The 115343-nt window shown below is 43.1% G+C and carries 82 protein-coding genes (1 of these 82 running past the window's edge); 39 read left to right on the top strand and 43 right to left on the bottom strand.

Going from position 1 to position 115343, the window contains the following annotated elements:
• Window positions 1-1956: the 3' portion of a S9 family peptidase gene (locus FAZ15_RS04795; protein WP_136900195.1), read on the top strand. It extends 447 nt beyond the left edge of the window; the window shows 1956 of its 2403 coding nt (coding positions 448-2403); the start codon falls outside the window, past its left edge; the stop codon is at window positions 1954-1956.
• A gap of 63 nt (window positions 1957-2019) precedes the next feature.
• Here FAZ15_RS04795 and FAZ15_RS04790 read toward each other — a convergent pair whose 3' ends face one another.
• The 27 genes from FAZ15_RS04790 to FAZ15_RS04660 all read right to left on the bottom strand — a co-directional run bounded on the left by FAZ15_RS04790 (window position 2020) and on the right by FAZ15_RS04660 (window position 39151).
• Complete coding sequence (locus FAZ15_RS04790; protein ID WP_136900194.1) at window positions 2020-3090, bottom strand: PKD domain-containing protein; 1071 nt, start codon at window positions 3088-3090, stop codon at window positions 2020-2022.
• A gap of 18 nt (window positions 3091-3108) precedes the next feature.
• On the bottom strand, window positions 3109-4485 hold the full coding sequence (locus tag FAZ15_RS04785; RefSeq protein WP_136900193.1) for a discoidin domain-containing protein: 1377 nt from the start codon (window positions 4483-4485) through the stop codon (window positions 3109-3111).
• A gap of 8 nt (window positions 4486-4493) precedes the next feature.
• Window positions 4494-6218: a LamG-like jellyroll fold domain-containing protein gene (locus FAZ15_RS04780; protein WP_162304878.1), complete on the bottom strand. Its 1725-nt coding sequence runs from the start codon at window positions 6216-6218 to the stop codon at window positions 4494-4496.
• Between the two features lie 16 nt (window positions 6219-6234).
• On the bottom strand, window positions 6235-7851 hold the full coding sequence (locus FAZ15_RS04775) for a DUF5008 domain-containing protein (protein WP_136900191.1): 1617 nt from the start codon (window positions 7849-7851) through the stop codon (window positions 6235-6237).
• A gap of 84 nt (window positions 7852-7935) precedes the next feature.
• On the bottom strand, window positions 7936-8670 hold the full coding sequence (locus FAZ15_RS04770; RefSeq protein ID WP_162304877.1) for a fasciclin domain-containing protein: 735 nt from the start codon (window positions 8668-8670) through the stop codon (window positions 7936-7938).
• Between the two features lie 11 nt (window positions 8671-8681).
• Window positions 8682-10271, bottom strand: a complete 1590-nt coding sequence (locus FAZ15_RS04765) for a RagB/SusD family nutrient uptake outer membrane protein (protein WP_136900189.1) — start codon at window positions 10269-10271, stop codon at window positions 8682-8684.
• A gap of 25 nt (window positions 10272-10296) precedes the next feature.
• Complete coding sequence (locus FAZ15_RS04760; RefSeq protein WP_136900188.1) at window positions 10297-13446, bottom strand: SusC/RagA family TonB-linked outer membrane protein; 3150 nt, start codon at window positions 13444-13446, stop codon at window positions 10297-10299.
• Window positions 13447-13457: 11 nt separating this feature from the next.
• Window positions 13458-14546, bottom strand: a complete 1089-nt coding sequence (locus FAZ15_RS04755) for a DUF5007 domain-containing protein (RefSeq protein WP_136900187.1) — start codon at window positions 14544-14546, stop codon at window positions 13458-13460.
• A 30-nt stretch (window positions 14547-14576) separates the two neighbouring features.
• Window positions 14577-15671, bottom strand: a complete 1095-nt coding sequence (locus FAZ15_RS04750; protein ID WP_136900186.1) for a fasciclin domain-containing protein — start codon at window positions 15669-15671, stop codon at window positions 14577-14579.
• Between the two features lie 23 nt (window positions 15672-15694).
• Window positions 15695-17200, bottom strand: coding sequence for a RagB/SusD family nutrient uptake outer membrane protein (locus FAZ15_RS04745; protein ID WP_238387156.1), 1506 nt, complete (start codon window positions 17198-17200; stop codon window positions 15695-15697).
• Between the two features lie 9 nt (window positions 17201-17209).
• Window positions 17210-20203: a SusC/RagA family TonB-linked outer membrane protein gene (locus FAZ15_RS04740; protein WP_136900185.1), complete on the bottom strand. Its 2994-nt coding sequence runs from the start codon at window positions 20201-20203 to the stop codon at window positions 17210-17212.
• Between the two features lie 708 nt (window positions 20204-20911).
• Window positions 20912-21430: a DUF2911 domain-containing protein gene (locus FAZ15_RS04735; protein WP_136900184.1), complete on the bottom strand. Its 519-nt coding sequence runs from the start codon at window positions 21428-21430 to the stop codon at window positions 20912-20914.
• Between the two features lie 153 nt (window positions 21431-21583).
• Window positions 21584-22846 carry a threonine ammonia-lyase IlvA gene (gene ilvA / locus FAZ15_RS04730; protein WP_262709283.1) on the bottom strand — a complete coding sequence of 421 codons (1263 nt, stop codon included), beginning with the start codon at window positions 22844-22846 and terminating at the stop codon, window positions 21584-21586.
• Between the two features lie 12 nt (window positions 22847-22858).
• Window positions 22859-24013: a 2-isopropylmalate synthase gene (locus FAZ15_RS04725; RefSeq protein ID WP_136900183.1), complete on the bottom strand. Its 1155-nt coding sequence runs from the start codon at window positions 24011-24013 to the stop codon at window positions 22859-22861.
• A gap of 171 nt (window positions 24014-24184) precedes the next feature.
• Window positions 24185-25258: a 3-isopropylmalate dehydrogenase gene (gene leuB, locus FAZ15_RS04720; RefSeq protein WP_136900182.1), complete on the bottom strand. Its 1074-nt coding sequence runs from the start codon at window positions 25256-25258 to the stop codon at window positions 24185-24187.
• Window positions 25259-25265: 7 nt separating this feature from the next.
• Window positions 25266-26729, bottom strand: coding sequence for an ATP-binding cassette domain-containing protein (locus FAZ15_RS04715; protein ID WP_202912319.1), 1464 nt, complete (start codon window positions 26727-26729; stop codon window positions 25266-25268).
• Window positions 26729-27313 carry a 3-isopropylmalate dehydratase small subunit gene (leuD, locus tag FAZ15_RS04710; protein ID WP_136900180.1) on the bottom strand — a complete coding sequence of 195 codons (585 nt, stop codon included), beginning with the start codon at window positions 27311-27313 and terminating at the stop codon, window positions 26729-26731. The genes FAZ15_RS04715 and leuD overlap by 1 nt, the downstream gene beginning before the upstream one ends.
• A 98-nt stretch (window positions 27314-27411) precedes the next feature.
• Window positions 27412-28809, bottom strand: coding sequence for a 3-isopropylmalate dehydratase large subunit (leuC, locus tag FAZ15_RS04705; protein WP_136900179.1), 1398 nt, complete (start codon window positions 28807-28809; stop codon window positions 27412-27414).
• Between the two features lie 95 nt (window positions 28810-28904).
• Window positions 28905-30386 (bottom strand): ketol-acid reductoisomerase, encoded by a 1482-nt coding sequence (gene ilvC, locus FAZ15_RS04700; RefSeq protein WP_136900178.1) that lies wholly within the window; start codon window positions 30384-30386, stop codon window positions 28905-28907.
• 128 nt (window positions 30387-30514) lie between these two features.
• Window positions 30515-30982: a DinB family protein gene (locus tag FAZ15_RS04695; protein WP_136900177.1), complete on the bottom strand. Its 468-nt coding sequence runs from the start codon at window positions 30980-30982 to the stop codon at window positions 30515-30517.
• Window positions 30983-31072: 90 nt separating this feature from the next.
• Window positions 31073-31663 carry an acetolactate synthase small subunit gene (ilvN, locus tag FAZ15_RS04690; protein ID WP_136900176.1) on the bottom strand — a complete coding sequence of 197 codons (591 nt, stop codon included), beginning with the start codon at window positions 31661-31663 and terminating at the stop codon, window positions 31073-31075.
• A 2-nt stretch (window positions 31664-31665) separates the two neighbouring features.
• Window positions 31666-33405 (bottom strand): biosynthetic-type acetolactate synthase large subunit, encoded by a 1740-nt coding sequence (ilvB, locus tag FAZ15_RS04685; RefSeq protein ID WP_136900175.1) that lies wholly within the window; start codon window positions 33403-33405, stop codon window positions 31666-31668.
• 156 nt (window positions 33406-33561) lie between these two features.
• Complete coding sequence (gene ilvD / locus FAZ15_RS04680; RefSeq protein WP_136900174.1) at window positions 33562-35262, bottom strand: dihydroxy-acid dehydratase; 1701 nt, start codon at window positions 35260-35262, stop codon at window positions 33562-33564.
• Window positions 35246-36136, bottom strand: a complete 891-nt coding sequence (locus FAZ15_RS04675) for a branched-chain amino acid transaminase (protein WP_136900173.1) — start codon at window positions 36134-36136, stop codon at window positions 35246-35248. Before FAZ15_RS04675 ends, ilvD begins: the two co-directional genes overlap by 17 nt.
• A 365-nt stretch (window positions 36137-36501) precedes the next feature.
• Entirely contained in the window at window positions 36502-36750 is a 249-nt protein-coding gene (gene atpC, locus FAZ15_RS04670; protein WP_136900172.1) for an ATP synthase F1 subunit epsilon, read from the bottom strand.
• A 106-nt stretch (window positions 36751-36856) separates the two neighbouring features.
• The gene (gene atpD, locus FAZ15_RS04665; RefSeq protein ID WP_136900171.1) at window positions 36857-38359 is read right to left on the bottom strand and encodes a F0F1 ATP synthase subunit beta; all 1503 of its coding nucleotides are present in this window, start codon (window positions 38357-38359) and stop codon (window positions 36857-36859) included.
• 198 nt (window positions 38360-38557) lie between these two features.
• On the bottom strand, window positions 38558-39151 hold the full coding sequence (locus FAZ15_RS04660; protein ID WP_136900170.1) for a hypothetical protein: 594 nt from the start codon (window positions 39149-39151) through the stop codon (window positions 38558-38560).
• Window positions 39152-39262: 111 nt separating this feature from the next.
• Here FAZ15_RS04660 and FAZ15_RS04655 point away from each other — a divergent pair, with 111 nt between their 5' ends.
• The 21 genes from FAZ15_RS04655 to FAZ15_RS04555 all read left to right on the top strand — a co-directional run bounded on the left by FAZ15_RS04655 (window position 39263) and on the right by FAZ15_RS04555 (window position 76413).
• Window positions 39263-39976 (top strand): CoA transferase subunit A, encoded by a 714-nt coding sequence (locus FAZ15_RS04655; protein ID WP_136900169.1) that lies wholly within the window; start codon window positions 39263-39265, stop codon window positions 39974-39976.
• Between the two features lie 4 nt (window positions 39977-39980).
• Window positions 39981-40610 carry a 3-oxoacid CoA-transferase subunit B gene (locus tag FAZ15_RS04650; protein ID WP_136900168.1) on the top strand — a complete coding sequence of 210 codons (630 nt, stop codon included), beginning with the start codon at window positions 39981-39983 and terminating at the stop codon, window positions 40608-40610.
• A gap of 91 nt (window positions 40611-40701) precedes the next feature.
• A complete protein-coding gene (locus FAZ15_RS04645) occupies window positions 40702-42135 on the top strand; it encodes a glycoside hydrolase family 28 protein (RefSeq protein ID WP_136900167.1) in 1434 nt (477 codons plus the stop codon).
• Between the two features lie 173 nt (window positions 42136-42308).
• On the top strand, window positions 42309-43382 hold the full coding sequence (rhaT, locus tag FAZ15_RS04640) for an L-rhamnose/proton symporter RhaT (protein ID WP_136900166.1): 1074 nt from the start codon (window positions 42309-42311) through the stop codon (window positions 43380-43382).
• Between the two features lie 22 nt (window positions 43383-43404).
• Entirely contained in the window at window positions 43405-45513 is a 2109-nt protein-coding gene (locus tag FAZ15_RS04635; protein ID WP_136900165.1) for a bifunctional aldolase/short-chain dehydrogenase, read from the top strand.
• 136 nt (window positions 45514-45649) lie between these two features.
• Window positions 45650-46924, top strand: a complete 1275-nt coding sequence (locus FAZ15_RS04630) for a TIM barrel protein (RefSeq protein WP_136900164.1) — start codon at window positions 45650-45652, stop codon at window positions 46922-46924.
• Window positions 46925-46963: 39 nt separating this feature from the next.
• Complete coding sequence (locus FAZ15_RS04625; protein WP_202912318.1) at window positions 46964-48313, top strand: FGGY-family carbohydrate kinase; 1350 nt, start codon at window positions 46964-46966, stop codon at window positions 48311-48313.
• A gap of 185 nt (window positions 48314-48498) precedes the next feature.
• The gene (locus tag FAZ15_RS04620) at window positions 48499-49815 is read left to right on the top strand and encodes a rhamnogalacturonan acetylesterase (RefSeq protein WP_136900162.1); all 1317 of its coding nucleotides are present in this window, start codon (window positions 48499-48501) and stop codon (window positions 49813-49815) included.
• Window positions 49816-50167: 352 nt separating this feature from the next.
• The gene (locus FAZ15_RS04615) at window positions 50168-52396 is read left to right on the top strand and encodes a fasciclin domain-containing protein (protein WP_162304876.1); all 2229 of its coding nucleotides are present in this window, start codon (window positions 50168-50170) and stop codon (window positions 52394-52396) included.
• A 4-nt stretch (window positions 52397-52400) separates the two neighbouring features.
• Window positions 52401-55667: a SusC/RagA family TonB-linked outer membrane protein gene (locus tag FAZ15_RS04610; RefSeq protein WP_238387155.1), complete on the top strand. Its 3267-nt coding sequence runs from the start codon at window positions 52401-52403 to the stop codon at window positions 55665-55667.
• Window positions 55668-55681: 14 nt separating this feature from the next.
• On the top strand, window positions 55682-57169 hold the full coding sequence (locus FAZ15_RS04605) for a RagB/SusD family nutrient uptake outer membrane protein (protein ID WP_136900160.1): 1488 nt from the start codon (window positions 55682-55684) through the stop codon (window positions 57167-57169).
• Window positions 57170-57180: 11 nt separating this feature from the next.
• Entirely contained in the window at window positions 57181-58830 is a 1650-nt protein-coding gene (locus FAZ15_RS04600) for a fasciclin domain-containing protein (protein ID WP_136900159.1), read from the top strand.
• A gap of 18 nt (window positions 58831-58848) precedes the next feature.
• Window positions 58849-60288 carry a fasciclin domain-containing protein gene (locus tag FAZ15_RS04595; RefSeq protein WP_136900158.1) on the top strand — a complete coding sequence of 480 codons (1440 nt, stop codon included), beginning with the start codon at window positions 58849-58851 and terminating at the stop codon, window positions 60286-60288.
• Between the two features lie 18 nt (window positions 60289-60306).
• Window positions 60307-63495, top strand: a complete 3189-nt coding sequence (locus FAZ15_RS04590; protein ID WP_136900157.1) for a SusC/RagA family TonB-linked outer membrane protein — start codon at window positions 60307-60309, stop codon at window positions 63493-63495.
• A 41-nt stretch (window positions 63496-63536) separates the two neighbouring features.
• Window positions 63537-65294 (top strand): RagB/SusD family nutrient uptake outer membrane protein, encoded by a 1758-nt coding sequence (locus tag FAZ15_RS04585; protein WP_136900156.1) that lies wholly within the window; start codon window positions 63537-63539, stop codon window positions 65292-65294.
• 33 nt (window positions 65295-65327) lie between these two features.
• On the top strand, window positions 65328-65966 hold the full coding sequence (locus FAZ15_RS04580) for a hypothetical protein (RefSeq protein ID WP_136900155.1): 639 nt from the start codon (window positions 65328-65330) through the stop codon (window positions 65964-65966).
• A 238-nt stretch (window positions 65967-66204) separates the two neighbouring features.
• Entirely contained in the window at window positions 66205-71997 is a 5793-nt protein-coding gene (locus FAZ15_RS04575) for a rhamnogalacturonan lyase family protein (RefSeq protein WP_136900154.1), read from the top strand.
• Between the two features lie 5 nt (window positions 71998-72002).
• Window positions 72003-72908, top strand: coding sequence for a PorP/SprF family type IX secretion system membrane protein (locus tag FAZ15_RS04570; RefSeq protein ID WP_162304875.1), 906 nt, complete (start codon window positions 72003-72005; stop codon window positions 72906-72908).
• Between the two features lie 218 nt (window positions 72909-73126).
• Window positions 73127-73528 (top strand): VOC family protein, encoded by a 402-nt coding sequence (locus tag FAZ15_RS04565; RefSeq protein ID WP_136900152.1) that lies wholly within the window; start codon window positions 73127-73129, stop codon window positions 73526-73528.
• Between the two features lie 135 nt (window positions 73529-73663).
• Window positions 73664-74128 (top strand): (2Fe-2S)-binding protein, encoded by a 465-nt coding sequence (locus FAZ15_RS04560; protein WP_136900151.1) that lies wholly within the window; start codon window positions 73664-73666, stop codon window positions 74126-74128.
• Window positions 74129-74211: 83 nt separating this feature from the next.
• Complete coding sequence (locus FAZ15_RS04555; RefSeq protein WP_162304874.1) at window positions 74212-76413, top strand: xanthine dehydrogenase family protein molybdopterin-binding subunit; 2202 nt, start codon at window positions 74212-74214, stop codon at window positions 76411-76413.
• Here the strand turns inward: FAZ15_RS04555 and FAZ15_RS04550 are convergent.
• The 3 genes from FAZ15_RS04550 to FAZ15_RS04540 form a co-directional block, all read right to left on the bottom strand.
• Window positions 76397-76840, bottom strand: a complete 444-nt coding sequence (locus FAZ15_RS04550) for a DinB family protein (protein ID WP_136900149.1) — start codon at window positions 76838-76840, stop codon at window positions 76397-76399. The two genes, FAZ15_RS04555 and FAZ15_RS04550, sit on opposite strands and share 17 nt — an antisense overlap.
• 295 nt (window positions 76841-77135) lie before the next feature.
• Complete coding sequence (locus FAZ15_RS04545) at window positions 77136-77555, bottom strand: hypothetical protein (protein ID WP_136900148.1); 420 nt, start codon at window positions 77553-77555, stop codon at window positions 77136-77138.
• Window positions 77552-78310, bottom strand: a complete 759-nt coding sequence (locus FAZ15_RS04540) for a hypothetical protein (RefSeq protein WP_136900147.1) — start codon at window positions 78308-78310, stop codon at window positions 77552-77554. The genes FAZ15_RS04545 and FAZ15_RS04540 overlap by 4 nt, the downstream gene beginning before the upstream one ends.
• Window positions 78311-78650: 340 nt before the next feature.
• Between FAZ15_RS04540 and FAZ15_RS04535 the strand changes: the two genes are divergently transcribed.
• A complete protein-coding gene (locus FAZ15_RS04535; RefSeq protein WP_136900146.1) occupies window positions 78651-78944 on the top strand; it encodes a hypothetical protein in 294 nt (97 codons plus the stop codon).
• 480 nt (window positions 78945-79424) lie between these two features.
• Here FAZ15_RS04535 and FAZ15_RS04530 read toward each other — a convergent pair whose 3' ends face one another.
• The 5 genes from FAZ15_RS04530 to FAZ15_RS04510 all read right to left on the bottom strand — a co-directional run bounded on the left by FAZ15_RS04530 (window position 79425) and on the right by FAZ15_RS04510 (window position 82750).
• Complete coding sequence (locus tag FAZ15_RS04530; RefSeq protein WP_136900145.1) at window positions 79425-79637, bottom strand: hypothetical protein; 213 nt, start codon at window positions 79635-79637, stop codon at window positions 79425-79427.
• A gap of 298 nt (window positions 79638-79935) precedes the next feature.
• Window positions 79936-81153, bottom strand: a complete 1218-nt coding sequence (locus FAZ15_RS04525; RefSeq protein WP_136900144.1) for a hypothetical protein — start codon at window positions 81151-81153, stop codon at window positions 79936-79938.
• Between the two features lie 80 nt (window positions 81154-81233).
• A complete protein-coding gene (locus tag FAZ15_RS04520; RefSeq protein ID WP_136900143.1) occupies window positions 81234-81860 on the bottom strand; it encodes a zeta toxin family protein in 627 nt (208 codons plus the stop codon).
• Entirely contained in the window at window positions 81860-82117 is a 258-nt protein-coding gene (locus FAZ15_RS04515; RefSeq protein WP_136900142.1) for a hypothetical protein, read from the bottom strand. The genes FAZ15_RS04520 and FAZ15_RS04515 overlap by 1 nt, the downstream gene beginning before the upstream one ends.
• A gap of 138 nt (window positions 82118-82255) precedes the next feature.
• Window positions 82256-82750, bottom strand: a complete 495-nt coding sequence (locus FAZ15_RS04510) for a hypothetical protein (protein ID WP_136900141.1) — start codon at window positions 82748-82750, stop codon at window positions 82256-82258.
• A gap of 645 nt (window positions 82751-83395) precedes the next feature.
• Here FAZ15_RS04510 and FAZ15_RS04505 point away from each other — a divergent pair.
• The 3 genes from FAZ15_RS04505 to FAZ15_RS04495 are packed head-to-tail and all read left to right on the top strand — an operon-like array spanning window position 83396 to window position 88563.
• On the top strand, window positions 83396-86674 hold the full coding sequence (locus FAZ15_RS04505; protein WP_136900140.1) for a TonB-dependent receptor plug domain-containing protein: 3279 nt from the start codon (window positions 83396-83398) through the stop codon (window positions 86672-86674).
• A 4-nt stretch (window positions 86675-86678) separates the two neighbouring features.
• On the top strand, window positions 86679-88034 hold the full coding sequence (locus tag FAZ15_RS04500) for a RagB/SusD family nutrient uptake outer membrane protein (RefSeq protein WP_136900139.1): 1356 nt from the start codon (window positions 86679-86681) through the stop codon (window positions 88032-88034).
• Between the two features lie 13 nt (window positions 88035-88047).
• Window positions 88048-88563: a TlpA family protein disulfide reductase gene (locus FAZ15_RS04495; RefSeq protein ID WP_136900138.1), complete on the top strand. Its 516-nt coding sequence runs from the start codon at window positions 88048-88050 to the stop codon at window positions 88561-88563.
• Window positions 88564-88601: 38 nt separating this feature from the next.
• On the opposite strand, the gene FAZ15_RS04490 is transcribed toward FAZ15_RS04495, so the two are convergent.
• The 4 genes from FAZ15_RS04490 to FAZ15_RS04475 all read right to left on the bottom strand — a co-directional run bounded on the left by FAZ15_RS04490 (window position 88602) and on the right by FAZ15_RS04475 (window position 91848).
• Complete coding sequence (locus FAZ15_RS04490; RefSeq protein WP_136900137.1) at window positions 88602-89015, bottom strand: hypothetical protein; 414 nt, start codon at window positions 89013-89015, stop codon at window positions 88602-88604.
• Between the two features lie 730 nt (window positions 89016-89745).
• Window positions 89746-90345: a Crp/Fnr family transcriptional regulator gene (locus FAZ15_RS04485; protein WP_136900136.1), complete on the bottom strand. Its 600-nt coding sequence runs from the start codon at window positions 90343-90345 to the stop codon at window positions 89746-89748.
• Between the two features lie 17 nt (window positions 90346-90362).
• Window positions 90363-91010: a hypothetical protein gene (locus FAZ15_RS04480; RefSeq protein WP_136900135.1), complete on the bottom strand. Its 648-nt coding sequence runs from the start codon at window positions 91008-91010 to the stop codon at window positions 90363-90365.
• The gene (locus FAZ15_RS04475) at window positions 90979-91848 is read right to left on the bottom strand and encodes a hypothetical protein (protein ID WP_136900134.1); all 870 of its coding nucleotides are present in this window, start codon (window positions 91846-91848) and stop codon (window positions 90979-90981) included. Before FAZ15_RS04475 ends, FAZ15_RS04480 begins: the two co-directional genes overlap by 32 nt.
• A gap of 367 nt (window positions 91849-92215) precedes the next feature.
• Between FAZ15_RS04475 and FAZ15_RS04470 the strand changes: the two genes are divergently transcribed.
• From FAZ15_RS04470 to FAZ15_RS04455, 4 genes are all read left to right on the top strand, one after another.
• The gene (locus tag FAZ15_RS04470; protein WP_136900133.1) at window positions 92216-93031 is read left to right on the top strand and encodes a response regulator; all 816 of its coding nucleotides are present in this window, start codon (window positions 92216-92218) and stop codon (window positions 93029-93031) included.
• 9 nt (window positions 93032-93040) lie between these two features.
• Window positions 93041-94045: a histidine kinase gene (locus tag FAZ15_RS04465; protein WP_136900132.1), complete on the top strand. Its 1005-nt coding sequence runs from the start codon at window positions 93041-93043 to the stop codon at window positions 94043-94045.
• A 165-nt stretch (window positions 94046-94210) separates the two neighbouring features.
• Entirely contained in the window at window positions 94211-95566 is a 1356-nt protein-coding gene (locus tag FAZ15_RS04460) for an ATP-binding protein (RefSeq protein ID WP_136900131.1), read from the top strand.
• 233 nt (window positions 95567-95799) lie between these two features.
• Window positions 95800-96153, top strand: a complete 354-nt coding sequence (locus FAZ15_RS04455) for a helix-turn-helix transcriptional regulator (RefSeq protein ID WP_136900130.1) — start codon at window positions 95800-95802, stop codon at window positions 96151-96153.
• 549 nt (window positions 96154-96702) lie between these two features.
• Here FAZ15_RS04455 and FAZ15_RS04450 read toward each other — a convergent pair.
• Entirely contained in the window at window positions 96703-96966 is a 264-nt protein-coding gene (locus tag FAZ15_RS04450) for a hypothetical protein (RefSeq protein WP_136900129.1), read from the bottom strand.
• A 158-nt stretch (window positions 96967-97124) separates the two neighbouring features.
• Between FAZ15_RS04450 and FAZ15_RS04445 the strand changes: the two genes are divergently transcribed.
• The 5 genes from FAZ15_RS04445 to FAZ15_RS04430 all read left to right on the top strand — a co-directional run bounded on the left by FAZ15_RS04445 (window position 97125) and on the right by FAZ15_RS04430 (window position 99851).
• On the top strand, window positions 97125-97757 hold the full coding sequence (locus FAZ15_RS04445; protein ID WP_136900128.1) for a fibronectin type III domain-containing protein: 633 nt from the start codon (window positions 97125-97127) through the stop codon (window positions 97755-97757).
• On the top strand, window positions 97757-98269 hold the full coding sequence (locus FAZ15_RS04440; protein WP_202912317.1) for a DUF5675 family protein: 513 nt from the start codon (window positions 97757-97759) through the stop codon (window positions 98267-98269). The genes FAZ15_RS04445 and FAZ15_RS04440 overlap by 1 nt, the downstream gene beginning before the upstream one ends.
• Before the next feature lie 174 nt (window positions 98270-98443).
• Window positions 98444-98701, top strand: a complete 258-nt coding sequence (locus FAZ15_RS04435) for a hypothetical protein (protein ID WP_136900127.1) — start codon at window positions 98444-98446, stop codon at window positions 98699-98701.
• A complete protein-coding gene (locus tag FAZ15_RS22450) occupies window positions 98691-98858 on the top strand; it encodes a hypothetical protein (RefSeq protein WP_162304873.1) in 168 nt (55 codons plus the stop codon). The genes FAZ15_RS04435 and FAZ15_RS22450 overlap by 11 nt, the downstream gene beginning before the upstream one ends.
• Window positions 98859-99311: 453 nt before the next feature.
• Entirely contained in the window at window positions 99312-99851 is a 540-nt protein-coding gene (locus tag FAZ15_RS04430) for a GNAT family N-acetyltransferase (protein WP_136900126.1), read from the top strand.
• 149 nt (window positions 99852-100000) lie between these two features.
• Here the strand turns inward: FAZ15_RS04430 and FAZ15_RS04425 are convergent, their stop codons facing one another.
• The 3 genes from FAZ15_RS04425 to FAZ15_RS04415 form a co-directional block, all read right to left on the bottom strand.
• Window positions 100001-102055, bottom strand: coding sequence for a RagB/SusD family nutrient uptake outer membrane protein (locus FAZ15_RS04425; protein WP_136900125.1), 2055 nt, complete (start codon window positions 102053-102055; stop codon window positions 100001-100003).
• Window positions 102056-102091: 36 nt separating this feature from the next.
• Window positions 102092-105439: a SusC/RagA family TonB-linked outer membrane protein gene (locus FAZ15_RS04420; RefSeq protein ID WP_202912316.1), complete on the bottom strand. Its 3348-nt coding sequence runs from the start codon at window positions 105437-105439 to the stop codon at window positions 102092-102094.
• A 336-nt stretch (window positions 105440-105775) separates the two neighbouring features.
• Complete coding sequence (locus tag FAZ15_RS04415; protein WP_136900123.1) at window positions 105776-110098, bottom strand: hybrid sensor histidine kinase/response regulator transcription factor; 4323 nt, start codon at window positions 110096-110098, stop codon at window positions 105776-105778.
• A gap of 270 nt (window positions 110099-110368) precedes the next feature.
• Here FAZ15_RS04415 and xyl3A point away from each other — a divergent pair, with 270 nt between their 5' ends.
• The 4 genes from xyl3A to FAZ15_RS04395 all read left to right on the top strand — a co-directional run.
• Window positions 110369-112972: a xylan 1,4-beta-xylosidase gene (gene xyl3A / locus FAZ15_RS04410; protein WP_136900122.1), complete on the top strand. Its 2604-nt coding sequence runs from the start codon at window positions 110369-110371 to the stop codon at window positions 112970-112972.
• Between the two features lie 52 nt (window positions 112973-113024).
• Window positions 113025-114107, top strand: a complete 1083-nt coding sequence (locus FAZ15_RS04405) for a pectinesterase family protein (RefSeq protein ID WP_238387154.1) — start codon at window positions 113025-113027, stop codon at window positions 114105-114107.
• Window positions 114108-114119: 12 nt separating this feature from the next.
• Window positions 114120-115034 (top strand): alpha/beta hydrolase, encoded by a 915-nt coding sequence (locus tag FAZ15_RS04400; protein ID WP_136900121.1) that lies wholly within the window; start codon window positions 114120-114122, stop codon window positions 115032-115034.
• Between the two features lie 11 nt (window positions 115035-115045).
• Window positions 115046-115343, top strand: a 298-nt coding sequence (locus tag FAZ15_RS04395; RefSeq protein WP_202912315.1) for a glycoside hydrolase family 88 protein, incomplete at its 3' end; no start/stop codon positions are given.

Below are 115343 nucleotides of genomic sequence, written 5' to 3'. Positions count from 1 at the left end.
GCCAAAAGGTTGACAGCCGACAATTTGAATGCTAATTTAGGAACACCCTATACTTGGTTTAAAGATAGCTCCAAATTGTTGATTATGAGATTGCACGGAGATCGCAAGCAATTGATCGACAGCAGTAAAGATTTGCCATTAGGCCCCATTGTATCAACTAGTACGGGGCAAATTTCGCAATTGCGAACCTATCAGGATCTGTTGAAGAATCCACAGGATGAATCAAATTTTAAAACACTAGTAAACGCCGAACTGTATGTCGTAGATCTCAACGGGCAACAGACTAAATTTATGGATAGCGACATGTTTGTTCAGAAATCATTCTCACCAGACGGACTTTACCTATTGCTTACTACGATTAAGGGGCCATTCTCTTATGTCGTTCCCTATTATCAATTTCCACAGGAAACAAAGGTTTACGATCTAGCTGGAACCCTGATCAAGGTCGTCAACGAAGTTCCTCTAATAGAAGTTCAGCCAAAAGGATTTTCCTCTACGCGTAAAGGTAAAAGATCGATGGGTTGGCGAAGCGACAAACCATCCAGTTTATATTACGTCGAGGCGTTGGATGAAGGGGATGCCGCCAAGAAAGTTGAATTCAGGGATGAACTTTTTACGTGGGATGCACCATTTTCCAGTTCACCAACATCTTTGACTAAATTAATCGATCGCTACAGCGGTGTGTTATGGGGTGACGAAGAAAATACATTGGTTCATTCCTCTTGGTACGATACTCGTAGTGCAAAGACATTCTTATTGAATCCTACTACAGGCTCGTCAAAATTAGTTTTAGATCGTAACTCTCAAGATGCATATAGTGATCCGGGCAATGTCCATATGCATCGAAATCAATATGGAAGACAGGTTATGTTTATCCATAAACAGAAAACCTATTGGGTAGGAAATGGTTTTACAAAAGAGGGGCAATTTCCTTTTATTGATGAATACGATCTAAAGACGGGCGCAAAAAAAAGATTGTATACCTCTGCTACTCCAGGCAAAAAAGAAACGATAATCGATCTCGTTGATATAACAAAAGGAGATATCATCGTATCCGTAGAGTCACCGACATTATATCCGAACTATTTTCTTAAAAACATTAAATCCGGTAAATCATCTGTGCTAACTACTTTTGAAAATCCATTTAAAGGGTTAGATGATGTTTACAAGGAAGTAATTTCGTATAAACGTGCCGACGGCGTAGACTTAACAGGAACATTATATTTGCCAGCTGGATACGATAGGAACAAAAAGGAAAAATTGCCTCTGCTGATCTGGGCATACCCAACAGAGTATAAAGACAAGAGTACTGCGGGGCAGAATACGGCAAACCCCAATGACTTCACCTTTCCATACTATGGATCATTTGTGTATTGGGTAACCAAAGGCTATGCGGTATTAGACGATGCTTCTTTTCCAGTTATTGGAGAAGGTACGGACGAACCCAACGATACATTTATTGAACAACTTGTCGCAAATGGAAAGGCGGCTATCGATGCAGTAGATAAGCTTGGGTATATTGACCGTACGAGGGTCGGTGTGGGCGGACATTCCTACGGTGCTTTTATGACGGCTAATCTGTTGACACATTCGGATTTGTTTGCTGTCGGCATCGCACGTTCCGGCGCTTATAATCGTACCTTGACACCGTTTGGCTTTCAAAGGGAACAGCGCAATTATTGGGATGTACCTGAGGTATATAATACCATGTCTCCTTTTATGCATGCCGACAAGATGAAAACTCCCATGTTATTGATCCACGGTGCAGCAGACAATAATCCAGGAACGTTTACATTACAGACGGAGCGCTACTTTCAGGCATTAAAGAATCTGGGAGCACCTGTCCGCATGGTATTATTGCCTTTTGAGTCACACGGTTACCAGTCCAAAGAAAGTATATTACATGTCCTTTGGGAGCAGGATCAGTTTTTAGAAAAGCATTTGAAAAGAAAATAAAAATTTTAAGCCCCCGCTTATCTAAGTAGGCGGGGGCTTAAAAAAATAAAACTAAATATCAACCTACTCAGGTAATTGTAACATCCTGAATTCTCCCATCTGAAATAGCGTGCCCGACCCTACAGCCCGTACTTGAAGACGATAGTAGTGATATGGCGTCGTATTATCAAAGGTAAATGTGTAAGTTGCCTTACGTCCATTATTATCCGGTCCCCCGGTTGTAGGGAAGATATAGTCATTGTAGCTATCCAATGTTACCCAATTTGTGCCATCATTCGAGGCTAGCATGTCCCAATTCTTAGGATCACGTCCGAGTGCATCATTCCCTGTCGTCATTGTGTATGCATTGATGACCTGTGGCTGGAAGTACTCAAACTGCCAATGGAAGGGACCGCCAATTTGATCTATCCTGAAAATCAAAAATTTGCTATTAATATTATTGTCGATCAGCTTTAGTGATCCTTCACCTGCCTCTTTACCTCCGTCGTTTTCATGCGATACCGAAAACTCATTTTCATACACTGTAAGATCCTTGACAATCCCAGATCTCATCAGTAGCATATCAAGCCTCGTTTTGGATCCTTTTGGTGTTGTCAATATCACGTAAGCATTTACAAACTCACCCGATTGTATGTTGACCTCCATATCGGCGTTCTCCGATTGCTGTACATAGTTTGCGCTTCCACGCTTCACAAACCAATCTGTTTTTCCTATGGTCATGTCTGTATTGTACGACATACGAAGATTTTCTCCAGAAGGAGTTGCAACTAGCTCTACTAATTCTGTAGGCAATATATTTACCGTTTCCTCCCGTTGTGCCCAATAGCCCTCTTCGTTAAGTGAAATTAACTTTACGTTAAAAATTCCTGTTTTGAGAAAGGTGTGTGTAGGGGAGGCCTCTGATGAAGTGCTATCGTCATCAAATGACCATCTGCTATTCACAAAATTGGTAGAACTATTGTTAAATTTAACAGTAAAGGGATCTTTAGGATCGGGTATAGTATAAGTAAAAGAAGAAGTTGGTTTCGGAAGGAGTCCTTCTTCATCGATGATCGGGCTTTCCTCTTTCGAACAGGAAGTGAAGCCTATCATTAAGGATAGGGCCACGTACAAATATTTTTTGATTATAATCATCACGTTTAAAGTTAAAGGTTAACGAACTTTGATCATTCGCCATTCACAAATTTGGAATAGATTTGTGCCGCCGACAATAGCCGTTATATTGAGTCTGTAATGCGTGTAAGAAACGGGATATGCGACGTTAAACCGTCTCGTCAGTAATCTGGTAGCAAATACCTGATTTGAACGGCTATCAATCGTCGTCCAATTAATACCATCATTAGACCCTTGCAGGTTCCATTCCTTAGGATCCCGCGATGCAGCGTCGTTTGCAGAAGTTAAGGTGTAAGCACCTATCTTTTGTGGTTCGGGAAATACGAGCGTGCATACTAAATCGCCCGTAAAGTTCGCTTGCAAGAACTTATTGTTGAAGTTGTTATCTACCATTTTTTTCGATCCTTCGTTAGCGTCGGGACCACCGTTATTGTCCCTATTAACCGAAAATACCCCTAGATGTGTTACATCTTCTTCAAGGACATTGTCACAGTCGATCAAAATAGTAGTATAGCTTTTTTCCGGATTGAGAATGTGCAAAGTCGGGCTTTCTAGACGTACTACAATTGCCAATTGCTTTCCCAGGTTATTATTGATAACTGTCCAAGGTACGTCAAGTGCAAATGTAGCTTCGCTAGCATTGCTCGGGAAGGTGACCTTTTCGACGACCGTGAATTCGCCTTCCTGTAACGCTACGGTATTTGCAGGTAAAGTGCCTGCTAGTATCAGCGCGTCTACAGTATCCGTATCAATGGCAACGGCGACCGAAAAGGCGCTGCTTGGAAAGCTTGCCAAATTAACCACTAATGGGATTGATATTCCTCCCGAACTAGCCGAATAGTTTTGTCGGTCTTTAACTTCGATAATGTTGCCACCTGTCTGTAAAGAGATGTAATGGATGTCGTCCACGGTCAAAAGTTCAGAAGTATTGATAACGATTATACCCGTATTTTGAGTTTGATCGACGCTATTCTCTTTTCCAACGTTATCAATGGTATATCCGATAGCTATTTTTTTTCCAAAATGTTTCTCTACTTCCGTTCTAGCTACCGTTATTTCGAACTGTGCCACGTCCGACCCATAATTCACTTTGGCTACATTATCAATCAATATTGAACTTGATGCTATAGCAGTGACATTTGTTAATTTGCCCTCTTGAATCTGCTTGGTTACGGTATCTTGATTGATTCGCAGGCTCACCTCGAAAGCCTTCGAAGCACCTCCACTCAATTTTAGGTTTACTGGAATAGTGAGTGTTTCATTTGTTTTTGCGATCGTACCAATGTTGGTGCTTGCCGCTACCTGCACACCTTGACCAGCCTGCAAGTCAAAATCTTCGAGATTTGTTTCTTGGCAGGCGACGAAGCTGTAGACTACTATTACTATCAGTGCGAATATTTTAAATATTTTCATCATCTTATAAATTATTTGTCCAACCATACCCGGCCATCCATCTGCCAATTTAATTGGCGAGGCACCTTTAACCAACTGATGATTTGCGCCGACACATCATATGTCCGTGGTACCATTTGGCCCAATTCGGTCGTTGAAGGCGCGCAGATAAAATCATTAAGCTGTGTACTCGGATAGCCGGGGTCACCCAGTTTCAAGTTAGCACCGTATGGCCCTTCGTCGAGAAGCATTCCATCCACGCTGCCACCCATGATCGGCCAGTATCCTGCCAAATTAGCGTAGTACGGATGATTTGGATCTACTCCAATATCGCAGCTAAACTGCTGTACCATATCCTCTGGCATCGCCGTGTTCCAGATCTTTACGTCGGCTAGGTACGCGTCCGAACGCCAGCTTTCACGTGTAGGTAACAAGCCGACTCGTAGCGGCCAGCGGGTATCTAGATTTCCCCAACCGGTAATGTTTGCCTCCCGGTTAAATTGACCATTGGTGTATAATCGTACAAACCGCTCGTTCTCTCTGTGCAGGCCGACAACAGTAATAGTGTTCCAGGTTGCGTCATTCAGCCGTTGATTCTGATCCGCTTTGACCTCCCCATACCCTGTATGACCACGGGCATTGAATACCCAAAAATTGTCTGAAAGATGGATAACCCAGCCGTTCATCAGCTCTCTATCCCAGCCTCCTTGCCAAGTCTCTCTTTTCCCAATTATCGAAGGATGGCTGAATCGATAGTTATTATTTGCCCCCCTGTTTTTCTTGATTTTAATCTCTATCGTGAAATCATCTAATCCAAGATCGAAAAGGTCGTTTTCAGCCTGCAGTTCCGCATATTTAACGTCGTTAAAACGCATAAACTCACCCGAAAGCTTATTCCCAATGTAAGGCTTTCCGATAAATTTCGAATTGTATTTCGGGGAGTATAAAATCGTAAAGGTGTTCAACGATGGGTTGCTAAACACGGTGTTGTCATTTTCTCCCGCCGGGATATCAAAATGCCCACCCTGACTGGAGGTGATAACGACCAACCAGTCTTCACGTGCATAATGTTCTCTCTGCTCCAGTGCTTTCAGGATCTCATCAACCTTGCTATCAAAACTGTTGATGGCCTCCCTGTACGCGTTGTGCGACAGGTCGAATCCGCTGCTTATACCCGCTTTCTGTACATCTTCAAAGTGAGCAGTAATTAAAGAGCGGTCTTCCTCACCTATGCTGGCTATTACCTTGTTTTTAACGTCATCATCACCGGATGCAAGCTTTGCTTCAGCATCTGTCCCGTAATTAGCTAAAAATTGCTGATTGGGGCTAATAATCTCTATTTTGGCTTCCGGATCAAAGTCTGTTATCCGGCTAAAAATAGACGGGTAAATATCCAATTTATTGGTAGCGAAGTTGTTATCTACGACGCCGTGCTTGATATAATTTACACCGGTAAAGATATCGGTCCAGTTTGCCGCAATGCCCTGCGCATTTTCCTCACTTAATCCTACCCAGGTATGGATGGAGTTCGGTAGCAATTTGGTTAGGGTAGGGGATTTGGCATCTCTTACTGATTGCCCGCGTGCGCCGTCTACAATTAGTAATAATACCTTTCGCGCTCCATATACCACATCCACGTCCTCTTCTTCGTTTTGTGGGGGTATTGTCTTGCTAAACTCCTCTTTGCACTGGCCTAAAAGACCTAAGGTTGCGAAGGCTATTAGCAGCAGTTTAATATTTCTCTGTAGCTTTTCCATTTTCATAATCCCATTTTTATTCTATAGTCACTCTAATTATATTGGAAACATCCTTATTGTCGAATTTCTGGAATTCGCCCATCAAAAGCAATGCCCGTTTCCCGTCCTCGGAAGTGGTTTCCACAGCTTGGTACACCGAGCCTATGAACTGTCCCGTCGCATTTAGTGTCGACTCTGCTAAATTACCGTCTGGGTTGAGTAGCATAAAGCCATTTCGGGTTACACCTCCATAGGTTAGGAACCGTCCGGATACCATAATCAGCCCATCGTTTAACTGTTTTGCATAAGTAGGAAATCCCCCTAAAAACACCTTAGCCTGAAAGCTTTCATCCAATGAGCCATCCGCATTAAGTAATGCCATCCTTCGAGCCGGTCGGCCATTATACGTCATAAACTGTCCTAATGCAATGTACTTATTGGTCTCCGCATTGTAGGTCACGTTCGTTACGAAGTAATCCGCCCCCACGCCTTGTGCATTAAAGGTATTGTCGATGGTGCCATCGGGATTCAAGCGGGTGATGTAGCCTACGGTTTTTTCGTCGAAGCGCGTGAACTGTCCAAAAACTAAAATCTTGCCTTGATGCTGTCCCGATTCATGCACTATCGTGCTTAAATCACCGTTGGCACCTTGAAAGGCAGTATTACCATTAAAACGAAATGTTTTATCTAAGGAACCGTCTAAGTTTAAACGTGCAATTTGCCGTATTTCGACGCTGTCCAAAATCGTCGTATCCCGCGTTTCCCTCGCGTTCGGTTTGTCGTATTGGCGGCTCACATAATACCTGAAATGCCCCGTGGCGATAAGTTTGTTATCCTGCGGATAAAGTCGGTGAACGGCACTGTTAAACCCACCGTTAAATCTAGGGACATATTTTGTGGTGTCAGACTGATCGGGTCTCCTATAAGGTTTGATGCCGACGGAATCTAGCCCCCCAGTGAGATGCAAACTGGTCAAATTCGATATGTTTTCACGCTTCATGTCGTAGCCTGAGAACGATCCACCAATGTAATAACGGTCGCCGATTTGTGTGATGGCTACCAATGCACCATTTGCACCAAGACCGGTCCGCCAACTCACATCATAAGAACCGTTCGAAAAAGTCCGTACCAATCGATTGATTGGTCTTACCAAGCCTTTACGGTTGTAGTCTGTAAAATTGCCGATATAAATCACCTTTCCATCCTGCGTGACGAACCTATCATTCACCGAATTATTTGTACCCTGCCTTGCCTCCCAGGTCGGGTCAATTTTTATTCTACCATCTACCTCAAACTCCGGTCCGAAGATGATAACATCGTCAATGGTAATCGACATAACTCCCGTGCTTGCGTACTCAGGGACCTTTACCTGTAGTTCCTCTCCATTGAGGCTGACGATTTCCGCGGCTTGACCACTAAATTTGACAACTGCTTTGTCCCGGTAATCGGAAAGCCCCGATACCTTGAGTTTGACAATCGTACCTACACCGCCGCTTGCCGGCGAAGGTGTTAAGGAGCGATCAAAAACTACGCCCAACGTCTCCTTTCCGGGCCCATAGGGTTCGGAAAAAAATGTCGCTTCTTTCCTACAGCCCGTGGTCAAAAATGATAGGGAAAGTGCCACCACAATATATTTTATAACTGCATTTTTCATATATGTATAATTTGCCTCTTATAGGTCATATCGAATATTATTCGTGTTTGTGAATGTTCTTTTGGAAACATGAATCCGTGTCCATTACCTCTTGCTTTGTATAATATCTGCTATTACATGTGAGTTGTTATGTCCGAACTGGCCCACTGTATAATCCAATACATGTACCACGCCATTGGAGGGCTGTATATCAGACGACGCTATCGCAACCCTACCAAATACATCTGGGTTAGATAGATCGCTGATGTAGGAGATATGCAGTTGCCGATATCCCATATAGCGTAATACCGATTTGCCGTCAGAGCTTCTGGCATCATTAAACACCACTCCGATATTACAAACGGCATCGCCTTGGGATTGGTAATACTGACCACCATATACGTTCATCAGGCTGTAATCGACCTGTGGATAATCCGCCAGTTTGTTTTTACCGTTGAATATATGCCGATGCAGGTAAAAATTCCAGATTAAAGGATCCACATCGCTCAATACTTTAATCGTATCCAAGCCGGCGGCATACAGCTGGGCATTTAGTCCCCCTGCCGTGAAAGAACCGATCAAATGTTTTATATCCTCGTCCCGGGGTGCAAAAAATGTAAACTCATCATTTGTGAATTTATCTTCCAAGCCTGCCAGACGCACAATCTGTGCGATAGTATCAAATTCACGAGGCTTAGCATCTAGATAATCCATCATGGTTCCATCGAAGACAGCTTCTGCGCGTCCACCATCTGTATAATATTCGTCCTCCTTACAAGCAAACAGCAGCGTTGTCAAGACGAAGATTAGCACAACCTTTTTTATTATTAATTTCATCATAACTTTCATAATTATCTACCCGTTGTTGTCCAATATTCATTCAACACGATATGTGGATTGTATCTCCTTGCATCTTGGTGCAAAGGCCACGTCCATGCTCCTCTGTTATATTGATCCAAGTTCATTGGTGCCATCGTCCATGCGGTATTGAGGATCCGTCGCGTACGTATCAGATCAAAATAGCGGTGTGCTTCGCCGATCAGTTCCCGGCATCGTTCCATATAAATAAAATCTTTCAGGTCGTTACCGCCACCACCAGAGTATGGCGATGCCTCGGCTCTTTGTCGAACCAGATTTACTGATGCTATGGCTTCACCGTCACGGTTCAGTTCAGCAAGGGCCTCTGCTTGCAAAAGGATCGCATCTGAATATCGAAAGATGATAATAGAATTTGCAGGGTATCCTTCTTCATTGCCCGACGTAAACACGTTGTACCCAAACTTTTTGAGCGCAAATTGGCCGTTATCCGAAGCAATGTCGTCAAACCACATGTCGCGGCGTAGGTCTGGTTCGCCTTCCGGATAGATGCTGTTCATATACTCCGAAACAAAGTAGGCCGCGCTGATCGATTTATTGTGTCTAGGGAACAGGTATGGCCATCTTAAAAAGTGGCTCCAGAATTGATAATGGTTTCTGACATTAAAAGTGTCCCAAGAAGGTTCCGAAATCCATGTGTCGTCCCCATAGTTGATGCTGCGGTAAAATTCAAATAAGGACTCCTCTGTTCTCCCTTTTGATACTTCAGCCCAGTTCTGCTCCGTCAGGCTATATAAACGATGTGCCTTGCTGTCGATCAACTCTTTGCCTAATGTAGCTACTTCTGTATAGTGTGCTTGGCTATTGGCGCGATCAAAAGAAGCATTCCAGGCATGCATGTGCATCAGCAACGCAATAATAGCACCTCGTCCCGGACGCGCGCCTCTTTCGGCAGGATCACCAAATGTCCAAGGCATCTGATCCTTATGAGGAGCCAAATCGGCAATACACTTATCGAGTACCGATACCATCGGTTCACGCGGTAGAGAGTTCGAAAAATAAGGATCGGTGTAATACACCACATCACCATATAGACGAACCATCCAAAAATAAGTGAAGGCACGGATAAATTTTGCTTCTGCGGTATAACGCGCCTGATCGGCACCGTCTACCCCCGGAATACCTTCTTCCAATTTGGATATTAAAATATTGGCACTTTGAATAACCTGATAATAGCCCTGCCATTTTGTAATTTCTTCAAGTTTATAATCACTAAACATCGTAGAATTAATTGCCAATGGTAGTGCATTGGCGCCTAATACTTCCACGACCGTACGCTCCTCGGGGTCAAGCGGACGCGTCCTTGAATCGCCCGCATTAACAGTTGCCCGGATTTCGCCTGAGCGCGCTTCTCCCGTGGCCCCCATAACCCAGCTTTCTCGTATTTTTTCAAAAAACTTAGCGTACATAAAGGCCATATTCGCTTCAACGTCTTCTTTCGACTGGTAGAAGTTATTCCCGGTCAAACGGTCGATCGGGTCTACTGTTAAATACTTCTGACAGGCGGTTGTCATCAAAAGGACCACTGCCAAGAGCAATCTTTTGATTATCTTATCGTATCTCATATACTGTTTTCTTTTCATGGCATAATTAGAATGAAAGATTTAAACCTACGTTATATGTCCTAGGTATGGGGTATCCATTGGAAAGATCCCTTCCCATACTCGTCACGTTCTCCGGATTTGGTCCGCTGTAGCTGGAGAAAGTCACCACATTGTCCAACGAGACATATACGCGCAGTCGTTGTAGTCCATATCGTCTCAAGGCGTCGCGGCTAAAATTGTAGGCGAGGATTATGTTATTAATTTTAAAATAGGTGCCATCTTCTGCCCAAAGGCTTTGATCAGCTCGAAATGGTCGGACTGTTCCACTCCTCGTGTAGGCGTAGGCATAGGGGTATTTGGCAATATCGCCCGGTTGGCGCCACATATCGTATTCATCAAGCGGTACCACGACTTTATTATCTCCGTCCTTTCCAAAAGGATCGGCCATGAGTCCCATGCGCTCGGCTAATGCATTATTTAAAATGGTACGCTTGGCCGTGTATGACGCATACATGCTAAACTGGAAATTTTTATAGGTAAAGGTATTCTGTACGCCCCCAGTGATGAGAGGCTGTGAATTGCCCGTTCGTACCATATCACGGTCATCATGAATGTAGTCTCCGTTTGTGTCTTGCCAAATCGGATCTCCAGCCTGGAAAGGAATGCCATCAATCGTTCTGTAGCGCAAACCAGTAGCTGGATCCACCGGTACATCTTCGTCTCTAGCATATACCCCCTGGTTGATCAACAGGTAGTTTGAAAGTGTGGCCGTGCCGACCCGGAATACATTATGCTGTCCGTTGAGATTATCGGAGTTGAATTTGATAAACTGTCCACCGTAATGCGCAGGCAATTTTAACAATACATCCTTATTAAGTGCGCCGTTGATGGAAAACGTCCAATTAAAATCGCCTCCTGGGCGTAAAGGTCTAACATTTAACATTAATTCATGCCCATAGTTTGCGATCGCAGCGTCGTTGGACGCCAGCACATTAAACGCAACGGTATTATTTAAAAACTGATCAAAGAGCAGGTTATCTACCTTTTTGTAGTACGTATCATAGACAAAATCGATGCGATTATTAAACAATGCAATGTCTAACCCAAAGTTATACTGCATAGAGGTCGTAGGCTTCAAGTTCGGATTAGGAATCTGACCAAAGTTGATACCTATCCCGGCTTGTTGATTGTAGTTGCCCGAGATGTCGTAGCGGCCGTAAATCCGCTCCAATGTACTGTTTGGCATCACATTGATCCCCCAGCTACCGCGTATAGACGCTAGGCTTATCCAGGAGGCATTATCTTTTACCCATTCTTCATTGTGGGCATTCCAACGTAGGCCGAGTGCGGGGTTTTTCGTATAAAGGTTTCCAAAACCGTTTCCTGAAGAGCCATCCATACGATAGGAAAGATCAACGACATATCTTCTTTTGTAGTCGTAAGAAGTAGACAAGGCAAAGGACAACGCTTTTTCGTTTCTGAAATTGTCCAATAACCCTCCACCCCTTGAAAAATACCCATCATAACCCAATGGACCCTGATAACCATCATTAGGTGTGCGATCAGGTTGGATCGGGAAATCTTGGCGGGTCACATTACGTGCTTCATTAAAGAGGTTGATAAAGATATTATGCGCCTCGTTGAAGGATTTGCTGTAATTCAGCGAGCTACGGCTATACAGTTGCGTTTGCCTTCCAGCAAAAGAATAGACTTTCGAAAACTGATTGTTAGCCGCTGCCGGCGAGAATGTATCTTCCGTACTGGAGACGAATTCGTAACTTAGTGCTGAGGTGAGACGCAGACCTGTTAGAATTTCATAAGAACCCTCAATATAGGGTCTAATAAGTCGAACGGCATTGTCATTTTTTGTACTGATGGAAGAGATGTACTCCGAAGACGCCGAATAGAAAGAAGGCGGCGGCAGTAAGGTAGAAGACATTCCGCCAGAAGCTACACCCGTTTGCAATATGCCGGTACCGTCACCTTTATTTATCTTACCTAATTGGGCAAACACCTGACCCGTGAAGCGAAGCTTGGTGTCTGGGCTGTAGTCCATGCGAAGGTTGGTCGAATAGCGGTCAAAACCCGTGTTGCGGATAATTCCCGTTTCGGTATGGTAACCGATGTTGGCTTTGTACGAAAGCACATTGTTACCGCCATCGACACTTAAGTTATGACTTTGGTTAAATGTGGTCTGAAAATACAAGTCCTGCCAATTCGTTGAGTTATTAAAATACGCGTTCAAACTATCCGATAAATGTGGTGTCTGCTGGATTCGGTCTATATCGGCCTGAGTCAATGCGTTGCCAAAGATCTGCTGGAGCTTGAGCCTACGCTCGAGATTACCCCCCAGTGTTTCCCGTAATTTTGGGGGTGTGCGCATAAATGAATTGTTGACGTAATTGATCCGTGGGATTTCCGAATTACCTCTTTTGGTATTGATGATAATTACCCCATAAGCGGCCAATGAGCCGTAGAGCGAAGTAGCCTGCGCATCTTTCAAAATCTCTATGCTTTCCACATCTTCCGGCGGTATCATAGACAACGGACTGATACCTGGACCTTGTTGCTGTAAGCCCATTTCGGATGCCCTATCCGCATCCAACGGTACGCCATCGATAACATATAGGGGGGAGGTCGGCATCAGTATAGATTCATTCCCCGACCCTGCCGTCGCTAAAGTAGAAAGACCACGAATCTGGGTTGTACCACGAAATCCCGGTGCACCGGTGTTCACCTGTATATTGAGTCCCGGTGCCCTTCCTTGCAGTAAGGTTTCCAAAGATCCTGGAATGTCGCGGATATCATCTGCTGTGATGATATTTGATGCTCCGGTAGAGGTTTCCTTTGGACGTTTTACATAACCGCGCGTTACGACTACCTCTTCCACCTCACTACTTGATGGCTCCATATTGACCGTTAACGTGGTTTGTCCGTTTGTTATAGTTGCCCGTTTGTCACCATAACCTACCAACTTGAAAAGTAGGGTGGTGCCTGGACCGACAGATACTGTGAATCCTCCGTTTGCATCTGAAGCAATGAGAGATCGGCCTGTGGCTGCATTCCTAATGGAGACATTGGCTAGGCCTTGGCCGTTTTCGTCCAACACCCTTCCTTTCACGGTGGTTTGTGCCGTAGCAGAAAGGCTAAGGCTCATACAAAATAGGAGTATGCTATATATAATTTTATTTTTCATAAAAAGCCTTGTTATTCGTTGTCAAATTTTGGATTATCGTTTTTGAAATGAAATACGATTTCCCAATCGCCTTTCTTAAAGATCTTAAAATTCAGGCCAAATCTGGCAACAAGCCGAGCGCCGCCCCAGCCGATACGGGAATACCCAAACTCCAAGAAAGCGCGGTTACCAGCTGAATAGTCCGTTAATATTGATGTTAATGGTACAGGATAGGCAACATCGTATTGCACATATTCATCAGTAACTTCTTTATTAAATCCATGTACCAATTCGTCCCAGCGGGTTTCATTGAATTCCAGCGGATAGATCGGAATACTGTCTTTGTTCAAAAATTTGAAGCGCAGTTTATTTCCATTTCCACCTTCAAAAGGACGGATATAAACGACTATATCTTTCTTTTGAGTGTTATTCACTAAGGGCACATTTGTGGTTTCGCCTATAATATTCGATATAAACGAAGGTACAATGTATGCTCTTTTTCTCGGATCATTCGGGGCATTGGGATCTGGTGCGATGCCACCTGTGTACGGGTTGATATCGGTTGAGGGTTCGTAAGGTATTTCTCGCCAGGGAATAAGCTGAAAATCCTTAACGTACCGTATGCCACCAGAATTACTAAGCTTTAGGTCAAAAAAGCGGATATCTTGCGTTTTTAGTACGGTGTCTACAGGACGAGGTGTCACAAGTTCATTTGTAGCTGCGGCATGCATAATAAAGCGGCCTCCAGCGTCGACTTCAAACAGTGGTTTGTCCACTAAACGCCGTTTATTTTCAATTTCCTGTAGCGAGGTCTCTTCACCATCATATTCTGCAATCCATTCATAAGTCGGTACGACCTGTAAAAAGTCAGTTACGGGTCTACCGTCACCAAAACGTGGATTGATGATCTCGAAAGCGATAGGTAGGGTAGAATTGTTTGCGTTCAACGGATTCATTACGTTGGTCATCCCTAACCTGGGTTCTAATACTTTGTTTGTATAAGTGAGATTTTCACTGATAAAGTCCTTATCCTCTGGTAAGTCATATATTTCTGTGCAGGATGCGAATACGAAAGAGACACTTGTCACTATTCCCAAGACCTTGTATTTTATATATTTCATCTTATTAGGTTATCGTTAAGTTCATCTGTTTTATAGTAGCTCTTCGTAATTTACGGACCAGTCTGCCAATTGGAAGGTTGAACCTGCACGTATTCGCGTAACGGTCAGACGATAATAGGTATACGCTACCGTGTTTCTGATTCTAAACACGCGTTGCATAAACCGATTTACAAATTCTTCCGAGGATCTCGAATCCAACTGCACCCAAGTCGAACCGTCATGAGAACCCTCCAGCCGCCAATCAATCGGATCTCTATCTTGCACATCGTTAGCGGAGGTCAAGGTGTAGGCGTTGGCCACGGAAGGTTCATTTAATTGTGCTTGCATCCAAATGGAATTACTAAAGCTCACTAAGAATTTGGTTTGTGCATTCCCGTCGAAAACGTACTTTGATGCTTCCTGTGCATTGGGGCCTCCACTATGTTCCGTTGATGCGCTAAACGTGCCACCTACGGTGACAAATAAATTCGGTGGAGGTGGTTCATAAGTCAATCTCTTCACGAAATCGGCGAAACCAAACACATGATCGGGTGACAACACGTGCACGACGCCATTCGTAGTTTCAATATTAATCGATGCGGTACTGGTCGTTACCCAATCGCGTATAAAGGAGCTGTTTTTAGTATCGCTAAATTCGATAACCGAGGGGCCTCCATGGATGTAACCAGAGGAGTATGATTCCTTCAATTTTCCGTGCATAGGATACCCATAACGGAAATCGCTTAACGACTTGCCGTCCTTGGATGCCAGCGAATCGCCGTTAAGCTTACCGCGTACAATATACTGTGACATCATCGTGTCTAGATGTGCCAAGTCTACATCTAGTAGGTATTCTCTAGACTGGTCCGCCCGTCGGCGAACGATATTTAGGTTTTCTATTGCCAGCCTAAAGCTTTCATTGGTCGGCGCAAATAAAGTTACCCTATCGTTGGTCAACACTTGGTCGAGTCCAACTCGGTCGACAACTTTTATGATTGAATCGTACACACCTGGCTTACTTTTAAGATATGCATAGATGTTTCCGTTAAATTGTTCTTTTTTTAACTCATGTTTATAGAAACCGTCGTCCTTGGCGCAGGAAAGTGCTAAGAGACAACATAAAGCGTATAATATTCGGAGTGTCATGATAGTTCTTTTTTTATTGAAGATTATTGCCAGTAGTTGTTTTGTTCCAAAAGAACATTCTGCCGGAGCAAGGATTCGGCAATAGGCCAATAAATGCCGCCTTCTCTAATCAACTGTACAAAGTCTGGATCGTTGTTTTTAATTTTATGGTATCGTACAAGGTCATACCAGCGATGTCCTTCAGCCATTAATTCCCGACGCCTTTCCTTGAAAATAGCATCTACTAAATCGCCGTTGTTGGCCTCTGAATATAATGCTAAGCCTCTATTTTCACGGATTCGATCCAGCATTTCCACTGCTCCATTCCGATCACCCAGCACAGCTAGTGCTTCGGCGCGCAGCAGAACCATATCTTCTAGCCTCGAAAAAACGAGCGCACTTGAAAAGATACGAAAGGAAGGGTCGGTATTTCCGCCCTGAATACATTTTATCTTACTGAGAATAGGGTAGCGGCCATTGAAATTTCTAAAATAATTTTCAGTAACCGGATTTCCTAACGTATCTATGCTAAAGCGTTCATCTTTTGGTTCATTAAAAACAGAAGAGATAGTCTCCTTTGTATAGTACATATCCGGGATACTTTTATTCACAACGGGAGCGGCCAGAGTAAGCTCCTCTACTTGACCTGTGAAATTAGCTTCCACATGACCCCAAATAGAGGGGAAGGCAAACATCTGGCTACTGTGTTTATCAAAAAAGAACCCACTTGGGGAGACCAAACTTGACGTGGCTACATAGTTGATATTGGCCCTCGTATAATTGTCCATAACATAAGCCGTATAGGATGCCACATCGGGATAATTTTCTTGCCAGGCTGCCAAGTGCGCCATGATGGCGTAGGCTGCTATTTTGGTAGCCAATGTGCCATCCCAGCGAGATGTCGCTTCGTTGTAATAGTTGCCCAGTTGCTCCGGCTCGTTTACGCTATATCGCACAGGGAGATGGTCGGCGGCCTGTTGAAGTTCCAGTTCAATCCATGCCATTAATTTTTCCTTTTCTTCCCGTTTTTTAGAAGTAAAACTGCCTTCCGAAGAGCTTGTAATCAGCGGCACATCGCCCCATATTCGGGTCATGTTAAAGTACGCGAAGGCACGCAAAAATCGGGCTTGCGCCATGTCCACATTTAAATTGTTTTGTGTATAACGTTCGTCTTTTTCGAGCACCTCGTGTGCACGCTCCAAAAAGATGTTGGCCTCGTTGATTACGGCATACCATCGACGCCAGTTGCGCAATGCTTCTAATGTTGGATCGTTAGCGTTTAGTTCGTTTGCCGATATGGACCGTAAGTCCATTCGTGAAGGTATCGCATACTCGCCACTCCGTACTTCCCCGTATAGCCAAAAGGCATTCCGATCTACTAGGGCGGATTTAGTCATGGCGTACACGCCCATCAATTTTGCTCGGGTATCTTCTATTTTCTCCCACATGTTTTCTTCCGAAACCACCCGTGTTGAATCAATGTCAAGCATATTGTTGCAGCTTGTACATAGTAGGATCAAGAACATCAAATAATAAAGTATCTTTTTCATGAGGCTATGTTAAAAATTCAATTTAAAACCCATTAAAAACGTCCTTGGAATAGTCATATTGTATCCCTCGTCGTACCCCAGATAATTCGCGATTTCTGGGTCGCGTCCTGAATAGTTTGAAATCGTAAAGAGATTGTTTGCTGCAATATAAGCGTATAATTTGCCTCCGCCCAGCTGTGATCCCAAGAGGTCGGAGAAATTGTAACCCAGCGAGACCTGTCTTAGTTTCATGAAAGCGCCATTCTCGAGGAATAAATCCTGCGAAGATTGGTAGGCATTCACGGTGCTCCATGGATTGTATAATGGATATTTGCTGTAGTCGCCACGCTTTTCCCAATACGTGATTTCTTTAATGGAATTGACATTCTTTGCGTTTTCATTATTGATAAAATCAAAACGGTTTGCCATTTCCTGATTGAGAATCTGTCGTCCCAGATTAAAATACAAATTAACCTTTAGGTCGAAATTTTTGTAATAAAAATCATTCTGCCATGAACCCGTTACTTTGGGAATATGATTACCACGCATCACCCGATCTTCGGAAGAAATGCGGTTGTCACCATTTTGATCTGTCCACGCGGGATCGCCAGCTTTAAAGGTTATTCCATTATAGTTTTTCTTTACACCGTTTATTTCCGGCACTTCGGAATCCGTTCGATAAATTCCTTCGTTTTCCAGCACCCAGAAAGCATCGATCCGTTCGCCAACTTTAAGTTTACGGTTCTGAATGACCACCTCGTCCAGCCCGCCAGGCAATCCGGTTAATTTGTTGTTATTGGCGCCCACGTTGATCCCGGAGTGCCACCGGAAGTTCCGCTCCAGACCAGTAATAATATCTCCGCCAAAAGCTAATTCGATCCCGGTGTTACGTACGTCCATCCCTGCCTCTAAACTGTATTCATATCCATATTCTGCGTAGGCAGGAAGAGTTAATACTTGATTTTTATTATCCCGGATATAAGCATCCAAGGTAATATACGCGTTTCGTTTGGACAGTTGGATGTCAATTCCCACATTCGCTTGATCGGTATAGGCCCAGGGCATATTATATCCAACCCATCCATCTTCATACGGCCGTACTAGGGCTGCGATCCCGTTATATGCCGGTACGATAACATTTCCGGTGTAACCAATCTGTGCCGTATAATTCGGCCCTTGCGAGATATTATCGTACATATTTAAGATGCCTAGTCTTCCGGCACTGGCCCTAAGTTTGAAACCTTGGATTGCATTATCATCTTCTAAGAACTCTTTTTTAATGTCCCATCCCAACGCGAGAGACGGTGTAAACAGCCAGCGACTAGTTGGCTGGGCATTGGAAGACCCGTCGTAACGGAGTAATAAACTGGCGGAGTATTTGTCCATTAAGTTATAGGTTCCACGACCGAAGAACGATACGAGGTTGTGGCGTGTACGGTCTAAGAACTTATAAGTAAGCTGTCTTGGAAAAGCTGTTGGGTTTAAGAAATCTGGATTGTTACGACCATTGATCTGCGGTCGAGAATCCAAAAGGTTTATCTTAATATTATTATTAATCCCTTTGTAAGCATAGGCGTAATTGTACTTATGCAGGTCCCATTGTAAGACATTTCCGGCTTCCAAGAAAAGGCTGCTGTTGTCCATTTCCCAATCATAAGAAGCTACATTATCATACATCAACCGCTGGCTATAGCCGTAATAGTTTGAAGCAAAGCTGTTGCCCTCCATCAGGTCGCTATGGTGAAAAAGATCACGAAATCCTTCATTATAATCAACCGACATGCTTGATTTAAGTTTGAAGGATCCAAACTGTACATTGAGTGCCATATTGCCTTCTAAGATATTCGAAAAGTTATCGTCAAAACCTTTGTCATGTATCAACCGATAACTATCATAAGCTTCTTTGTTGGGAGCCAATGGCGCGCTTAAATCGGGTAGATACGAAAGCATGGCATAGCGATTTCGGAGGTTTTTGTTTCTGTTCCTGTCAAGACGTGCTGCGTTGATGGTGGTGTGGAAAAATAACCATTTGAGTGGTTGCAGATCCAGTTGAAACCGAGCATTGTACTTCTTGAAATTGGTATCTTCGGCGATCCCTGAATTTTGTAACGTGCCCAGCGAGAACTGGAAATTAGACCGTTTTCCACCACCTGATAAACGCGCATTTATGCCATAGTTTAGCCCGTTATTATAGTAGCTATCGCTCCAATTTGAAGGCCCGTAATAACGGTTATTCAAAGAGTCGCTCAAATATACAGGATAGGTATCATCGGCATTGTAACGTCCGTTGGAGGTATATAGGTCGTAAAACTGCTGTCTAAATCGATTTTCATAGTCACCGTTAATGGTGGTCACATGCGGTCTGCTGGCCATTCCGACAAAGCTGTTGACACTGATTCTTCTTCGATTGTCGCTGGCACTTTTCTTAGAGGTGATTTTAATAACACCATTGGCAGCTATAGGGCCGTAAATCGCTATACTCGCCATATCCTTCAACACCTCGATGGAGGCAATGTTATCCACGTCTATATTACTCAACAAGTTGTTTTCCGGTCCAATCCGATCAATGTCATAGGCCTGAATCATGTAAGAAAAGGGATGGGGGCCGATCATCGGTATACCATCTAAAACCACGAGTGGTTGATTCTGATATACATCTTTATTACCGAATATCGGCGATGAAATCCCCCGGATAAACATGTAATTGGGTGTGCCCGGTTCACCTGTTGGCTCACTAACATACAGACCCGCTGCCTCTCCCTTCAACAGTTGGGGGATCGTAGCGTTACCATACAGCGCAATGTCTTCAATAGGCTTATGTACAGACTTTGCTTTGATATTCTTAAAGTTCAGATCAAAGACCGAGTCTAAAAGCTGGGGGACAGTATCCTGCACTATATTCAGCGAGTTCGTTGCTTTAGCAACACCTTCTTTATATTCAGCAAATAGCTGAACATGAAGTAATAGCATAAAAAACACAGCAGGAATACCGACATTATATGTACTTGGAAATTTCTCCTTCATATAAATTTAGGTTTTTAGTTTTATTATAATTGACGATTATACTCTATAAATTTATTTAGATCGCGGTATGACTAGACCTTCGTTGAAGGATCCTGACATTGATTTTTTAAATGTGCGAGATGGACATGCATTGACGAAATCATATTTTAATTTTCAATTGGTTATTAGTTTTTAGTTTAGAATTGTTAATACGATTTAGCAAATTTGTACTAACAATATGTTGCTATAGTCTATCTGTTGCATCGGTTCATAAGTATAAAATAATTTTTGTGCTTGGTTTTTTAATCATAATTCAGACAGGTTAAAATCCAAATGTTATCTATTCTCTAGTTTAAGAGGCTAAAAATAAATCGATTTAGCTTCGTTATCAAAAATAAATTAAAATCATAATTTATTCGATAATTCAAATGTATACATAAAAAAGTTACAATCAAAAAAAAAATAATATTTTTTGATTAATATCCTCCTATGGCTTTCTGAAGCATATTTTTGGTTTTGTTACAGTCAGTGTCCCTAATAAAAAAAATGAAGCTGTCTAAAAAACTCTTATAAAGCGTGTAATCGTCATTTCGACCAAAGGGAGAACCGAGCTTGCGAGCTCGGTTTTAAATTTATCTTCGATGAGCGCTTCTGGGGTTCTCCTTGTTCCTCGTCGAAATGACGACGTAATTTACTTTTTAGACACCTTCATTAAAAATTTACCCTTTATTATTGAGCCGCTTTAACCTGGAACGGTAATAAGTAATTGCCCCATGCCAATGTGACCTTACCCGTTTTATCTGCATTGATCTTAAACCGCTCCTGCGCGGTGGCTCCACTACTGTTAATTACAGCAACACGCAGGACATCTTGCTTTTCATCGTATTTGCCTGCACCCCACTGATCCCACGTTTTATTAAATATGAGTATTGTTTGCATCTCACCAGGGAGAGTGTATAAACTATATTTACCTTTGGCGAGCTTTTCGTTATTAATCAGTACATCCTTGTCAAACTCAATAGTAGTCGCTTCGTTAGCCCCCGTGCGCCATACTTGCCCCAATGGCACAATATCTACTCCTATTTCTCTCCCTTTTAGTGAAGGACTGCTGTAATGTATCTCCATTGTAAGACCATCATCTGTTGTCACTATTACGCTGTCTGGCGGGCTAGGTCTTTTACTTTTGTCAGTCTGTCCAAATACAATGGTGCACACCATCGTCATCATAATTAAAAGTGTTGTTTTCATTTTTTTATTCGATTTAGTCTATATAGTGAAACAATAAAAGTGATTGAATGTTTGCGAAAAATTGTCCGTATAAACAAAAAGAAGGTGTCCCAAAAAGGGAACCTTCTTATCTTTTTTTAAAAGACCTTTTTAGAGAGCCTCTTTTTGTAATAGTTATACCAAATACTCAAACAAGGTCTGGTCTTTATTGACTTCGATGAAATCGAATTTATACATTTTCATGCGTTCGATAAAGCTGATATAATCCTTAGGATCATTGAGTTCAATACCAATTAATGCGGGACCGCGTTCACGTTCGGTCTTTTTGATGTATTCAAAACGGGTGATATCGTCCTTAGGGCCAAGTACTTCGGTGACTAAAAGACGTAGTGCACCGGGGCGTTGTGGAAATCGTACAATAAAATAATGTTTGAATCCTTCATAGAGCAAAGACATCTCCTTGATCTCGCTCATCCGATCGATATCGTTGTTGCCACCAGAAACAATGCAGACCACCTTTTTGCCTTTGATTTCTTCCTGATGGAACTCCAATGCGGCAATAGACAGTGCGCCGGCCGGTTCAGCTACAATGGCATCCTTGTTATAAAGTTCTAAAATCGAGGTACAGATTTTGCCTTCTGGAACAGACTTTACAGAATCCAATAGTTGACTGCTGATGGTATAGGTTAATGCACCGATCTTTTTGACGGCTGCTCCATCTACGAACTTGTTGATGTGTTCTAACTCGATGGGACCTCCATGTGCAATGGCTGCTTGCATGGACGGAGCTCCTTCGGGTTCTATACCATACAGTTTTACCTGCGGAGCAACTTTCTTCATATGATAGCCTACTCCCGAGGATAGCCCACCACCTCCTATGGGGAGAAAGACTGCATCTAGATCAGGAAGATCTTCTAATATTTCAACAGCTACGGTCCCTTGCCCTTCAATGATTTTAATGTCGTCAAATGGTGGTATAAAATTCAGACCCTGTTCGGTAGCATATTCTGTCGCTGCTTTCTGGCAATCGTCAAAGGTATCGCCTGTCAGTACAATTTCGATGTGCCCATTTCCCCACATTTCGGTTTGAGTGATTTTTTGACGGGGTGTAGGTCCGGGCATAAAAATAACACCCTTGATGCCTAACTTTTTGCATGACAAGGCCACCCCTTGTGCATGATTACCTGCACTGGCACATACCACGCCACGTGATCTCTCTTCTTCCGATAGACTCACGATTTTATTGTAGGCACCACGTAATTTATACGAACGCACGACCTGAAGATCTTCTCTTTTTAAGTATACGTCTGCACCATACTTTTCAGAAAGGTGCAGGTTGTATTGTAGCGGTGTGCGCGTTACAACGTCTTTTATACGTTCTTTGGCTTGTAGCGAATCTATTTCTAATGTTGATAAGTCCATTTTATACTCCTTCATCCTTGTTCTATATTATTTAACTAAGGAAAGCAGATCTTCATCGTTAATGTCTTTTTTTGCATCTGCGATAATCAAGAAACGCTCGTACGTATTGGCCAAGGTTTCTTTGTCCAAGTGATAGCCTAAACGTTCTAAGTGATGTTTTAACGCATGGCGACCTGATCGTGCAGTCAAGATAATATCAGCTTCTTCTAAACCAACATCTTCCGGACGGATGATCTCGTAATTTTCACGATGTTTCAAGAAGCCATCTTGATGGATCCCCGAACTGTGGGCAAAAGCATTTCGACCCACAATAGCTTTATTGGGTTGTACAGGCATGTTCATCATGTCGCTCACTTTTCGTGAAATATAGGTAAACATGGTACTGTCAATATTGGAGCTCAGATTTCCAAAAGATTGATTATGTACTTTTAAGATCATCGCTACCTCCTCTAATGATGTATTGCCCGCACGCTCTCCGATACCATTGATTGTACATTCTACCTGCCGAGCCCCATTCTGCACTGCAGCAATAGAATTGGCCGTAGCTAACCCAAGGTCATTATGGCAATGTGCCGAGATGATAGCCTGGTCAATGTTTTTCACATGCTCTGTAAGATATTTTATCTTAGCACCATATTGATCGGGTAGGCAATAGCCATTTGTGTCGGGAATATTCACTACTGTGGCACCGGCAGCAATGACAGCTTCGATCATTTGAGCAAGATAGGCCAGGTCAGCACGGCCGGCGTCTTCGGCATAGAATTCGACATCTTCGACATATGATTTCGCATGTTTCACAGCCGCTACAGCTCTTTCCAAAATCTCTTCCCGGGTACTGTTAAATTTGTATTGGATATGCATATCCGACGAGCCAATTCCGGTGTGTATACGTGGACGGTTGGCATATTTTAGCGCATCAGCAGCTACATCGATATCGTTCTTATTGGCCCTGGTTAAGGCGCAAATAATCACATCGTCTACGGCTTTGGATAATTCGACTACCGATTGGAAATCGCCGGGACTTGATACCGGAAATCCAGCTTCAATAATATCAACGCCCAACCGTTCTAGATCTTTAGCGATTTCGATTTTCTCTATCGTCGTTAATTGGCATCCAGGAACTTGCTCACCGTCGCGAAGCGTCGTGTCGAAGATGTATAAGTGATTCGGATCGTGTAACATAATTTTAAATTAAAAAATTAATAAAGTATACATTAAGATGTCATCGAGTTATAAAGTGATGCAGGTTATGACGATTACCTTTTATCCATCATTTGGATAGGAGAAAACTGTTTACAGTAAGCCATAATTAGCATAGCCAAAATCTTAATACTCAATACTCATATCTTAATACTATTTAATAAACTCCAAAACTTTAGCACCCATTTCGTTTGTGCCTAAAAGGTTATTGGATGCAGTCTCCGCATTTGCGATATCACCTGTTCTCCAACCCGCTTTTAATGTATCCGCTACGGCTGTAGTCACCAACTTCGCCTCTTCCTGTAAACCAAAAGCAATATCGAGCATCAAAGCTGCAGATAGGATAGAAGCTAATGGGTTTGCTTTGTTTTGACCTGCTATATCGTGTGCTGAACCGTGGATGGGTTCGAAAAAGCCTGTCCCGTCACCAATAGAGGCTGAAGCTAACATACCCATAGATCCCGCAATCTGTGAAGCCTCGTCTGTCAATATATCGCCAAATAAGTTCGCCGTCAATACGACATCAAATTTTTTCGGATTCTTTACCAACTGCATTGCCGCATTATCAATAAACATGTGTTCAGTTTCTACATCAGGATACTCCTGTGCGATCTCCTGTACGACTTCGCGCCATAGGCGAGAGGTCTCCAGTACATTCGCTTTATCGACGGAGCATAATTTTTTATTACGTGTACGTGCCGCATCATATGCTTTACGTGCGATGCGTTCTACTTCGTAACGGTGATAGTTCATCAGGTCAGAAGCGAATGTATTATCTTCATTGCGTCTTTTTTCGCCGAAATATACATCACCCGTCAACTCACGGAAGAATAAGATGTCTGTTCCACGTAACACCTCCGGTTTCAAACTGGAAGCGTCTAATAGTTCATCAAATAATAAGATTGGGCGCAGGTTGGCATAGAGTCCCAACTCTTTGCGTATTTTCAAAAGACCCTGTTCTGGGCGTACTTTTGCTGAAGGATCATTGTCATACTTCGCATGACCAATAGCACCAAATAAAATAGCATCTGAAGCTTTTGCTTTTTCCAGGGTTTCGTCGGGAAGTGGATTACCAGTCGCTTCAATAGCCGTGTGACCCATGATAGCTTCGTCAAAAACAAATTCATGGTTATATTTTTGGGCTACAGCTTCCAATACTTGCTTTCCCCAAGTAGTTACTTCTTGTCCAATTCCATCGCCTGGAATAATAAGAATATTTTTCTTCATTATAGTGTTAAACGTTTTCTAATATATTTTCTACGGCTATGACTTCGCCTTGTTCTAATACAATTCGCTGCTCGATACATTTCGGTAGTTGACTCTCGTAATGACCCACATAAATTAATGTTTTACCATGCTGCGCCAATTCATCTACTACATCGTTAAAATATTGGGTTTGATCACTATCCAAACCCTGACAAGGTTCATCCAGTACCAATAAAGGTGGATTTTTGATAATTGTCCTTGCAAGTAATGCTAAGCGTTGCTTGCCCAGCGGTAAGGTATGAAGCAATTGATTTTTGTATTCCGTTAAATCGAAAAAATCCATCAATTCTTCAATCTGTTTTTGCTCCTGAAATTTAACATCGATAAACCAACCGATGCTATCGTAAAAGCCAGAAGCAATGGTATTCCACACCGTCGCATTTTGGTCAAAATACCAATGCATTTCCGGAGAGATAATTCCAATTTTATGTTTAATGTCCCAAATACTCTCCCCTGAGCCTCTCTTATTACCAAACAGATGAATATCCATTCCGTAAGATTGCGGATGATCACCGTTGATCAGACTCAACAAGGTAGATTTACCAGACCCATTAGGGCCCTGTAAAACCCACTTTTCGCCGATCTTCACTTCCCATGAAACATTTTTCAATACGTTTTTCTCACCATAATGAATATGCACGTTATTCAATCGTACGATAGTATCATGTGGTGTATGTGGGACTTCTTTTAAGAAAGTCGGCAGAGTTCTAAGTTGACGTATGCTTTCTTTTGCAAACGCAAGAGGACTGGCCAACTCATCGATTTTACCATCCCGGAGTTGCGCGAAACGATTAATGGCGTTCGGAAGGCGGGTGTCATTACTGATAATAACTAAATGTACACCCTCCTCGGCTAGCTCATCAAGCCATCGGTTTAATATAATTCGTGAATTTTTATCCAAGCCGGTATAAGGCTCGTCAACAATTAAAAGCTGCGGTTTAAGCCATAGACCTTTCACTAACTGAAGCTTTTTGTGTTCACCACTCGAAAGTTCGATCAATTGTGACTGCTGCACATCGGCAAAGCCAAATTCGATCAATCTGTTTTCTATCTCCGAAAAATCTAAATTCTCCTGCTGCGCGAAATGTTCCAACTCAGCCTTTACAGTTAAAGTATCTTGCCCTTGGTGTTTATTGAAGCGCTGCTGATAATAGAAATTCCGGTCTCCTTCCAGATTGGTGAATTGAAACCAATTGGAAATATAGTATGCTTTTGCAGGTAAATGACTTGTCGTATCGAAATGAATTCGTGTATTTCCACTTGCCCTTGTCAGACCTGCAAGAGCCTTACCTAAGGTTGTTTTGCCTGTTCCACTTTTGCCACCTATAAGCCATTGTTGTCCCCTCTGGATCGTCCACGAAAGATCATTCAATACGATTTGTGTGGCGTATTGAACCGTGAGGTGCTGTATCTGGACAAAAGGTATTGGCATTATCTGTTTTGTTCGAATTCTTCGATTAAATCTTTTTGACTTAGGATGTAGTCGATATCATCATATCCATTAATCAAACACGATTTTTTGTAAGGATTGATTTCAAAAATATATTGATCTCCTGTGGCAGGGAGTGTTATGCTCTGAGCTTCCAGATCAACGACTACTTCGGCTGCAGGATTGGTAAATACCACATCGAAAATCTTTTTCAAAAAATCATCTGGAACTTGAATCGGCAACACCCCGTTGTTCAAGGCATTACCTTTAAATATATCCGCAAAAAATGAGCTGACGACAACGTCAAAACCATAATCCTGAATCGCCCAGGCGGCGTGTTCTCTTGAAGATCCGCAACCAAAGTTTTTACCAGCGACTAATATTTTTCCGTAATAAGTCGGATTATTCAATACAAAATCCGCCTTTGGTAGATTATCTGCTTCATATCGCCAATCACGAAACAGGTTGTCTCCAAATCCGTCACGGGTCGTTGCTTTTAAGAAACGAGCCGGAATAATCTGATCCGTATCTATATTTTCAATCGGTAGGGGCACTACCCTTGAGCTTAATGTTTCAAATTTTTTCATTTTTTTTTAAGTAAAAAGTCAAATGGCAAAGAGAGACCGCAGGTATGGCTTAAGCTTTTACCATCAAAATCTCAATACTCAATACTAATATCTCAATACTAAATTAATTCCCTAACATCGACAATTTTGCCTGTGACAGCAGCAGCAGCAGCGGTAAGTGGGCTCACCAGCAGAGTGCGTGCATTTGGGCCTTGACGACCTTCAAAGTTTCTATTCGAAGTTGAAACACAATATTTACCCGCTGGAATTTTATCTTCGTTCATCCCTAAACAGGCTGAACAACCGGGTTCGCGTAATTGGAAACCAGCTGATTCGAATACCTTGTCGATACCCTCCAATTTTGCTTGCGCTTCTACCTGTTTAGAACCCGGTACAATCCAGACTTCTACATTAGAAGCTTTTTGTTTTCCCTGTACAAAGGCAGCTACCTCACGTAAATCTTCAATGCGAGAGTTCGTGCAACTTCCTATGAAGACATAGTCAATAGGTTTTCCGATGACTTCTTCACCATCCTGAAATCCCATATAATCCAATGCCTTTTGGTAAGATGGGCGCTCGGATTCGGGTTGAGTAACGGTTGTAGGAATTTGTTCTGTAATACCCATGCCCATACCCGGATTTGTACCGTAGGTAATCATCGGTTGGATATTTGCTGCATCAAATGTCAACACGGAATCAAATTCTGCGTCATCATCCGAATATAATGTTTTCCAATAAGCGAGGGATCTTTCCCATTCCTCTCCTTTGGGAGCGAATTCGCGACCATTTACATAGTCAAATGTAATTTGATCTGGAGCAATCAGTCCGCCGCGTGCACCCATTTCGATACTCATGTTACAGATAGTCATTCGAGCTTCCATACTCAAGGACCGAATAGCCGATCCAGCATACTCGATGAAGTATCCAGTACCCCCAGCAGCGGAAATTTTAGCAATAATGTATAAGATAATATCTTTTGCACCTACGCCTTTCTCCAATTCACCATTAACTTCGATTTTCATCGTTTTTGGTTTTTGTTGCAACAGGCATTGCGTGGCAAAAACTTGTTCTACTTGGGAAGTCCCGATACCAAAAGCAATCGCACCAAATGCACCGTGGGTAGAGGTGTGGCTATCGCCGCATACCATGGTTTTTCCAGGTAGGGTTACACCTAATTCAGGCCCTATAACATGAACGATACCTTGATAAGGATGGCCCAGACCATATAACTCGATGCCGAATTCAGCACAGTTTTTAGTGAGCATATCCACTTGATAACGGGATAGTTCTTCTTTGATAGGAAGGTGTTGATTTAAAGTAGGGACATTATGGTCGGCTGTTGCTACAGTTTGTTGTGGACGTAACACCGGAAGACCTCTCTTGCGCAATCCATCAAACGCCTGAGGAGACGTTACTTCATGGATCAAGTGGGTGTCGATATATAAAATATCTGGAAACCCTTCTTGACGTTTGACGACATGTGCATCCCAAATTTTTTCGACTAATGTTTTTCCCATGTTTTTCTCTTTCTCTATGTTGTTGTAAATTTTATAAGGGGTAAAATGAAAAAATGCAATTTTACCCCTTATTTTACCATCTAAATTACGGAAATTTAGACAGTTTTTATTGTTTTCATTGCCGTCATCGCTTTACGTAGTTTTCTACCCACGATTTCGACGGGATGGTCACGTAAAAGTTCATTCACCTGAACTAGTTTCACATTATCTACGGAACCGTCTTTCCCATCGTTAAAGTTTTTACCAACCAGATCCGTGTCTACTTTTTTCATGAAGTCCTTCAATAACGGTTTACAAGCTTGGTCAAATAAATAACATCCGTATTCGGCAGTATCCGAAATAACACGGTTCATTTCAAATAATTTTTTACGTGCAATTGTATTTGCGATCAATGGAGTTTCATGTAGCGACTCGTAGTAAGCAGATTCAGCTTTAATACCCGCCTCAACCATCGTCTCGAAAGCCAATTCAACACCTGCTCTTACGAAAGCAACCATTAGCGTGTAGTTATCGAAATATTCTTGTTCAGCAATCTTTACATCACCTGCCGGCGTTTTTTCAAAAGCTGTCTCACCTGTTTCTGCTCTCCACTTCAATAAGTTTGCATCACCATTTGCCCAGTCTTCCATCATTGTTTTTGAGAATTCACCTGAGATGATATCATCTTGGTGTTTTTGAAACAACGGACGCATAATATCTTTTAATTCTTCCGAAATTTCGAAAGCTTTCAATTTTGCTGGGTTGCTCAAGCGGTCCAACATACCGCTTACACCACCGTGCTTTAATGCTTCAGTGATTACTTCAACGCCATACTGTACTAATTTTGAAGCGTATCCTGCGTCGATTCCCTTTTCGACCATTTTATCGAAAGAAAGAATAGAACCAGTTTGTAACAAACCACAAAGGATAGTTTGTTCACCCATTAAGTCAGATTTTACTTCAGCTACGAAAGAGGATTTCAACACACCTGCACGGTCGCCACCTGTACCCACACAGTATGCTTTAGCTTCAGCCCAACCTTTACCCTGAGGGTCATTTTCGGGGTGAACGGCGATCAAAGTAGGCACACCAAAGCCTCTTAGATATTCTGCACGTACCTCAGATCCAGGGCATTTAGGAGCCACCATGATTACAGTTAAATCATTACGGATTTGCATACCCTCTTCCACGATGTTAAAACCATGTGAATACGATAAGGTTGCACCTTGTTTCATCAACGGCATTACGGCATTGACGACGGATGTATGTTGTTTATCTGGAGTTAAATTGATCACAAGATCCGCTGTAGGAATTAATTCTTCGTATGTTCCTACGTTGAAGTTGTTGTCCGTTGCATTTTTCCAAGAATCTCTTTTTTGTTCAATAGCTTCTTTACGTAACGTGTAAGACACATCTAATCCGCTATCCCTTAAGTTCAAACCTTGGTTTAGACCTTGAGCGCCACATCCTACGATTACAATCTTTTTACCTTTTAAAGCCTGTACACCATCTGCGAATGCTGATGAATCCATAAATTCTGCTTGTCCTAATTGTCTTAGTTGTTCTCTAAGCGGTAACGTGTTGAAATAATTTGCCATTTTCTTTTATCAGTATTTAGTATTTAGTACAAAGTATCGAGATTCCTATAGAGTTTACTAATGACCTCTATTTTCTATTGTAATCTCTTGTTTTTTAATTTTTATCCTTGTTCTTTATTCCTTGTTCCTTAATCCTTTTTGATTATTCTTCTTTGTGCGAGAGCATAACCAAAATGAAGATTGTCATGACCTACCGTAGTCGTGATGACATCCTCAATAGTTGGCATGACCTCTTTATACGTATCTGTTGCAAAGGGGGTGATGTCCGTAAAAATACCTGCATTATAGTCTTTCTCAATCTGTTCAACGGTTTGGATCGCCAGTATTTTTAAGTCATCGACTTCTTCTTGTGAGACATTATATGTTGGTTTCGTTCCTTTAGTATAAGCCGCGCCATACTTAACGATATAGTCAGACTGTACTCCTGTACGAAGATAACACAGCCCTTGGGTTGCCACGACAATGTGTCCAAAATTCCAGATGATATTATTGTTAAAACCCGCAGGAATATGGTTCAATTGTTCAACAGTTAGACTATCGACCAATCGGATAAAGGCTTTGCGCGCTTGTATAATGTATTTGAATGTTTTTTCCATTTCTTTAGTATTGAGTATTTAGTACAACGTATTGAGTAACGAGATTTTTCTTAGATCGTTATTCCATCAATCCTTGTTCTTTAACCCTTTTTACATTGTAAAAACATTGTCTTGTTGATCAAGGAATTCGTTTTCTACAATTTCCTGCGATGGCTCTGTTTTCTCAAATTGAATCAATTTGGAGTGGAAACCAGCGCTTTCTTTAATAATCGCTATACGTGCACCTCGTACAAATTCGATGAGATTATATTTTCCTAGTTCCTCTGTCAATCTATCGATCTCTTCACGGTGACCTGCTGTTTCAAAAACGATATAGTCATTACGGATTACGACTACGTTCGCACCGTATTGGCGCAATAGCCGCTCGACATAGGCCTTCTCCGCAATCACATGTGCCGGTACCTTGTATAAGGCTTGTTCTTGCCAGATCAGTTCGTCATTTGTATTGAAATAGGCTTTTAATACTTCCACCTGTTTTTCAATCTGACGACATAGCTTACGCACGACCTCTTCGGATTCTGTAATTAAAATCGTAAAGCGGTGGATACCCTCCACCTCAGAAGGGGAGGTGTTTAAACTCTCGATGTTGATTTTACGTCTAGAAAAAATCCCAGAGATACGTCCTATCATACCAATAGAGTTCTCTGTATATAAAGTGATGGTATATTCTTGTTTTTCCATTTTTACTTCAATCTAATTTCCGATACGGACGTGCCTTGTGCCACCATAGGGAATACGTTGTTTTCCTTACCTACCATTACCTCCAGCAGGTACGAGCCATCGTGATCTAACATCGTTTTTAGCGCATCACGTAGATCTTTTCGTTCCGAAATTTTATTTCCGTCAATGTAATACCCTTTTGCCACTGCGACAAAGTCTGGGCTCGTAATATTTACAAAAGAGTAACGCTTGTCGTGGAAGAGCTGTTGCCATTGACGCACCATACCTAAGAACTCATTGTTTAGAATTAGGATTTTGACCTTAGCGCCAAATTGCATAATTGTTCCTAATTCCTGAATGGTCATTTGTATACCACCATCTCCGATGATGGCAACTACGTCGCGCTTCGGAGCACCATACCAAGCGCCAATAGCTGCAGGTAAGCCGAATCCCATTGTTCCTAATCCTCCTGAAGTAACATTGGAGTTGGACGAATTGAATTTAGCATAGCGACAGGTCACCATTTGATGCTGACCGACATCGGTAACGATTACTGCATTACCTCCGGTTAGCTCGTTCAATACGTTAATAACCTCACCCATGGTAAGCACCTCACTCGTTGGGTTAAGTTCATCGTAGATCACCTCTTTAATTTCCTCTTTTTCGAGTTCGCGGAATTGTTGCAACCATTTGCTGTGATCCACTCTTTTTATTAAGTCTGTCAAAAGCGGTAAGGTTTCCTTGCAATCTCCCCAAACCGGTACTGTGGCTTTTACATTTTTATCGATCTCAGCAGGGTCTATATCCAAATGAACCACTTTAGCTTGTTTCGCATATTTGTCGAGACGTCCAGTAACCCGATCGTCGAATCGCATACCGATGGCAATTAGCACATCGCACTCATTGGTCATGACATTAGGTGCATAGTTTCCATGCATACCCAGCATGCCCACATGTTGCGGGTGATCTGTCTCTAGTGCACTCAGTCCCATTACGGTTGTGGCAGCAGGGAATCCCCCTTTTTCGATGAAGGTTTTAAATTCCTGCTCTGCCTTCCCTAAGATAATCCCTTGGCCGAAAATCACAAATGGCTTTTTCGCCTCATTGATCAATTGGGCTGCTTGTTCAACATATTCGTTACGGACAATAGGTTTAGGCCTATAGCTACGGATATGATTACAGAATTCGTATCCATGATAATCGAATAGTTGTAATTGTGCATTTTTAGTAATATCGATTAATACGGGACCTGGTCGCCCTGTACTCGCGATATAGAAGGCCTTTGCCAATACACTGGGAATTTCGGTGGCATCCGTCACCTGGTAGTTCCATTTTGTAACAGGTGTCGTAATATTAATAACATCCGTCTCTTGGAAAGCATCGGTTCCGAGTAGGGAAGCGAAGACCTGACCGGTAATGCAGACGATAGGGTTGCTATCAATCATAGCATCAGCTAGGCCGGTTACTAAGTTGGTAGCACCGGGACCGCTTGTTGCAAAAGCGACACCCACACGGCCTGATGTTCGTGCATAGCCCTGTGCCGCATGGATTCCTCCCTGTTCGTGGCGCACGAGAATATGGGTTAACTTATCATTGTAATCATACAATGCATCATAGATTGGCATAATAGCGCCACCCGGATATCCAAAAATGGTATCTACCCCCTCGTGGATCAAGGCCTCTAAAACCGCTTGCGAACCGCTCAATTGTTGTATTGTAGCGGGAGCAGCTTGTTCCTTTTCCGTTTTTTCCAGTGTACTCATTTTCTTAGTATTTAGATATTAGATTTGAGAAGTTAGATTTGAGATATGTCTAACCTCTCTATTTTCTATTTAATAGTACATAAATTGATAATCTTACCGTTTTGATAGGCGTTATAAAATTGTCTAACATCTCACGTCTACCTATCTCATGTCTGATTACAAATCCGTCACACACCCCTGTGCCGCATCTGCGACAGTTTTTGCGTATTTATACAATACACCCTTTGTTACTTTTAACGCAGGTTGTGTCCATGTAGCGCGACGGTTAGCAATCTCTTCGTCCGACACTTTTAGGTTCAGTGTATTATTTACAGCATCGATTTCGATAATATCGTCATCCTTTACCAACCCGATCAGCCCGCCTTCATAAGCTTCCGGAGTGATGTGTCCTACTACGAAACCGTGGGTACCACCCGAGAAACGACCGTCGGTAATTAAGGCAATAGACTTGCCTAGCCCCGCACCGATAATTAAAGCTGTAGGTTTCAACATTTCAGGCATTCCGGGAGCTCCTTTAGGGCCTTCATTCTTGATTACGACAACATCGCCCGGTTTAATTCTGCCTGATGAAACACCTGCTACTAAATCATGTTCGCCATCAAATACACGAGCAGGACCGCTGAATTTCTCCCCTTCTTTACCTGATATTTTCGCAACAGAACCTTTTTCTGCTAGATTACCGTATAGAATCTGCAAATGCCCCGTAGCCTTAATCGGGTTGTCCAATTTTTGAATAATAGGTTGGTTATAGTCAATCACCGATTTTACATTTTCTAAATTTTCAGCAAGTGTTTTGCCCGTTACCGTTAAGCAATCCCCGTGTAACAAACCCTCGTCTAGTAGATAACGCAATACAGCAGGTACACCACCATATTGATGTAAATCCTGCATTAAATATTTACCGGATGGCTTGAAATCCGCTAATACTGGAGTTTCATCCGACATCCGTTGGAAATCATCCTGTGTAATGTCCACACCCACGGACTTGCCGATAGCAATAAAATGTAACACAGCATTTGTGGAACCTCCTAATATGACGATAGTACGAATCGCATTTTCAAAAGCTTTCCGTGTCATGATATCAGACGGTTTGATATCTTTTTCTAAAAGGATTTTGATGTATTTTCCCGCTTCAAGACATTCGTTCTGTTTTTCTGTAGACACTGCCGGATTGGAAGAGGAGTAAGGTAAGCTCATTCCCAACGCTTCTATAGCGGAAGCCATTGTATTAGCCGTATACATACCTCCACATGCACCTGCCCCGGGGCAGGTATGTCTGATTACACCGTCGTAATCTTCATCCGAAATTGTGCCTGCAATTTTTTTACCCAATGCTTCAAAAGCAGATACAATATTTAATTCCTCTCCTTTATAGTGACCGGGAGCAATCGTGCCGCCATATACCATAATAGCAGGGCGATTCAAACGGCCCATTGCTATAATAGCTCCCGGCATATTTTTATCACAACCCGGAATAGCTATTAAGCCATCATAGTATTGACCACCGCAGATCGTTTCTATACTATCTGCGATTACATCGCGTGATACTAATGAATAGCGCATACCATCTGTACCATTGCTCATCCCATCACTGACACCGATGGTGCCGAAAGTTAAACCCACCAGATCATTCGACCATACACCCTTTTTTACAACCTGTGCCAAATCGTTCAAATGCATGTTGCAGGTGTTTCCATCGTAACCCATACTTGCAATGCCCACTTGCGCTTTTTCCATATCCGCATCGGTCAATCCGATGCCGTACAGCATAGCTTTGGCTGCCGGTTGTGTTTTGTCTTGTGTAAAAATGCGGCTATATTTGTTTAATACGTTTGTACTGTCAGATGATGACTTCATAATTCTCTTGCTCTAATACTAAATTTTTATATTTTCTTTGGATAGATGCTCCTATCGTGTTTTCCCAATGTTCTTTATATATAACATGATCGACTTGTTTTACACCGATGATCTCGGCCGCTGTACCACTTAGAAAAGCACTGTCGGCCTGATAGACATCATCTATCGTTAGTTTTTTCTCGATGATTTCAAAGTTCAGATCTTTACAGATATCAATAACCGTCTGACGGGTAATTCCCGGAAAAATATTTTCCAGGGGGGGGGTATAGATTTTGAAATCCTTTTCTATAAAGATATTCTCACTAGAAGCCTGCGCCACACAACCATCTTGATCTAAGAGTAAAGCTTCATCAAAACCATTATTGATGGCTTCACTGGTAGCCATGATAGAATTAATGTATTGTCCCGATATCTTGGCATCTACGCGAAACGACTTTGGGTTAGGACGCTCGATACTGGAAATGTTTACTTTTAATAAATTCTGACCTAAGTATGGTCCCCATTCCCATGCAGCTATCATTATATTTGCATCGGTGGATGTCATCAAATGCATATTGGAACCGGAAAAAACCAATGGTCTGATGTAAGCGGATCTTAAATTATTCGCCGCCAATAGCTCATATGTTTTTTCGATCAACATCCTATTATTCCAAGAATAGGGAAGATTGATGGCATTACAGGATTTTTCTAAACGCTCAAAATGTTCTTCAGCTTTGAATATCCGTGTGCCATTGTGTGTACTGTATGACCGGAGACCCTCAAATGCTCCGTATCCATAATGAAGTGATTGACCAAATAGATCAACGACAGCACCATGAGCTTTCACAAACTCGCCATTTAAATAAATTAAAGTGTTCTGATTGTAGTACTGCATTTTTTCTGATTTCTATGTGATGAAAAGTTCCTCCCCAAAAACTCTTATGTCAATCAAAATTATAACATTGTTAAGTTAGCTCGAATTAAGATTCTTTACAATAGCTATTCATATTATTTTTAAAAAGTTTTTTATTTTGATTTTATAACTTTTTTGAAATTAAATATTGATTTTATTTAAATATACAAATTTAAATTCGTTTACCTGTAGACTAGAATTAAAATCGGTATATTTTTCGAAGTTGTAAGAAAAGGGACAAAAAGTCAAAATTCTTCTTGAAATTAGTTTTTTATCAAAAAAACTATAAAAAAAACAGCCCTTAAAACTTGAAGTCTTAAGGGCTGTTTATCTCGTGTTATTTTTTATTAGTCTTGCACAATTCCTTCTGCCAAAACGATGATATTGTTGTCCTTTACTTCTACCACGCCACCTTTAATAATGATCACTTGTTCATCATTACCTTTTTTGACAATGACCTTACCGTCGTCTAATGTAGACACAATAGCCGCGTGGTCCTTTAAAATTTGAAAAGACCCTGCAGAACCCGGAACCGTAACCGCAGTTACTTCGCCTTCGTATGCTAATCTGTCTGGAGTAATAATTGTTAATTTCATTTTTTTAGATACAAGATTTGAGATGTGAGATTTGAGAACGCTTAGCTTTCAAAGTAGATATGAGATTCTGCTGTCTATTATCTCCTATCTAATGTCTCCTATCTAATTAAACTGCTTCTGCTAATAATTTTTTACCTTTTTCGATTGCTTCCTCTATATTACCCACCAAGTTGAAAGCTGCTTCAGGGTATTCATCTACCTCTCCGTCGATGATCATGTTGAAACCTTTGATCGTGTCTTTGATATCTACTAATACACCTTTCAAACCTGTAAATTGCTCAGCAACATGGAAAGGTTGAGATAAGAACCGTTGAACACGACGTGCGCGCGATACCGTTAATTTATCTTCTTCGGATAACTCATCCATACCTAATATGGCAATAATATCCTGAAGCTCTTTATAGCGTTGTAAGATTTCTTTTACGCGTTGTGCCGTATTATAATGCTCATGTCCTAAAACTGCTGGCGATAAAATCCGGGAAGTAGAATCCAAAGGGTCTACCGCAGGATAAATACCTAACTCTGCAATCTTACGAGACAATACTGTCGTTGCGTCCAAGTGAGCGAACGTTGTCGCTGGTGCAGGGTCAGTTAAGTCATCGGCAGGCACATATACCGCTTGTACCGAAGTAATAGATCCGTTTTTAGTTGAAGTAATACGCTCCTGCATGAGTCCCATTTCTGTAGCCAATGTTGGTTGGTAACCTACGGCTGAAGGCATACGACCTAAAAGAGCCGACACCTCAGAACCCGCTTGTGTAAAACGGAAGATATTATCGATGAAGAATAATACATCACGACCCTGTCCTTCGCCATCGCCATCACGGAAATATTCCGCAATTGTCAATCCAGATAGAGCAACGCGAGCACGTGCACCTGGAGGCTCATTCATCTGACCAAAGACAAAAGTACATTTAGACTCTTTCAACAATTCCTGATCTACGGTGTCCAAAGGCCATTCGCCCTTTTCCATGCCTTCCATGAAATGCTCACCATATTTAATAATGCCAGATTCCAGCATTTCACGTAATAAGTCATTACCTTCACGTGTACGCTCTCCCACACCTGCAAATACAGAAAGACCACCGTGACCTTTTGCAATATTGTTGATTAACTCTTGGATTAATACCGTTTTACCTACCCCAGCACCACCGAATAAACCGATTTTACCACCTTTAGCGTAAGGTTCTAATAAATCAATAACCTTGATACCTGTAAAAAGAATTTCAGATTCAGTAGAAAGATCTTCAAATCTTGGCGGTACATTGTGAATAGAGCGGCCATTCGTTTTGTCCAATGCACGAATACCATCAATAGGGTCACCAACTACGTTGAATACACGACCTTTGATTTCTTCGCCAATAGGCATTTTAATAGGAGCACCAGTATCTACTACTTTCATTCCACGTACCAAACCTTCGGTTGCGTCCATGGCAATTGTACGAACACGTTCTTCGCCTAAGTGTTGTTGAACTTCTAAAACGACACGTTGTCCATTATCTTTCTCAATGTACAATGCATCATAAATCTTAGGAAGATTTTCATTGTCGGCAAAGTTGACGTCAACCACTGGGCCGATAATCTGTGCTATTTTACCAATATTGGGCATATTATAGGGACTAAAATTTATTAATCTATTTAATTACAGATTATTCGATCTGTATTTTGGAATGCAAAAATAAGTTTTATCATTCTAAAAGCAAAACTTCTTCATTAAATAAATGAATGTTTTTTTTTAAACCGCTTATTTGCTCAATCTCGAGTCTGCGACTTTGCGTATTTAATAATAGAGAAACCCCCGATTAAATTAAGAGTTTCTTTTTAGTTGTTCATCAAGTAGCTGTCTTTTTAACTGCTGTTCTTTTTCCAATGCTTTCTTTTTGTACGCATGCAGTTCCTCTTGAAATTCTTCAGCGTTCCTTTTAGAAGCTACAGTATCTACCTTTGCTGTACGGAAAGCAAAGAGTGTCGCTATTAATGCTACGGCAAGTACGATGATCAAGATCCAAACAAGGGTATGGTATCCGCTTTTTGAGAAGTCGATACCAAAGAAGGATATACTGTCTGTTTTTAATTTTTCGGCATCCAACCGCGTCTGCAGATTTTGCACACTGTCTGTTAGTTGTTGGTTGGCAGATACAGAAGACGAACTCGATTGTTTCAAGTTCTGGATTTCCGTACGTAATGTCTTCAGCGTATCGCGCGTGTTTTGACGTACACGCTCTAAGTTGGTTTTACGTATGATTTTAAAATCCGCATCCTGCGAACGTGAGAGTATATTAAGATAATAGAATTGACTGTCGATGGAGCTTTTTGTCAAGGCCTCTTGAAGATTGATTTTTTGCCCAAAAGCAGATGAAATGAACAAAAGAAACGTGAGTGCATGTATAAATTTTAGCATAGATAAATAGTGTATTTATTTAAATGTAACATAAATTTTGAAAATATATTGCATAGCTCCAAATAAAATACGATATTAGGTAGAACCAAAAAGGATAAATCCTTATAAACCATGGTAGATAAAAGTGTTTTAAATGCATTCGAAGCAATACGAGGGGTTAGCAGTGGAATGACAATCGCTGTTGGGGGATTTGGATTGTGTGGCATTCCGGAAAATCTTATTGCTGCGTTGATAGCGGAGAACCTTAAGGAATTAACCTGTATCAGTAATAATGCTGGGGTAGATGATTTTGGATTAGGACTTTTGCTTGGACGTAAACAGATCAAAAAAATGATCGCTTCCTATGTCGGTGAGAATGCAGAATTTGAACGGCAGATGTTGAGTGGCGAGTTGGAAGTAGAGCTGGTTCCCCAAGGAACCTTAGCCACACGTTTGATGGCAGGGGGGTATGGTCTTCCTGTGGTATATACGCCCGCAGGTGTCGGTACAGAAGTGGCCGAAGGTAAAGAAGTCCGTACATTTAAATTCCACGGCGTAGAAAAGGAATATTTAATGGAATACGCATTCGAGCCGGATTTTGCACTGGTAAAAGCCTGGAAGGGCGATCGTATGGGTAACTTAGTATATAGGGGAACGGCGCAGAATTTTAACCATGCAATGGCCATGTGCGGTAAGGTTACCATTGCCGAAGTAGAAGAACTGGTAGAGCCCGGCGTATTAGATCCTAATTTTATTCATACACCCGGAATATACGTGCACCGGATTTTTCAAGGCGAAAATTATGAGAAGCGAATAGAGCAGCGAACTTTCAGATCAAAAGACTAAAATTATGCTAGATAAATATGGAATTGCCAAACGTATTGCCGCAGAAATACAAGACGGTTATTATGTAAATTTGGGTATCGGTATCCCAACCCTGGTAGCCAATTATATTTCAGATGACATCAACGTAGTCTTACAAAGTGAGAATGGTTTGTTAGGTATGGGCCCGTTCCCATATGAAGGAGACGAGGATGCGGATTACATCAATGCAGGCAAGCAAACCATTACCACTTTGCCCGGTTCTGTTTTCTTTGATTCGGCGATGAGCTTCGGTATGATTCGCTCGCGTAAAATTGATCTTACTATTTTGGGGGCCATGGAAGTTTCCGAACAGGGCGACATCGCCAATTGGAAGATTCCCGGTAAGATGGTAAAAGGCATGGGAGGTGCAATGGACCTTGTTGCCAGTGCCGCAAATATTATTGTAGCGATGCAGCATGTAAATAAAGCAGGTGAGTCCAAATTACTCTCCGCCTGCACGTTGCCGCTAACAGGTACTAAATGTGTAAAGAAAATCGTAACCGAGTTAGGAGTTTTTGATGTATTACCTCACGGTGGCTTCAAAATCGTTGAACTGCATGCTGGGGTAACCCTAGATCAAGTGAGACGTAGTACGAAAGGAAAACTTGTGGAATAGACGTTTATTTTTTTACATATACATTGACTGTCCAAATTTTTCCATATTTTAGGCACTTTAAACATAAACCGTGTCAATAAATTTATCCGTTATGAATCGATTTTTTCCGCTACTCTTTCTCGCTCTTTTTGTTTTTTCGTTGCAAGCTTGTTCACAACAGCATGATAGTGATCCTTGGACGAAATTAGACAGTATTAGAGCTTTAATTGTAGCACCTACTTTTGCAAATAAAGCCTATTTAATAACTGATTATGGTGCCAAAGGTGATGGTGTATTTATGAATACCGCTATCATCAATGACCTCATCACACGCTGTTCTGAAAATGGCGGCGGAAAAGTGGTGGTTCCAAAAGGTGTCTTTTTAAGCGGAGCCATCCATTTGAAATCCAATGTAAATCTGCATTTTGAAGACGGGTCTAAAATTATATTCAGCCGTAATCCACAAGACTATTTGCCAATGGTAAGATCCAGGTGGGAGGGTATGGATCTGATGAACTATTCACCCCTTATCTATGCCTATCAGGTGGAGAATATTGCCATAACCGGAAATGGAATATTAGATGGTAATGCTGATAATGCGCATTGGTGGCCGTGGAAGGCAAAAAAAGAATACGGTTGGGTCGATGGAATGGACAGTCAATTGGCCTCTGTGAAGCAACTAACACAACAGGTGAAAGACCGTGTGCCGGTGGAGCAACGTATATATGGAGAGGGAGGTTTCTTGAGACCTCCATTCATTCAACCTTATCAATCGAAGAATATAGTCATAGCCGATGTTACTATCAACAATGCGCCTTTTTGGAACCTCAATCCCGTGTTGTGTGAAAATGTTATCGTACGCGATGTGAAGATCATTACCCACGGTCCTAATAATGACGGTTGTGATCCCGAAGCTAGTAAAAACGTACTCATAACAGGCTGTTATTTTGATACGGGCGATGATTGCATTGCTATAAAATCCGGACGCAATGAAGACGGACGGGATGTAGCAGTTCCAGCCGAAAATATTATTATAGAAAATTGTATCATGAAAGATGGCCATGGCGGTATAGTGATCGGAAGTGAAATTTCGGGAGGCGCAAAAAATATATTCGCGCAAAATCTTCAGATGGATAGCCCAGAGCTAGATCGTGTTATCCGATTGAAGACAAGCTCACTAAGAGGAGGAACAATAGACGGCTTATATGTCAGAAATATTAAGGTCGGTACATATAAAGAGGCCGCTATTCGCTTTAATATGTTCTACGAGAATCCCGGCGACCACCTTCCACAAATTAAAAATGTATGGATAGAGAATCTACAAGTCGAAAAAGGCGGAAAATTTGGTGTTTTGATAGATGCCTATAAAGAGTCTCCAATAACCAATTTTACGGTCATTAATTCGTCAATTAATGGAGTCGATGTTCCTATTCAGAGCAATTACACAGAAAACGTTGTTTTCTCTAATTTCAAAATAAACGGCAAAATCATCGAGTCAATAGAAAGTGCAAACAACAACAAAAAGGAGAAATCCGAAAAGTTTTAACCCTTTCTTTTTATTCGCTTATTACTCAGTGCAAAGCCCTAAAAAAGGGCTTTCGTATTTTAGAAAAAGCGTATCTGGATTCCCTAACAAGACATGACAGTTCATAACAGTTGTATGGGCAGACTGTTTTATCTTGGGACACATTTATAAATCTACATTATATTAAATAATTTATGAACGCAATAGCAGGAGTAATTTTTCATTTTATCGGGGGGTTTGCATCAGGGAGCTTCTATGTACCTTATAAGAAAGTCAAAGACTGGTCTTGGGAGGCCATGTGGATTCTTGGAGGGTTATTTTCTTGGATCATCGTACCGCCAATTGCTGCGTATTTAACGATCCCGAATTTTGTAGAGATTATCCAGAATACAGATTCAAGTATTTTGGGATATACCTTTTTATTTGGCTTGCTATGGGGTATTGGAGGACTTACCTATGGACTGGGTGTGCGTTATCTCGGCGTTTCCTTAGGAAGCAGTGTGATTTTAGGCCTAAGTATGGTTTTTGGTTCCCTCATGCCTGCGATTTATTATTTTTTTAACAAGGCCGATGGAAAGCACGGTATAGATTATTTCTTTACCACCAATGCGGGGATCTGTGTGATGGTCGGTTTATTGGTCTGTATCGTGGGAATTTACCTCTGTGGAAAAGCCGGTGTACTAAAAGAGAGAGGCCTCGCCAACCTTTCTGGTGAAGTGCAGTTAGAATATAAATTTGGGCTGGGTATTACCGTAGCTATTATCTCAGGAATACTGAGTGCCTGTTTTAATTTTGGAATTGAATCGGGCAAGCCTATGGCAGATGTGGCCAATCAACTTTGGAAGGCAGCAAACCCCAATGATGGTGAGTTTCTGTACCAGAATAATGTCACCTATATCGTGATTTTATGGGGTGGATTTACGACAAACTTTATTTGGTGCCTGTATCTTTTGGCGAAAAATAAGACATTCTCAGATTATAAGAAATCGTCGGCTCCATTGGGTAAGAATTTCTTGCTGTGTGCCTTAGCGGGTACAACTTGGTATTTGCAGTTTTTCTTCTACGGTATGGGTGAAAGTAGATTAGGAAACGGCGCAAGTTCATGGATTCTACATATGGCATTTATCATTTTGATTTCAAATGCATGGGGGATATTCCTGAAAGAATGGAAAGGCGTGAGTAAGGCTACCTACCGCTCCATCATCGCTGGTATTGCCATCATTATTTTATCCATCTGTATTGTTGGATTTGCGAAAACATTAGAATAATAACTTTTAAAATTATATTGGTGTGAAAACATATAAACACGTAAATTACTTGTGGGACGAACAAAAGGCAAAATCGCTTGAAGGGGACGAAGTTGCGTTATTGTTATACCGTTCCAATCTATTGGGATCCGACCTGAGAATCACTAACTATGGCGGTGGTAATACCTCATGTAAGCTCCTAGATAAGGATCCTTTAACCGGGGCAGCTGTAGAAGTGATGTGGATCAAGGGATCAGGAGGAGATATCGGAACATTAAAAAAGTCAGGTCTTGCCGCATTATATGTTGATCGTTTACGCGATCTTGAAAAAGTATATAGAGGTATCGAACACGAAGACGAAATGGTCGAATTGTTCAACCATTGTATCTTCGATCTAAGTTCCAAAGCTCCTTCTATCGATACACCGTTGCACGGATTTTTGCCGTTCAAACATATTGACCATTTGCATCCCGATGCAGCCATAGCTATTGCTGCGGCAAAGGACGGTAAGCAGATCACGCAGGATTTATTCAACGGAACAATCGGATGGGTAGATTGGCAAAAGCCAGGTTTTGATCTTGGATTGCAATTGCGCGACTGTCTTGATCAGAATCCCGGAATCCGTGGAATTATGTTGGGGTCACACGGCTTGTTTACCTGGGGCGATACCGCTTACGAAAGCTATCTAAATTCCTTGGATGTTATCGAGACCTGTGCAGAATATTTAGAACAGAATTACGGTAAAAAGCGCCCAGTATTTGGTGGACAAAAAGTAGAGAGCCTTGCTGCAGATGACCGTAAACAACAGGCCGCTAAATTAGCTCCTATTTTAAGAGGATTCTGCTCTAGCGAACGCCATATGATCGGGCATTTTGCAGACGATGATAAAGTACTGGAATATATTAACTCCAATGACCTAGAGCGTTTAGCACCGTTAGGAACAAGCTGTCCGGATCATTTTTTAAGGACCAAGATTCAACCTTTGATCTTAAATCTAGACAAAGGAGAAGACTTAAGTGATGCAGAGGCTATCAAAGCCAAACTTCTTCCTCTTTTCGAAGATTACCGGGAGATGTATACCAATTACTACGAAACATGCAAGCACGACAATAGTCCTGCTATCCGTGATAAGAATCCGGTAATTATCCTGTACCCAGGTGTGGGTATGTTTGCTTTTGCTAAAGATAAACAAACTGCACGCGTAGCAGCCGAATTTTACACCAATGCCATTAATGTGATGAAGGGCTCCGAAGCCGTCAGTGAATATACTTCGTTGCCGCGGCAAGAAGCATTTAATATCGAGTATTGGTTGTTGGAAGAAGCTAAATTGCAACGTATGCCAAAGCCAAAGGCGTTATCTGGAAAAATTGCTTTAGTCACAGGTAGTGCTGGTGGTATCGGTAAAGCGATTGCAAAGAAATTTGCTAGTGAAGGTGCCGTTGTAATTCTGAATGATATGAATGCCGAGCGATTGGCTTCAGCAGAGGAAGAATTTATCGGAGTCTTTGGAAAAGATGCAGTTACTACCGCAGTACTGGATGTAACCAATGAAGAACAGATTGTAAAAGCCCTCGACAAGTCAGCATTGGCATTCGGTGGGGTCGATATTATTGTGAATAACGCGGGTCTATCTATTTCCAAAACGATCGAAGACCATACCCAAAAAGATTGGGATTTATTATATGATGTGTTGGTTAAAGGTCAATTTTTAGTGACTCAAGCTGCTACACGTACCATGAAAGCACAAGGAGTCGGCGGTGATATTATTAATATCGTCAGTAAAAATGCACTCGTCAGTGGTCCAAATAATGCCGGATACGGTAGCGCAAAAGCGGCGCAGTTACACCTGAGTAGATTAAATGCGGCCGAATTGGGCGCCGCAAGCATTCGGGTTAACGTAGTAAATCCAGACGCCGTGATTTCAGACAGTAATATCTGGGCTGGCGGATGGGCAGAAGGCCGTGCAAAGGCATATGGCGTTACGGTTGAAGAGCTTCCTGCATATTATGCGAAGCGTACCTTGTTGAATGAAATCATTTTGCCAGACGATATCGCGAATGCATGTTTTGCCTTTACAGGAGGTCTGCTAAATAAATCAACAGGAAACGTATTGAATGTCGATGGCGGTGTAGCCATGGCATTTACAAGATAATTCATTTTTGTTTGTTTAAGGTGTTGGGAATCGTTTTTACATTTTCCAACGCCTTTATTTACCAATAGAAAGTATACGTTTTTAACTTTTAATTCGAAAGAGTACAGTTTTTACTTTTTATTTTTTACTTTGAAAGATGAGAATAGAACAACAAGTAATAGATCAACATAACCAAAAGCTAGATGCGAAACATCGCCGCGCTTTTAATTATATTTCCGAGGATGTTTCCGATGTAGAAGCACTTTTGGAAAAGGTACAGAAATTCCAGATTGCTATCCCTAGTTGGGCCTTGGGTACCGGTGGCACACGATTCGGACGCTTTACAGGCAAAGGCGAACCTTCTTCATTAGAACAGAAAATCGAAGACGTAGGTTTGTTGCACGCATTAAATAAATCAAGTGGCGCGATCTCATTGCATATACCGTGGGATATCCCAAAAGATGCCGACAACATAAAAGACCTTGCAGCATCGTATGATTTGGTGTTTGATGCCGTTAATTCGAATACTTTCCAGGATCAACCGGGACAAGAATACAGTTACAAATTTGGATCCTTACAGCATGTAGATCCGAATGTAAGAAAGCAGGCCGTTGATCACAATATAGAAGTGATCAAACATGGTATTGCACTAGGATCCAAAGCACTTACCGTATGGTTAGCCGATGGTTCTTCTTTCCCCGGACAATTGAATTTCAGGGAAGCATTCCAGAACACCTTGGAAAGTCTAAGAGAAATCTACAAACATCTCCCAGAAGACTGGAAAATGTTTGTAGAATACAAAGCATTTGAACCCAATTTTTATTCTACGACCATTGCCGATTGGGGACAATCGTTATTGCTGGCGAACAAATTGGGAGATAAAGCCTATACTCTTGTCGACTTAGGGCACCATCTGCCCAACGCAAATATTGAACAAATCGTTTCCCTTTTATTGATGGAAGGCAAATTAGCCGGGTTCCATTTTAACGACAGCAAGTATGCCGACGACGATTTGACAGCAGGTAGTATCAAACCATATCAGTTGTTTTTAATTTTCAATGAACTCGTTGACGGGATGGATGCTGCTGGAATAGACCACGCAACCGGACTGGGCTGGATGATTGATGCTTCACACAACTTAAAAGATCCTTTGGTAGATCTATTACAATCCGTAGAAGCGATCAAGATAGCGTATACACAAGCATTGATGGTAGATCGTAACGCATTAAAAGCGGCGCAGCAAGCTAATGATGTGGTAAAAGCACAGGAAATATTACAAGGTGTTTTCCGTACAGATGTACGCTCGATCGTTGCCGAGGCCAGACTACGTAGTGGGGGCGCTTTGAATCCAGTAGGATTATTTGAAGACATATCTGTCAGAACAAAATTGATAGAAGAACGGGGTAGCAACTCCGTCGCTACAGGTTTATAGCAGTTTTTAATATTTTTAATTTTCACTTTTTAATTTATCATGGGCATTCCGGTTGTTGCAATTTTTGATGTAGGTAAGACCAATAAGAAACTTTTTTTATTCAACGAACATTATCAGATTGTATTTGAGAAATCGGCCCGCTTTTTAGAAACAGAAGATGAAGATGGTGATCCTTGTGAGAATCTGGAAAGCTTAAGGCTTTCCGTTTTCGACTCGCTGCACGAAGTCTTTCGACGTACCGAATTCGATATCAAGGCCATCAATTTTACATCATATGGCGCAAGTTTTGTGTACCTCAATGACAGCGGACACCCACTTACGCCACTCTATAATTACCTTAAACAATATCCTCAGGAATTAGAGAAAGACCTTCATGTAAAGTATGGGGGAGCTGAACAGTTTTCATTAACAACGGCTTCCCCTTCATTAGGCAGTCTCAATTCTGGCCTGCAGGTATATCGCATCAAAAACGAGAAGCCCGACGTATTTGAGCAAATGAAATACGCCGTACATTTACCCCAGTATCTGAGTTTTTTAGTTTCCGGACAGATGTATTCGGATATGACCAGCATAGGCTGTCATACCGCATTGTGGGATTTTGATGCCAAAGATTACCACCAATGGGTAAAAGATACCGGAATTACACAAAAACTAGCGCCTATTGTTCAGGGAGATGAGGTTTTTCCAGCTACCTTTCCTGGTAGCACCTACAAGGTAGGTGTCGGCTTGCACGATAGTTCTTCGGCGTTGATTCCGTATCTGCTTAATTTCCATGAGCCCTTTGTCCTTATATCGACAGGCACATGGTGTATTTCACTCAATCCGTTTAACGATAGTCCGCTGACCAAAGAGCAGTTGGACAAAGATTGCCTATTTTACCTAACCTATGCGGGTACACCAGTCAAAGCTTCCCGCTTATTTGCAGGTTACGAACACGAAGTGCAGACCAAGCGGATTGCAGAACACTTTAATACAACAACCGCTCGATTTAAAAGCATCGAAATCGATTGGTCGATCATCGATAAGCTAAAAGAAGAAAATTCGTCTACAAGTCTCGATACCTTTTCCAAAAGAGACTTAAGCCAGTATGCACACGTCGCAGAGGCCTATCATGGACTCGTGATCGACTTAGTGAATGCGCAGGTGGAATCCACCCGCCTGATCCTTTCGGCACAAGGTGTAAAAAGAATATTTGTAGACGGCGGCTTCAGTAAGAACAACATTTACATGACTTTGCTGGCACGGGAATTTACCGATGCCGAAGTCTATGCAGCTTCCATGGCGCAAGCTACCGCAATAGGCGCCGCTTTAGTCATACACCAGCATTGGAACAGTCACCCCATTCCAAATGATATTATAGAACTGCGCTATTTTAGAGGTAGATCCTGAGATCTTCGTCCTTGCGAATGTGAGGTGCAATTATAACACTTTTTAAGCGTGCAGTATACCCAACTGTACGCTTTTTTGCGTTGAGTGGGCGGTCAGGACGGCTCAGGTTGCGGAAATCAAATTAACCCACTATTTTCGTACTTAACAATGAACCAAATAATCCGCTATTAATTCCTTGACATCTCATGAATTTAACAACTACCCGAAGTGCGATAAGCCTGTTGCTTATAATCTGTATCCAAAGCAGCTTTGCGCGCACCGAGGAGGTGCTAATGGATTTTTCATTTTCCAAGAAAAGCAGGTCACAGATTACCATTAAGCATCCGCTTGTTTATGATTCTAAGAAAGGATATGGGTTTGACCTGGGGACAGAGGGCAGTGTAACCATAGTTAAGAATAAGAAAGGATACCTATCCAGCAATAAGCCTTTTTATTTTTCGGCACAAGTGCCGGAAGGCAATTATAAAGTAACGATAACCTACAAGAATATCGGTAAGGTCTATAGCAGTACGGTACGATCTGAGTCCAAACGCCTACAGTTGGAACATGAAAAAATAGACCATCAGACCGGACTCCAACGTTCTTTTGTGGTGCACATTAAGAACCCCGAGATCAGTGCAGGTAGAGTCGTCGGACTAAAGAAACCGAGAGAGGTCGAAAAGTTAGACTGGGATAATAAATTGACGTTGGAATTTCAGGGTGAAAATCACATCGAACGCATTCGAATTGAAAAAGTAAACGATGTGGTCACCGTATTCTTAGCCGGAAACTCTACAGTTGTCAATCAGGAAGATGAGCCCTGGGCATCCTGGGGGCAGATGATTCCACGTTTTTTCGATACACATGTCGCCGTTGCCAATCATGCCGAATCTGGACTGGCATTAGAATCTTTTCTCTCTTCGCGTAGGCTGGAAAAGATTCTATCCATTGTCAAACCCGGCGACTATTTATTTGTCGAATTTGGTCATAATGATCAGAAGGAGCAGGGAGAAAATGCCGGAGCCTATAAATCCTATTCCGAGCGATTACGTCTTTTCGTAAATGAGTTTAGATCCAAGGGAGGAGTGCCAGTTATTGTCACGTCGACAGCCCGACGATCTTTCGATGCGGATGGTAAGCTGATACATACCCTAGGGGATTTTCCGGATGCAGCGCGCAAGGTTGCAGCAGCGCTACAGGTACCTCTAATCGATCTGAATGCGATGACATCTGTCTTTTACACCGCTTTAGGTGTAGAAGGATCAAAAAATGCGCTGGTGCACTATCCCGCTAATACCTTCCCCGGCCAGGTAGAAGCCCTGCAAGACAATACCCATTTTAACACGTATGGTGCATATCAGATCGCGAAGATGGTATTGCAGGGAATTGTTTCGAACGATATTGGACTAAGAGAATATTTGATTGATTTCAAAGGCTACGATCCAGCGCATCCCGATCCATTCCAAGATTGGTTCTGGCCGCTCAGCGGTAAAAATTCCGTGGTTAAACCGGATGGAAATTAGGTTAATAAATAGAGAAAACTTCCAATTACAACTGCAATTGGAAGTTTTTATTTGAACTTTAATTTAAGTTTCTAAACGTCGCTTTATCCTTAATAAATGCTTTTAGCTACAGTTTCAGCGGCTGTGTTTTTGATGTTGTAGTATTTTATCCTCTTTATATAGGTTTTTGTCAGGATAGCGCAGGTTGCGGGAGTGTGGGGTATATGTTACATTTGTTTAAACCAATTGATAGATTATTTCATCAATAACAAATTTTTGCTGATACGTTTTAATTGTTTTGCTGACAACTATATTTTTTTGAGCTGCCAATTGTAATAGAATTAAATTTTAACTAACCCAATAAACTATGTTTATGCTTTTTAACAAGTATTCCCTTTGCTGGTTACTCTTGTTCTTAACGATCTCCAGTTGTCGAAAAGCGGCATTCGACGAATTTTATGGCCGTCCGGATTGGCTTGAGTCTGCCATCTATTCCAAGTTGCAAGAGGAAGGGAGATTTTCAATGATTCTGAAGCTCATCGATAAAGCGGGCTATCAAGAAACCCTAAACCAAGCGGGCTATTGGACATTTTTTGCGCCTAATGATGAGGCTGTTAAACGTTTTTTAACCGAACAGGGCATTGCCGATATTGAAGCCATTTCTGTAGAGATGGCAGAGAAAATTGTGCGCAATGCATTGGTGTATAATGCCTTCAAGACAGATCGTATTTCCGACTATCAATCCAATTTAGGATGGGTAGAAGGGATGGCCTTTCGGAGACGAACGGCATACTATGACGGTTTCCGTAAAGAAGTCGTAAAAATCAATGGCGTGGAACAGGAATTAGTTGTCGCAGCTTCCAACCGTAATAACATGACGGTTTCATTTGGAACACCTTATTATGTCGACGGCGATAATAATAACAAATATGTAACCTATTTTCACTCTAAATATGCGGCATTAAATAACCTAACGGCTAGCGACTATACGTTTTTCCATCCAAATGTGAACTGGACCGATTTTAACTTTATGGGGTCTAAGGTTGTAAAGGCAAATATCATTGCGGAAAACGGCATTATTCACGAAGTGGATGCGGTGAATTTACCACAACTCAGCTTAGATCAATACATCACTCAAAATGACGATTACAGTTTCTTCAGGGATTCGATTCTAAATCCGTACTTTGTAACATACCAGCCCAATGCGGCAGCGAGTAAAACCTACGAATACCGCACGGGCCAAACCGCGCAGGTGTATATTAAAACATACGACCCGATGTTGGCTTTCTCTCCCAATAACGAGAACTACCTAAAGATGGAGGATAACGATGGACAGATGGACGCCTATACGCTATTTATTCCTAAGAATGACGTACTTATTCCTTGGGTCAGAAATGTGCTATTAGAGCATTATAAAACCTTAGGCAATGTACCGAAGACTGTGCTGGCCGATTTTGTCAATACGCTGTTTTGGCAAAGTGCCGTATGGCCGAGTCAATTCGCCGAAAAAACAAATATTCATGAAGAGCCGGCCCGCTTTCAATTAAGTGATATATCCGATAAAAAGATACTAAGCAACGGCTTTTTATACGGTACTTCCAAGATGCAAGAATCGGATCTATTCAATACTGTGTATAGGCATATCGTTTTGGATCCCGCCTATTCTCTGATGTTGAATTTGTTAAATAAGGAATATCGACGACTAATTATTAATCCCGATAAAGAATTTACTGTGTTTCTGTTCTCAGATAGATTGTTGAGCCAGTTGGGCTATTTATACGATGACCGAATCAGTTCATGGACATGGAGAGATCGTAACGGAAACGTACAGGGGCATAGTGTTGCAGAACCACGTCTCCAAAGAATCCTATATAGTCATATCGTGGAGACGCCAAATAATGAACTGGGTAACATTGCAAACACAAGTGGCTTTATCCAGGCTGGTGATAATTCCATTCCTGGTGAATATATAAAGTGGAGTAACGGAAAACTGTACGCCGCTGGCAATGAATTACTGAATCAGCCCGTACAAATCGTGGGTTCGGCAAAATTCGGTAACAACGGTCGTATCTATTATGTTGACAACCTATTAGAATTTTCTGGAGAATCCTCAGGACAGGCTATTCAGCGAATTGTATCACAAAATCCCGAGCTAGGTCGTTTCAGGGATTACTTAATAAACTCGACGCTTTACGTAGCAGCAGATTTAACAATAAAAGGGGTGTCTTCAGGATCTTCTTACACATTTTTGATGCCCAATAATGATGCCGTTCAACAGGCTATAGATGACGGGTTGTTACCGGCTAATCCGTTAACTGCTGATCTAGCAGAGCGGGTCAAGGTCGAACGCTTTATCCTGTACCATATGCTTAGTAATGTCAATCTTGCGCCGGATGGTAATCGTGAAATTCTATCCGCGATAACCATGATGAAAGATGAAAATGATCAGTCCCAGATTGTAGGTATTAACAATGCACCTCAGAATTTGCGTATTGTGGATAAAAAGGGAAGATCAATATCCGTAGTAAATAATACTGACCTATATATCTCCAATCGTATTGTTTTACATGAGTTAAATGGATACCTCAATTATAATGAATAACCTAATGATGAATCTACAGTTTAAATATAGTTTATGTCTGTTGGTCTGTTTGCTGCTAATTGGCACAGAAGCAGTGTATGCGCAGACCGTTGTGCGGGGGCGTGTTACGGATTCGCAGAGCAAGGAACCCATTGTTGGCGCCACGATTGCTGAACTGTCTTCCGACAACCGTACCGTAACAGCTACTACAACCGATATGGACGGAAATTACGCCATTACCGTAAAAAGCAGCGCAAATCGGCTAAATATATCTTTTATTGGCTACTTTCCTCAAAATATGCAGATTAGAAGCCAATCGCAAATCAATGTACAGCTTGTTGCCGACAACAGTCAGATTGAAGAAGTAACCATCTCCCGACAACAGAGCGGAACAAACACCGGATTATTGAATATCAATCAACGGGATTTAACGACCGCTACAGCAACCATAAATGCCAAAGTGCTGCAAGAAATGCAATCAGCATCCATTGACGAGGCTTTACAGGGGCGTTTACCTGGGGTGGATATTGCCGCGAATTCAGGTGATCCAGGCTCAGGTATGCAGATCCGTATCCGGGGTACAGCTTCGCTGAGCGGCAGTGCGGAGCCGTTGATCGTTGTCGATGGGATGCCATACGAGACGAGCATCCCTGGAGACTTCAACTTCGGAACAGCAGATGAAGATGGTTATGCACAGCTATTAAATATTGCACCAGCAGATATTGAAACAATTACGGTACTGAAAGATGCTGCCGCAACAGCCGTATGGGGCTCTCGGGCGTCTAATGGCGTGTTATTGATTACAACTAAACGCGGAACACAGTCCAAACCAACGATCAATTATCAGTTCCGCGGTTCGCTATCCAGCTTACCTAGCGCGATACCTTTATTGAATGGTAACCAATATTCGCAGTTGATTCCTGAAATGTTCATGAATCGCACCGGGCAACCGCTTAATACGTTTACATCGCGCGAATTTGCATATGATCCCGGAGACGTCTATTATTTTAACAACTACAGCAGGAATACCGACTGGATTGATGCGATTACGCAGACAGGTCTATCCAACGATCATACGTTCTCGCTTCAAGGTGGAGGAGAGAAGGCTCGCTACTATTCATCCGTAGCCTATTTGGGGCAACGAGGTGTAACCATTGGTACGGGGCTAGAGCGCATATCTGCCCGGTTGAACCTGGATTACGAAATTTCAGACCGTATCAAGTTTCGAACGGATATCGCCTACACGCATACCGCGACAGATAGGAATTATGTCAACTCAAAAGATAACCAAGACTTTATTCGCGGAATGTCCTATATCAAGATGCCTAATATGAGTCTGTATGAGTACGATCCATACGGTAATATTACGCCGGTCTATTTTTCGCCAGACCGCAATATACAGGGGGCCTATCCTAATACATACAATCCGGCAGCAATGGCAGAGTACGCCACCAACAAACATTCTGGCGAGCGCATTACACCCGTGTTTAATCTACGATACGACATCATTCCTGCTAAACTGACTAGCGACTTTCAAGTCATGTTTGATATTAACAATTCACGTGTTAACAACTTTTTGCCACAGCTAGCAACCGGTCGTCCGTATACCGAAACCAACGTAAACAGAGCCGGTGAATCAGATCGGGATGGTTTTCGCTTACAGACAAAGTCCAATCTGATCTATACGCCCCTACGGAACGAAAAGCACGATTTGCAAATGCTAGTTTCCTGGCAAACGGATGAAGCACGCGGCTTAAGCTATCAGAATATGATATCCAATACAGCGTCTACTTTACTTACAGACCCTTCAAACAGTGGACGAACGCAGAATGTCGATCTACTTCCGGGTAGCGGGTTCGACGAAGGAAAGTCTGTTGGAGGGTTGTTTAGCGCACAGTATAAGTTGAACGATAAATATATTATCAACGCCGGATTGCGAGGTGACGCGAGCTCTAAGTTTGGAGCGAATAATCGCTGGGGCTTTTTTCCGTCCATTTCCACAAGATGGCGCGTTTCTGGAGAAAAGTTCATGCAGGCAATTCCCTTTATCAATGAGTTCAGCATACGCGCAAGCTACGGTGAGTCAGGCCGCGCACCTCGTTACGAGTATATGTATTTTAGTAACATCGTAAATTTTCAAAGCACTTATTTGGGTGAAGCGGGTGTCTATCCGGCCAATATGGAGTTGCGTAACCTAAGATGGGAGACTGTCAAGGGCCAGAACCTTGGTTTCAACATTGAGTTTTGGAAAAACCGGATCCGTGTAGACGTAGATTACTATCACAATAAGACGACCGATATGTTGTTTGAAAATTTAGGAATTCCCTCAACAACAGGATACGGAGATATTGATTTTAATTACGGCCGAATGGATAATAAAGGTTGGGAGGTCTTCATCAATGCAACGCCTTATAAAGGAAAAGATCTTTCTGTAGACTTTACCTTCAACATCGCCCGAAACTTAAATATTGTACGTGAAGTCCCTGAGTTTTTTGTGCGCGAAAGTGGTAACGGACTTGTAAATGGTGATTATAAGCGTTTCTTGCAAATTGGTAATCCAATCGGTTCCTTCTTCGGGTATAAATATGAAGGGGTATACTCCACAAAAGAAGAAACTATAGCACGAGATGTCGACGGCAACGCTATCATGGGCCCAGATGGAGAACCTGTTTATATGCGATTTAATTATCCCGCTACAGATTATGAATTTGAAGCCGGCGATGCGCGCTATGCCGATATTAATCACGATGGAAGTATAGATGAGCGCGATATCGTATACCTTGGCAACTCTAATCCACGTTACACAGGTGGTTTTGGTCCCTCCGTTACGATCAAAAATCGTTTACGCTTAAATTTATTTTTCAACTTTCGTCTCGGATACGACGTGGTCAATCGTGCGATGATGAATACGACGAATATGGCCGGGTATAGCAACCAATCCACCGCTGTTTTAAGGCGCTGGCGTAACCCAGGTGATGATACCGACATGCCGCGCGCGCTGATGGGAGCAGGCTACAATTGGTTAGGCTCAGATCGTTATGTACAGGATGCGTCCTTTCTCCGTTTCCGTTCTGCCACCGTGAGCTATAGTTTTGCTAATGATTTCAGCAAGCGGTTAGGCATGAGTGATTTACGGGTATTTGGCACTGGCGAGAACTTCTTCACCTGGACAAAATATTTGGGACAGGATCCGGAGGTCGGCATTACAGGCGGAATCTTTGGTTTTGCGCAAGATGACTCCCGTACGCCTCCTACCCAACGCTATACAATAGGATTATCGGCAAGATTTTAAAAGCGAGAAAAGTTATGAAAACGATAAAAAGATATATCACATGGTCCATCATTTGCTGCGGTATCCTATCCGGATCCTGCACGAAATGGATGGATATAAAACCAGAAAACGGTCTGGTAGCTCAGGATTTTTGGCAAACCAAAGAGCATGTGCGGTCGGCGGTTAATGGCATTTATATTTCACTCCTCAACAGTAATCTGGCGGAGCAGCTATTTGTGCATGGCGAATTGCGGACGGATATGGTAGAGCTCACCACTTTTACCAATCTACAATTGGATGAGTACCGTTATGCCAATTTAAATTCTTCCAATCCTTCTGTTCACTGGGCACCATTCTACCGGATTATCAATTTCTGTAATAATGTAATTGAAAATGCGCCAAAGGTCAAAGACATCGACCCAACGTTAACGCAAGCAGATCTAGACGCATACATTGGCGAGGCATTGGCTATACGGGCATGGATGTATTTAAATTTAGGACGAATATGGGGCGATGTTCCGTTGAAGCTGAATTATACCGCGTCTGACGAGGAAGAACTAAATATAGCAAAATCTGGTCAGGCCGATATCTTCGCTGCGGTAGTAGCAGATTTGGTACGTGCCGAACCCATGGTCAAAGAGACATTCGGGACAACGACTGCGGCGGACAAAGGAAAAGTGACGAAATATACGGTAAATGCGCTATTGGCAGATGTTTATTTGTGGCAGGATGATTTTCAAAAGGCTGCCGCGGCTTGTGATGTGCTCATCAATTCAGGTAAGTTTGATTTGGTGCCGGGCAATCCGTCTTCTTGGCTAAATGTTTTATTTGCTACCGGAAACTCTATCGAAGGCATATTTGAGCTGCAGTACGATCGACAGTTTCTGAATAACTTTATAGCGTTGTTCAGTCTGAATCCGAGATATCAGGTAGGGCAGAATGTGTACGAAAACCTATATATGATCGATGAGACAGATCCAGAAAACTTCGACATACGCGGCAATCGCGGTTCGCTGGATGCCTCGACAGGACAGATTTACAAATATCAAGCTATCAACAGAGACGTTCGCAAAACATTAGAGGAGTCATACACCCACTGGTTTGTATATCGTTATGCCGATGTGCTTCTGATGAAAGCAGAAGCGCTGAATGGTATGGAACAAGGGGAAAAGGCTCTAGAACTGATCTATCAGGTGAGAGAGCGAGCCAATGCGTTGGTTTTCAATGATCTGGCGCCAAATGAAAATGATTTCCAAGGTATTACGTCCTTTTTGGTGGATGAGCGTGCACGAGAGTTTGCCTACGAAGGAAAGCGGTGGTTTGATGTACTGCGCCACGCCCGTCGCAATAACTATGCTCGACTGGATTTAATTACCAACATGGTTATGTCATATGCTCCACCGGATCGTCAACAAGCTATGTTGAATAAGTATCGGGATCCGGGAAGCCATTATTTACCAATCTACTTTACAGAATTGCAGATGAATAAAGCGCTAGTTCAAAATCCATTTTATGGCAATTAATAAATCAGGTTATGAAAAAGAATACGAGAAAAAAATCGATTGTACATCTTCTAATCGGAGTGTGCATGTTGTTAACATTAAGCTCCTGCCTTAAGGAAGATTTTACACAAACTACTGACGAAACGCCCAACATCGCTTCTTTTCTAAAAAATAGTGCGGATTATACGATGTTTTATGATGCAGTGAAACAGGCTGGTGCTGCATCCTACCTAGATGCATGGGGCACATACACGGTATTTGCTCCGAATAATGCTGCGGTGCAGCGGTATCTACAGGAACAAGGCAAGGAATCCCTGGCCGATTTTGCGGATGAAGAGATTAAGCTTCTGGTGACCCAACACATCGTCGAAGATACCGTTTCGACGGGCAATTTTAAGGATGGGAAAATTACAAAAAATTCTGTCGCAGGGTTATTTATTACGACCTCTGTCGTTAGTGAGGGCGGCCAGGCAAAAATCGTGTTGAATAAAGAATCGACGATTCTACTGCCTAACCAGCGCACAGGTAATGGTCTTGTGCACGGAGTAGATAAGGTGTTTACACCTATCACAAGGACGCTTGTTGAACAGATCCAGGCAGACCCCAATCTAAGCCTATTTGCAGAAGCCTTAGCCGCCACGGGTCTTGATGTTTTACTTGGCAAAGTTGCTGCCAACGAATATTTTTCGGTGCTTACCGTGACGAACGAGGTATTTGCGCAACGAGGTTTTCATAACTTACAGGACCTAAAGGATAAGTATTCGCATACAGGCAATCCTAGAAATACAACAGATAGTTTGTATATGCATATGTCTTATCACATCGTGAAAGATCTCAAGTACGTTTCCGATTTGATGTTACAGTCCTCGCATACGACTACCGTGCCCAACGAAATCGTCTTGGTCAAAGTAGATAAGGAGCGCGTGCTGATAAATGAAGAAGAATGGTTGGGTACTATTGAGTTAGGCGCAGAGGTAGACCGTACAAAAAGTGACGTAACCACCAAAAACGGAGTGCTACATTACTTAAAGGATAATATTTTTATTAAACAACGTTTACCCTTCCCTATTTATTGGGATCCGGCTAACCAACCCGAATTGAAAACAGCAGGTATTTACAAACGAGCGTCCATGAGTGTGCCCTATAACTTGATAAAAGACATTACATTAGCTAACACGAGCAATTATTACTATGGATATCCGCAGACAGGAAACAGTGCTGGAGCAGTGAATGATGATTTATTGAATTTTAACTTGCGTACGGCAGTTCTACCGTGGGTAGAAATGCGCACGCCTGTGATCGTCAAGGGGCGTTATAAAGTATGGATTGCATGGCGGCGGGTAGAATCTAATCAGGGACCTAATATGATTGATATCTACCTAAATGGCGTACAGCTGTCGCGTCAATTAAATACCGGTGAATATAGGAATACGACATTAAATCCACGAGAGTTAGAGGCTATTGGATATAAAAGAGTGACCACTACCGGTTCGAATGTACATAATTGTAAAATGGTAGGTATTATTGATATTGATTTTACAGACAGACACATCCTTCGTTTGGAAACCAAAACGAATCGAGCAGCAGAATTGCAATTAGACATGATACATTTTATTCCGGTAGATATGGAACAGATCTATCCCCAATTCGATGCGAATGGAAACCCAGTATATCCTATTTAATTTCTTTGAACAGATACGATGAAAAATACACTTATATATGTTATTGCTTTACTCGGGATCTCCTCTTTCCTGCAGCAGTGCGGGGACCCTTGGGAAGATCACATTAACGAGGGATTAACGGATATCAATCAAAGCCTCATACAGCGCCTTGAAAATGAGGCTGGCGCATCTACGTTTCTTTCCTTACTTAAGGAGGCAGATCTTGGCGTCGAGCTGGATGGGACAAACTCGTATACGATTTTTGTTCCAGACAACCAAAGCATTGGCGCGATAGCTGCCGAACTAAGAAGTGATAAAGGAGCATTAAGCAATTTCGTTAAAAATCACATTGCGGTATCTACACATCGCCTCAATACCTCCGCGGATACGATTCAATTGACCATGCTCAATGGTAAAATATTAGACATGCTGTCGTCTCGGATAGGCGAGGTATCTTTTTTAAAATCAAATCAAGGCAGCAGTGATGGTCTCTACCACATATTGGCTGCACCACTTATGCCGCAGCAGAATCTTTGGGAATACATTACTGCCCAACAAGATTATAAGCAAAATCAATTTTTGTCAAGTCTTAGCACCTACAAGTTGTATGACGACGGCCTGCTGGACAGCGAAGAGGATAGTCTGCTGAATAACGAGTTTCTACACTTTGTAGGTGATGTGCGTCTAGAAAAAGATCGCTTTACCTATTTTGTATTGCAAGACGTAGCCTTTGATAAAGATGTATCTGCATTTTTGCCTTATGTGAATTACCGGAATGAGGCCGACTCTTCCATACAAATAAGTCGTTACTACGTAGCTAGAGACCTAATCGTTAGACGGGCGTACAATAAAGAAGGGCTTCCTTCGGAATTGACCACTATGTCAGGAGGAAAGCTTGTGGTCGATAAATCTGCGATCGTCGAATCTATTCAGCTGAGTAATGGTTATGTGCATGTATTAGATGCGGCGCTGTTGGACAACACGCAGGGGGTGACCAATAAGTTAGCTTCGTTTAAGGTTGAAGGTGAGGAGCCTTCGTCTTTCTCGCATTCAAGACCCAGCAATACTTTTCACCGCGATCGACAGGATCCGAATGGCCTTTTGTTCCGCGATATTATGGTCCAAAATCATGGTGTGTCCATGTTTACGATAAACTATAGATTGCCACATTTTTTAAGTACGAGCTACGACGTGTACTGGAGAGCTTTAAACGATATCCAAGCAAACGTATTTCAACAACGTTTACGCATTTTAGGCGAGGAGTACCCGGGCGTTCTAGGCGCACCAACACGTGATGAAATGTATCTTTCTCCTTATACGGATGTCCCTTTGATGAATTACGACGAGGTGTACGTAGGGTCTTTTGAACTGTCCGAATTTCAACAGGTAATGGCGCAGCTTATGGCAGCAGCCTCTACGGCCAATGGCGTTAACACTGTCGTATTGGACTACCTGCGTTTTGTGCCTAAAGTGAAATAAAATAAAACCAATTAGAACATGCAGTTAATACATAAATTAGTTATTGGAGGATTGGCCTTAGTCACTTGGCTACCGGTACAGGCTAGTACACACCGCGCCGAGTCGACAGTCCATAGCTTTTGGAAAGGGAAACAGGAGAGAGAAATCAGCGGAGTAGTGCGTTTCGCCGCTACGAAGTTACCGGTTTCCGGTGCCAACGTGCAGGTAGACGGTTTCTCCGCGACCATTACAGATGATAACGGGGCGTTTACAATCAAAGTACCCACAGACGGTGTTAAGGTAACCGTGCAGTACGCAGGACATCAAGAAAACATGTTTTTTGTACACGAAGAACAGTCTACGGTAGAGGTCTTACTTTATGAAGAAGGATATAATCCATTGTTCCGCACCGCTGTGGTCTTTAATGAAAACATTAATAAGCTTGCTGTTGCAGGTGCAGTCGATGTAGTCGATTTGCGTCCCTATCAATGGAATGTGTCTACGAATGAAAACACGGCTACCTTCCTGCAAGGAAAGGTGGCTGGGTTGAATGCTATACGGAGCTCGGGTAGTACAAATAGTGGCTCAAATTTATCCATCCGAGGAATCAATTCCTTGTACGGTACATCCAAACCCTTATTAGTAGTCGATGGGATGCTTTATGAAGATGCCGATTACAGTGCGGACATTGTGGGCAACTATTTCGAATCGGGTTTAGCCAATATCGATATCCGGGATATCGATAATATTACCGTTTTGAAAGATGGATCATCGCTTTACGGTACGAAAGGGAGTAATGGTGTGGTATTCATATCAACATCTCACGCTTCAGAGCTGGCGACACGCATTAATTTTGGTGCCTATACCAGTTTTAACCAAAAGCCGAAGAATCTACCCCTGCTTCATTCAAACGATTATAGAAGCTACATCTCCGAGTTATTGGGTACTCAGGGGCTGTCGTCGGCCGCTATAGCGCAACAGCCTTACTTTGCAGCAGAACCAAATACGGCAGATCACTATACTTATTTCAACGATACCGATTGGCAGTCGGTTGTCATGGATAATAGTGTGAGTCAAAATTACTTTTTAAAAGTGAGCGGTGGAGATAATATTGCAAAGTATGCACTCTCGGCCGGGTATGTAGATGACAATGGTCTCATTCTCACGGATAAATTGTCCAAGTATCTGATGCGGCTGAATGCAGATCTGAATCTATCGCCGAAGTTTACCGTTCAGTCGAATTTGTCGTTCAATTTAAATAGACACGATATTCGTACGCAGGGTATTGATTCGTATAATAGCCCCTTATACACAGCCCTCGTAAAATCACCTATTCTTTCCACCCATATTTCAAGTGCTGATGGACAAATGTCTCCACTTTATTCAGGTGTGGATATTTTTAGTCAGACTAATCCCGCTGTATTGGTGAGTGATAAGACCATAGGTCATAATCAAAGCTACCGGTTTACGGGTAATTTCCATTTCAATTTCAAATTTAACGATCGTTATGCGATCAAGAGTATAGCAGGTCTGGTATACGACAAGGGGCGTGAGAACTTTTTCTTGCCCGAGATCGGTGTATATGCTGAAAACCTTCCTACGGGCGTGGTCCGAAATCAATCCGGAGCGGAGGTAAGACGGTTGTTTTCTATATTTAACGACACCTATCTACATGCCAACAATCAGTTTAGTGTAAATCATAAGCTCAATACGAGGGCCGGTATTCGCATACAGACAAACAAATCAGAATATGATTACGGTTTAGGGTTTAATTCCGCCAATGATGACTACGTTACCTTGGGCGCCGGTAGCAACCTACTGCGGCAAGTTCGCGGCGGGTTCGGTAATTGGAACTGGCTAAACGTTTACATGAATAATAATTATGCGTATAAGTCCAAATATTTACTATCGTGGGATGTGGCATTTGACGGCTCATCGCGATTTGGTGAAAATCCGCAGCATACTGCTCTGAAGTTTGGACAAGATGCACTTGCTTTTAACTCAGCATTGACTGCGGCATGGGTCGTATCCGCAGAAGATTTTTTCCAATCATCTGCGATAAAATTATTAAAAATCAGGGGATCGTTTGGTCTGAGTGGTAACGATGATATAGGCGATTATTCTTCGAAGTCATTTTATATTTCTCAGAATTTTTTGGGCGTACAAGGACTAATTAGAGGCAATATCGGGAACCCAAATCTGCAATGGGAGCGTGCCCTAAAGAGTAACATCGGCATAGATGCCTCCTTTGCGGAAGAACGCTTGAACTTAACGCTTGATGTGTATAACAATACGTTAAAAGATCTCGTGACGTACCAGGCACTGCAAGCTTATTCGGGTATGGATGTCGTATTTCGTAATGGGGCGGAAATGCGTAATCGTGGTGTCGAGTTAGGACTTAACGGACGTGTTGTGCAAAATAGAAACACGAAATTTGATATCGGTATACAGCTGGCTAAATACGAAAACAAGGTAACTAACCTTCCGGATGGATCATTTGAAAACCTCTTCTATGGGGGGCGCATGATCACGCAAGTAGGCGGTGCTGCCAATCAATTTTACGGCTTGCAGACGGCCGGCATTTATACCACAGAACAGGAGGCTAGTAACGCCGGGTTGAGTCGCCAATTGTCCGATGGAACCTTGCTACCTTTTCAGGGGGGCGACAGACAGTTTGTTGATCAAAATGGTGATGGAATTATTGATGCGAGTGATAGGGTGGTTATTGGTAATCCTAACCCCGACTGGTTCGGATCCTTTACAACAGCTTTGCAATATAAGCGCTGGACGTTTAACACCTTATTTACCTATTCTATCGGCAACGACGTGTATAACGCAACGCGTCACCGTTTAGAAAGCAGTGCCAATTATGACAACCAAAGCCAGGCATTGCGCAACCGCTGGAAGCAAGATGGGCAAGAGACCAACATACCCCGCGCCTACTGGGGCGATCCTTTAGATAACGCGGAGTTCTCGGATCATTGGATAGAAGATGGATCTTATCTGCGCCTTCGCACGCTAAACATCGGTTATAGATTGCCTATTGACGGCGCTGTGTTGAAATCGGTAGATTTTTATGCGATGGCTAATAATCTGTTTACTTTCTCAAAGTATATGGGCTATGACCCCGAGTTTAGCGCCAATAATTCGATATTCAGTCAAGGTATCGATATTGGTTTGACGCCGCAATTTAGAACATACCAGCTCGGCGTGCGTGTTGGATTTTAACGAGATAGATAGGATAGAAGAAACTATAAGTATTACAAATTATGAAACGTAAAAATCTATACGGTATACTGACAGCCGTAGTGCTCGTTGGGGTGAACCTTTCCTCTTGCTCCAAGTTTTTGGAAGTAGAACCGAAGGAAGTATTAACGGAAGACCAGATGTACCGTGATATATTTGACGCAGATGCTGCGGTTATCGGTGTGTACGGGAAGTTTTTAGGATTGGCCGAGCAACACGTGCTTTGGAATGAGTTACGGGCAGATTTGCTTACGGTCACTCCTCAAGCCGACCCTTACTTACATGAATTAAGCCTGAATGACGTGACAGCCATCAGTGCAAATAATCCCTATGTCAATCCACGTAAGTTTTATGAGGTCATTCTTACATGTAATGATGTGCTCAAAAATTTCACTGCTATGCGAAATGAAAATAAGTTGGACGTAGATCAATACAGCGCACGTTATTCAGATATTATGGCCGTACGCACGTGGATATATTTGCAACTCGGCGTACATTTTGGCAAAGTGCCCTATGTGACCGATCCGTTGGAAAATATGGATGAGGTTTTGGACCAGAGTAAGTATTCATTTATGGAGTTTAATCAGCTGTTGCCAAAACTGATTGCCGATATGGAGGCAATCCCGTCGAAGCGCATATATAACACCGATGAATCACTACGCCTATCTGTAGATGGATTTATTATGGAACGCTTTTTTATCAATAAATATGCGCTATTAGGAGATCTTTATCTTTGGCATAATGACTATACCAAAGCAGCGGATGCATATAAAAACGTCATGACCTACTATGATAACCAGGGTAATGACGATTGGACATTCAATTATTATAAACTGAAAGAACGCTCTGTCACAGATAATAATGATCTTTCGATAGGCTATCTGCGCAACCGTGAGCAGGATGTACGCACATTCATAAATAGCAAAACACAAGGTTGGCGTTCTATGTTTTCACGCACGCAGGATGGTATATGGAATTCCGAATGGGTATGGACGCTCCCCTTCTCTAGCAACTTTGGTCAGGGCAATCCGTTTATACGATATTTTGCGATAAACGGGGGCGAATACCTTTTGAAGCCGAGTCAAGAGATCATTGATCAATGGGATAATCAAACGCAGTGGAATGGCGTGCCCTATGATGGACGCAAGGTACTATCCGTAGCGGATGCCGACGGTATGCCTGTTGTCACAAAATATTTAGACCAATACACTGCTCTAGGAACTTTGGTCCCTATAGACCAATATAATAAAGGTGGAAAATGGTTCCTTTATCGTGCAGCGAAATTACACCTCAGATTTGCTGAGGCCGCTAATCGGGATGGCAAGCATAAAGTAGCATACGCATTACTGAACAATGGAATACGGACAAATTATGATAACTCAGCTAGCTCCGATAAAACGGATTTACAGCAAACCCAACTTCCATGGCCTTATGACTTTGATGCCAGGATGGGGCAAGTGCCATATTTTAGGGGTGTTTGGCATCGTAACGAAGGGATTCGCGGGCGTGCCTACCTACGAAATCGAGTAATTGAAAATCCTGCGGATAGTTTGATACACATCGAGAATTATCTTGTCGAAGAGTCTGCGTTGGAGCAAGCCTTTGAAGGAAGTCGCTGGGAAGACCTATTACGAATTGCCCTAAGGCGTAGTGATCCCGCCTACTTGGCAGACAAGGTCTATAACAAATTGAGTAAAGATGGCAACCCCAATGCGGATGCGGTACGCAGCAAATTGATGCAGCAGGAAAATTGGTATTTGCCATTTCGATGGAAAGAATAACTGACTTATATTTTTTAACTAAATCCTAATGTAATGAAAACACGACTAATTTTATTTGCAATTATTATTCTTATCTCTAGCTGTATGAAGATGAATTCTGATTATGAACTAGTAGACGATCCGAAATTAGAGAAATTTGAATCTAGTAAGGTAGAAGTAAATATAAATTCTGAATTTGAAAAAGTATCCAATCTGCTTTTCTCAAAACTTAAGAACAATACTCTAGCTTTATCTGAATTCCAAGATTCGATAAATGTGTTGAAGAAGGAATTTTTGACCGAATTGAAAATTAAGGCAGGACCAAAAAAGGGAATCGCTTTTAGCAAATCTTCTTTTTCTTTCATTCCGCCGCCTTGTCCATACTTCGGTCTAGATACTGTTTTGTGTCCTCAATTTATTCTAGAAGAGTGTTACATGTACTGTGAAAATGATTATTATAGATCGATAGATTCGTATTGGTACGATGAACTAAGCGCCGAATATGAGCTTAATGTTGCATTAGCCGCTTGTAATAATATACCTCCGGGTTACTCTAGAACGCAATGTATTAGCAGTGCTCAAAGTGCCTTTGGCGCTGCAATGAATGCAATATATCAAGGTTATATGCTAGCTCAGGAACAGTGGCGGCAATGCGATCAATTTTGTATTAACAGTTATCCCGCAGTTCAATAAAACTATCTATCTAGATTATGTAAAGATATCTTACCACACTTCGCATAGGTCATCTTCGGTTGTATTTTCGGAACGTGTATAGCCCTACATTATGCAATTTTTTACATGAAGTAGTAATATTTAATCGAGTTCACGGACAAAGGTGATTGGTCCAGAAAACTGGTATTTGCCATTTCGATGGGAGGAGAAGTAGTAGAGGAGCGGAAAAAAGATTATGAAAAGGAAGTAAACTAGAATTATGAAAAGGCATTATTTAATATTAGGCGTCATTATGATGACCGCCGCCATATCAGTGGGTTTTTCGTTACTACAGAAGACTCGCTTGGTACTGATAGGTGATTCGACAGTACGTAACGGCTCGAATCCGACTCCCGAAAGTTATGAATGGGGATGGGGCACTTCGTTAGAGACATCGTATCAGAACGAAAACCTAGAAGTGCTCAACCACGCTATGGGTGGGACAAGTAGCCGGACGTTTTATAGAGATTTATTTCCCGCTGTTTTAGAAGAATTACAGGCGGGAGATGTGCTCGTTATTCAATTTGGACATAACGATGGAGGCGCTGTGACTGGAGAGGGTAAAGCCAGTTTAAGCGGTATCGGAGACAACATACAAAATGTTACCAATTCGCAGGGACAGGTAGAGACGGTACACAGCTACGGCTGGTACTTGCGCCAGATGGTACAACAAGCAAAAGCAAAGGGGGCAACGCCTGTTATTGCGTCGTTAGTGCCTAGAAACAGATGGGATGAGGACGGTATTTTTGTAAGTCGCTCTTTGGAGACTCATGGCCTATGGGCACGACAAGTGGCCGACGCAGAGGGGGTAGCTTTTCTAGATCTGAACAACTTAGTCGCCGACTTGTATGATCAACTGGGTAGGGTGGAAGTAACCGAGACTTTATTTGCTACTGATGACGAGCTGCATACCGTGAAAGCTGGGGCTGATGCCACCGCGGAGATCGTATACAACGGGTTGATTGAATTGAATGTCATATCTATTGATGATAGTGCCCCTGAAAATATATGGGAAATTATGGGTAATGATAACCAAATTTCGGATGTAGCCACTGCATACGGGTCTGCGGTAGGTCGCGTGGAAGGTGGTGTAGAAGTTCCTTATGCCGTTTTTACAAGTTCGGCGGATGGTTTGGTTGTTAAGAAAAGAAATGCGTCCGGACAGTGGGAGCAAGTAGGGACAGCATTGACTGACTATAAGTTTACAAACAGCGGTAATAGGCAGGCTATTGCGCAGTCATACCTGTGGCTCGGTAAGGATAATGTGCTTTATTGCTCGTATGTTGACGGCAGTGACGGGCACAGGCTGAAGATCGTTTACTATAAGGAAGCGGCGGAAAGTTGGGAGCCTCTGGGTGACAATGCCGCTAACCTACAGGTTAGCACAGGCGGTATAAGCCCTTGGGGTACAAATAACATACGCGACCAGGTGAATCATTACGTTGCGTTTGACAAGAACAATGTCCTGTATATTGCATATGGTGAAACTCCAACCAACACGCGTAAAGGGGCAGCCCATGTAAAGCGTTTTGTAGGTGGAGCATGGGAATTAGTGGGAGGCGGAGCCATCCCTATAGAAGGTGCTCCTAGTTATGGAGCGGCTGGGTATTCGGTTGCATTTGACAGCCAAAACCGTCCCTTTGTTTCGTATGCCTGGAGCGCGAATAATCCGGATGAAGTGGGAGCTGTTCAGGTGAGGTATTTCGATGCGGGCAGTTGGAAGACTCTGGGAGATGTCACTTCTTCCGGGCAGGGAAGTTCTGCCCGTTATACCCAGATGGGTATTTCTAACGATATGGTCTTCGTCTATTTTATGAATACCGGATCGGGCAGCAGGCCATTTTTGGTGTATTCACCCATAGCGGATCCATCTTGGACCAATTTGCGGATAGCCGATCATGCAAACTCGGTGAATGAGCAGCTTGTTGTAGATGCTGCGGGCAATATGACCATATCCCACATGGAAAGCTGGGGCAATATTTATGTGTATCATTTGACAAAAAGCAAGATTGCCGAAATTACCCCGTCCTCTCCTTTGACGTTAGCAAGCTTTATAACGTTGGAGAAGTCAGCGGAGACAGCACTTGTAGATGCCGGTGCCCGGCTGTCGATGAGTGTGTCGGCAAGTGGAGACCCTTATATCCTTTATACGAAAAATGAACGACCTTTTGTACAACGCTACCTGTTCCCGAAGATTGATTTTATACCAAATACTTGGGAAATTATGGGTAGTGATAACCAGATTTCGGATGTAGCGAGTGCGTACGGGTCTGCGGTAGGTCGAGTGGAAGGTGGCGTAGAAGTTCCTTACGCTGTTTTTACAAGTTCGGCGGATGGTTTGGTTGTTAAGAAAAGAAATGCATCCGGACAGTGGGAACAGGTAGGGGCAGCGTTGACTGACTACAAGTTTACAAACAGCGGTAATAGGCAGGCTATTGCGCAGTCATACCTGTGGCTCGGTAAGGATAATGTGCTTTATTGCTCGTATGTTGACGGCAGTGACGGGCACAGGCTGAAGATCGTTTACTATAAGGAAGCGGCGGAAAGTTGGGAGCCTCTGGGTGACAATGCCGCTAACCTACAGGTTAGCACAGGCGGTATAAGCCCTTGGGGTACAAATAACATACGCGACCAGGTGAATCATTACGTTGCGTTTGACAAGAACAATGTCCTGTATATTGCATATGGTGAAACTCCAACCAACACGCGTAAAGGGGCAGCCCATGTAAAGCGTTTTGTAGGTGGAGCATGGGAATTAGTGGGAGGCGGAGCCATCCCTATAGAAGGTGCTCCTAGTTATGGAGCGGCTGGGTATTCGGTTGCATTTGACAGCCAAAACCGTCCCTTTGTTTCGTATGCCTGGAGCGCGAATAATCCGGATGAAGTGGGAGCTGTTCAGGTGAGGTATTTCGATGCGGGCAGTTGGAAGACTCTGGGAGATGTCACTTCTTCCGGGCAGGGAAGTTCTGCCCGTTATACCCAGATGGGTATTTCTAACGATATGGTCTTCGTCTATTTTATGAATACCGGATCGGGCAGCAGGCCATTTTTGGTGTATTCACCCATAGCGGATCCATCTTGGACCAACTTGCGGATGGCCGATCATGCAAACTCGGTGAATGAGCAGCTTGTTGTAGATGCTGCGGGCAATATGACCATATCCCACATGGAAAGCTGGGGCAATATCTATGTGTATCATTTGACAAAAAGCAAGATTGCGGCTATATCTCCTACCATTCCTTTGACGGCAGCAAGTTTTCTGAAGTTGGAGCAGTCGGCTGAGACGCCTGTTGTAGATGCCGGTGCCCGGCTGTCGATGAGTGTGTCGGCAAGTGGTAAGCCATACATCATTTATACAAAAAATGAAAGACCTTTTGTACAGCGGTACCACTTGGTAGTGGATGAAACCGAAGAGCCCGAACCCGAACCCGAACCAGACGAGGTGGTCACGACGCCCCGATGGCTGGAGACGTTGGACAGAGGCCTAGTAGCTGTTCGTCCGGCAGCCAATCGTGTATTCTTAAGCTGGCGTTTGTTAGGAAATGAGACGATGGATCTTGGTTTTAATTTATATAGAGACAACCTGAAGTTAAATGCCGAACCCATAGTTGGTTCAACCAATTATCAGGATGTTACTGAAGAAAATGGGAAATATACGGTAGTTCCTGTTGTGAATGACGAAGAAGGAGAACCGTCCAAGACGGTAGAGGTTTGGAGCAAGGGATATCTTTCTATTCCAATGGATATGCCGCCAACAGGAGTTACTCCAGATGGACAGTTCTATACCCATACCGCCAACGATCTTAGTGTAGGAGATCTAGACGGGGACGGTGAATATGAAATTGTCGTCAAATGGGAGCCCACACTTACTGGAGATATGGGAGGAGGTCAGCGCGGTCTGGTTTATCTTGACGCGTACAAGATGGATGGTACGAAGTTATGGCGCATAAACCTGGGAAAAAATATACGGGCTGGCGCACACTACACCCAGTTTCTGGTTTTTGATTTTGACGGGGATGGTAAGTCTGAATTAGCAGTTCGTACCTCCGACGGTACAGTAGACGGTACAGGGGCCATTATAGGAGATGCCGATGCCGACCACAGAACAAATGCTGGATATATTCTGTCCGGCCCGGAGTTCGTCACTGTATTCAACGGGTTAACCGGTAAAGCGATGGCATCCGTAGATTATATACCCGAGCGTGGTCGCGTTGCGGACTGGGGAGATGGCTATGGTAACCGGGTGGATCGCTTTACAGCTGCCGTTGCTTATTTGGACGGTGAGCGTCCGAGTATGGTCTTCGGCCGTGGTTATTACACGCGAATGGTGCGTGCTGCATTCGATTGGAGAGACGGCAAGCTTACACATCGGTGGACATTTGATTCCAACGTCCGTGGCAATGAATCCTTTGCCGGACAGGGTAATCACCAAATGTCCGTAGCGGATGTCGATAACGACGGTAAAGATGAGATTATCAACGGGGCTTCCGTTATTAACGATAATGGTAAGAAATTGTATACTACAACGCGTGGTCACGGTGATGCATTGCATGTAAGTCAAATGGATCCTAGTAAAGATAAGCAGCTGATCTGGATGCCGCACGAGTCGCCAAGTAGCTATAAAGATCTCGGTGTTACACTGGTCGACGGCACCACAGGGGAAACTATATTTGGAATCCCGACAACGGGAGATATCGGTCGGGCAATGGCCGCTGATATCGATCCTCGTTATCCGGGGTTTGAATTGTGGAGTTCAAGGGGGGTATTGTATAATGTAAATGGTACACAGGTATCTGCAGCGCGTCCAGGTTCAATGAATTTTGGTATCTGGTGGGATGGAGACCTACTGCGTGAACTGCTAGACGGTGTTAATATCTATAAATGGGATTGGTTAACCAATACGCAAAAGAACCTGGTAAATTTTGCGCCGTACAATGCGGCTTCGAATAACAGTAGCAAGGCTACACCGAACCTGAGCGCCGACATCTTGGGCGACTGGCGAGAGGAAGTTATTTTTCGGACAGCGGACAGTAAGGAGTTGATGATATTTACAACTGCCATACCGACGGAGCATAAATTATATACCTTAATGCACGATTCGCAGTATCGTACGGCAATCGCTTGGCAAAATAGCGCGTACAACCAGCCACCCTATCCAAGTTTTTATCTTGGTGAAGGTATGGTGACGCAAGAAGAACCTAATATTGCTTTGGTAGCGCTGGAAAAAGAGGATCAGGAGATCGATTTCCAGAACTTAGATCCAGTCACTTTCGATGCCGCGCACATTTCACCAGGTGCGGAGGCGACATCGGGACTACGTATTTCCTATACGACTGACAACGATCAAGTGGTACAGGTGGAGAATCAACAGTTGAAATTAGTAGGTGTAGGAACGGTTAACATTACAGCAAAACAGGGCGGTAATATATCTTGGAACGCTGCGGATCCGGTAACAAAAACCTTGGTTGTAAATAAAGGACAGCAAGTGATAGAATTTGAAGATCTCCCGACGTTAACCGTTCGCGATCAGCCTTATCAGCCAACCGTAAGTAGCACATCGGGCTTACCTGTTACGCTAGAATCGGAAGATCTGTTTTATGCTATCGTGTCCAACAACCAAATTACGGTTAATGAAGGCGGACGAGTGGGTATCGTCGCCTATCAACCTGGCGACCAGCTATGGGAACCTGCTGTGTCAGTTCGCAAAGAGTTGGAAATTCTAGCGTTACCAACGATGGATGTTGCCAAGGCAATTACCCCCAACGGTGACGGGGCCAATGATATTCTGCTGATTAAAGAAATTGAGCGGTATCCAGAGAACAAGGTGTCGATATTTAATCGTCAAGGGCAATTATTATTCAGTATTACTGATTACAACAATTCAGACCGCGCGTTCGAAGGACGTACTTCATCCGGACAGTTATTGGAGGATGGCACCTATTTCTTCAAGTTAGAGTGGATACAGGACGGCAAGAGCTTAGATCAAAGTGGATGGTTTTATTTAAAGAAATAGGGCAGATGAAAAGAACAGCATATATCAAACAGTTTATACTATTTATTTTGGCAGGTACAGGCGCTACATTGCAGGTAAACGCCCAACAGCTGGGCGGTTACCTGCAGTACCAGCAGCATACCGAGCAGATCAATCCAGCATATAGTCTGGCTTCCGATCAGGCCAAGCTCTACACTGTCGGCCGAAAACAATGGATGGGGGTAGATGGCGCTCCGACCACGATTTTAGCAGGGGGGCATATCAAAACAGCTAATGAACGTTCATCCGTTGGTTTTAATGTATTGTACGATAAGATAGGTCCGGAGCGGTATACCGAGGCTAACGCCTATTATGGCTACAGTTTAAAGCTGTCAGAAAAGGATTATTTAGGTGCAACGGTAGGACTGGGCCTCCGATGGTATCAAGCGAGAACGTCGTTAGTAGAAGGCTACGACCAAGCGCTGCGGGCCGATATCAACGAAAGGGTCGGTACATTCGGTTTATCTTTTCTTTACTACAGAAAAGACCAGTTTTATGTAGGCGCCACATTACCCAGACTCGGGGGTGAACAGTTTGAGGATGTACAGATTTTTAGAGAGGATTACTCCTTTACAGGGGGATACCTTTTTGAGGTGGATCCCGGACTCCATATAAAGACCAACACTTGGATTTCCGTAATGCAGGATCAAGACGTGTTAATAAATTTTTCTGCCATGGCTTATTTCAACCGTAAGTTTGGTATCGGTGCTAACTACATGAACACCCGAAATCTAGGTGTACTGGCTTCCTTTGCGGTCAATAACAAGCTTAAATTTTGTTATGGCTATCAATTTGGGGTAGGAAATACCATGATGGCAAGCCCGGGCAATGGAACACATGAAATTTCCTTAAGTTACCATTTTTCGCGGGGAGGACTTATTAATTTGTTATAATTGAATGCAAATACGCAAGCCAGAAAGGTCCGGATGAATGCTTTTGGACCTTTCTGGCTTTATCGAAGTCGTTCTATTCGTTCAACCGGATCAACTTCGTCATCTGCTCATGAAGCGGCTGGGAAGGATCTATTGTCCGAAAGGTGCTTTCTTTTCTTGTCTTGTGGTAAGATTATTGTAGTTAGTAACCGATATTTTTGGTAATCAAAATTAAACTTATGGCACCACAACCCTCAAAAATCTGGGCCGATTACCCAGTAAAAGACATCAATAGGTCCAAAGAATTCTATACCGCATTAGGGTTTACCGTACGGGATCAAACTCACGATGGAGATAATTTTATTAGTCTCACCATAGGCCATAGCGGTTTCATCCTTAACCTATTTTCTACTGAACGGTTTGAAAAGGGCGTAAAGACGAAGTCTGCGGATACGGCTAACGGCAATGAAGTGAATTTCAGTATTTCTGCAGACACTAAAGAAGAAGTATTAGAATGGGAAAGAGCGCTCAATGCAATTGGCGCAAATATTATCAGCCCACCCGAAGAGATGAAGGAGGGGTGGTGGGCTATGCGTTTTGCCGATCCGGACGGACACCGTTGGGTGGTGTTAAATATGTAATCACCATCTTCGTGAGCTCGAAACCGGAAAAGAAGGCTCAAAGTCTCGTAAACATACATGTATTTCTTAACACCCCCCAATTATAACAATTTAGCCTTAAATGCGTTATAATTGAAGAGCCTAATTTCAATAAACATGAAAGAGACATTTACGATCCGGGTCAATGGCGAGAAGTACCGCGTGAAAGCCGATCCGGAAACGCCCATGTTGTATATTCTGCGGAATGATCTATCACTCAATGGCCCCAAGTTTGGCTGTGGACTGGCACAGTGTGGCGCGTGCCTGATATTGCTTGATGGCGTAGCCATGCCCTCCTGCTCCTATGCGATTCAGCATGTAGGAGAGACCGAAATTACAACCTTGGAAGGCCTGAGTGGAGAAGAAGGATCGCTTCATCCTGTACAGCAATCGTTTTTTGAGGAGCAGGCAGCCCAATGTGGGTATTGTACCAACGGGCTGGTGGTGGCGTCTGTCGCTTTGCTCCACCGTAATCCACATCCCACAGAAAAAGAAATTCGAGCCGAACTACAGCGAAACATCTGCCGCTGTGGTGTGCATGCACGAGCGATTCGTGCTGTTAAGAAATTAGCAGATCGTTAAATAGCATGCACAAAGATCAACATAGTAGACGGAAATTTATCCAATCCCTGGGCATGTTAACCATCGGTTTTTCGATGTCGGGTGTGGTCAGTTCGCGGTTAAGGGCAGACACAACCTTAGATCCGTCGGCGCCTGACACACAAAATGCACGTTTGGATCCCAAAGCGATCGATTCCTGGTTGACGATTAGGGAAGATGGCCGTGTCACCATCCGGACAGGCAAGATGGAGCTGGGGCAGGGAATCACAACAGCCATAGCCCAGGTTGCTGCCGAGGAATTGAACATGGATATTGCCGCTATTGATGTTCATCTGGCCGAAACGGAGTACACGCCCAATGAAGGTTATACTGCAGGGAGTATGTCCATCCAAAGCAGCGCCATGTCTGTCCGCAAAGCGGCAGCATCCGCCCGCGAACGGCTGCTGGATCTGGCAGCCCAAGAACTTGCTCTGGCAAAAGGATCGCTGGAACTGCAGGATGGCCTGGTGCAAGGAGGGGGCAAATCGATTTCGATCTATGCTTTACTGAAAGGAAAACAGTTTGCGGCATCCATTTCCTCCGATGTACCCTTATACGCTACTTCGCGTCGCAAGATCGTCGGCCAGTCGATTGCGCGGATGGATATCAAGCACATCTTAACAGGAGAACCGCATTTTATTCACGACCTACGTTTTCCAGAGATGGTCCACGCACGTATCGTCCGCCCACCGGCGCACGGTGCCAAACTTCTTGCGATCGATGATAGAGCTATCGCACAACTTCCCGGTTTAGCGAAATTGGTTCGCGTCGGAAGCCTCGTAGCTGTAATAGCAGAAGATGAATATAAATCGATCACACTATCGGAGGCTGTAGCACCACATTTGACATGGAAATTCGAAAAAGCACTGCCTGTGGGGGAGTTACTTCGCGACCATATCAGATCCCTGCCGACAGATTCAAAGACCGATAAGCAGAGCGAAGGCTGGTCCGATCAGGTTATTTCAGATTCAGTGGTGCGGCATCAAGCATCTTATTTCAAACCGTATATCATGCATGCCGCTAACGGGCCTTCCTGCGCGATTGCGCGCTATACAGACGGTAAGCTTTCGGTATGGACACATAGTCAGGGAGTTTACCCGTTGCGTGGGGCAATCGCTGGCTTGCTCGGATTGAAGGAAGAGCTTATACACATCAAGGGTGTCCCCGGAGCGGGCTGCTACGGGCATAACGGTGCAGACGATGTTGCTGCTGAAGCAGCTTTACTTGCCATGGAATTTCCCGATCGGCATATCCGCTTACAATGGATGCGCGAGGAGGAAAATGCCTGGGAGCCCTATGGTACAGCGATGGCGATGGAGCTCGAAGCGGCACTTGACCGTGAAGGGCGTATCCAGGGCTGGAAATATGATCTGTGGTCCGATGACCATGGTGTCAGGCCGGGTGGCGATGCGGATAATCTATTGCCTGCCTGGTACATCGAAAAAGGACATGGGGCGGCCAAATCGGGATTTCGGGGCGGGGCGACACGCAATGCAGAACCGTACTATATCATCCCACATATGCATTTACGTTCGCATATATTCCGCGGCCCGCTACGCAGATCTTCGTTACGGGGATTAGGTGCCTATGCCAACGTCTTTGCAATTGAAGCGTTCATGGATGAACTGGCCGAGAAGGCAGCCGCCGATCCGATCGAATTCAGGCTTAACCACCTCCGCGATAGCAGGGCTACCGACTGCTTGCGTATGCTACAGAGGGAGGTCAGGAAAGTCAACTGCCACGATGGCGAGGGAATCGGTGTGGCATTCGCGCGGTATAAAAACGCAGCGGCTTATTGTGCTATTGCTGCGCACGTTAGTGTGGATAGCCGCAAAGGCAACGTCACTGTACATAAATTGTGGGCTGTCGTCGATGCCGGCGAAGTCATCAATCCCGACGGGTTGAAGAATCAAATTGAAGGAGGTATGGTGCAGTCCATCAGTTGGGGCCTTATGGAAGAGGTCAATTTTGATGACACACATGTCACCAACCTGACTTGGGCTTCTTATCCCATCTTACGATTTCAGGAGGCTCCAGCTATACAGATTGATATCATCGACCGTCCGCACGAAGCGCCGCTCGGTGCGGGAGAAGCAGCACAGGGTCCGGCTACTGCGGCCTTGGTCAATGCGATATATCGCGCTGCGGGCATACGCGTGCGCGAACTGCCCATTATAAAAGCTCTCCGCGTAACCGGCGTTGGCGATAGATCATCGATTTCTCATGAAAATCCAATTAATTTCGGACAATTTATCTTTTGTATATGATATAATCCGTTACCAAAGGATCAAGTCCGTTTTGTCTGAATTCCGTTGCGATCTGACCTCTGTGATAAGTAGAATGATTGATAACGTGAAAAAGTATATTGCTGATACTATTCGTAAAGGCCTTTCCTTGGGTATTCTTATAATTAATTGTGCCGTTTAGGTCAAGCTTATCCAGTATGTGCAGTGACTGTTCATAATTTATTTTGTCAATGTTGCTACAGATCTCAATCGGATGCACTTCCCACACGCTGAAAACAGGTTGTTGTGGCTCAATTCTATTGTTCCAAATCTGGTGTGCATTAAGGATATGACTATATAATTTTATAGCCTTTTCTGATGTTCTGGCCGGATTTTCATTAAAAATGTTCCGCAACTTTTGATTTGTATGATGATTGTATTCGAATAGCTCCTTAAAAAATTGTTTCATTGTTGGTTTTTCATAACTAATATACGATTCGCATTATAGATAACACCCAAAGATAACGAAATGCGTATCTAGCGACAACCATATAGTAGAAGCTCATCTTCCTTTTCCTCCGTGCAGATTTCCAGGTACTTGTTCGGTAGATTGTGATCACTTTCTATTGTTATAACCCGTCACAGCCATCGAGCCTCTCTTAACCTGCTCTCGAAGTGATAGTACATTTATAGTTGTTTAGTTTTAATACCAAATTAAGCTAAAAGGCTTTGCATTTACAAACCGAACCTTGGTTCTTAACTTATTATTTTTCTCTTACGTTGAAATCCACAGTTTTTATTCCAATTCTACCATTGATATCTATTCCTTCGATGATAATCCGATATGTTCCTGTTGTATCTGGGGTATAGAACTCAAAGCTTGTTTTGCCGGATTTATTAATAACGATACTGGGTTCCCAGTGTATCATTGTACGAAGGTCTTTAATTCCGTTTGTATTATCTGATGCTTCATATGTAGGTTTGTAAAAGGTTTTGTCTGCGTATAACCCCGTAGGAGTAATCGTCAATATTCCTTTAGGAATTATAGCCTTGTTCAAGGACACGCCGCCTTCTTTGGTAGTAATAACGAAGATCATACTCTTTTCATCTTGAGCTCCATAAGCAAATTTGTAAGGCATTGTTCGTAATACTTCGATACTTTCTATACCCTGTACAGGGATCATTCTCCCTCGGGCAGGAGCTGCACGCAGTTCTGCGTCCGGATGTTTAGGGGCTTGATGAACTTGTTTATGGTAAGTTTCTCGGGCGTTTCAAAACTATAACGTATGATAGCATCTTCATACTTATGGTTAAGCAGCACCGTCGTGACACCGCCGCCGTCTGTTTGTTGCTTTTTTTTCTCTACGACCTTTCCATTGTGCAACACTTCGAACTGCACGGGAATATCTTGGAGCGGTACACCGCTCATCGTCTTTAGGTCCACAGCATAGGTAGTGCCTTTTTCGTTGTTGGCATGGAGAGTGGTAGCGGTCAGGACATTGTCCGATCTGCCATTGCTGATGTGCAGCGTACGGTCGTAGAAGAACTGCTCATCGGCGTTGCGCATCCAGCTGGTATAGGCACGTAATCGATAGGAGCCTTCGGTGATGGTATCGTTCAGTTGAATATCGGCAATGCCCATCCCCATGACCAATGGTATCTTTATGGCACTGACAATGTTGTGTGCAGGGTCAATGAGTTCGATATCTGTGATGCCGCTCAAGTTTGATAACAGATTCTCCACACCCACTGTACAGTACACTTTGATCCAGATCGTTTCACCAGCCGTATAAGTTGGTTTGTCGAGGTGCAGGTAAAGCTTTTCCTGCAGGTTAAGTTCATGATGTTCTCGGGCATCTCGAAGAACCTGTTCGATGTGTTGGCCATATAGGGGATTGATTCCAATTAGGAGAAAAAAGGAAAAGACTATTTTTATCATGGGTGTGGATTATACTTTGATCAGCTTGAGCACTAATTGGAAGCAGTGATTTTCAAGATAGGAAAGATTGTGAAGGTTAGCAACCTGCGCTATCCTGTTCGTTGAACGATTTGAACGCTCACGGTAGCAAGTTTTTTTTGGTTTATTACTACTTTTTATATTTCGATATACAGGATAGCGCGGGTTGCGACTTAAAATTATTCTATCGATATTGAATCCAATCTATCTTTACGTTTGATAGCTACTACCAATGAAATATAAACTAATGTGCTATTACATTCCGTAAGATTCATAATCTACACCTAGTCCTTGTAATTAAATTTACCACATAAAAAAGTAAATGAAAAGTTATAAAATATTAATGATATTGATAGCAGGCATTTTGTACACCTTAGCAACAAAGGCCCAGACCTATATCCAGGGGACCGCGGTACGTCCTTTCTCGGAGATAGCGTATACCAATACCCATATCTCGACTACCAACCGCATGGCCTATTCCGCAGCTAAAGATGAAATAAACAGCTTTTTACCGGCTAGGCCCAAAATCAAGGGGTTTGATAAAATGGGCGGGGAATATTTTTTGGTAGATGGCATGGTGTTACATCCCTCCAATACTTCAAAATCCCATCAATAGAGAATCTTTTCAAGAAAAGCACAGCGACTACCACAGAGTGTTTTTAAGCATTTCTCCAATTCACTTACCGTGAAAGAGATCTTACTTTCGGCCTTTATCTTCTTATAGACGTCTGGCTTATCTGCTTTTCTTACGGATGGTCTTTGGATAACTTCGATCAACGCTACAGTTTTTTTTGCCACAGCAAAACTAGACAATAGGTTCCCTACTTGTGTGAAAAATTGAAACTACGAATATTATTTCTAAGGCCTCGTCGTACCAATAGACAATAACGAATGGGAATTTTTTGAGGGGAGCGAGACGCAAGTTCCCATCACCTTGGATTTGGTATAGTCGGGGGTTCTAGGTTATTAACTTAAAACGGATTTCCAACTCTTTGAGAAAACGACGAGCTAGACCCTTTTTTTGTTCTTCATACCAATCGCAGGAGTTATTCAGTTCATTCTCGGCTCTTTTTAATAGCTTAAGAGTATACACGATCTAGTTTTTTTTTATATCATCCCAGCTTTTAGCTGTGGTTTTTCCTTCTAGAAACTCCAGTTGAGAACGTTCAAAATCGGCAATTTGTGCCTTCGAAAATGTATAATCCTCAGCAGACTCATCAATAATATATTGGATGCCGAAACGTTCTAAGATTTCCTTAAGAACTTTTACATCTTTCTCATTTGATATTTTTGCAGTTATCGTTGTCATATTCCCTTGTGCTTAAGGTTTATAGTCAAATATACGAATTATTTTCTAAACTCCTCCCACACCTTTTTGATGACGGTTTTTCGGTAGTGTCCTTTGTGCTAAGGTGCTTGTAGAGTTTGTCCAGATCTTCAAGAACTTCGGCTCTCGGTGATGCTTTTATTCCTTCTAGTACCTGTAACACAAACGCAGTGGAGTTGCTACTGGAATTGCAACTTAAAAGTAGAGACTACTGACAAGAGGTTATAGAGACTGGGTTACAAACCTGTGCCAGCTGTGGATGGATATTTAAGTAGCATCTTTACGTAGCACTGCGACGTGTAATTGCTTTTATGCATTCCTCACGGATCTTCCATAATTCATCAAGATCGTATGAAACTCCATTTTTCTTGATCCATGTTGTTAGATAATCCTTATGGTAAGACACCTTAGCATCCGTAACCTTGTCTGCTTGTATTTCGACTTCAGCCTGTAGTTCAAGCTCAAATTTGGTTTCATTGATACCGATGCCGGTATAGTCGAGTATATAGTTGTAAGCGCGAATATAACTGTGAGCTTCAGGGATATATTTTAGATTGTATTTTTTTAACACGTCTTTAACAGCTGGCGTGTTTTTGGCGGTCATGTAAAATATGCCCAGCATCAATTGCAGCTCTGGATGTCCGTTTTCATAGGCCAGTCTTTTCAGTAGGACATGTTTGGTGCTACAGGTGCCGCAGTTGTCTTCGAATAAACATAGTGGGTTGTTTTTATCGGTGTTTCGCCGGTAATTTAAAGTGCTGACCCAATCAGCCGCCTCGCTAAAAGAATTTATACCCAACGCTGCAAATGAGTTGGAAACCTCGCCTTTGGCCCGGTCGATAGTGAAGTCTATAGGCTTAACGAATAATCGTCTTGAAAAAAGATTGGTTCGGCTGTTGTCGAGAATAGGTTCCCCAGATTTCTTATTGACAAAATAGCGGATGTTCTGGATGAGATACCGTGGATGGAAGTTTGGTCCAAATTGATCCATCGCCCTAAATGTTTCAAAAATTTCCAAGGCTGTGCGCGTATGATTGAAATATCCTTGCTCCAGTAGTTCTCTAAAGGCAGTTTGTACTTCTGCATAGGCACTAAGAAATAGAGGTGTTTCAAGCTCATCTTCCTTTTCCTCCGTGCAGATTTCCAGGTACTTGTTCGGTAGATCCTGATCGCTTTCTATTGTTATAACCCGTTTTATTCGCTTCCGGTCGATCTTGAGTTCTTCAACATTCAGTTTATACAGATCGAGAGGAGTAACGGGCGGGTTGTAGTCTTCCAGTAAGAGAATCTTCCCGATCTGTGCGCTATCTTCCGGATCAATCAGTGTCGGCTTAAAAGGGTTTTCGGTATCCCGTATAAAAAAGTTATGCTTGCCCAGCAGAAAAGAACACTCAAATGCTGATATTCCTTTTTCTTTCCTGATTTTATAATATAGGGCAATCTTGTCAAACGAGAACGCAGGAAAAGTAACAAGGTATTTTGATTTTTTGTTAATCATAGCATCAATGCTGTCGCTTCAAACCTAGATAAATTTATTTGAAACTAACTGTAAATTCCAACCAATTGTTAGCGTAGTGTTCATTTGAATCCCGCCAAGCGAGCGATATTAGGCATATACTGTATTAGCCAGTTTGGCTGTTGGGAGATTTCCAAGGCTTCTACCACTTTTCCATTTAAAATAAATACCAAATCCTTATGTTCAAGTTCAGAGGTATCAATTACTTTTAACGAATCGAATAACAGGTATCGATCATCGACTTGATTGAGGTTTCCGAAATAATTTTCTCTCAAGGTTAGTGGATCAACATAGTGTCCTCCTTCCTGAGCTCTGATCAGAACACGGTCCGACGAAATTTCTTCATTATCAAGGCCAAAGAAAATCAAATGTATAATGTATCCTTCGTTTTTAAATTGGTGTAGCACATCCCAACTTGCATCTTTTGAAAAATGCCCCTCATATGCGAAGTCTAACGAGTGCGAAATGGCGGTTTCTACTAGTGAGTTAAATGTGCGGTCTACAAATTCTGATGCCTGCTTGGTTAGTTCTCTTTGTACACGTAGGCCTGATCTCCACAGTTCCGATCTTTTCTCCAGATAAAGCTTATCCCCATCGAAAACATCCTGTAAATTGTCAGGAAAATAACTCGGTCCTACGGTAGATTTGCCTGCTCCGTTAGACCCGGTTATTACAAAAAGCTCGGGCATTAATATAGGTCGAAACGGTGTCTAAACTGGATTGTTTCCGACTCGTCCAAAATATGCATCGTCTCAAAATCACTGCCATTGTTAGACTGTTTTACCAGATGTATTTTACCATTAGGATATTCCATATAACACAGTTTTCTTTCCATACCTTTCACATTAATCATGAAGGGCAATCCGCTTTTCAATCGGCTAGCCCTGAGTGCCTTCACAGCCATCGAGCCTCTCTTAACCTGCTCTCGAAGTGATAATACATTCATAGTTATGTAGTTTACATACCAAATTTAGCTAAAATGCTTTTCATATACAAACCGAACCGCTAGATATGAAGCATTTTACAAGGTTTTAAATTAGGTCTGACTATCTTCTTTTATTGGTTTGGCCATCTGAAATTCAGTTTATGGTCTTTTAAATAGCGCTTCGTCCTCACTCTTTCTTATAAGCGTACCCTTTTTTGTAGCGTTATCGATCACGGCGGTGAAATCCTTCGCTTCCCAGTTTTTTCCAGCTTGCGCACCGCAATAGTGTGCGATTTCTTTTGACGTATGCCATTCGTCAAAGAATAGGTCATTATTTTCGACTAAAAGTAAATGAAGCGTACCCGTCGGTCCCAGTTCTGTGGGTTCTATCTTGATAATAATTTTTTTGACCATTTCCTCCTTAAAGCTAGCAGGAGGATAAAAGTCACTGACGGTGTACGTGATGTTATAACCTAATTCGAATGATTTTTCGGTAAACGCTCGTGCCAGTTTATTCAGATGCTGATCATGGTATTTCGCAGTGTTTTTGCTACTCTCTATTGCTCCCAACAGATTTCCATCAACTTCCAATTCAAGTATCTTTTGGATATCTCTCGTGCTGAATCCTAAATATGTTCTTAATAGGCGGATCATGTTTATTATATGGAGGGAAATTGAGTTTACATATACGACTTGCTTCATAAAAGCAAGGTCGTTTATATTGGTTTTATAAAATGTAATAGAAAAAATTTGTTTTAAATTAAAGTATTGTTTATGTTTGCTTTATAAATTGATTTTCTCAATTTATGGCATTAGACTAAAAGAGTCTCGACTGTGAATTCCGACATTTCAGTAGGACGAGGCGATAGGTTTTAATGCCCACTACAATATTTTGTATATCTTTGATATACGCTATAGCGTGTGGGCCCTATCGTTACCGTTCCTAAGCCGTCGGAAGCTAACAGTACGGTTGATAGGAGCCCGGCTATAGTTCCTTGCAATCACGAGACTCACTTAAATAAAAGTGAGTTATGAAAATTACAAAAAAACAACTTTACAAAAATCTAAAAACCGCCCCGGAGTAGCTCCGCAGGGCTTGTCCGCATTTGCGGACATCTCAATCGATGAATGCGTGTAAGATAACCGAAATTAACCTGATGATGTATAAAACCGCATTTCGATTTTTAATCAATCAAATTATTTATAGGTGGCCTGAGCTGTAGGCTTAGGTAGAAGTGAATAGCGCTATAAAACTCTAGCGAAGGCAAAGCACAGGTCACGCCATTAACCTTAAAAAAAATGAATATATTTTTTAAGGGTGGGAGAGGACTGTGCTATTTGAAGCGGCTATCTCATCTTTTCAGATCAAATAATAACCAAAGCAGAACGCTGTTCAGCTTCATACTAGGTCTTATATGTGTGTTGTTTAGTGGTGCCCAGGCGCAGTCGGGCCGTACCCTCGGAGGAGTGGTACGCTCGGCTGCCGACGGGCAACCGATAACGAATGCTTCTGTTAGTTCGGATAAGCTGCAAGCACGTACAGACACAGAAGGTAAGTTTGCCATCTTAGTGGATAAGCCCAACGGAACGATAATTATTAAACATATCGGGTTTGCCGAGCAATCTTTTGCTTACGATGAAACGACTACAATACTAGAAATTGGATTACAGCCAGCCGAAAACGAGATTGAAGAAGTTGAGGTGGTGAATACCGGATATCAGCGCCTTAAACGAAGTAATGCAACGGGTTCGTTTGTCATTATTGATAGTACGCTCCTGCAGCTCAACGTGTCGGGATCTATGACGGAGCGGCTACGTTTTGTGAGTCCGAGTTTTTTGGTAGAAAGTAGGGGTGATAATGATCAGCGTATTCAGATAAGAGGAATGTACGCATTGCGTGAAGACGTTGCGAAACCGCTTATTATATTGGACAACTTTCCGTATGAAGGTGATCTGGATGATATCAATCCGGCAGAGATCGAAAGCGTCAATATCCTCCGGGATGCCTCAGCGGCATCCATATGGGGGGCAAGAGCCGGAAATGGCGTAATCGTATTGAATTCCAAAAAAGTAAAACGTCCGGGATTAAAAACTACTGTCGATGCCAATACTACACTAATGGCTAGACCTAACCTAATGAACAATAGGCAGATTCTATCTACAGCTTATTTCCTAGGTTTTGAACAATACATGTTTTCACTTGGACATGGGCTGGCAGATACGGCCGATTTTCGCAGGCCTGCTCTTTCTCCTTTGTATGAATTGCTGTTGGATCAAAAAAGAGGAAAGGTGACCGATCAGGATGTTCAAGCTCAGGTATCCAAATGGGGCTTGGGCGATATCAGACAAGGTTACATGGATCATGTATATAGGACAGCACAGAATGTCCGTACTAATTTTTCTTTGCATTATGGAGGCGAAAAAAGCATGACGATATTTACAGCTGGTTATGAAAAAGGTCTTGAAAATATCCGTGACAACGACAGTCGTCGCTTGTCCTTTATGCTCAACAATACCATTCGACCTAACGCTTCCCTAGAGATTAATTTTGGTGTCAGATTAATGGACGCACAGAACCGCATAAATGGCCTTGGGAGCTACGGCAGTTTGAATGTCAACGGAAAAAGGTTATCACCGTATCTAACTTTTTTGGATGATACGGGCAATCCCGCAGATTGGGATATCTACTATCGAAAAATATTCACCGACACGGCAGGTCAAGGTTTGCTGCACGATTGGAAGTTCAGCCCGCTGAGGGAATCAGGATCTACAGATCGCACCAGCAACCAGCGAAATATCATTGCTGATGTCGGACTTAAATATAAAATCGCTGATTTTATTACATCTGCTGTCAGTTATCGGGGGTCGCTTATGACCAACAATCGGCATTTTTACTACGATGAGGAGACGTATTTAGTAAGAGATCTGGTCAATAGGTTCACGCGCATCCAAAATGGTAGCCCGATTTATCAGATCCCCAATGAAGGGATTCTTGATAAAGGGGATCAAAGAAATTACGTCCATCATTTCAGAACACAGATTACAGGAAACAAGAATTGGGCTGCGCATGGCTTGGATGTTTTATTAGGCGGGGAGATATCGATGTCTCGGACGTTGAATAGCGAGAATAGGGTATATGGCTTTAATGAGAAATGGAATCATACGGCAATTAACTACCAGACGCTCTATCCGACATTTGCCAATTTAGCAGGTAGCCAATATATACCCTATTTAGAAAGCTATAGGGCAGGCAACGATAGAAATGTGTCATTGTATACCAATATTAACTATAGTTTATATAATCGTTATACCGTAAGCTTCAGCGCGCGACGTGATGCGTCCAATCTATTTGGCGTCGAGACTAATCAAAAGTGGAACCCCTTGTGGTCTGCGGGGGCCTTGTGGAAAGCGCACGAAGAGCCATTTTTTAATTTGCCCTTTTCCCAATTCGACGTTCGTGTTACTTACGGAAAGAGTGGGAATATCAATAAGTCGGTATCTGCTTTTCCAACAATACGATATTCTGCAAGTTCCCTACAGATTACACAAATTCCGTCAACAAGCATTATGGGTGGGTACAATCCAAACTTTAAGTGGGAAGAAATAGGTACACTAAATGCCAGTATTAGTTTTTCTACAAAAGATAAGAGGCTAAGGGGGAATTTAGAGTTTTATGAAAAGAAAGCAAGGGATGTGATAGCATTTGAACCAACGGACCCGACAACGGGTTATACTTCCAATCCAAAAAATTCGGCGCATATAGATGGAAGTGGTATCGACGCGTCTCTAGATTTCGATGTTTTGCGGCTTGGAAAACTGAACTGGAATGTATTGGCGCAATATAGTCTGGCAAAGTATACCGTTGCAAAATATCTAGGAGCTGGCTTGGAAACGTATATAGGGTTTGTCAGTGACGGTAGCGTCCTTTCGATATTGGAAGGATATCATCCATACGCTATTACTAGTTTTAAGTGGGCAGGTCTCGATCCTGAAACGGGAAACCCACAGGGCTATGTAGAAGGGGCTGTCTCTTCCGACTATGGCAGACTGGTATTGAGTCCTGTATTGGATCAAAGTTATAACGGTACTGCAGTTCCTCAAAGCTTTGGTAATATATTGAACCGTTTTTCCTTTGGTGATATTCGCTTTTCCTTCAATGTGAGCTATCGATTAGGGCATAAATTCAGAAAGAACTCCATCTTTTACGAACGAATGTTTAGCAATAATGATATACATGCGGACGTGTTAAGACGTTGGCAGAAAGCTGGCGATGAGCAAACGACAGATGTCCCTTCATTGCAGTATCCCATCAATACGAGGAGAGATCAATTTTACCTAAACTCGGATGCGACCGTATTGGATGGCTCAAGTATTCGTCTTAATGACATGCAAATGTCGTATCAGATAAATATGAACAAGCTTATTCGGCGCGGTTTACAACCTGTCGATCTGTTTTGTAATCTAAACCAGATCAATTGGGTATGGTGGAAAAGCAATAAGGAAGGAGTTGACCCTGATTTTAAAGACGGGTTCAGACCGTCAATACAATGGAGCTTTGGCATTAAAACTAACTTTTAAAATTATGAGAAAAATAAACATGAAGATCTTGACGATTCTACCATTTCTAATGACTTGTCTTGTGCTGTGTCCTTCCTGTTCAGCTTTTCTGGAAAAAAAGCCGGATGAAACTATAGATATACCTGAAAGTCTGGAAGATTTAGGAGGACTAATGGATAGCTATGCCATTATGAACAATAATTATCCATTGTCTTCAGCAGTGTTTAGTGACGACTACTACCTTGCAACGGAAGATTGGCAAGCCTTAGCGTCTAAGGAACAGCGTGATTCCTATATCTGGGAGCATGAAGTCGATTATCGCGATATAATCAATAGCCAATACCGTTCGATCTTATTTGCAAACACGGTGTTGGAGAGAATCGACCAAGCTACTGTTATCAACCAAAAGGATAGGGAAAACTATAACCGGATTAAGGGAACGGCATTCTTTTTTCGAGGCTATAGAAACTATATGGTAGCTGTACATCATTCGCCTCATCCGAAATTGGTAAGTGGGAGTGATCAAGGTATACCGTTAAGACTTAAAAGTAGTTACAGCGAGCCTACCGTGATGTCTTCGCTGGATCAGACGTATGCGCAGATCTTAACCGATTTGCATGCATCTACCTCACTATTGCCTAATGAGCCGATGATTGTATCCCGGCCGTCAAAACCTGCGGCTTATGGTATGTTGGCCAAAGTTTATCTTGATTTGGGGCGATACTCGGAAGCCTTGGCATATGCCGACTCTTGTCTAGAAATTAAAAACGAACTGATCGACCTTAATACGATTGACCTAAATGCAGCGGCGCCTTTTCCGAGATTCAATAAGGAAGTGATCTTCCAGGCGAGATCGGCTACCTCTCCATTATTAGCAAGGACTATAGGCAGGATAGATACACTGTTGTATTCTGCTTACGGGGATGAAGATCTCAGAAAGAAAGCTTTTTATGTGAAGAATGCGAAAGGGTGGGTAGAATTCAAAGGTGACTACGACGGACGGGGCAACAGTTCGGGTTATGATTTCTGGGGCGTACTTCTTCCCGATATTTATTTGATCAAGGTAGAATGCTTGGCCCGCCTGGGTAAATTTGTTGATGCAAAAATGACATTAAAGAGCCTTCTGGAACATAGGCTATTAAAGAACCAATCTTTTCCTTACGAACTTACGCCTAATGAGGAATTGTTAGCTATAGTTTTAAAAGAGCGAAGGAAGGAACTCATTCGTAAGGGGTGTCGTTGGATCGATATACGAAGATTAGCGACGGACGATATGTATAAAATCGAATCCATAAGACGATTGGATGATAAAACATATCGGTTGACCGCGGATAAAATGTATATCCCGATTCCACAAAGTGTACTTGTTTTTTTGAAATAATAAGGTAGAAATAATGAAATTAGTGTATATAGCTGTCATCGTACTGGGAATGCTCCCGCAATTGTATGGACAAGAGATAAAAATAGGAGAGAAACTGCCTGTGTCGGTTTTTGATTCGCTTTCATTTTTGGATGGTCACCGTCTAAAATATGACTCTATAAGAGGAAAAAATGTTATAATTGAGTTCTGGTCTGTATGGTGTAGCACGTGTATCGCAGGTATGCCTAAACTGCAAAGTTATCAGGAAAAATATAACGACGAACTAGAGGTATTGTTGGTGACCAGTCAGGATAGTGCTAGCATCCGAAGGTTTTGGGATATGAATCCGATTACCAAGACGATTGAAATCGTACCTGTAGTGGGTGATCGATTACTTAAAGGACATTTCCCCCGAAAGGGCGTACCTTATGCTGTCTGGATAGATAAAGACTTAGTGGTAAAACATCTGACAAACGGCGTATATGTGACCGAGGAGAATTTGCAGCGGTTTTTGAAGGGAGAGGAGATCTTACTAAATGCGGATAAATAAAAAGGTGGAGCAGTTGTAAGGAACTGCTCCGCCTTTTTTTAATTTTTTTGGACGATCATTTCTTCATCATGTGGCGATGAAGGGCTGAAATAATTGTCAATTTCCGTTTCGATCTGTTGTCCTGTTATAAGTGGACGTGGATTTGATGGATTTGACAAATCTGGTTCGGCTAAAATAGCACACAAATTTGTTGCACCGTCACACAGATCGGAAGGATCGCCTACTGGTGTGTAGTTATTTTGGTTTTTAGCATCCGATGCATTTGTCGGGTGGCTAGAAGCCGAATAAACAAACCACTGCGGCGCAAGCGTTTTAGCTTCCACCTTAGGCTGGTTCTTTTTTTCTTTCTCCTTGTCGGGCTCGTTTGCATGAGCTGTAGCTACCGATCCGACCATAAATAAAACTGATAATGCTAGTGAGGCAAATAGCCCCTTGCTTTTTAATGTAATCATAATAATGATGTTTAAAGTTTATAGATTATTTTTTATTGTATCTGCATACCTCGTTTTGCCTCTGTGGTCTACAACGGAGGGTTCCGTATCGGCCAGGCATTTCTCCCCGAAACGCGATTGACCCGTGTTTTAAATTGTCGGCAGTACACGCCGGAAAAGCGCATGCTTACGCGGATACTTGATTCTATTCGCGGTTCTCTGCGGAGCGCAGGGAGAAAGATAGGCGTGCGTGCATAGCAGTACCCATACCATACGTTCCTGCACACCACAACTCGATATGTACCGCCCATGCAGCTTTGTCCATAGGGACTGTGCAAGCCTCTCTAACTTTACGAGGACAGCCTTGCTTTTTAATATCACTGTCTGATAGCGGTTCATATTTTGTTCATTTTTCTTTTACTACATTTTTTTTATCTGGCCCCGGACTGGGCTGCGTCTTCGACGCAGCCTGCCCATTGGCTTTATTTGTACTATATCGCCGTACCCGCGTCCCTATGTCTCGACATCCGTGACCAACCAACGTATCGGCGGATAGCAGTAGCCGGTCTCACTGCCGTTGTCTACCTTGTCGAAACTCTACCACCGGAATAGTGGCTACCATCCCGATACGCTCAACCGTATTTTTTAGCTACTTCGCTATATTGTTTATATCGATGTCTCACTTTTCAAAGTTGGGTAATAAAATCTGCCCGAGATCATGCTCCTAGAGAAAGAGATTTGGGGTGATTTTTTACAAACGGCTAAAGCCTCGTTGTACAGTGCTGATAGATACATCGATTAAATCGGCCTGTTCCTGTTGCCATAGTATAGAACAGAGTTCTGGTAAATCACGGGCAAAGCGCAGATAACGTTGCATAGCATCCCGCTCGAATGCTAAGGGGCGCAATTTGTCCAGCATAGCCTTCTTCTTATTGACCAGCTGTTTGGAAAATTCATCCAGTCCAAGGTGATTGAAGCCTTCAAGTGCTAAGCTGGTATATGGAATGGACACAAGGAGACCGGAACGTAAGGCTATGATATCGCCTTCCGCCGGCGTTAGGCTATGCGTGTGCTTAGTGGTAAATAGACCGTAGCTTGGCGGGGCTATAGCCAAGAGTTGCTGTTTCTTTTTTTGGGGAGTAAGCTTCCGCCGCGCTAGGATTCCCTCCGAAACAAAATAGATTTTCTTTTGGCGATCGCCTTCCACATAGAGTATCTGTTCACTTTTGACAATATGCGCGGTGCAGTTTTCTTTTAACCACAGTGCGTGTTCCTCGCTTATTGGTCGATGTTTAGACCAATAGTTCAAGAGCAGGTTAAACGCCTTTGTTTTGCTGTAATATTTGCTCATAATTCGTTAGTTTTTGTTTAGTGTTTGGTTTTTGCTCTCTTCGCCATCAAACTGATCGGCGATGTTTGCGTAGTCTCTACAGAGACTTTAGCCTCCTTTCCTTGTATTGAAGGCGGTGCAGAAGGGATCGTACTTGCGAGATACCTCGCCTCGCCTTCAAGGGGTGAATAATTGGAAATGATCGTATTTTTGTAAGGGAAGTACCAAGCACATAGGTTATACCAGATCATGAGGCTCGCAAAATGGTACAATCCTATGGTTAAGGCGATGCCACCGTGTAGCCCGATAATGCCTACTAAAAGAGCACGGCGGTACCAACCCGCTCGCCAGATCAAAGGATAGCACATCTCAAGCAGGATAACAAACCAACCGCTTACTATCCAGATCTCCTTATAACCTCCCCACTTGGTCGGAATAGAGAACAGGGCTCCGGGAAAGGGTTGTTGTACGGCCCGCCATAGCGCCTCTCCATCGTACCAGCTCGCGCCGATGGCTTTGCCTAATCCACCAAACAGATACACCACCGTGAGCTGCCAACGTAACAGTTTTAAGGTATACGGAGATGTGGAGGAAAGACAGCAGATCAGCAGGCCGGTCTGTGCCAGATAGTCTACGCCATAAGACCAGTTGGGATCATTGATCCACAGCCCGTGATGCAGTATCAATAAGAGAAAACTGAAGAGGCGACTGCGATATTGCAACGTCATCGCTGCACAACAGAAGAGGTAGGCTAGCGCAATACATCGAAGATAATCTGCTGCCATATAGATGTTCCAACCTGTATCCGATTGGTGCAACTGGAGCAAACGGTTGTCGATAATCCCATCCTGTCCATACAGTATTGGTAAATCGGGCCAAAGTTGGATCATCTCCCAGCCCAGGATCAATCCGATCCCCTGCGGTAATAGGCGGTTCCAATTGGTTATGTAGGCTGTCGTATTGATATCGGTATGTCTTAAGGTTAATTAATTGCTTTTTCAGTTCCATCTGCTCGGTATGCTCCCGTAGTGACGGTATATGTTGCACCATAATCCGGTGTACGACCGGGCTGCCAGGATAGCGTTTGGCCAGTTGCATCGTTAATGACCGTTGTACCGCGTAGGCAAAAGCCGTGTCCACTTCACTGCTATGTTCTTTTGCGGCTATCCAGACCTGCTGATGGTCCATAAAGCTGCGGTAGCGGATCTTCGAACTACGGCTGCGCAATAGCGGATGACTGTAGTAATGCAGTTCACCATTAGGGTCGGCAATATGGAAGTGGCTGCGGTACGTACTCGCTACCGAAGGACTATAAAAACTGTATCCACCATGGATACCGGTCCACTCGGCGTAGCGCGCTACAAACGATGTGGTTTTCATAGGCTCCCATACCCTGTTGAAGTACGGGGCTACACCCCACGCGACAACGAATGTACTGCTCGACAAATGCGCAAGGTTATACAATACGCTGATGAGAATGTGTAACTCCCAACACTTCGACAACAGACGGCGGTACCAGCTCACCGTTATGCTTACTCCTGATCCATAATTGCTTGTACGGCCGGGGCAACGGCGGCCGCTTCATCCCTGGAAAAAAGAATCTTGGTCTTGAAAACGTCGGGACGAACCTGAAGTAAAGCGTCGGATACTTCGACGGTCTGTGGCTGGGACTCTGTTCTTAAAAATGGAAGAGTCTGAAATAGGCAAAATGCACCGCCAATGAGGGCAGTGTAACGTAGCGATTTGTTTTTTATGTTCATGTGTTTAGTTGTTTGTAATACCGTAAATATGGCTTTTACAGCATTGATCGGCTATACTGTTGGTGAAAACCGACACATTTATGAGGATTTTTGTAAATTAGCGGTACAACCTAGTAAAACAAGAAACCAGAATGTCTACGTTTTCAGCAATTATTATAGAAGACCTCCCGCTTGTTCAGGAGCAGATGAGACGGGTGATTATGGGGACAAAACTGTTCCATGTGGAGAAGAAGTGTTACACCTCTGTCGAAGCCGCAATAAAAGCATTGAAGAACCGTCCAGTAAAAGTTGACTTTGTATTTTTGGATGTCGAACTAGACGGTATGTTGGGTACCGAGGGGGTAAGTAAGTTACGCCCTTATGTCCGCTTTATCATCCTATGCTCGGATTACCGGGAAAAACATGCCGAAGAGGGACACGATGTCCGTCCGGATGCTTTTTTCAAGAAGCCCCTGTTCCAGGAGGATATTCATGAGTTGGTACGGGATTTACAAAAACGGGAAACCTGGCGGCTGAAGGACCCTATTTCTATCTTGGTAAGGCGACCCCACGACAAACGGATCGAAGAAGAGAAGGATGACGACAAGGAGCATGCCGGGCATCCGGTAAGGGAATTGACCAGAGTGGCGCTGGAAGATATCGTCAGGGTTAAGCGTAAAGTCAAAGAGGAGAAGCGGGAAGGAAATGAGATCGATTTTTATGGGCTGGATCCTACCGGTCATTATTATTTACTGGGAAGTATGCGTACATCGCTAAAGGCTTTCTATCAAGACTACGAACGTTTGAATATTTTTTTATTTGTAACATCCTCGGTGATGTACCATAAGGATTATGTCAAGGATATTTCGTTAAGCGCTGTGAAACTCAAAAATGGAGTAAAAGTCGATGTGAACAGAAGTCGCCGTTCCTACATCGAAAAATTCATAGCCAGTGAAAAGTCGCCTTAATAATCATGTATGCCTTTTCGGAAATCGAATTATAAAACAACGCAAATAATCCTGTGGTGCGGAGCCATATTTGTAACCGCTTGGATCGTACTAGGTTTATGCGCAGCAGCCTTTTCAGGGTGGAATGACTTCATAGCCATGCTCGCCATTAATATAGGCCTTTTTGCATTATCGCGTTACCTCATCGCCCCCATCTCCTATAGTTATAGAAAGCCTTTTCTATACCTTCCGATTCTGTATGTGGTCACTATTGGAATCGTTTTTTTTGGCTTATTATACGTGAGCGTTTGGCTGGGGGCGGCTACCTGGGAGCATGAAGGAGATTGGGAAATCTCGAATCTGAATGAAGTTATTTCCTTGCTGGTGTTGCCTGCGTTTCTGGGCTGGATGAGTTATCTGATCGACCGTGCCAAGATCGATTGGGATAACCTGCTCGCATTAGAGGCAGAGGTGCTCCGTTCACACTTCTTTCCGCATTTTCTGAAGAATACCTTATCTGCATTTCAAATCCTGGCGATAAAGAAACCGAATAGAGCTGCGAAGATCGCGGAGCCGCTGATGCAGATATTCCGATATTACAACGACATTCATGACCAGCAGACCCACCCGTTAGGTGCTGAATTGGAGCAGTTGAAGAATCTGTGTAAAATATATCGTCTTCAGCGCAGTAAAAAGTTGCGCCTTGTTATCCGTTGTGTCAAGGAAGCGGTCTACAACATCAAAGTGCCGGCCATGCTCCTCATGACGCTGACCGAAAATTGCTGCCTATATGGTATCGTAGACGACCCGAGAAGGCCCCTACACCTCACGTTGGATCTGCTGCCGGATGGAAGGCTTCATATGTGCCTCACCAATTTCCGAAAGCAGGGCCGTGCCACTAGCCGAGAAAGTACCCAGCTTGGCTTGCCCCTCATCAAAAGCCTGCTGAAGATCTATGGTGAAGAGAATAGGATCGACGTCATCGATGATACCAAGGTGTTTACGGTTATGGTGTTATGGAAGGATGTGGAATAAGCAAATTTAGTTCTCACTACAACATTTGGAATCAGATTGATTAATTAGGGTTGATTTTGTAACATGATTTAGGTAAAACAACCCTTATTTTGTTACAAATAATCAAAAAAACAACCCTTATTTTGTTACAAATCGCTATCTTTGTATGGAAGTAATTTAATAATTATGTCTTTACATCGAGAAGTCATTGTCTATCTAAACCAATGGAAAAAAAAATCTAATCGGAAACCCCTTATTGTAAGAGGGGCACGACAAGTGGGTAAAACCACGCTGATACGTGAGTTCGCGAAAGTTTACAAACATACAATCATTTTAAACCTTGAACTCGAGGCAGACTTACGCTATTTCCTGCAATTTGACGACGTAAATACCATCGTAGAAGCTTTGTTCTTGACAAATAATATTCCTACTGCTGACATCGGCGAGACACTCTTGTTTATTGATGAAATACAAGAAAGTCCCAAAGCTATTCAGTTCTTGCGTTATTTCTATGAGGATGTTGCAAACCTGCATGTCATCAGTGCGGGATCCCTACTGGAATTTGCTATAAGGGATGTTAAGAGTTTCCCAGTGGGCAGGGTGGAGTACTTATATCTTTATCCTTTGAACTTTAAAGAGTATCTCCATGCAACGGGTAGGACAGCTCTTTTGGATCAGTTGCAGCGAATACCGTTGGCCCCTGCTGCCCACCCCGCGTTGATGGAAGCATTTCATCGGTATGCGATCATAGGCGGAATGCCTGAAATTGTCAAAACAGATATAGCCCATAATAACTTAGCCGATCTTCCCGCTGTCTATGAAAGCATTTGGGGAACCTACAAGGATGACGTGGAGAAGTACACCAAAAATGACACAGAAAGACGAGTTATCAAACACCTAATGAACATTGGACCTCTATATTTAGATGAACGCGTAAAATTTCAGGGATTTGGAAACTCGAATTACCGGTCAAGAGAGGTTGGAGAAGCATTCCGTACACTTGAGCAGGCAAAGATCATTTCCTTAGTGTATCCCACAACGGATACTACACCTCCCTTGAAGGAAGATATCAAGAAATCACCAAGGTTACAGTTCCTGGACACCGGAATTGTCAATTATACATTAGGTGTACAAGGGGACATGCTGGCAGTTGATGATCTCAATAAGTCCTACAAGGGTGCGTTGATTCCACATCTGATTGTACAAGAAATGATTTCCCTTCAACACACTGTGGTACGTCCCCCTCTTTTTTGGGTACGAGAAAAAGCACAATCAAGTGCAGAAGTAGATATATTGTACCCCTATAAGGACATCGCCATTCCTATCGAAATAAAGTCGGGAGCAACCGGAAGCCTCAAATCTTTGCACTTATACGTCGAAGCGGTGGGCCACCCTTTTGCCATTCGTATGTATGCAGGCGAATTGAAGCTGGAAAAAACGACAACACCGGGAAAAAAGCCTTACCTCCTGTTAAACTTACCCTATTATCTTGGTGCCTATCTCCCTGACTATGTAGCTTGGCTTGTACAGCAAAAGCTATAATGGTCACTCGAATACTGCTATAATCTATATTTCCGATGGATTTACCTTCAACCTGTTATGGGAAAATTTATAATTAATGGTACCTTAGGAAGGATAAATTAATTATAAACTTTACCGCATTGTGGTAGACTTGCTTTTCCTATCTGTGTCGGAAATGGTCGTGCTATCCGAATCAATACCATCGAAAAGCATGTAGCTGTACTTGTACATGAAGTGGTCCAAACTACGGAACCATGATTAAATTGATGATGGCAATCTTTAAGACACTTACCAATTGCCTTAAAACATTAAATCTTATTTATAATCTATTAGAAACGCAACTTTCAACAAACGAGGACGTACCTGTATCTGCATCTGTAGCCGTACCTGAAGAATGCAATGTGCGGGATGCGGCATCTTATGATGAGGAAGAACTCGTGACGATTAAAGAGGCCATGGGAATTCTCGGTGTAAGTCGCTGGAAAATTTTTGATATGCGCAAAAAAGGTCAATTCACAAAGATTGAACGCGACGGACGTAAGCGTTTGATCAAGACCGAGGTGGATGCTGCGCGGCTCTGGTACAGCGTACCGAAGGGAAAGGTTTAATTAGGGGTTAGTGACTAGGAGTTAAGGGAAGTACTCTTCGCAGATTTAGGCATACCCATCCTGTATTTAGACGTACCTCATTTCATTTATGGGGTACGTCATTTCATTTAAGATATATGCTTCGTGGCGTATGACGTACAGATCGGGGATTTAGGCATATGCTTCCCGCATTTAGACAGGTGCCATTTCATTTAAGATGTATATCATTTCACGCGAAGTGTATGCTCAGTGGCATATGACGTACAGATCGTGGATTTAGATATATACTTCCTGCTTTTAGACGTACGTCGTTTCGTTTAAGGTGTACGTCATCTCACATAAAGTGTATGCTTCGTGGCGTATGACGCACAGATCGTGGATTTGGACATATGCTTCCTGCATTTAGATGGATGGCATTTCGTTTAAGATGTGTATCATCTCACGCAAAGTGTATGCTTCGTGACATATGAGGTGCACGCTGTGGATTTGGGCATACGCTTCCTGCTTTTAGACGTACCTCGTCTCGTCTGAAGCATATACCCCGTGGTTTATGCCATATGCTTTCCGGATTTAGACGCACGTCATTTCGTGTAAGGTATGCGTCATCTCGCACGAGACGTATGCTTCGTGGGATATGACGTACACTTCGTGGGATATGACGTACCTCATTTGGCGTAAGGCGTACTTCATTTCACGTGAGAGGTATCCTTCAAGCCATTTTTCCATGCATATCCGACCTGTTGCTTGTAAGGTGTTGTATGGCATTTCTACTAGAGTTGTTGTTTGTTGTACGGTGTTGTTTGAAAAATCTTTTCTCCCTATGGTCTTCCACATTTTTGGATCATTATCAACATGGAGGAAAAAAATGGTTGAATCCAAAGCAAATCAGATTCGTGCGGAACCATCCGACGAAATAATCCAAACAGGGATGGATCCAGTAAGTCCACCCTCAAGTAAAAGAACACAATCAGTTAACATCAAACAATACAGTTATGCGTAAAGCAACAATATATCAAAGTTACGAGAAATGGGATGACTACTCCCTTTCTACACTGGCCGGGCGTACGCTCGCCTCTATGACCGATAATCTTAATTTTCCGGAACCTCGGCCTACAATGGACGACTATACCGTGATCGTCAACGACTACCGGGAGAAACATGAAATCGCGAGTAAACGGGGCAGTCAGCTCGAGATTAAGGCTAAGGATAATGCCCGCGCACTGGTGCTGCAGGCTATGAAGGAGCTGTCCTTCTATGTGAATACCGTGGCAAAAGGTGATGGTCAGATATTGGCCAGTTCGGGCTTTGAGTTGGTACCGCCACCACAATCCACAGCATATCCGGGTATTCCGAAAAACTTACGGTTATTGGACGGGCGTGTAAGTGGTGAGCTGCGCTTCATGTTTGGATCGCTGCGGATTGCCTGGGAATACGAATATCAATATGCTATCTCTTTGGATGCGAATAGCGATCCGGAGTGGGGTGAGCTGCACCGTACGACCAATTCCCGTGCGAACTATATTTCAGGATTGGCACCAGGTGACCGCTGTTATGTGAGGGTGCGTGCACGAAATGGCAAGGGAACTGGCGATTGGAGCGAAGCAGTGTCGATTATCGTACGCTAATGACAATCGTTGTAAAACGTATTCGGCAGGGGAAGGAGAGTACCCTGTCCGAATGCTATATCGACGGCAGATTCGTTTGCTATGGGCTGGAGGATTTAGTCCGTAAGGTCAAGATCAAAGGCAGCACGGCCATACCGGCCGGTCGATATAGATTGAAGCTAAATACCTATGGGGGTATGAATGCCCGTTATAAGAAGCGGTATCCGACTCTGCACCGCGGCATGATCGAGATAAGTGACATCCCGAACTTTTCGTATGTGTATATACATATTGGCAACAATATTGGCGATACCTCGGGCTGTCTGTTGGTCGGTGACCACTACAAAAAGGATGAGGACGGCGATTACTTGCTGGAGAAATCGGCCAAAGCCTATAAGCGGTTGTACGGTTTACTGCTGGATGCGGTAGCACGCGGTGAGGCCTGGATGGAGATTGGTGATCAGGGGTTAGAAGTGTCTTTGTCGTCAGAACGAGGAATACGACGTGGCAGTCTTCGAGGAGTTAGAGACTAGGGGTTAGGAGTTAGTGACTAGGGGGTAGAACTGTTATTCTCGTCTTTGCGAGGAGCGCAGCGACGCGGCGATCTATAAAGTAATTAGTGGAAGACTGCTTCGTGAATTCTCGCAGTGACGTGATAACGGTTATGTATCTCAAATCTAACATCTCATATCTAAATATTAAATACTATGAAAAACATTATAAACAAAATCAGCCAGGCACTACAGGTGATACTGCTGGCGCCAATTAAATTGCCGGGAAAGGCATTGAATATTATCAAATATGTCGCGGTGGGCTTGGGGATACTGGAGTCCGTGCTGGATAACGGAAAGCCCGAATCAGAGAGCCAGAAGGATAAGGAAAGTGGGAATGCGGACATCGATGTCAGTGAAGAAACTGAAGAGAGGCCAGAGCCGGACAGAAAGGAGGAGGCTGATGAAACTTAACGAAGTGCGCATCAGTACACTGGGTGGTACCTTCTGTTCGGTATGGGCCTCTATTACATGGGGAGGTGTTTTAGAAACAGTTGTACTATCTGCGATAGGAGCATTAGTCAGCTACGGTGTAAGCGGATGGCTCGGAAAGCTAAGGAAAAACGAGTAAATAAAAGCGCGATCTTGTAAGAAGGATCGCGCTTTTTTAATTGGCTTTACTAAGTCGCATACAGTGAAAAGAATATGCAATTTGTACATTGCGACATTAGTTAAACGTCTACTCATCTAATAGTTTGATAATAATATTTTTATCTTTTTTTTGATGGTTTAAAAAGGATTAGATCCGATAATACATTCGATTCGTTATTGTACAATGTAATAATCTCGTTACCTTTGAGTTTTGATCGCGGCACTATTTCTGCCGATTACGCAGCAGGAGCTAGTGGAGGACCTGTGTTAGATAGTGAAGGTACGTGCCTACCTTTGTGTTTGTCGATTTGGATTAGAAAAGTTCTTTTCTTTTAAAAAAATCTCTCATTTTTAGCTTCAGCTCCGGGAACTGGGGGCACATCAAAATAGAGGTTCGTCTGATTACGAAAGGTTATTTAAAAATAGTACAGCAATGGAAATAATATTACACAAAGTAACATTAAACGATATTGAGCAATTGCAAAAAATCGGCAGGGAGACGTTTTCAGAAACATTTTCTCGGAGTAACACCGAAGAAAATATGAAAAAATATTTAGCCGAGGGGTTTTCTGTTGAAACGTTGACAGATGAAGTCAATAATGAAAATTCAGCATTCTATTTTGCCTTATCTGAAAATAAAGTAGTTGGTTATTTGAAAATAAACTTTGGAGCATCTCAAACAGAACTAAAAGACGAAAAGGCTATTGAAATAGAAAGAATTTATGTCCTAAAAGAATTTCATGGTAAAAAAGTCGGACAAATCCTGTATGGAAAGGCTATGGAAGTTGCCCAACAAAAAGGGGCTGACTATGTTTGGTTAGGTGTTTGGGAAGAAAATCCAAGAGCAATTAGTTTCTATAAGAAAAACGGCTTTATTGAATTTGATAGACATGTTTTCAAATTGGGTGATGATGAACAGACAGACATAATGATGAAATTGAAACTAAAATTTAGCGGTCGACGACCATCATAAGATTACTAGCTTAAGGCCGATATGCTACGCACGCGGCCTGCACACACGCGCCGGTAAAACAATGGTAGGCAGATAGAAAAGGCTCCGAGAAGATCTAGGGGATCTTCTCGGAGCCTATATAGCCCTACATTTCAGGTCTGATACGTTACCTATCTATTGGGTAACCCGTATCCGTTTGTAACTTTACCTTTTGACTGATCAATAACCGTAAGGGGCATAGGGTGATAATACCGAGGAGCATTGGTTTCACGCCCTACTACACCATCGAGGATCGCAGCTCTGTACATTGCCGGATTGGTCCCGCTGTTTATCGCGATGCCCCAATTGACACGTGTGTAACCATCAGCTACCAAAGCAGCTGCTTCCGCTCCGTCGGGATCGATATAGGTGTATAGGCCCTTGATAGCTAAATTTTTGGCAGAAACCGCGGCATGCGCAGCTGCGTTCCAATTATATATCCCTCTCCATCCGGGGTATAATGCTGGATTATTCGGATCCGTGCTTTCCTGGGTTACCACAGCAGCCGTGCTGCCCGGGTTTACCTGGACATGCTTCGTCCAGATATAGTTTGATATTGTACGTCCGCTCGGAAATGTGTAATAGCCATTGGTTGCCAGGCCTGCCATCATATTTTCCATCTGTTGGCGCACGGCGATTGCTCTTTCATTAAATTTTCCGGAGCGAATCATATCCCAGCGGATATCCCCTTCGCCCAATAGCTCTAGTTTTCGCTCCGCGTAGATCGCATCCAGGAGTGCTTCACCGGATAGCGCAGAGATATTATGCGTGTTGTCACCAAATGCTCTTGCACGGATCTGGTTAACTAAATTGACTGCACCTGCATTGTCCGTACCAAGCACTGCTTTGGCCTCGGCGAGCAATAACATCGCATCGGCCATACGCATAATCGTATAGTTCATGCCTGATGCACGATTGCCATTGTTCGGAATTAGTGGATTGTCGCCCCGGTTCTGATCCCACTTATTGATTGCTGGTCCGCCTCCTCCGATCCGCGTACCCGCACCTAGAGGCATCAACGCTTCTCTACCCGTGGCTGCGTCACTACCCGTTACGACCATACTTACGTCGCGCCGTTTGTCTCCATCTTCATAGCCGTTGTAAAAGAAAGCTGGAATAATACGGATTGCTGCAAATGTGTTTAGTACAGCAACGGCACCGTTATTGGAGCCGGGGCGACCTTGGGAATAAGGGTGTTCCGAACTCTGTCCCGGCGCACAGGCTATCTCGAACAGCGATTCTGGACTAGATCTTCTGGAGTTGATATGTTGCCATACAGCCTGAAATGGGTTATTGACCGCCCGGGAGTCTGTTGTAATCAAGTTGACAGGACCCCGTATCTCCGCATCGTTAACCGCATTTCCTAAATATTGTTCGGCTATGCGGATATAATCTAGATAGTCCGTACGACGGGCGTATTTACAGAGCCCGTCATCCGTGCCTTTGGTTTCAAACTGCACATCGCCATACAGGCCCCCTATATCCGTACGGATGGTCTGCCAGCTCCCTGCATGCAAGGCAATTTCGCCAATAAGCGCGTGTACATAGGAACGGCTCAAGCGCTCGGTGGTAATGTTACCTTGCCCGATTCTGTACATACGGGCTTCTACGGCTTGTAGATCGGCGATCAACTGATCCATTATTTCAAAACGGGAAGTTAATTCATAGTCTTGTACATATTGATTCTCGTAACCGAACGGGACATCGCCAAAATGGCGTACCAGCTCCCAGCCGCACAATGCGCGCATGGCTTTCGCTTCGCCATAGAGCTGAGTCCATACATCCGTACCTTCTGCTCGTTCAAGTACACCTTTCTTCTCTATGGCATCTGCGATACGGGCGGCACGCGCCAAAATGATATTTAAACTGTTGTATTGCGTGGCCAGACTGCCTATCGCCGTAGCTTCAGGTTGTAGACGGGCAATAACATTATTTGCCGTAGGAAATTCGCTCATGTACTCTGCATCTGAGCCCAAAGGATCCTGAAAATTATAATTTCCGCCAGCCGCTACATTCGTACGGTATTCGCCATAACACCAAGATAATGTCTTGTAGGTCTCTTCGGGGCTAGAGGTCACGAATGCATCATCGCTCTCGCCAGGGTTATTAACGTCCAGGTAGTTCTTGCACTGTGTAAACATTGCTAACGTCAATGCAAAACATATATATATAGGTGATTTTTTCATCGTTCTCATCTTAAAAATTTCAATAAATAATCTTGCTTAAAAAGATGCATTTAATCCAAAAGTGTATTGCCGTGGACGTGGGTAAGCTCCCCAGTCAAAGCCCGGTGTCGGATAGCGCGCATTGTTGATATTTGGATTCGCATTGACTTCCGGATCGATACCGCTATAGCCCGTCAACGTAGCCACATTGAATACTGTGCCGTATATCCGTAACGAGCTCATGCCTACTTTGCTCAACCATTGTGATGGCATATTGTATCCTAAGGTCAATGTGTTCAGACGGAGGTAGGACCCATCTTCAATGCCGATGTCGCTTACATAACCTTGATGCATGTATGTCAATGGCAATGTCGCATGCTGATTAAGCGCCTCTAAGGCTGCCGGCGTCGTTACTCGGGCTAAATCGCCATTCGCGTCTATATCGTAGACCTTGTAACCGTCATTAACGATGTCAAGCTTGTTTCCGTAAAGACCTCCGCCTTTATTACCATTATACAGTGTAGCGAGCTTATTGGCGTTATAGATCTGATTACCGTAGCTCCAGTTGAAGTAGGCCGCAAGGTCAACACGCTTGTAACTTACGTTCAGGTTTAAACCACCCGTATGCTTCGGTGTCATGTTGCCAATCTCCACATAATCTTTGGTGTCGATGATACCGTCTCCGTCGGTATCGACAAACTTAGGCATACCGGGATAAGCTTGTTGGCCAGCTGGTACGACGCCTTTGTGGTGGGCGACAAATTGAGGGGATAGATCTGGAATCCCATCGTTGAGTGTGTAGCTGCCTGTGGTCGCATCATAGGTAAAATCGCCGGTCTCGTAGAAACCCCTACCCGTGGTTTTATAACCCATGACAATTCCGACCGGCTTTCCTTCTTCTAGTAGATAGTCATTGTTCGGAAGGTTCGATTGCAAAAACTGTGTACCGTAGGCACTCTGAACACCTTCTGCAAGAAAATCTACATTGGGATTATTAAAATTGATGTTACCGCCCGCGCTGATATTCCAATCATTATTCGAAAAAATTGTACCCGATAGGGAGATCTCTATCCCTTTGTTGCTTGTTTGTCCGACATTAGCATAACTGGTGTTGAAACCGGTAATAGACGGAATATCTGTGAGCATCAAAAGGTCTCTTGTATTATTATTGTACACCTCAATCATACCCGATAACCTATTGTCAAACAAGGTGAAATCGAGACCTAAATTGCGGGTGACGGTCGTTTCCCACTTAAGATTGCGGTTAGCAAATTGTTGTGAAGCTAAGTCATATGATGGCTGGAGTAAGTTATTCAAAGCGCCTTGGCTACGTGGATCGGTCTCTGCGATCCAAAGTTGGTTCCATTGATTTGGATCTATGGCATCGTTACCGACTTCACCGTAGGAAGCGCGCAGTTTCAGATCGTTGATCCAGCTCTGGCTTTTTAGAAAAGATTCGTTAGAAATCCTCCACGCTACTGCAGCAGCAGGAAAGTACCCCCATTGGTGCTCTGGTGAAAACTTGGACGAACCGTCGGCGCGTATTGTTGCAGTGAAAAGGTAACGGTCTAAGAGCGAATAGTTCGCGCGACCAAAGTAGGAAAGAATACGACCTGGGGTCACCTCTGAGGTTATTACCGTCATGTTGGTCGCAATGCTGCTATCAAACTGGTTCATCATCGCAAAGGCATTCTCCTTCTTGAAATTGGAAGGGAAGCGTAACGCGTTTATTCGCATATCGCTACCGCCCCCTGTCGTTACCTCCTGACCACCTAAAATGGTAAGCCGATGTGTATTATTTTGGAGTACGTCATAATTTAGTGTGTTTGTCCAGCGTAAACCCCATCTGTCGCCTCTCCTAGAGTCGGCATTACCGGCATAGATTACGCGATCCATAGTTTCCATGGTTCCGCTAGATACAAAAAAATTGGGATCCGTGGTACTTCCCTGCCAGTTTCGGTCTTTGGTATACCTGCGGGATAAAGTTAACTCACTGAAATAGCTCAAATTTTCCAAAATATTCCATCTTGCGCCTGCTGTACCTAGAAAGTTTTGTTCAAATGCAAGATTATCGATGTCCTTAGTCCTATTCACGGGGTTAGTTACACCGTACATTACCGAGGCCTCTTCACCCAGTGTTGCGTGCGCAAGTAGATCGGTATTGCCCAAGATATCGGAAATGGCGATAGGACGAAACCGGTAGGCAGACGATAGAATAGACCCTGCGCCACTTGTAGTCCCTTCATTGCCTTGATTCCGCCTGTCTGTATAACGTAGGTCCATGTTAAAGTTCAGTTTATCGCTGATCTTTTGGTCAATCTTAAAGAAAGCGGAGGCCCTTCTGGAATTCGACATTAATTTCATCCCAGCTTCATCCATGTAACTAGCTGCAACCAATATTTTAGTCATCTCTGTTCCGCCCGATATAGATAGATCATGGTTGTGGGAAAAGGAACTGCCATACAGTTCTTGTTGAAGGTTATACGGTTGGACATTCCTATATGCGTCTATACCGGCCGTATTAGCTCCCTTTTGGTCCCCAATAGCAAATAATTCCTTGAATGGCGTAACATAATCCAGCTCTTCGTACGCATCAAGCATGGCCCATTTGAAAGCTAGATAATCATAGGGATTCAATGCATCCATATAGCCCGTAGGCGTATTGTATTTCCCAAAGCCGCTGTAGGTGATGGTACTTTTTCCAGCTTTTGCCCTTTTGGTGGTAATGAGTACAACCCCGTTTGCTCCGCGGGCACCGTAGATTGCTGTGGATGAAGCGTCTTTTAAGATATCCACGCTTGCTACCATATCGCTTGGTATATCGGCAATATTTCCGGGTATTCCGTCGATCAATACTAACGGTTCATTGCTTTGGGAGATCGATCCCCCGCCACGGATCCGAATGGATACATTTGCATTTGGTCGGCCATCCTGAGACATAACATTGACACCGGGTAGTTTACCCTGTAGTGCCTGTGCTACATTGATAACGGGAGCGGTAGCCAGCTCTTTGCCCCCAACCGACGCAACCGAACCGGTAAGATCCCGGCGTCTCACCGTCTGATAACCAATCACTACGACTTCATCAAGGGCCTGATCCTCGCTTTCTATCGTAATGCTGACAGTTGTCCGACCATTGGTCGGAAACTCTTGGGTATTGTATCCTGTGTAGCTGACTACAAGAATACTACCCACGGGGGCTTCCGACAGTGTAAAATTACCGTTAGCATCCGTAGTAGTCCCAATTGTTCCGCCTTTCACTTTTATATTAGCGCCGATAATCGGTTCTCCAGATTTGTCTTTGACCTGACCGCTTATGCCAGTAGTCTGTGCAAAAGCCCACGAACTCATCATCAAGAAGGAGAATAGGAGGAAGACAAGTCGTTCTTTTCTTAATACATTCATTTTTTTCATTGATTTATATTTGATTAGGTTCTCATTTAATAGGTATATAAAAAGTAATGCTTACATGAAGATGTAAGTATGGTTTAGCACTTATGCTAAGAAGAATTTAATGCGTTTACGTACGTGAAATACATAGCCATTTTAACAGTAGAATTTGGAGGTTTATAACAATATTATTACAAATGTGCGGTCTAGCGACCGAAAGAGAGGGTAATATTTAATCAAATATGTGCAATATTCATTCAGAAGATAGGTTTCTGATTATTTGTCCTATTTCTGTGAAAAGCGAACTCGTCCGACTATGTATGGTAAAAAATAGACTGTAACAATCAAAAATTACTTGTTCTTGAGATTTTTTAAGTATTCTGTGGGTGTGCAACCCATCATTTCCTTAAATACTTTGCTGAGGTATTGCGATGTGCTAAAGCCACTTTGATAAGCGACTTCCGCGACAGTAAACTGTCCGGTCTCCAGCAATTGTGCTGCACGCTTGACACGGATCTTTTTCACAAAGTCGACGGGAGAAAGACCTACGATGGCTTTTATCTTTCGGTAGAATACTGCCCGGCTCATATTCATTCCAGCTACCAGATCGTCTATTTTAAAGTTGGTGTTTTCAATATTATCCTCAATACCCTGAATCACATTACGGATGAATTCGTCATCATATGCTGTAACTTTGGGAACGGAGGGACCCCATGACGGTGATGATTTGACTGCTGTACCTGTTGTCGGCTCGAAAGTACTATTATGTGCCAGATAATATTCCCGAAGCAGCTCGCGTTGCTTGAGCAGGGATGCAATCTTGGCTTTCAGATAACTGGCATGGAAAGGCTTGGTGATATAGTCATCGGCACCATACTCCATGCCTTTTATTTTATCGTCCAGCGCGGATTTAGCTGTTAGTAAAATCACCGGAATGTGTGAAGTTTCAACGTTATTCTTGACGGCCTCTAAGTAGGCCACACCGTCCATGTCGGGCATCATCACATCACTTACGACGATATCGGGTAGCTTGTCCAACGTGATTTCGAGACCTTTTCGCCCGTCGGAGGCTTCCAGTATGTCGTACTCTTGCTCAAGTATGCTACGGATAAAGTCGCGCAGCTCATCATTGTCCTCGATCACTAAAATGCTGGTACGCTTCGTAGTTTCAGGAGCAGTATCCACTATAGGTGTTGTATGCGCTTGTTCTGCAACACCATCACCAAGTTTTAGTTCGATATTTGGATCGCCAGAAAAGGCTTCGTAAGCGATAGGCAATCGCACAGTAAAAGCGCTACCCTTTCCTTTTTCGCTGTCCACGGCAATACGACCATGCAAGAGGTCTACCAATTCATGCACCAAAGCTAATCCGATGCCTGATGAGATGCTTGGGTCGGCATCATTGGTTTCGTAACGCTCGAATAGCCCTTTCGCCTTGCCCATATCGAAACCGCTGCCTTCGTCCGTGACCATAAGAACCAACTTTCCGTCTTCTACCGTGGCCCGTATGGCGATCTGCCGCCCCGCAGGTGTGTACTTGAACGCATTGGATAAGAGGTTGAACAAGATCTTTTCGACTTTATCCACGTCCACGTAGAGTGGTGTAGAGGTGATATCCTGCTCAAGGGTATAGTTGATCTGCTTTTGTCGGGCAATTGGTGAAAAGCTGTTAAAAGTCTTTTCTAACAGTGCTGCTACATCAGCTTGCTCGAGATACACCTTCATTTTTTGGTGCTGTATCTTTCTAAAATCGAGTATCTGATTGATCAAGCGGAGCATACGATGTGTATTCTGCTTGGCCGTTTGCAGGTATGCGCGACCGCTGGAAGATAACTTTTCATGCTGTAAAACTTCCTCGATCGGGCTTGCGATGAGCGTGAGAGGGGTACGCAGTTCATGTGAAATGTCTGTAAAAAAATTTAGTTTAAGTCCGGTCAGTTGCTGCTCCACATCTACTCGCTTGCGCAACTGCATAATATAGGATACAATAAGCACAATAAGGAGCACCAGCAGGGCAAGTGCTAAAATGTAAATTACCCACGAAAATCCGGTTTCCCAGAATGTCGGCGTAATATAAAATTGTATGCTCGCAACATTCTCTACCCACACGCCGTCGCTATTTGTTGACTTTACTTCCAGCGTATGTCTGCCAGCGGGCAGTTCGACAAAGCTGGCTGACCGGTTATGACCGAGATACACCCAGGTACTATCGGTGCCTTTGAGCCGGTAGGCATATTGGATCGATTTGATATTGGTATAGTCGAGGGCGGCAAAGGAAACCGAAATATTTCGCTCATCCTCCGCAAGCATCAGGATACCATTTTCGTCGACGTTGCGCTCTTCCTGTATATCCTGACGCTGGATACGGATAGCGGAAAATACAATTGGCGGCACAAATGTACTTCGCAACATGCGATCGGTGAGCACGCGTAAGGCTCCGTCGGTGGTGCCAAATATAATATTTCCATCCGGATCCCGTATGGGGGCGGCCTCATTGATTAGCGGTGTGAGGCCCAAATTTTCTTTACTGAAGTGATCAAACTGCTCGTTGGTCGGGTTAAAGCGACTCAATACATTAACCGAGGCAATCCAAAGATAACCTTTAAGATCTTCGATTACCGATAAGGATAGGTCGGATATGAGACCGTTGGTTCGGTTTATATTTTTGAACTTTATTTTGTCGGAAAGCAGGTTAGGCGAGTCTGTAGTGATGCTGATGCCGCCGCTGAAAGTGGATACATAGATTTGTTGCCGCCGATCCTGAGAGATGTGCAGCACCTCATTGTTACTCAGACAGTCGGTTCGGTCGGCTGTGGATGCATTATGAAAGAAACCGATATGCTCTGGTTTTTGGAATGTACCTGAAAAAGTGATCAGACCGTTACTGGTACCGACAAGCATGGTTCCATTCTTGGATTGATATACATAGCGCACCAAACCACACTGGTCGACAGGGTAGTTTTTTAACCGATTGCCGGCGTGGACAAATCGAAGGGTACCATCAGTTTTTTTTTCGACTAAATTTAGTCCACCGCCATATCCCCCGATCCAGACACGCTTTTGCGCATCCTGATAGAGGGAGAATATAGATTCAGAACCGATGCTGTATGGATCGGATGTCGGCTTATAATTTGTGACCTGATACGTTTGGGCGTTTCTGGGGCGTAAGATAAATAAACCCTGATCCCGTGTACCCAACCAGATCTGCCCTTCGTGATCCTGTATAAAGCAGTAAACGTTTGCACCGAACACCGCTTTTTTATCCCTTACGATTGTACCAGCAGAAGTCAGGTTACCCAAATAATCATTTGCTTTATTATATAGTGCTAATGTGCCATTTTTCTTTCCTATCCACATGCGATCCTGGTCATCCTTGAACATGCTCCTCACCTCACCATCGGCGGATGCCGCAATACGTTCGTAGCTCTTTTCTCGGAATGAAAGCTGGTGGATTCCATCCGTTGTGCTTAGCCAAAGGTTTTTGTGCGAATCTACCAGATATTCTCGGGCAGATACTGCATAATGGGTAAGCTGCCCGGAAAGTGGTGTATAGTATGCTAGATCGAGTTTGCGTTGTTCTGGGTTATAGGCGCACAATACGCCGTCGGGTAATAGTATCCATAGCTGTCTGTGTTCGTCCTCATGGAGGAAAAATATAGCGCTGGGTGTTAACGACAGTCCGGATAGTTCGGGATACGGCAAGGTGTGCTGCTCACCTCGCTTCGTGTCATAGCAAACGAGCTGTCGTCCGGATGCGAATGCCCAAATGCGGCCATGGCTGTCATAAAATGTCTTTTCGGAAAATATAAATTCCTGACCAGCAGGTGGTACAAATCGGCTGAAGCGCTTAGTCTGCGTATGGTAAATGATAATTTGGTCTGCCGTGACAATTGCCAGTAACTCTGGGTTCAGCTTGTGGAGCCTAAAGATATCCGTCAGTTCAAAAGGTAGCTCAAAGGGTGCAAGCTTTCCGTCCCGGTATGTGGCGAGATAGCCATTTCGAGCAGCAAAATAAATCGTGCCGTTTAATTCTGTGATAAAATGAAAGGGCATGTTGTTACTGACCTTCTTCTTGCCGTACGTGAAGGTCCCTTTATTGCTTAATACCCATTCGTCACCCTCGCTATCGAGAAAGATGTTGTGGATAGTGTTACCTAGGTAAGGATATGTAGTGGGGCCAAATACACGAACGCCGTCTTCGGCAGTATAGTTACGATCATCTATCCGGTACAGATTATGATTCTGCGCGGTGATCCACGTGGCACCATTTGCCAAGCTCTTAATATCGTTTACCAATGGGTGTTGCTTGTCGGAAAATATATCCTCGAATACCTCCAGCTTACTGTTAAATAGAAATACCTGCGAACCGTAGGTTCGTAACCATATGTTACCGGCTGCATTGACGCTGAGTCCTTCGATCCGATTGTTGTTGAGTTTTACCTTATCGTGGGGATAGGATTTGAAGTTGCGAAAATTGTAACCATTGAACTGATCAATGCCGTTCCACGTGCTAATCCAAATTTGCCCTTTGCTATCTTGGATAATATTTTTTGTGCGTGTATGTGCTAGCCCATCGTCCATATTGTACTGCTTTACCGAAAAAGACCCTTTGCTTTGGGCAAAGGATTTGATCAATATCACTAGCAGAATATATAATAGGACGTACCTTTTCATGGATAGTTGGTTTACAATACACAAACATAAAATAAAATACGTTCGGCAAAAACTTTGGACGACAAAAATGAATAGAATTTGTACAGCTGAGACGAATTAGTATAAATCCGTTTGCGCATTTTGTTAGATCTTCGTATAAATCATATTATAAACATGAAATACATGTTGAACGGATTATTCCTTCAGAATAATGGTAAATGCAGTTGGAGGGCGATTATAAAAAGATCGGTAAAGCCTCACAATCATTTTGAATACAAATACTAGAACGATATGAAAATAACATGGATACACGTTTTTTCCATTTTGATTTTGCTGGCATGCAGTATTTTCGTAGACGCGCAAGAGGCTTACAAAGATCCAAGCCTTAGCTTTGAAGTGCGTGTAGAAGATCTGCTTAAGCGGCTGACGCTTGAAGAAAAGATCACATTGATGCAAGATGTATCTCAACCGATTGAACGATTAAACATAAAAACCTATAACTGGTGGAATGAGGCCCTACACGGCATAGCACGTACTGGTATTGCTACGGTATATCCGCAGCCTATTGGTATGGCGGCGGCGTTTGATCAGAATGCTGTCTTCAATGTTTTTAACGCCGTATCGGACGAAGGTCGTGCAAAGAATACGTGCTACTCGGCGCAAGGTGAGTATGGACGTTACCAGGGACTTACGATGTGGACGCCTACCATAAATATCTACCGTGATCCACGTTGGGGTAGAGGTATTGAGACATACGGTGAAGACCCTTATCTGACTAGCGTGTTGGGTGTTGCTGCGGTTAAGGGGTTGCAAGGTCCTGCTGATCGGAAGTATGATAAGCTTCATGCCTGTGCGAAGCACTTTGCTGTGCATTCCGGACCCGAATGGAATAGACATTCCTTTGACGCCAAAGATATTAAACCTCGGCATCTATGGGAAACATATTTTCCTGCGTTTGAAGCGTTGATTAAGGATGCTGGCGTTAAAGAGGTCATGTGTGCTTACAACCGATTTGAAGGCCAGCCGTGCTGTGGAAGCAATCAATTACTCATTCAAATCTTAAGGGAAAAGTGGGGGTTTCAGGGAGTTGTCGTCGCAGACTGTGGTGCCATCCGCGACTTTTATAATGAAGGTGCACATGAGACGCACACCGATGCGGCGAGTGCGTCAGCGCATGCGGTTTTGAGTGGAACTGATCTCGATTGCGGATCAAGCTATAAAGCGTTAGCAGAAAGTGTACATCAGGGTTTTATTACGGAGTTGGCTATCGATGTGTCGGTGCGTAGGCTACTGCTTGCACGTTTCCAACTTGGCGAGATGGACGACGACAGCCAGGTCTCATGGACCAAAATCCCTTACGACGTGGTGGCTTCGCGGGCCCACGATAGTTTGGCTTTAGATATTGCCCGCAAGTCGATGACCTTATTGCTCAATAAAAACGGTACACTTCCCTTGAAGAGGGGCGGACTTACAGTTGCTGTGGTCGGCCCCAACGCGCACGATTCTATTATGCAATGGGGTAATTATAACGGTACACCAGCGGCCACAATCACTATCCTCGATGGTATAAAGGCTGCCTTAGGTAAAACCGATAAGTTAATATATGAACGCGGCAGTGGCTTGGTGGAGACAACGCTTCTGGAAAGCGTTTTCAACCAATGCCGATCCAAGGGTGGTCCAGGTTTTAGCGCCCGCTATTGGAATAACCTGAAACGTAATGGACAGCCGGATGTGAGCACAAGGGTTACAGCACCATTTAACTTTTGTACTATGGGGGCTACAGTCTTTGCACCAGGCGTAGTGCTGACTGATTTTTCGGCCCGCTATAATACCGTTTTTGTTCCTGAAAAGTCAGGTGAGGTGTTTTTTGATTTCTATGTCAATGGAATTGTAAACCTTCTGATTGATAATAAAGAAGTCAAAGGTGTGAAGGCTAATCACGGTAGCCGTAAAATGTCGCACGGTTTAAAAGTCGAAGCCGGAAAGCCGTATGATATCCAGATTGATTTTACCTATAACAGGGGTGATGCGCAGCTCCTGTTTGATTTTGGATATAAAGAAGAAATCAATATAGCGAAGACGGTTGAAAAGGTAAAGGATGCCGATGTTGTGGTATTTGTCGGTGGTATCTCCCCATCTTTGGAGGGTGAAGAAATGGGGGTAAATCTCCCTGGATTCAAAGGTGGTGACCGTACTGATATTGAACTGCCTGCGGTACAGCGTGCTTTAATTAAAGCATTAAAAAATGCAGGGAAGAAAGTGGTGTTGGTAAACTGTTCGGGATCTCCAATCGGTTTAGAACCCGAAATAGAAAATTGTGAAGCTATATTGCAAGCATGGTATCCCGGACAATCCGGCGGTACGGCGGTGGCTGAGGTACTATTTGGTGATTATAATCCAGCAGGCCGTCTTCCGGTAACATTCTATAAAAATGTACAGCAGTTGCCAGATTTTGAAAACTACGACATGGAGGGCCGTACCTACAGATACATGGATGAGGCCCCTCTATTTCCGTTCGGTCACGGACTAAGTTACACGACTTTTGTATACGGTAAACCTCGCGTAGATAAGAAAAAAATTAAAGTGGGGGAGCACATTAAGTTGCGTATTCCGGTTACCAATACGGGTAAAATAAATGGTGAAGAGGTTGTTCAGGTGTATTTACGTAAGAATGGAGATGTTGATGGGCCATCAAAAACCTTGAGAGCTTTCAAGCGCACTGTTATTTCTGCTGGACAGACTGTCGCTGTTGAGTTTGAATTATCTGCTAAGGAATTTCAATGGTGGAACGAAGCTTCGCAATCCATGGATGTATCAGCAGGTGAATTTACAGTATTTGTTGGTGGTAGTTCGGAAAATGAGCGTTTAGCGACAATCGAGGTTGCTCTCAAGTAAGAAACTAACACCATCAATGTGTCTATAAATAATTTGGTCTATTATAAAGTTAATGATGATAAAGTTTAATCATAAAGTGTATCTCTCTAGCATAGTCAACATGGCCTGTAGTGTACTGTTGCTAGCTGTTTATTTTGTCCTGATAGCAGGTGGTGCTCCTAATCAGAAGTCACCATTAGCACCCGATCAGTTAAATGGAGCAAACGAAAAGATAAAAGCCGATGTGGTCGTAGCACTAGATGGTACAGGAGATTTTACAACTGTGCAAGAGGCTATCAATGCGGCGCCGAATAAAAGGACCACTTATTTCTATATTTATATTAAAAAGGGGTCGTACAAAGAGGTCATTACTATTCCCAAAAACAAAGACCATATCTATCTCTACGGAGAGGATGCCAAATATACCATCTTGACCTTTGACAACTATGCCAAACGGCTCAAGCCTGATGGAGCGGAATATGGTACCAGTGGATCTGCCTCTTTTTTTGCCAATGGAAATTTCTTTGTTGCGGAAAACCTAACATTTGCCAATACTGCTGGAATGAATGCGGGGCAAGCGCTTGCTATTAATATCGGCGGACTGCGATCCTCATTCCGAAATTGTCGTTTTCTGGGACATCAAGATACCTGGTATGCTGGAAGTGGCACGTTCCAATATCTTAGGGATTGTTATATCGAAGGATCGGTAGATTTTATCTTCGGGGGGTCTACTGCTTTTTTTGATGAATGCCACATACAAAGTACACGAAATGGCTACATTACGGCGGCATCGACTCCCGAAGGGCAATCTTTTGGTTATATTTTTCGCAACTGTAGTATTACGGCGTACCCTACAGTTGCACCAGGTTCAGTTTACCTTGGAAGACCTTGGCGCCCACATGCCAGTGTCGTGTTTTTACAACCTCATTTAGGTAAGCACATACGTAGCGAGGGATGGCATAACTGGGGAAAGACTGCCAATGAAACGACAGCCTTCTATGCTGAATATAAGTCGGCAGGTGAAGGGGCTAGTCCGGATACCAGAGTAGCGTGGTCTCACCAGCTTACGTCAAACCAAGCAACGGATTATACGTATGAAAACACCATGGGTAGCCAGCATCCCGGATTTGTGGATGATGGTGTTGCAATGAAATAATTGTTATTATATATGAACATCAAAATAAATTTTATTATCGCCTTATTTCTGATCTGTCTTGCAGCAAAAAGCCAAGAACGTATAGACTTATGGCCCAAAGGAATGATGCCTAATTCAAAAGGACATGTTGTTTTGGATAGCATTGCCAATGAGCGGATATATCAGATCGGCGAACCACGAATGCAGGCTTTCTTTACCTCAAATCAGGAAAATAAAGGTGCGGCGGTTTTAATTATTCCTGGAGGAGGATATTCGCGATTGGCGTATCAAGTGAGTGGTTACCAATTGGCAAAATGGTTCAATACATTAGGTATGCATGCTTTTGTGCTCGAACACCGATTGCCACATTCGGTTGATGTGCAGCAAAAAGAACTAGCGCCTTTGCAGGATGCACAGCGCGCTATGCGTATGATACGACAACATGCACATCAATGGGGGATAGACCCCTTAAGTGTGGGCGTGATGGGGTCTTCTGCGGGAGGTCATCTTGCGGCTACATTGAGCACCTGTCGGGACGATTTTTCAAGATTGGGAGATGGAGCAGACAATTACGATTATATACCTGCATTTCAGATTTTGATTTCACCGGTTATCGATATGGAGCAGTATGCACATCAAGGGAGTAAGCGACAGTTGCTAGGAGAGAAACCATCTCAAGAACTCATAGATAGATATAGCGCACACAAGCAGGTCGATAAAGATACACCACGGGCATTTATTGTACATGCTTTTAATGATAATGCAGTGTGTACAAAAAATAGTCTACTATATTTCGAGCAATTGCTGATGTTTGATGTGTCATCCTCGCTGCATATTTTTCCCGACGGAAAACATGCTGTCGCTTTGCGAGACAATCCAGGATCTACACAAGAGTGGGTAAGTATTTGCGAAAAATGGTTGGAGGAAAATAACTTTATTAAACGGTAAAATAGATCTTGATGAAAAAATTACTAATACTGATTTATGTTTTTCTTTTGAGCTTTGGATCATATGCCCAGAAAAACTATACCCGGATGGCAGATTCAGAGATGAAACGTAATCCTGAAGCCTGGATGCTTGATTTTTCAAAAGCGCCGAAATGGAACTACTGTCACGGATTAGTGTCGCAATCGATATTACAAACTTACGATAAGACTGGAGAGCGCAAATACTACGCGTATATTTATGATTATGTAGACACCATGATCAATGAAAGCGGTGATATATTGGGGTATAAGCCACAAGAATACAATATAG

It is taken from the genome of Sphingobacterium olei, assembly GCF_005048855.1.
GTDB classification, from domain to species: Bacteria; Bacteroidota; Bacteroidia; order Sphingobacteriales; family Sphingobacteriaceae; genus Sphingobacterium; species Sphingobacterium olei.
The sequence above is the reverse complement of the archived record's forward strand: the minus strand, read 5'-3'. Positions and strand labels throughout refer to the sequence as shown.

Excerpts from the sequence above, each read along its gene's own strand:
- FAZ15_RS04790 (WP_136900194.1), bottom strand. The coding sequence starts at position 3,090 with ATGATTATAATCAAAAAATATTTGTACGTGGCCCTATCCTTAATGATA.
- FAZ15_RS04785 (WP_136900193.1), bottom strand. The coding sequence starts at position 4,485 with ATGATGAAAATATTTAAAATATTCGCACTGATAGTAATAGTAGTCTAC.
- FAZ15_RS04780 (WP_162304878.1), bottom strand. The coding sequence starts at position 6,218 with ATGGAAAAGCTACAGAGAAATATTAAACTGCTGCTAATAGCCTTCGCA.
- FAZ15_RS04775 (WP_136900191.1), bottom strand. The coding sequence starts at position 7,851 with ATGAAAAATGCAGTTATAAAATATATTGTGGTGGCACTTTCCCTATCA.
- FAZ15_RS04770 (WP_162304877.1), bottom strand. The coding sequence starts at position 8,670 with ATGATGAAATTAATAATAAAAAAGGTTGTGCTAATCTTCGTCTTGACA.
- FAZ15_RS04765 (WP_136900189.1), bottom strand. The coding sequence starts at position 10,271 with ATGAGATACGATAAGATAATCAAAAGATTGCTCTTGGCAGTGGTCCTT.
- FAZ15_RS04760 (WP_136900188.1), bottom strand. The coding sequence starts at position 13,446 with ATGAAAAATAAAATTATATATAGCATACTCCTATTTTGTATGAGCCTT.
- FAZ15_RS04755 (WP_136900187.1), bottom strand. The coding sequence starts at position 14,546 with ATGAAATATATAAAATACAAGGTCTTGGGAATAGTGACAAGTGTCTCT.
- FAZ15_RS04750 (WP_136900186.1), bottom strand. The coding sequence starts at position 15,671 with ATGACACTCCGAATATTATACGCTTTATGTTGTCTCTTAGCACTTTCC.
- FAZ15_RS04745 (WP_238387156.1), bottom strand. The coding sequence starts at position 17,200 with ATGAAAAAGATACTTTATTATTTGATGTTCTTGATCCTACTATGTACA.
- FAZ15_RS04740 (WP_136900185.1), bottom strand. The coding sequence starts at position 20,203 with ATGAAGGAGAAATTTCCAAGTACATATAATGTCGGTATTCCTGCTGTG.
- FAZ15_RS04735 (WP_136900184.1), bottom strand. The coding sequence starts at position 21,430 with ATGAAAACAACACTTTTAATTATGATGACGATGGTGTGCACCATTGTA.
- ilvA (WP_262709283.1), bottom strand. The coding sequence starts at position 22,846 with ATGAAGGAGTATAAAATGGACTTATCAACATTAGAAATAGATTCGCTA.
- FAZ15_RS04725 (WP_136900183.1), bottom strand. The coding sequence starts at position 24,013 with ATGTTACACGATCCGAATCACTTATACATCTTCGACACGACGCTTCGC.
- leuB (WP_136900182.1), bottom strand. The coding sequence starts at position 25,258 with ATGAAGAAAAATATTCTTATTATTCCAGGCGATGGAATTGGACAAGAA.
- FAZ15_RS04715 (WP_202912319.1), bottom strand. The coding sequence starts at position 26,729 with ATGCCAATACCTTTTGTCCAGATACAGCACCTCACGGTTCAATACGCC.
- leuD (WP_136900180.1), bottom strand. The coding sequence starts at position 27,313 with ATGAAAAAATTTGAAACATTAAGCTCAAGGGTAGTGCCCCTACCGATT.
- leuC (WP_136900179.1), bottom strand. The coding sequence starts at position 28,809 with ATGGGAAAAACATTAGTCGAAAAAATTTGGGATGCACATGTCGTCAAA.
- ilvC (WP_136900178.1), bottom strand. The coding sequence starts at position 30,386 with ATGGCAAATTATTTCAACACGTTACCGCTTAGAGAACAACTAAGACAA.
- FAZ15_RS04695 (WP_136900177.1), bottom strand. The coding sequence starts at position 30,982 with ATGGAAAAAACATTCAAATACATTATACAAGCGCGCAAAGCCTTTATC.
- ilvN (WP_136900176.1), bottom strand. The coding sequence starts at position 31,663 with ATGGAAAAACAAGAATATACCATCACTTTATATACAGAGAACTCTATT.
- ilvB (WP_136900175.1), bottom strand. The coding sequence starts at position 33,405 with ATGAGTACACTGGAAAAAACGGAAAAGGAACAAGCTGCTCCCGCTACA.
- ilvD (WP_136900174.1), bottom strand. The coding sequence starts at position 35,262 with ATGAAGTCATCATCTGACAGTACAAACGTATTAAACAAATATAGCCGC.
- FAZ15_RS04675 (WP_136900173.1), bottom strand. The coding sequence starts at position 36,136 with ATGCAGTACTACAATCAGAACACTTTAATTTATTTAAATGGCGAGTTT.
- atpC (WP_136900172.1), bottom strand. The coding sequence starts at position 36,750 with ATGAAATTAACAATTATTACTCCAGACAGATTAGCATACGAAGGCGAA.
- atpD (WP_136900171.1), bottom strand. The coding sequence starts at position 38,359 with ATGCCCAATATTGGTAAAATAGCACAGATTATCGGCCCAGTGGTTGAC.
- FAZ15_RS04660 (WP_136900170.1), bottom strand. The coding sequence starts at position 39,151 with ATGCTAAAATTTATACATGCACTCACGTTTCTTTTGTTCATTTCATCT.
- FAZ15_RS04655 (WP_136900169.1), top strand. The coding sequence starts at position 39,263 with ATGGTAGATAAAAGTGTTTTAAATGCATTCGAAGCAATACGAGGGGTT.
- FAZ15_RS04650 (WP_136900168.1), top strand. The coding sequence starts at position 39,981 with ATGCTAGATAAATATGGAATTGCCAAACGTATTGCCGCAGAAATACAA.
- FAZ15_RS04645 (WP_136900167.1), top strand. The coding sequence starts at position 40,702 with ATGAATCGATTTTTTCCGCTACTCTTTCTCGCTCTTTTTGTTTTTTCG.
- rhaT (WP_136900166.1), top strand. The coding sequence starts at position 42,309 with ATGAACGCAATAGCAGGAGTAATTTTTCATTTTATCGGGGGGTTTGCA.
- FAZ15_RS04630 (WP_136900164.1), top strand. The coding sequence starts at position 45,650 with ATGAGAATAGAACAACAAGTAATAGATCAACATAACCAAAAGCTAGAT.
- FAZ15_RS04625 (WP_202912318.1), top strand. The coding sequence starts at position 46,964 with ATGGGCATTCCGGTTGTTGCAATTTTTGATGTAGGTAAGACCAATAAG.
- FAZ15_RS04620 (WP_136900162.1), top strand. The coding sequence starts at position 48,499 with ATGAATTTAACAACTACCCGAAGTGCGATAAGCCTGTTGCTTATAATC.
- FAZ15_RS04615 (WP_162304876.1), top strand. The coding sequence starts at position 50,168 with ATGCTTTTTAACAAGTATTCCCTTTGCTGGTTACTCTTGTTCTTAACG.
- FAZ15_RS04610 (WP_238387155.1), top strand. The coding sequence starts at position 52,401 with ATGATGAATCTACAGTTTAAATATAGTTTATGTCTGTTGGTCTGTTTG.
- FAZ15_RS04605 (WP_136900160.1), top strand. The coding sequence starts at position 55,682 with ATGAAAACGATAAAAAGATATATCACATGGTCCATCATTTGCTGCGGT.
- FAZ15_RS04600 (WP_136900159.1), top strand. The coding sequence starts at position 57,181 with ATGAAAAAGAATACGAGAAAAAAATCGATTGTACATCTTCTAATCGGA.
- FAZ15_RS04595 (WP_136900158.1), top strand. The coding sequence starts at position 58,849 with ATGAAAAATACACTTATATATGTTATTGCTTTACTCGGGATCTCCTCT.
- FAZ15_RS04590 (WP_136900157.1), top strand. The coding sequence starts at position 60,307 with ATGCAGTTAATACATAAATTAGTTATTGGAGGATTGGCCTTAGTCACT.
- FAZ15_RS04585 (WP_136900156.1), top strand. The coding sequence starts at position 63,537 with ATGAAACGTAAAAATCTATACGGTATACTGACAGCCGTAGTGCTCGTT.
- FAZ15_RS04580 (WP_136900155.1), top strand. The coding sequence starts at position 65,328 with ATGAAAACACGACTAATTTTATTTGCAATTATTATTCTTATCTCTAGC.
- FAZ15_RS04575 (WP_136900154.1), top strand. The coding sequence starts at position 66,205 with ATGAAAAGGCATTATTTAATATTAGGCGTCATTATGATGACCGCCGCC.
- FAZ15_RS04570 (WP_162304875.1), top strand. The coding sequence starts at position 72,003 with ATGAAAAGAACAGCATATATCAAACAGTTTATACTATTTATTTTGGCA.
- FAZ15_RS04565 (WP_136900152.1), top strand. The coding sequence starts at position 73,127 with ATGGCACCACAACCCTCAAAAATCTGGGCCGATTACCCAGTAAAAGAC.
- FAZ15_RS04560 (WP_136900151.1), top strand. The coding sequence starts at position 73,664 with ATGAAAGAGACATTTACGATCCGGGTCAATGGCGAGAAGTACCGCGTG.
- FAZ15_RS04550 (WP_136900149.1), bottom strand. The coding sequence starts at position 76,840 with ATGAAACAATTTTTTAAGGAGCTATTCGAATACAATCATCATACAAAT.
- FAZ15_RS04545 (WP_136900148.1), bottom strand. The coding sequence starts at position 77,555 with ATGATCCCTGTACAGGGTATAGAAAGTATCGAAGTATTACGAACAATG.
- FAZ15_RS04540 (WP_136900147.1), bottom strand. The coding sequence starts at position 78,310 with ATGATAAAAATAGTCTTTTCCTTTTTTCTCCTAATTGGAATCAATCCC.
- FAZ15_RS04535 (WP_136900146.1), top strand. The coding sequence starts at position 78,651 with ATGAAAAGTTATAAAATATTAATGATATTGATAGCAGGCATTTTGTAC.
- FAZ15_RS04530 (WP_136900145.1), bottom strand. The coding sequence starts at position 79,637 with ATGACAACGATAACTGCAAAAATATCAAATGAGAAAGATGTAAAAGTT.
- FAZ15_RS04525 (WP_136900144.1), bottom strand. The coding sequence starts at position 81,153 with ATGATTAACAAAAAATCAAAATACCTTGTTACTTTTCCTGCGTTCTCG.
- FAZ15_RS04520 (WP_136900143.1), bottom strand. The coding sequence starts at position 81,860 with ATGCCCGAGCTTTTTGTAATAACCGGGTCTAACGGAGCAGGCAAATCT.
- FAZ15_RS04515 (WP_136900142.1), bottom strand. The coding sequence starts at position 82,117 with ATGAATGTATTATCACTTCGAGAGCAGGTTAAGAGAGGCTCGATGGCT.
- FAZ15_RS04510 (WP_136900141.1), bottom strand. The coding sequence starts at position 82,750 with ATGATCCGCCTATTAAGAACATATTTAGGATTCAGCACGAGAGATATC.
- FAZ15_RS04505 (WP_136900140.1), top strand. The coding sequence starts at position 83,396 with ATGAATATATTTTTTAAGGGTGGGAGAGGACTGTGCTATTTGAAGCGG.
- FAZ15_RS04500 (WP_136900139.1), top strand. The coding sequence starts at position 86,679 with ATGAGAAAAATAAACATGAAGATCTTGACGATTCTACCATTTCTAATG.
- FAZ15_RS04495 (WP_136900138.1), top strand. The coding sequence starts at position 88,048 with ATGAAATTAGTGTATATAGCTGTCATCGTACTGGGAATGCTCCCGCAA.
- FAZ15_RS04490 (WP_136900137.1), bottom strand. The coding sequence starts at position 89,015 with ATGATTACATTAAAAAGCAAGGGGCTATTTGCCTCACTAGCATTATCA.
- FAZ15_RS04485 (WP_136900136.1), bottom strand. The coding sequence starts at position 90,345 with ATGAGCAAATATTACAGCAAAACAAAGGCGTTTAACCTGCTCTTGAAC.
- FAZ15_RS04470 (WP_136900133.1), top strand. The coding sequence starts at position 92,216 with ATGTCTACGTTTTCAGCAATTATTATAGAAGACCTCCCGCTTGTTCAG.
- FAZ15_RS04465 (WP_136900132.1), top strand. The coding sequence starts at position 93,041 with ATGCCTTTTCGGAAATCGAATTATAAAACAACGCAAATAATCCTGTGG.
- FAZ15_RS04460 (WP_136900131.1), top strand. The coding sequence starts at position 94,211 with ATGTCTTTACATCGAGAAGTCATTGTCTATCTAAACCAATGGAAAAAA.
- FAZ15_RS04455 (WP_136900130.1), top strand. The coding sequence starts at position 95,800 with ATGATTAAATTGATGATGGCAATCTTTAAGACACTTACCAATTGCCTT.
- FAZ15_RS04450 (WP_136900129.1), bottom strand. The coding sequence starts at position 96,966 with ATGTGGAAGACCATAGGGAGAAAAGATTTTTCAAACAACACCGTACAA.
- FAZ15_RS04445 (WP_136900128.1), top strand. The coding sequence starts at position 97,125 with ATGCGTAAAGCAACAATATATCAAAGTTACGAGAAATGGGATGACTAC.
- FAZ15_RS04440 (WP_202912317.1), top strand. The coding sequence starts at position 97,757 with ATGACAATCGTTGTAAAACGTATTCGGCAGGGGAAGGAGAGTACCCTG.
- FAZ15_RS04435 (WP_136900127.1), top strand. The coding sequence starts at position 98,444 with ATGAAAAACATTATAAACAAAATCAGCCAGGCACTACAGGTGATACTG.
- FAZ15_RS22450 (WP_162304873.1), top strand. The coding sequence starts at position 98,691 with ATGAAACTTAACGAAGTGCGCATCAGTACACTGGGTGGTACCTTCTGT.
- FAZ15_RS04430 (WP_136900126.1), top strand. The coding sequence starts at position 99,312 with ATGGAAATAATATTACACAAAGTAACATTAAACGATATTGAGCAATTG.
- FAZ15_RS04425 (WP_136900125.1), bottom strand. The coding sequence starts at position 102,055 with ATGAAAAAATCACCTATATATATATGTTTTGCATTGACGTTAGCAATG.
- FAZ15_RS04420 (WP_202912316.1), bottom strand. The coding sequence starts at position 105,439 with ATGAATGTATTAAGAAAAGAACGACTTGTCTTCCTCCTATTCTCCTTC.
- FAZ15_RS04415 (WP_136900123.1), bottom strand. The coding sequence starts at position 110,098 with ATGAAAAGGTACGTCCTATTATATATTCTGCTAGTGATATTGATCAAA.
- xyl3A (WP_136900122.1), top strand. The coding sequence starts at position 110,369 with ATGAAAATAACATGGATACACGTTTTTTCCATTTTGATTTTGCTGGCA.
- FAZ15_RS04405 (WP_238387154.1), top strand. The coding sequence starts at position 113,025 with ATGATGATAAAGTTTAATCATAAAGTGTATCTCTCTAGCATAGTCAAC.
- FAZ15_RS04400 (WP_136900121.1), top strand. The coding sequence starts at position 114,120 with ATGAACATCAAAATAAATTTTATTATCGCCTTATTTCTGATCTGTCTT.